This window comes from Cellulomonas sp. T2.31MG-18 (assembly GCF_964266755.1).
Lineage (GTDB): Bacteria > Actinomycetota > Actinomycetes > Actinomycetales > Cellulomonadaceae > Cellulomonas.
This window is the reverse complement of sequence record NZ_CAXWGW010000003.1, coordinates 343220-455921: the sequence shown is the minus strand read 5'-3', so window position 1 is coordinate 455921 and position 112702 is coordinate 343220. Positions and strand designations below refer to the sequence as shown.

Annotated in this window: 108 protein-coding genes, 2 tRNA genes and 1 pseudogene (1 of these 111 only partly in view); 74 read left to right on the top strand and 37 right to left on the bottom strand. The window is 72.6% G+C overall.

Annotated features, from left to right (window positions below; genetic code table 11):
* Positions 1-582 carry the 5' portion of a response regulator gene (locus ACFQTY_RS14280; protein WP_378101571.1) on the bottom strand. Its footprint begins 144 nt before the window's first position, so the window shows 582 of its 726 coding nt (coding positions 1-582); the start codon lies at positions 580-582; its stop codon lies beyond the left edge, outside the window.
* A 190-nt stretch (positions 583-772) separates the two neighbouring features.
* Between ACFQTY_RS14280 and ACFQTY_RS14275 the strand changes: the two genes are divergently transcribed.
* The 3 genes from ACFQTY_RS14275 to ACFQTY_RS14265 are packed head-to-tail and all read left to right on the top strand — an operon-like array spanning position 773 to position 2701.
* Positions 773-1096 (top strand): glutaredoxin family protein, encoded by a 324-nt coding sequence (locus tag ACFQTY_RS14275; RefSeq protein WP_378101568.1) that lies wholly within the window; start codon positions 773-775, stop codon positions 1094-1096.
* Entirely contained in the window at positions 1086-2078 is a 993-nt protein-coding gene (locus tag ACFQTY_RS14270; RefSeq protein ID WP_378101565.1) for a cytochrome c biogenesis CcdA family protein, read from the top strand. Before ACFQTY_RS14275 ends, ACFQTY_RS14270 begins: the two co-directional genes overlap by 11 nt.
* Positions 2075-2701, top strand: coding sequence for a peroxiredoxin family protein (locus ACFQTY_RS14265; RefSeq protein WP_378101562.1), 627 nt, complete (start codon positions 2075-2077; stop codon positions 2699-2701). Before ACFQTY_RS14270 ends, ACFQTY_RS14265 begins: the two co-directional genes overlap by 4 nt.
* A gap of 167 nt (positions 2702-2868) precedes the next feature.
* Here ACFQTY_RS14265 and ACFQTY_RS14260 read toward each other — a convergent pair whose 3' ends face one another.
* Positions 2869-3960: a sensor histidine kinase gene (locus tag ACFQTY_RS14260; RefSeq protein WP_378101559.1), complete on the bottom strand. Its 1092-nt coding sequence runs from the start codon at positions 3958-3960 to the stop codon at positions 2869-2871.
* On the bottom strand, positions 3957-4646 hold the full coding sequence (locus tag ACFQTY_RS14255; protein ID WP_378101556.1) for a response regulator: 690 nt from the start codon (positions 4644-4646) through the stop codon (positions 3957-3959). The genes ACFQTY_RS14260 and ACFQTY_RS14255 overlap by 4 nt, the downstream gene beginning before the upstream one ends.
* Positions 4647-5132: 486 nt before the next feature.
* On the opposite strand from ACFQTY_RS14255, the gene ACFQTY_RS14250 reads away from it, so the two are divergent.
* A complete protein-coding gene (locus tag ACFQTY_RS14250; protein ID WP_378101553.1) occupies positions 5133-6350 on the top strand; it encodes an NRAMP family divalent metal transporter in 1218 nt (405 codons plus the stop codon).
* 161 nt (positions 6351-6511) lie between these two features.
* A complete protein-coding gene (locus ACFQTY_RS14245; protein WP_378101550.1) occupies positions 6512-7885 on the top strand; it encodes a prolipoprotein diacylglyceryl transferase family protein in 1374 nt (457 codons plus the stop codon).
* Here ACFQTY_RS14245 and lnt read toward each other — a convergent pair.
* Complete coding sequence (lnt, locus tag ACFQTY_RS14240; RefSeq protein ID WP_378101548.1) at positions 7877-9487, bottom strand: apolipoprotein N-acyltransferase; 1611 nt, start codon at positions 9485-9487, stop codon at positions 7877-7879. The genes ACFQTY_RS14245 and lnt overlap by 9 nt on opposite strands.
* Positions 9488-9877: 390 nt before the next feature.
* Here lnt and ACFQTY_RS14235 point away from each other — a divergent pair, with 390 nt between their 5' ends.
* The 4 genes from ACFQTY_RS14235 to ACFQTY_RS14220 all read left to right on the top strand — a co-directional run bounded on the left by ACFQTY_RS14235 (position 9878) and on the right by ACFQTY_RS14220 (position 13401).
* On the top strand, positions 9878-10489 hold the full coding sequence (locus ACFQTY_RS14235; RefSeq protein WP_378101546.1) for a DoxX family protein: 612 nt from the start codon (positions 9878-9880) through the stop codon (positions 10487-10489).
* A 508-nt stretch (positions 10490-10997) separates the two neighbouring features.
* Positions 10998-11843: an amino acid ABC transporter substrate-binding protein gene (locus ACFQTY_RS14230; protein WP_378101544.1), complete on the top strand. Its 846-nt coding sequence runs from the start codon at positions 10998-11000 to the stop codon at positions 11841-11843.
* A gap of 3 nt (positions 11844-11846) precedes the next feature.
* Complete coding sequence (locus ACFQTY_RS14225) at positions 11847-12587, top strand: amino acid ABC transporter permease (RefSeq protein ID WP_378101541.1); 741 nt, start codon at positions 11847-11849, stop codon at positions 12585-12587.
* Entirely contained in the window at positions 12574-13401 is an 828-nt protein-coding gene (locus tag ACFQTY_RS14220; protein ID WP_378101538.1) for an amino acid ABC transporter ATP-binding protein, read from the top strand. Before ACFQTY_RS14225 ends, ACFQTY_RS14220 begins: the two co-directional genes overlap by 14 nt.
* A 610-nt stretch (positions 13402-14011) precedes the next feature.
* Here ACFQTY_RS14220 and ACFQTY_RS14215 read toward each other — a convergent pair.
* A complete protein-coding gene (locus tag ACFQTY_RS14215) occupies positions 14012-14362 on the bottom strand; it encodes a metalloregulator ArsR/SmtB family transcription factor (protein WP_378101826.1) in 351 nt (116 codons plus the stop codon).
* Positions 14363-14472: 110 nt separating this feature from the next.
* On the opposite strand from ACFQTY_RS14215, the gene arsD reads away from it, so the two are divergent.
* Both arsD and arsA read left to right on the top strand, forming a co-directional pair.
* The gene (gene arsD, locus ACFQTY_RS14210; protein WP_378101536.1) at positions 14473-14880 is read left to right on the top strand and encodes an arsenite efflux transporter metallochaperone ArsD; all 408 of its coding nucleotides are present in this window, start codon (positions 14473-14475) and stop codon (positions 14878-14880) included.
* Positions 14871-16670: an arsenical pump-driving ATPase gene (gene arsA, locus ACFQTY_RS14205; RefSeq protein ID WP_378101533.1), complete on the top strand. Its 1800-nt coding sequence runs from the start codon at positions 14871-14873 to the stop codon at positions 16668-16670. Before arsD ends, arsA begins: the two co-directional genes overlap by 10 nt.
* A gap of 18 nt (positions 16671-16688) precedes the next feature.
* On the opposite strand, the gene ACFQTY_RS14200 is transcribed toward arsA, so the two are convergent.
* A complete protein-coding gene (locus ACFQTY_RS14200) occupies positions 16689-17345 on the bottom strand; it encodes an arsenate reductase ArsC (protein ID WP_378101531.1) in 657 nt (218 codons plus the stop codon).
* A 14-nt stretch (positions 17346-17359) separates the two neighbouring features.
* Complete coding sequence (locus ACFQTY_RS14195; protein WP_378101822.1) at positions 17360-18016, bottom strand: helix-turn-helix domain-containing protein; 657 nt, start codon at positions 18014-18016, stop codon at positions 17360-17362.
* Positions 18017-18068: 52 nt separating this feature from the next.
* Here ACFQTY_RS14195 and ACFQTY_RS14190 point away from each other — a divergent pair, with 52 nt between their 5' ends.
* The 6 genes and pseudogenes from ACFQTY_RS14190 to ACFQTY_RS14165 all read left to right on the top strand — a co-directional run.
* Positions 18069-18842 carry an aquaporin gene (locus ACFQTY_RS14190; protein ID WP_378101820.1) on the top strand — a complete coding sequence of 258 codons (774 nt, stop codon included), beginning with the start codon at positions 18069-18071 and terminating at the stop codon, positions 18840-18842.
* Positions 18839-19261 carry a low molecular weight phosphatase family protein gene (locus ACFQTY_RS14185; protein ID WP_378101529.1) on the top strand — a complete coding sequence of 141 codons (423 nt, stop codon included), beginning with the start codon at positions 18839-18841 and terminating at the stop codon, positions 19259-19261. The genes ACFQTY_RS14190 and ACFQTY_RS14185 overlap by 4 nt, the downstream gene beginning before the upstream one ends.
* A complete protein-coding gene (locus ACFQTY_RS14180) occupies positions 19258-19680 on the top strand; it encodes an arsenate reductase ArsC (protein ID WP_378101527.1) in 423 nt (140 codons plus the stop codon). Before ACFQTY_RS14185 ends, ACFQTY_RS14180 begins: the two co-directional genes overlap by 4 nt.
* A 2-nt stretch (positions 19681-19682) precedes the next feature.
* Positions 19683-20678, top strand: a complete 996-nt coding sequence (gene trxB / locus ACFQTY_RS14175; protein ID WP_378101525.1) for a thioredoxin-disulfide reductase — start codon at positions 19683-19685, stop codon at positions 20676-20678.
* Positions 20675-21007 carry a thioredoxin gene (gene trxA / locus ACFQTY_RS14170; protein ID WP_378101523.1) on the top strand — a complete coding sequence of 111 codons (333 nt, stop codon included), beginning with the start codon at positions 20675-20677 and terminating at the stop codon, positions 21005-21007. Before trxB ends, trxA begins: the two co-directional genes overlap by 4 nt.
* A 35-nt stretch (positions 21008-21042) precedes the next feature.
* A pseudogene (locus ACFQTY_RS14165) lies at positions 21043-21261 on the top strand (CoA-disulfide reductase); the annotation flags it as partial.
* 249 nt (positions 21262-21510) lie between these two features.
* On the opposite strand, the gene ACFQTY_RS14160 reads toward ACFQTY_RS14165, so the two are convergent.
* Positions 21511-21584, bottom strand: a tRNA-Leu gene (locus tag ACFQTY_RS14160).
* 135 nt (positions 21585-21719) lie between these two features.
* Between ACFQTY_RS14160 and ACFQTY_RS14155 the strand changes: the two genes are divergently transcribed.
* Positions 21720-22355: an ANTAR domain-containing response regulator gene (locus ACFQTY_RS14155; RefSeq protein WP_378101816.1), complete on the top strand. Its 636-nt coding sequence runs from the start codon at positions 21720-21722 to the stop codon at positions 22353-22355.
* A 142-nt stretch (positions 22356-22497) separates the two neighbouring features.
* Positions 22498-23211 (top strand): GNAT family N-acetyltransferase, encoded by a 714-nt coding sequence (locus ACFQTY_RS14150; RefSeq protein ID WP_378101521.1) that lies wholly within the window; start codon positions 22498-22500, stop codon positions 23209-23211.
* Here the strand turns inward: ACFQTY_RS14150 and ACFQTY_RS14145 are convergent.
* Complete coding sequence (locus tag ACFQTY_RS14145; protein ID WP_378101519.1) at positions 23127-23519, bottom strand: hotdog fold thioesterase; 393 nt, start codon at positions 23517-23519, stop codon at positions 23127-23129. The genes ACFQTY_RS14150 and ACFQTY_RS14145 overlap by 85 nt on opposite strands.
* Here ACFQTY_RS14145 and polA point away from each other — a divergent pair.
* Positions 23518-26277 carry a DNA polymerase I gene (polA, locus tag ACFQTY_RS14140; RefSeq protein WP_378101517.1) on the top strand — a complete coding sequence of 920 codons (2760 nt, stop codon included), beginning with the start codon at positions 23518-23520 and terminating at the stop codon, positions 26275-26277. The two genes, ACFQTY_RS14145 and polA, sit on opposite strands and share 2 nt — an antisense overlap.
* Positions 26278-26332: 55 nt before the next feature.
* On the opposite strand, the gene ACFQTY_RS14135 is transcribed toward polA, so the two are convergent.
* A complete protein-coding gene (locus ACFQTY_RS14135) occupies positions 26333-27157 on the bottom strand; it encodes a class I SAM-dependent methyltransferase (protein WP_378101515.1) in 825 nt (274 codons plus the stop codon).
* A gap of 140 nt (positions 27158-27297) precedes the next feature.
* On the opposite strand from ACFQTY_RS14135, the gene ACFQTY_RS14130 reads away from it, so the two are divergent.
* The 8 genes from ACFQTY_RS14130 to ACFQTY_RS14095 all read left to right on the top strand — a co-directional run bounded on the left by ACFQTY_RS14130 (position 27298) and on the right by ACFQTY_RS14095 (position 36991).
* Positions 27298-28323, top strand: a complete 1026-nt coding sequence (locus ACFQTY_RS14130) for a 6-phosphofructokinase (protein ID WP_291757532.1) — start codon at positions 27298-27300, stop codon at positions 28321-28323.
* Positions 28324-28529: 206 nt separating this feature from the next.
* Positions 28530-30002, top strand: coding sequence for a 30S ribosomal protein S1 (rpsA, locus tag ACFQTY_RS14125; RefSeq protein WP_378101512.1), 1473 nt, complete (start codon positions 28530-28532; stop codon positions 30000-30002).
* 148 nt (positions 30003-30150) lie between these two features.
* Positions 30151-30804: a dephospho-CoA kinase gene (gene coaE / locus ACFQTY_RS14120; protein ID WP_378101510.1), complete on the top strand. Its 654-nt coding sequence runs from the start codon at positions 30151-30153 to the stop codon at positions 30802-30804.
* A 118-nt stretch (positions 30805-30922) separates the two neighbouring features.
* A complete protein-coding gene (locus ACFQTY_RS14115) occupies positions 30923-31885 on the top strand; it encodes a polysaccharide deacetylase family protein (protein WP_378101508.1) in 963 nt (320 codons plus the stop codon).
* A gap of 205 nt (positions 31886-32090) precedes the next feature.
* Complete coding sequence (locus tag ACFQTY_RS14110; RefSeq protein ID WP_291757527.1) at positions 32091-32480, top strand: hypothetical protein; 390 nt, start codon at positions 32091-32093, stop codon at positions 32478-32480.
* A gap of 78 nt (positions 32481-32558) precedes the next feature.
* Positions 32559-34664, top strand: a complete 2106-nt coding sequence (gene uvrB / locus ACFQTY_RS14105) for an excinuclease ABC subunit UvrB (protein WP_378101506.1) — start codon at positions 32559-32561, stop codon at positions 34662-34664.
* A 249-nt stretch (positions 34665-34913) separates the two neighbouring features.
* On the top strand, positions 34914-35939 hold the full coding sequence (locus ACFQTY_RS14100; protein WP_378101504.1) for a TerC family protein: 1026 nt from the start codon (positions 34914-34916) through the stop codon (positions 35937-35939).
* The gene (locus ACFQTY_RS14095; protein WP_378101502.1) at positions 35936-36991 is read left to right on the top strand and encodes a TerC family protein; all 1056 of its coding nucleotides are present in this window, start codon (positions 35936-35938) and stop codon (positions 36989-36991) included. The genes ACFQTY_RS14100 and ACFQTY_RS14095 overlap by 4 nt, the downstream gene beginning before the upstream one ends.
* Positions 36992-37050: 59 nt before the next feature.
* On the opposite strand, the gene ACFQTY_RS14090 is transcribed toward ACFQTY_RS14095, so the two are convergent.
* Entirely contained in the window at positions 37051-37341 is a 291-nt protein-coding gene (locus ACFQTY_RS14090) for a YciI family protein (RefSeq protein WP_378101500.1), read from the bottom strand.
* Positions 37342-37420: 79 nt separating this feature from the next.
* On the opposite strand from ACFQTY_RS14090, the gene ACFQTY_RS14085 reads away from it, so the two are divergent.
* Both ACFQTY_RS14085 and ACFQTY_RS14080 read left to right on the top strand, forming a co-directional pair.
* The gene (locus ACFQTY_RS14085) at positions 37421-38587 is read left to right on the top strand and encodes an acyl-CoA dehydrogenase family protein (RefSeq protein ID WP_378101498.1); all 1167 of its coding nucleotides are present in this window, start codon (positions 37421-37423) and stop codon (positions 38585-38587) included.
* 61 nt (positions 38588-38648) lie between these two features.
* Positions 38649-40364, top strand: a complete 1716-nt coding sequence (locus ACFQTY_RS14080; protein WP_378101496.1) for an AMP-binding protein — start codon at positions 38649-38651, stop codon at positions 40362-40364.
* 25 nt (positions 40365-40389) lie between these two features.
* Here ACFQTY_RS14080 and ACFQTY_RS14075 read toward each other — a convergent pair whose 3' ends face one another.
* Both ACFQTY_RS14075 and ACFQTY_RS14070 read right to left on the bottom strand, forming a co-directional pair.
* A complete protein-coding gene (locus ACFQTY_RS14075) occupies positions 40390-41097 on the bottom strand; it encodes an MBL fold metallo-hydrolase (protein ID WP_378101494.1) in 708 nt (235 codons plus the stop codon).
* Complete coding sequence (locus ACFQTY_RS14070; RefSeq protein WP_378101492.1) at positions 41094-42893, bottom strand: glycoside hydrolase family 15 protein; 1800 nt, start codon at positions 42891-42893, stop codon at positions 41094-41096. Before ACFQTY_RS14070 ends, ACFQTY_RS14075 begins: the two co-directional genes overlap by 4 nt.
* Before the next feature lie 95 nt (positions 42894-42988).
* On the opposite strand from ACFQTY_RS14070, the gene uvrA reads away from it, so the two are divergent.
* Positions 42989-45850: an excinuclease ABC subunit UvrA gene (uvrA, locus tag ACFQTY_RS14065; protein WP_378101490.1), complete on the top strand. Its 2862-nt coding sequence runs from the start codon at positions 42989-42991 to the stop codon at positions 45848-45850.
* A 70-nt stretch (positions 45851-45920) separates the two neighbouring features.
* Here the strand turns inward: uvrA and ACFQTY_RS14060 are convergent, their stop codons facing one another.
* A complete protein-coding gene (locus tag ACFQTY_RS14060; RefSeq protein WP_291757515.1) occupies positions 45921-46418 on the bottom strand; it encodes an OsmC family protein in 498 nt (165 codons plus the stop codon).
* Between the two features lie 64 nt (positions 46419-46482).
* Here ACFQTY_RS14060 and uvrC point away from each other — a divergent pair, with 64 nt between their 5' ends.
* From uvrC to ACFQTY_RS14015, 9 genes are all read left to right on the top strand, one after another.
* The gene (uvrC, locus tag ACFQTY_RS14055) at positions 46483-48549 is read left to right on the top strand and encodes an excinuclease ABC subunit UvrC (RefSeq protein ID WP_378101488.1); all 2067 of its coding nucleotides are present in this window, start codon (positions 46483-46485) and stop codon (positions 48547-48549) included.
* Positions 48546-49490: an RNase adapter RapZ gene (gene rapZ, locus ACFQTY_RS14050; RefSeq protein WP_337975480.1), complete on the top strand. Its 945-nt coding sequence runs from the start codon at positions 48546-48548 to the stop codon at positions 49488-49490. Before uvrC ends, rapZ begins: the two co-directional genes overlap by 4 nt.
* Positions 49491-49561: 71 nt before the next feature.
* Positions 49562-50506 carry a uridine diphosphate-N-acetylglucosamine-binding protein YvcK gene (yvcK, locus tag ACFQTY_RS14045; protein ID WP_378101485.1) on the top strand — a complete coding sequence of 315 codons (945 nt, stop codon included), beginning with the start codon at positions 49562-49564 and terminating at the stop codon, positions 50504-50506.
* Between the two features lie 92 nt (positions 50507-50598).
* Positions 50599-51579, top strand: a complete 981-nt coding sequence (gene whiA / locus ACFQTY_RS14040) for a DNA-binding protein WhiA (protein ID WP_263730578.1) — start codon at positions 50599-50601, stop codon at positions 51577-51579.
* Positions 51580-51846: 267 nt separating this feature from the next.
* Entirely contained in the window at positions 51847-52851 is a 1005-nt protein-coding gene (gap, locus tag ACFQTY_RS14035) for a type I glyceraldehyde-3-phosphate dehydrogenase (protein ID WP_337975481.1), read from the top strand.
* A 145-nt stretch (positions 52852-52996) separates the two neighbouring features.
* Positions 52997-54196: a phosphoglycerate kinase gene (locus ACFQTY_RS14030; RefSeq protein WP_378101481.1), complete on the top strand. Its 1200-nt coding sequence runs from the start codon at positions 52997-52999 to the stop codon at positions 54194-54196.
* Between the two features lie 3 nt (positions 54197-54199).
* Positions 54200-54994: a triose-phosphate isomerase gene (gene tpiA / locus ACFQTY_RS14025; RefSeq protein WP_378101479.1), complete on the top strand. Its 795-nt coding sequence runs from the start codon at positions 54200-54202 to the stop codon at positions 54992-54994.
* Between the two features lie 152 nt (positions 54995-55146).
* Entirely contained in the window at positions 55147-55389 is a 243-nt protein-coding gene (gene secG, locus ACFQTY_RS14020) for a preprotein translocase subunit SecG (RefSeq protein ID WP_263730582.1), read from the top strand.
* A gap of 15 nt (positions 55390-55404) precedes the next feature.
* A complete protein-coding gene (locus ACFQTY_RS14015; protein ID WP_263730583.1) occupies positions 55405-55752 on the top strand; it encodes an RNA polymerase-binding protein RbpA in 348 nt (115 codons plus the stop codon).
* A gap of 21 nt (positions 55753-55773) precedes the next feature.
* On the opposite strand, the gene pgl is transcribed toward ACFQTY_RS14015, so the two are convergent.
* Genes pgl through tkt form a run of 5 tightly spaced genes read right to left on the bottom strand, consistent with a single transcriptional unit; the run spans position 55774 to position 63096 of the window.
* Positions 55774-57243, bottom strand: a complete 1470-nt coding sequence (gene pgl, locus ACFQTY_RS14010; RefSeq protein WP_378101475.1) for a 6-phosphogluconolactonase — start codon at positions 57241-57243, stop codon at positions 55774-55776.
* A gap of 4 nt (positions 57244-57247) precedes the next feature.
* Positions 57248-58165, bottom strand: coding sequence for a glucose-6-phosphate dehydrogenase assembly protein OpcA (locus tag ACFQTY_RS14005; RefSeq protein WP_378101473.1), 918 nt, complete (start codon positions 58163-58165; stop codon positions 57248-57250).
* Positions 58162-59703 (bottom strand): glucose-6-phosphate dehydrogenase, encoded by a 1542-nt coding sequence (gene zwf / locus ACFQTY_RS14000; protein WP_378101471.1) that lies wholly within the window; start codon positions 59701-59703, stop codon positions 58162-58164. The genes ACFQTY_RS14005 and zwf overlap by 4 nt, the downstream gene beginning before the upstream one ends.
* Positions 59700-60860, bottom strand: a complete 1161-nt coding sequence (gene tal / locus ACFQTY_RS13995) for a transaldolase (protein ID WP_378101469.1) — start codon at positions 60858-60860, stop codon at positions 59700-59702. Before tal ends, zwf begins: the two co-directional genes overlap by 4 nt.
* Before the next feature lie 58 nt (positions 60861-60918).
* Positions 60919-63096, bottom strand: coding sequence for a transketolase (tkt, locus tag ACFQTY_RS13990; RefSeq protein WP_378101467.1), 2178 nt, complete (start codon positions 63094-63096; stop codon positions 60919-60921).
* Between the two features lie 407 nt (positions 63097-63503).
* On the opposite strand from tkt, the gene ACFQTY_RS13985 reads away from it, so the two are divergent.
* The 10 genes from ACFQTY_RS13985 (at position 63504) to der (ending at position 73101) form a co-directional block, all read left to right on the top strand.
* The gene (locus ACFQTY_RS13985; protein ID WP_378101465.1) at positions 63504-64457 is read left to right on the top strand and encodes a heme o synthase; all 954 of its coding nucleotides are present in this window, start codon (positions 63504-63506) and stop codon (positions 64455-64457) included.
* A gap of 19 nt (positions 64458-64476) precedes the next feature.
* The gene (gene xerD, locus ACFQTY_RS13980) at positions 64477-65415 is read left to right on the top strand and encodes a site-specific tyrosine recombinase XerD (protein ID WP_378101462.1); all 939 of its coding nucleotides are present in this window, start codon (positions 64477-64479) and stop codon (positions 65413-65415) included.
* Between the two features lie 77 nt (positions 65416-65492).
* Positions 65493-66353 (top strand): ParA family protein, encoded by an 861-nt coding sequence (locus ACFQTY_RS13975; RefSeq protein ID WP_291757499.1) that lies wholly within the window; start codon positions 65493-65495, stop codon positions 66351-66353.
* On the top strand, positions 66337-67254 hold the full coding sequence (locus ACFQTY_RS13970; RefSeq protein WP_378101459.1) for a segregation and condensation protein A: 918 nt from the start codon (positions 66337-66339) through the stop codon (positions 67252-67254). The genes ACFQTY_RS13975 and ACFQTY_RS13970 overlap by 17 nt, the downstream gene beginning before the upstream one ends.
* Positions 67251-67985 (top strand): SMC-Scp complex subunit ScpB, encoded by a 735-nt coding sequence (scpB, locus tag ACFQTY_RS13965; protein ID WP_378101457.1) that lies wholly within the window; start codon positions 67251-67253, stop codon positions 67983-67985. The genes ACFQTY_RS13970 and scpB overlap by 4 nt, the downstream gene beginning before the upstream one ends.
* Positions 67986-68209: 224 nt before the next feature.
* Positions 68210-68959, top strand: coding sequence for a pseudouridine synthase (locus ACFQTY_RS13960; RefSeq protein WP_337975491.1), 750 nt, complete (start codon positions 68210-68212; stop codon positions 68957-68959).
* Positions 68956-70065 (top strand): prephenate dehydrogenase, encoded by a 1110-nt coding sequence (locus tag ACFQTY_RS13955; protein ID WP_291757497.1) that lies wholly within the window; start codon positions 68956-68958, stop codon positions 70063-70065. The genes ACFQTY_RS13960 and ACFQTY_RS13955 overlap by 4 nt, the downstream gene beginning before the upstream one ends.
* Entirely contained in the window at positions 70062-70772 is a 711-nt protein-coding gene (gene cmk, locus ACFQTY_RS13950; protein ID WP_378101453.1) for a (d)CMP kinase, read from the top strand. The genes ACFQTY_RS13955 and cmk overlap by 4 nt, the downstream gene beginning before the upstream one ends.
* Positions 70769-71464 (top strand): lysophospholipid acyltransferase family protein, encoded by a 696-nt coding sequence (locus ACFQTY_RS13945; RefSeq protein WP_378101451.1) that lies wholly within the window; start codon positions 70769-70771, stop codon positions 71462-71464. Before cmk ends, ACFQTY_RS13945 begins: the two co-directional genes overlap by 4 nt.
* 146 nt (positions 71465-71610) lie before the next feature.
* Positions 71611-73101 carry a ribosome biogenesis GTPase Der gene (der, locus tag ACFQTY_RS13940; protein ID WP_378101813.1) on the top strand — a complete coding sequence of 497 codons (1491 nt, stop codon included), beginning with the start codon at positions 71611-71613 and terminating at the stop codon, positions 73099-73101.
* A 57-nt stretch (positions 73102-73158) separates the two neighbouring features.
* Here the strand turns inward: der and ACFQTY_RS13935 are convergent, their stop codons facing one another.
* A complete protein-coding gene (locus ACFQTY_RS13935) occupies positions 73159-74388 on the bottom strand; it encodes an NAD(P)/FAD-dependent oxidoreductase (protein WP_378101449.1) in 1230 nt (409 codons plus the stop codon).
* A 155-nt stretch (positions 74389-74543) separates the two neighbouring features.
* Between ACFQTY_RS13935 and ACFQTY_RS13930 the strand changes: the two genes are divergently transcribed.
* Together ACFQTY_RS13930 and ACFQTY_RS13925 are read left to right on the top strand one after the other, a co-directional pair.
* Positions 74544-74617, top strand: a tRNA-Pro gene (locus ACFQTY_RS13930).
* Between the two features lie 214 nt (positions 74618-74831).
* Positions 74832-75791 (top strand): cold-shock protein, encoded by a 960-nt coding sequence (locus ACFQTY_RS13925; RefSeq protein ID WP_378101446.1) that lies wholly within the window; start codon positions 74832-74834, stop codon positions 75789-75791.
* A 12-nt stretch (positions 75792-75803) separates the two neighbouring features.
* Here ACFQTY_RS13925 and ACFQTY_RS13920 read toward each other — a convergent pair whose 3' ends face one another.
* Complete coding sequence (locus tag ACFQTY_RS13920; protein ID WP_378101443.1) at positions 75804-76133, bottom strand: YchJ family protein; 330 nt, start codon at positions 76131-76133, stop codon at positions 75804-75806.
* Between the two features lie 112 nt (positions 76134-76245).
* On the opposite strand from ACFQTY_RS13920, the gene ACFQTY_RS13915 reads away from it, so the two are divergent.
* The 11 genes from ACFQTY_RS13915 (at position 76246) to ACFQTY_RS13865 (ending at position 84833) form a co-directional block, all read left to right on the top strand.
* Positions 76246-76650: a nitroreductase/quinone reductase family protein gene (locus ACFQTY_RS13915; protein WP_378101441.1), complete on the top strand. Its 405-nt coding sequence runs from the start codon at positions 76246-76248 to the stop codon at positions 76648-76650.
* Positions 76651-76721: 71 nt separating this feature from the next.
* Positions 76722-77168, top strand: a complete 447-nt coding sequence (locus tag ACFQTY_RS13910) for a hypothetical protein (protein ID WP_378101439.1) — start codon at positions 76722-76724, stop codon at positions 77166-77168.
* Positions 77165-78088, top strand: coding sequence for a hypothetical protein (locus ACFQTY_RS13905; protein ID WP_378101437.1), 924 nt, complete (start codon positions 77165-77167; stop codon positions 78086-78088). Before ACFQTY_RS13910 ends, ACFQTY_RS13905 begins: the two co-directional genes overlap by 4 nt.
* Positions 78075-79475, top strand: a complete 1401-nt coding sequence (locus tag ACFQTY_RS13900) for a V-type ATPase 116kDa subunit family protein (RefSeq protein WP_378101435.1) — start codon at positions 78075-78077, stop codon at positions 79473-79475. Before ACFQTY_RS13905 ends, ACFQTY_RS13900 begins: the two co-directional genes overlap by 14 nt.
* On the top strand, positions 79475-79906 hold the full coding sequence (locus tag ACFQTY_RS13895; protein WP_378101434.1) for an ATP synthase subunit C: 432 nt from the start codon (positions 79475-79477) through the stop codon (positions 79904-79906). The genes ACFQTY_RS13900 and ACFQTY_RS13895 overlap by 1 nt, the downstream gene beginning before the upstream one ends.
* Complete coding sequence (locus ACFQTY_RS13890) at positions 79903-80124, top strand: V-type ATP synthase subunit F (RefSeq protein WP_378101432.1); 222 nt, start codon at positions 79903-79905, stop codon at positions 80122-80124. Before ACFQTY_RS13895 ends, ACFQTY_RS13890 begins: the two co-directional genes overlap by 4 nt.
* Positions 80121-80654, top strand: a complete 534-nt coding sequence (locus ACFQTY_RS13885; RefSeq protein WP_378101430.1) for a hypothetical protein — start codon at positions 80121-80123, stop codon at positions 80652-80654. The genes ACFQTY_RS13890 and ACFQTY_RS13885 overlap by 4 nt, the downstream gene beginning before the upstream one ends.
* Entirely contained in the window at positions 80651-82360 is a 1710-nt protein-coding gene (locus tag ACFQTY_RS13880; protein WP_378101428.1) for a V-type ATP synthase subunit A, read from the top strand. Before ACFQTY_RS13885 ends, ACFQTY_RS13880 begins: the two co-directional genes overlap by 4 nt.
* Positions 82357-83754, top strand: a complete 1398-nt coding sequence (locus tag ACFQTY_RS13875) for a V-type ATP synthase subunit B (RefSeq protein WP_378101426.1) — start codon at positions 82357-82359, stop codon at positions 83752-83754. Before ACFQTY_RS13880 ends, ACFQTY_RS13875 begins: the two co-directional genes overlap by 4 nt.
* 3 nt (positions 83755-83757) lie before the next feature.
* Positions 83758-84387, top strand: coding sequence for a V-type ATP synthase subunit D (locus ACFQTY_RS13870; protein ID WP_378101424.1), 630 nt, complete (start codon positions 83758-83760; stop codon positions 84385-84387).
* Positions 84384-84833 carry a universal stress protein gene (locus ACFQTY_RS13865; RefSeq protein WP_378101422.1) on the top strand — a complete coding sequence of 150 codons (450 nt, stop codon included), beginning with the start codon at positions 84384-84386 and terminating at the stop codon, positions 84831-84833. Before ACFQTY_RS13870 ends, ACFQTY_RS13865 begins: the two co-directional genes overlap by 4 nt.
* Here the strand turns inward: ACFQTY_RS13865 and ACFQTY_RS13860 are convergent.
* Genes ACFQTY_RS13860 through ACFQTY_RS13850 form a run of 3 tightly spaced genes read right to left on the bottom strand, consistent with a single transcriptional unit; the run spans position 84830 to position 87023 of the window.
* Entirely contained in the window at positions 84830-86050 is a 1221-nt protein-coding gene (locus tag ACFQTY_RS13860) for an RNA polymerase sigma factor (RefSeq protein ID WP_378101419.1), read from the bottom strand. The genes ACFQTY_RS13865 and ACFQTY_RS13860 overlap by 4 nt on opposite strands.
* Positions 86047-86424, bottom strand: a complete 378-nt coding sequence (locus tag ACFQTY_RS13855) for a YciI family protein (RefSeq protein ID WP_378101417.1) — start codon at positions 86422-86424, stop codon at positions 86047-86049. The genes ACFQTY_RS13860 and ACFQTY_RS13855 overlap by 4 nt, the downstream gene beginning before the upstream one ends.
* A 17-nt stretch (positions 86425-86441) precedes the next feature.
* Positions 86442-87023 carry a dihydrofolate reductase family protein gene (locus tag ACFQTY_RS13850; RefSeq protein WP_378101415.1) on the bottom strand — a complete coding sequence of 194 codons (582 nt, stop codon included), beginning with the start codon at positions 87021-87023 and terminating at the stop codon, positions 86442-86444.
* Positions 87024-87512: 489 nt separating this feature from the next.
* On the opposite strand from ACFQTY_RS13850, the gene ACFQTY_RS13845 reads away from it, so the two are divergent.
* A complete protein-coding gene (locus ACFQTY_RS13845) occupies positions 87513-89492 on the top strand; it encodes a putative bifunctional diguanylate cyclase/phosphodiesterase (protein ID WP_378101412.1) in 1980 nt (659 codons plus the stop codon).
* Between the two features lie 3 nt (positions 89493-89495).
* Positions 89496-90020: a DUF5317 family protein gene (locus ACFQTY_RS13840; protein WP_378101410.1), complete on the top strand. Its 525-nt coding sequence runs from the start codon at positions 89496-89498 to the stop codon at positions 90018-90020.
* A 61-nt stretch (positions 90021-90081) separates the two neighbouring features.
* Here the strand turns inward: ACFQTY_RS13840 and ACFQTY_RS13835 are convergent, their stop codons facing one another.
* Positions 90082-91731: an FAD-binding dehydrogenase gene (locus ACFQTY_RS13835; protein ID WP_378101407.1), complete on the bottom strand. Its 1650-nt coding sequence runs from the start codon at positions 91729-91731 to the stop codon at positions 90082-90084.
* A gap of 268 nt (positions 91732-91999) precedes the next feature.
* Between ACFQTY_RS13835 and ACFQTY_RS13830 the strand changes: the two genes are divergently transcribed.
* Positions 92000-93169, top strand: coding sequence for an MFS transporter (locus ACFQTY_RS13830; RefSeq protein ID WP_378101405.1), 1170 nt, complete (start codon positions 92000-92002; stop codon positions 93167-93169).
* A 27-nt stretch (positions 93170-93196) separates the two neighbouring features.
* Here the strand turns inward: ACFQTY_RS13830 and ACFQTY_RS13825 are convergent, their stop codons facing one another.
* Complete coding sequence (locus ACFQTY_RS13825; RefSeq protein WP_378101403.1) at positions 93197-93943, bottom strand: pyrimidine reductase family protein; 747 nt, start codon at positions 93941-93943, stop codon at positions 93197-93199.
* A 9-nt stretch (positions 93944-93952) separates the two neighbouring features.
* Positions 93953-94858, bottom strand: a complete 906-nt coding sequence (gene folP, locus ACFQTY_RS13820) for a dihydropteroate synthase (RefSeq protein WP_378101400.1) — start codon at positions 94856-94858, stop codon at positions 93953-93955.
* Positions 94859-94973: 115 nt separating this feature from the next.
* Between folP and ACFQTY_RS13815 the strand changes: the two genes are divergently transcribed.
* The 4 genes from ACFQTY_RS13815 to ACFQTY_RS13800 all read left to right on the top strand — a co-directional run bounded on the left by ACFQTY_RS13815 (position 94974) and on the right by ACFQTY_RS13800 (position 99812).
* Entirely contained in the window at positions 94974-95321 is a 348-nt protein-coding gene (locus ACFQTY_RS13815) for a hypothetical protein (RefSeq protein ID WP_378101398.1), read from the top strand.
* A gap of 141 nt (positions 95322-95462) precedes the next feature.
* Positions 95463-97010, top strand: a complete 1548-nt coding sequence (locus tag ACFQTY_RS13810; RefSeq protein WP_378101396.1) for a hypothetical protein — start codon at positions 95463-95465, stop codon at positions 97008-97010.
* Positions 97011-97164: 154 nt separating this feature from the next.
* A complete protein-coding gene (locus tag ACFQTY_RS13805; protein WP_378101394.1) occupies positions 97165-98217 on the top strand; it encodes a zinc-dependent alcohol dehydrogenase family protein in 1053 nt (350 codons plus the stop codon).
* A complete protein-coding gene (locus ACFQTY_RS13800) occupies positions 98214-99812 on the top strand; it encodes a CHAD domain-containing protein (protein WP_378101392.1) in 1599 nt (532 codons plus the stop codon). Before ACFQTY_RS13805 ends, ACFQTY_RS13800 begins: the two co-directional genes overlap by 4 nt.
* Positions 99813-99872: 60 nt before the next feature.
* On the opposite strand, the gene ACFQTY_RS13795 is transcribed toward ACFQTY_RS13800, so the two are convergent.
* The 3 genes from ACFQTY_RS13795 to ACFQTY_RS13785 are packed head-to-tail and all read right to left on the bottom strand — an operon-like array spanning position 99873 to position 102620.
* On the bottom strand, positions 99873-100637 hold the full coding sequence (locus ACFQTY_RS13795) for an amino acid ABC transporter ATP-binding protein (RefSeq protein ID WP_378101811.1): 765 nt from the start codon (positions 100635-100637) through the stop codon (positions 99873-99875).
* A 26-nt stretch (positions 100638-100663) separates the two neighbouring features.
* Positions 100664-101680, bottom strand: coding sequence for an amino acid ABC transporter permease (locus tag ACFQTY_RS13790; RefSeq protein WP_378101390.1), 1017 nt, complete (start codon positions 101678-101680; stop codon positions 100664-100666).
* Between the two features lie 10 nt (positions 101681-101690).
* Positions 101691-102620 carry an ABC transporter substrate-binding protein gene (locus ACFQTY_RS13785; protein WP_378101388.1) on the bottom strand — a complete coding sequence of 310 codons (930 nt, stop codon included), beginning with the start codon at positions 102618-102620 and terminating at the stop codon, positions 101691-101693.
* A 159-nt stretch (positions 102621-102779) separates the two neighbouring features.
* Here ACFQTY_RS13785 and purT point away from each other — a divergent pair, with 159 nt between their 5' ends.
* The 3 genes from purT to ACFQTY_RS13770 all read left to right on the top strand — a co-directional run bounded on the left by purT (position 102780) and on the right by ACFQTY_RS13770 (position 105553).
* Positions 102780-104063, top strand: coding sequence for a formate-dependent phosphoribosylglycinamide formyltransferase (gene purT / locus ACFQTY_RS13780; protein WP_378101385.1), 1284 nt, complete (start codon positions 102780-102782; stop codon positions 104061-104063).
* A 126-nt stretch (positions 104064-104189) separates the two neighbouring features.
* Entirely contained in the window at positions 104190-104459 is a 270-nt protein-coding gene (locus ACFQTY_RS13775) for a Rho termination factor N-terminal domain-containing protein (RefSeq protein ID WP_291757458.1), read from the top strand.
* A gap of 146 nt (positions 104460-104605) precedes the next feature.
* Positions 104606-105553, top strand: coding sequence for a DMT family transporter (locus ACFQTY_RS13770; RefSeq protein WP_378101382.1), 948 nt, complete (start codon positions 104606-104608; stop codon positions 105551-105553).
* Between the two features lie 3 nt (positions 105554-105556).
* On the opposite strand, the gene nhaA is transcribed toward ACFQTY_RS13770, so the two are convergent.
* From nhaA to ACFQTY_RS13735, 7 genes are all read right to left on the bottom strand, one after another.
* Positions 105557-107413, bottom strand: coding sequence for a Na+/H+ antiporter NhaA (gene nhaA, locus ACFQTY_RS13765; RefSeq protein WP_378101379.1), 1857 nt, complete (start codon positions 107411-107413; stop codon positions 105557-105559).
* A 148-nt stretch (positions 107414-107561) separates the two neighbouring features.
* Positions 107562-108284 carry a hypothetical protein gene (locus ACFQTY_RS13760; protein WP_378101376.1) on the bottom strand — a complete coding sequence of 241 codons (723 nt, stop codon included), beginning with the start codon at positions 108282-108284 and terminating at the stop codon, positions 107562-107564.
* 10 nt (positions 108285-108294) lie between these two features.
* Entirely contained in the window at positions 108295-109101 is an 807-nt protein-coding gene (locus ACFQTY_RS13755; protein WP_378101373.1) for a hypothetical protein, read from the bottom strand.
* A gap of 9 nt (positions 109102-109110) precedes the next feature.
* On the bottom strand, positions 109111-109839 hold the full coding sequence (locus ACFQTY_RS13750; protein WP_378101371.1) for a hypothetical protein: 729 nt from the start codon (positions 109837-109839) through the stop codon (positions 109111-109113).
* A gap of 132 nt (positions 109840-109971) precedes the next feature.
* Positions 109972-110499 (bottom strand): DsrE/DsrF/DrsH-like family protein, encoded by a 528-nt coding sequence (locus ACFQTY_RS13745; RefSeq protein ID WP_378101369.1) that lies wholly within the window; start codon positions 110497-110499, stop codon positions 109972-109974.
* The gene (locus ACFQTY_RS13740) at positions 110499-110813 is read right to left on the bottom strand and encodes a TusE/DsrC/DsvC family sulfur relay protein (RefSeq protein WP_378101366.1); all 315 of its coding nucleotides are present in this window, start codon (positions 110811-110813) and stop codon (positions 110499-110501) included. The genes ACFQTY_RS13745 and ACFQTY_RS13740 overlap by 1 nt, the downstream gene beginning before the upstream one ends.
* 83 nt (positions 110814-110896) lie before the next feature.
* Positions 110897-112123 (bottom strand): FAD/NAD(P)-binding oxidoreductase, encoded by a 1227-nt coding sequence (locus tag ACFQTY_RS13735; protein WP_378101364.1) that lies wholly within the window; start codon positions 112121-112123, stop codon positions 110897-110899.
* A 149-nt stretch (positions 112124-112272) separates the two neighbouring features.
* On the opposite strand from ACFQTY_RS13735, the gene ACFQTY_RS13730 reads away from it, so the two are divergent.
* The gene (locus ACFQTY_RS13730) at positions 112273-112557 is read left to right on the top strand and encodes a metal-sensitive transcriptional regulator (RefSeq protein WP_337972676.1); all 285 of its coding nucleotides are present in this window, start codon (positions 112273-112275) and stop codon (positions 112555-112557) included.
* Positions 112558-112702: the final 145 nt, after the last annotated feature.

Sequence of the window (112702 nt, the reverse complement as noted above, 5' to 3'; positions counted from 1 at the left end):
CACGGCCTCGATCAGCTGCCGGCGGGTGAGCACGGCGGTTGGTCGGCGCGCCAGGGCTGCCAGGACGTCGAACTCGGTACGGGTGAACGTCACCGGTTCGCCGTCCAGGTCGACCTCGCGGGCAGCGAGGTCCATCCGCAACGGTCCGATCACGATCGGAGGTGCGGCCTCGTCGAGCGGACCGGGAGTACCCGTGGCGGCGCGGCGGGGCCGGCGTTGCATCGCGGTGATCCGCGCCATGAGCTCGCGGGGACGGAACGGTTTGGTGACGTAGTCGTCGGCGCCCACGGACAGTCCGATCAGGGTGTCGATCTCGTCCGTGCGCGCGGTCAGCATGACGACGTAGCAGTCGGAGAACGTGCGGACCTGCCGGCACACCTCGACACCGTCCAGGCCGGGCAGACCGAGGTCGAGCACGATCACGTCCGGGTCGACCTGACGCGCGGACTCCACGCCGGACGGTCCGTCGAAGGCGAGATGCACCTCGAACCCGTCACGGCGTAGATATCCGCCGACCAGCTCGGTCAAGGGACGCTCGTCGTCGACGACGAGCGCACGACGAGCAGGCGACGATGGGTTCACCCCGCCATTGTGCTCGGACGCCCTACGGCTCGCTGGCACCGAGCAGCCCCCTGGTCTCGGTCTTCATCGAATCTTGATCGCGCGCTGACGGTACTTGCAGGGCATCGCGACGACTCTGGACGGGCCCGGTCGACCGGTCGGGCGCGCGATGCGCCGTGGCCTTGGCCGGGTGCTCTGCTTGGAGGTTGGGTTGGCCGCCTTGCCCGCACTGCCCGTGGTCGTGGTGACTGCGCCCGCGTGCCACTTCTGCGAAGAGGCCGCCGAGCACCTGGCCGACCTGTCGACCCGTCACCGGCTGGACGTCCGGGAGGTGGAGATCACCTCACCAGAAGGTGGCCTGCTCGTCGCCGAGCATCGGCCGGCGCTGAGCCCTCTGGTCCTGGTGGACGGGCAGTTCTTCAGCGCGGGGCGCTTGCCGCGACGCAAGCTCGACGCCTTGCTGCGCGAGCGCGAGGCGCGAGCGGCGAGCGTCGGGGCGGACGACGATCGAACGGTGGCCGGTCATGGGCGGTGAGCTTCTCACCACAGGCAGCGTCATCGCGGCGTTCTTCGCCGGGGGAGTGGCCCTCTTCGCCCCGTGCTGCATCGTGTTCCTCGCGCCCAGCTACCTTGCCGGTGCGGTCAAGAGTGCGCGGTGGCGATTGCTACCGCTGACCTTCATCTTCGCTGCGGGGCTCGCGCTGGTGATGGTGCCGCTCACGCTGGGTGCGAGCCTGCTGTCCGGAGCGATCGCCCGCTACCACCAGCCTCTGTACTACGCCGGCGGCCTCCTCATGGTCGCCTTGGCGGTGCTTGCGCTGTCGGGGCGGATGTGGTCGCTGCCGTCCGCGCTGCGTGCCCCGGACACCACCCGCGGGGACAGCGCCAGCTTCTTCGCGTTGGGCGTGTTCTCCGGGATCGCGTCCTCCTGCTGCGCCCCCGTGCTGGCCGGCGTGATGACGCTCTCGGTGCTGTCCGGATCTGTCGCCGGCGGGCTGGCCCTGGGCCTGGCGTACGTGTTCGGGATGGTGTTCCCGCTGTTCGTCATGGCCCTGCTGTGGGATCGCGCCCGGCTCGGTGAGCGCCGGTGGTTGCGGACCCGCACCGTGCGGTTCGCGGTGGGCGGCAGGCGGTTCGTCACCACCACGCTCAACATCGGCGTCGCCGTCGCGTTCGCGGTCATGGGCGGCTTCGTCATCGCCCTGGCCACCAGCCAGAGCATGACCGGCGGCACCGCCGCTCAGGACGCGGCCGCCCGCGGCCTGACCAGGGTGTTCCTGACCATCGAGGGCTGGATCGGCCCGGTGCCGGAGGCCGTCCTCGGGCTGGCGCTGCTCGCCGTCGCCGCCGGCTTCGTCTGGTTCACCCTGGCGGACCGGCGTAAGCGACCTGGTCCCCCCAAGGGTGACGAGGCAGCCGTCCCCGACACGGCGGGCCACTCCTGCCACGACGAGTCCGCCGACCCGGGTCACGACGGTCACGCGACCCACTCCGAGAAGAACAGGACCTCCCGATGACCTCAGGATCTGCCGTCAGACGAGACCAGCACCGCCAGGAGGTCGTCGCCGCCGCACTCAAGGCGCGCCTCGCCGCCGAGCGACGCCACCGCATCACCCGCATCACCGCCTGGGTGGTCGGAGTGCTCGTCGTCGCCGGCCTGGTCACGGCCGGGCTGCTGTCCGCCCGGCCCAGCCAGGACGTGGCCACCCGCATGGCGCCCGACTTCACCCTGTCCGCCACGGACGGGACCTCCACGACGCTCTCCGCCCTGCGCGGCAAGCCCGTCCTCTTGTACTTCAGCGAAGGCGCCGGCTGCGACGCGTGCCTCGTCCAGATGCAGAAGATCGAGCAGGACCCCGCCTTCGCCAGCGCCGGCATCACCATCCTGCCGATCGTGATGAACACCGCCGACCAGATCAATCCCGACCGGCAGCGCATCGGGGTCAAGGCAGCGTTCTACCTGGACGACGGCAAGGTCTCCAAGGCCTACAACGTCCTCGGCAAGGGCATGCATGCGGGCCTGCCCGGCCACGGCTTCGTCCTCGTCAACGCGGCCGGCAAGCAGGTGTGGTCTGCCGAGTACCCCTCCATGTACCTGGCGCCGGACCAGCTGCTCAAGGAAGTGAAGTCGCGGCTGTAGCGTTTGCGAGACAGCTCTCAACGTGTCTGACGAGAGCCGCTTTGGGATGGCACGACGCCCCGCACCGTCAGGGCGTCAGACCTCGCGACGGAGCCCGCGGACATCGGCTCGCACCTCCCGCCTGGCACGCTGGTGCTCAGCCGCTTCGCGAAGGTGGCTACCGGGTGTCAGGCCCGCGCCATAGGCAGGCGCAGGGTGAAGGTGGAACCTCTGTCGAGCCCAGGGGATGTCGCGAACAGGCTCCCGCCGTGCGCCTGGGCGATGCCCCGCGCGATCGTCAGGCCGATGCCGCTACCGGAGGCGTTCGGGCCCGTGCCAGTTCGTGGGACACGATAGAACCGCTCGAACACCCGCTCCGCATCGCCTTCGGCCAGTCCGATGCCGGTGTCGCTCACCTCGATCAGCGCGTCTGCCCCGTCGGGGCTGGCCACGACCCGCACGTGGCCTCCGGGCGGCGTGGCGGCCAGCGCGTTGCCCACCAGGTTGGTCACCACCTGGGCGATCCGATCGGCGTCCCCGTCCACCAGCAGCGCCCAGCGTGGCCACTCCGTCTTCAGGTCCAGGCCGGCGTCGTGCAGCTGGGGACGCAGCCGCTCGGCGGCGGCGATCGCGACGGCCGCCACGTCCACCCGGGCGACGTGCAGGCCGAGACGGCCCTCCTCGGCACGGGACAGCGCGCCGAGGTCCTCCGAGAGCCGGCGCAGCCGGCGCAGCTCCCCGGACAGCTCGGCGTAGAGCTCTGGCTCGGGGGTGAACACGCCGTCCTGCAGGCCCTCGACGTAGCCGTCCAGCACGGTCAACGGCGTGCGCATCTCGTGCGCGACCTCCCCGAGCAGCCGCATCCGGCGGGCCTCGGTCTCGGCGAGGCGGGCCGCGAGGGCGTTCACGTCGTTGGCGACGCGGGCGAGCTCGGCCTCGCGGGGGAGGGGGACGGGCTCGTCGTACCGGCCCGCTGCGATGCGGTGCGCGGCGGCGGACAGGTCGTCCAGCGGCCGCAGCAGGCGCCAGGACGACCACGCCCCGGCGATGATCGCGACGGCGAGGGCCACGAGCACGCCGATGGCCAGCCCGCGGTTCGCGGCGCCGACCGCCAGATCGCGGGACATGCCCCCGGGACCGAGCATCTGCCCCATCATCCCGGCCATCCGTGAGTCGTAGAAACGTGGTGTCAGCTCCCGGCTGACCAGGTACGCCGTCACTGCTCCCGTGACCGCCACCAGCGTGTGGCTGATCAGAGCGCGGGTGGACAGGCGGCTCATGACGGCTGCCCGACGAACTTGTAGCCGACCCCGCGCACCGTGCCGATGAACCGGGGCGCGCTCACGTCGTCGGACAGCAACCGCCGCAGGCTGCGGATGTGCACGTCCACCACCCTCTCGTCCCCGTAGAAGTCGTCACCCCACACCCGCTCCAGCAGCTGCCGGCGCGAGAACACCCGCCCGGGCGAGCGAGCCAGCGCGCCGAGCAGGTCGAACTCCAGCGCGGAGGGCGTGACGGGCCGCCCGTCCACCGTGACCTCGCGGGCCGCGAGGTCCACCGTCAGCCGGCTGAAGGCCAGCCGTTCCGGGTCCGGCTCGTCGTCCCGCGCCCGTCGCAGCACGGCCTTCACCCGGGCCACCACCTCCCGCGGGCTGAAGGGCTTGGTCACGTAGTCGTCGGCACCCACGGCCAGCCCCACCAGGGTGTCGGCCTCCTCGGCGCGTGCCGTGACCAGCACCACGCCGATGGCAGACGTGGCGCGGATGCGCCGCAGCACCTCCAGGCCGTCCACGTCGGGCAGCATCACGTCCAGCAGCACCACGTCGGGCCGCTCGCGGCGCAGCTCGGCCAGCGCGTCGGTGCCGGTCGCTGCCTCGACCACGGTGAAGCCGTCGGCCTCGAGGTAGGCCCGCAGCACGCGGCGGATGCCCGCCTCGTCGTCGACCACCAGCACGCGTCTGGCCACGTCAGCCCTCCTCGGTCCCGGCGCGTCGCCCGCATCGACTCCTCGCGGGCGTCGTTCGCTTGCTGCCCTGAGTTGTCTCGTCGGCCGGACTCCAGGACCAACGTTGTGCGGCCGCTCGTGCTTGCACGCGAGCACGTGGCACAACCAGCGAGACCAAGACCAGACTCGACCGCCGCCGTGCACCTGAACCCAGTATCGCGTCCAGTCACCGCCTGTCATTGGCCTTGGGTTGCGGGCCCCGCCGCGCTTGCTGGCGTGCTGACACCCTCGGTCGCCCGGCGGGGACCTTCGGCCCAGGGCAGGGGTTCATCCGGCGCACAGGATGTCCCTTAGGGTCGCCTTGCCTTACTAGCGGTGGAGCTGGAGTTGCTGCCAGACGGAGACGCACGGCTCGCCGCGCGCCCGGCGTTGGCGGCAGACGAGTCTTCGCGGCGCCGCTCGAGGATGCGCACAGTGCGGCTCCTGACGATCGCTGGACCAGGTGTCATGGTGATGCTGGCCGACACCGACGCAGGCAGCGTGATCACAGCCGCTCAGTCTGGAGCGCTGTACGGGTACCAGCTGGTCGCCTCCCAGGTGGTGTTGATCCCCGTGCTGTACCTGGTTCAGGAGATGACCGCCCGGCTCGGACTGGTCACCGGCCGGGGCCATGGCGACCTGATCCGGGCGACGTTCGGCTCGCGCTGGGCACTGCTGTCCGCGGTCACGCTCTTCGCGGCGTGTGTGGGAGCCCTGGTGACCGAGTTCGCCGGGCTGGCCGGGGTCGGTTCCCTCGTGGGTCTGCCTCGCGCGGTGTCGATCGCCGTGCCTACCTTGGCGCTCGTCGCTCTCGTGCTGGCGGGTGGCTATCGGCGAGTCGAGCGCGTCGGCATCGCGATCGGCGCGCTGGAGCTTCTGTTCATCCCGGCGGCGGTGCTGGCTCACCCGCGTGCCGCGGCGGTCGTCGGGGGCCTGGCGCATCCGGTCCAGCTCGACGCCGGATTCCTCGGCCTGCTGGCTGCCAACGTCGGCGCGGTGATCATGCCGTGGATGGTCTTCTACCAGCAAGAAGCAGTCATCGACAAGGACCGCCGGGCGCTCGACGCTCGGACTGGATCACCTCGGGCGCACCTGGGCAACGCGCTGCGGAAAGCTCGCGTGGACACTGCACTCGGCGCGGTGCTGACCCAGGCCGTCATGATCGCGGTCGTCGTCGCGGTTGCTGCAACCATCGGCGCAGCCCATCCGGGTACGAGCCTGAACAGCATCGGCGCTATTGCGGACGCACTTGGCCCGTTCCTCGGCGGCACCACAGCGGCCACCCTGTTCGGGCTCGGCATGCTCGGTGCCGCGACCGTCGCCGCCCTCGTCGTGTCCCTGGCGGGCGCCTGGGGCCTGTCCGAGGTGCTCGGCTGGCGGCACAGCCTCAACGACTCCCCACGGCGGGCCACTGGCTTCTACGCATTGGCTGTCGCCGCCACGCTGACGGGCGCGCTGGTGGCCCTGCTCGCGCCCGACCTGGTCAACCTCTCGGTCGATGTCGAAGTGATGAACGCGGGCCTGCTGCCGATCGTCTTGGGATTCCTGCTGCTGCTTGAACGACGCGCACTGCCACGCGAGCACCGGATGCACGGGCCACGCAGGGCGGTCACCCTTATTCTCACCGGCCTGGTGATCTCGCTCGGCCTCTACACCGTCATCCAGCTCCTCACCGGACACCTCTGACCGGCTGGAGAAGGCGCCCCGCGGTCGGCATCGCGCACGCGGGTCCGGCACGCGCGGGGCGCCCAGGGCCAGGGGTTCGCGAGAACCGCGACCTTCATCGATTCCTCATCATTCCTTCGGCGTCGCTCGGTACGCATGGAACACGGTGTCGGTATGAGCCGATGCCCGTTCCGACGCCCGACGCGATGACCGCGCAGCCACGCGCGGCACGCCCCGCGCAGTCCACGACGTCCGAAGCGGGCGCCGAAGCCCCGGGTGCCTCGTTCTTCCGGCCCGGTGCCGCCCCGCCTACTCCAGCCCGCAAGAGCACCATGAGCGCAGGGGCACCCCCGGTCGGCGCCCCAGATGCCGCCCCCGCAAAGCGATCGGCCACGGCGGCCCCGACCACGGCCGTGGCGCGATGCGACCACCCGCCACGCCTCGCAGGACGCAAGCCGCGGCTGCCCGCCGAGGTGTCCGCGGCCAGCTGTGCACCTCTCGACGGGCTCGACCCCACCGCCCTCGGCGTCACCTACTGGTTCGAAGCCCCGCCCGACGGGGAGCCCCGGGCGCAGTCGGTGTTGCTGAAGGGACGACTCGTCGAACCGGATGAGGGCCAGTCGAAGGCACCGACCGCATTCGAGATCGTGACCACGGTGCACGAGGTCATCCCCGGCTCGGGCTGGCAGTGCGTCACGACTCGGATCCCCGATGTCGCCCCCGGCCGATGGGACGTCACGGCGACACCGCTCGCCGGGTCCCGCCCGGGCTCGGTGCAACGGACCCCCGTGGGGCGCCCCGGACTTGCCCGCGGTCTCGCCTCGGGGCGCACGGGATTCGGGATGCTCGTTGACGCACTAGCCCCGGGGGTCTGGGCCGGCTCGTGGTCCGCGCTCGTCTCTCTCGGGTTCGTCCTCGGTCTGAGCCTGCAGGCGGTCCTTGCGGGAGTGCTCGGTCTGGGGTGGGCGCCCCTGACGGGTGTCACGCTTGTGGCAGGCGCCCTTGGGCTGGTCGGGGCTAAGGGTTATTACCTCCTTACACATCCGGTGGAACGCCGACGGTCGATTCGTGTGCCCGGGATGTCGGTCCAGGGGTTCGTCATCGTCGCCCTTGCGACGTTGGCGGTCGGCGCTCTCCTCCTGAGCGTCCCCGTCGGCGCCGTGCTGGACGCCACCGCACCGGGCCTCTTCCTCGGGATGACCGTCGGGCGACTCGGGTGCCTGTTCGCCGGCTGCTGCGTGGGACGTCCCACCGCCTCCCGGTGGGGGCTGTGGTCCTCGGATCGACACGTCGGTGTGCGTCGGATCCCCGTCCAGCTCATGGAGTCCTCCCTGTGCGCGGCCCTGACCGCACTCTCGGCAATCGCAGTCGGTACGTCACCCGTCGCCGGGTCCGGGCTCGTGCTCGTCGTCGGCTTCGCCGCCTACCTGGTAGGCCGCCAGCTCCTGTTCCCGCTGCGGGCGGTCGGTCGCGTGACGCGGAACGGTCGGATGGTGACGTTGGTCGTGGCCTCGGCGGTACTCGCAACAGGCCTGGTCGTCATGTGGTCAGCGTGAACTCCGTCGCCGGGCCCGACCGAGCACTGCGCTGCCGAGCAGGACGGCACCAGCCAGGTCGACCAGCAGACCCGGCCACGACCCAAGCCGGTCGGCCACGGTCAACGAGGTGCGAAGCGGCAGCTCGTCGATCAGTTGCTCCCCAGTGAACAGCCCCGTCCTCTGGCGCACGGCGCCGTCCGGAGCGATGACGGCGCTGATTCCGACCGTCGAGATCTGAACAACGGCGCGGCCATGCTCAGCGGCGCGGAAGCGTGACATCGCCAGCTGCTGCGCGGACTCCTCGGTCCGGCCGAAGGACGCGTTGTTCGTCGGCACGATGATCGCCTCGCTGCCGGCCAGAACCGAGGACCGGACGAGTTCGTCATAGGCGACTTCGAAGCAGATCACCGTGGTGAGCGGCACGGAACGGCTAAGTCGCGCGATCGGCGCCTTGACCAGTGCCGTCCCACTACCGGCCGCCATGTCCGTGCCTACCCGGTCGACCGTGCGGGTCAGATGACGAAAGAACGACCGATACGGGATGTACTCCCCGAACGGGACGGGGTGCTGCTTGGTGTACGAGGCCAGACTGCCGGCCCCTGGCTCCCACAGGATGTAGTCGTTGAACCTCCGCTGGCCGCCAAACCGTTGGGTTCCGAGCAGGATCGGTGCACCGGCCGCCCGCGCGGCGCCGTCCACGGCGGCGGCGACGACTGCGTCAGACCGTGGATCGACGTCGGCGGCACTTTCGGGCCACAGCACCAGATCCAGCGTCCCGGGCCCTGCCGAATCAAGCAGCGCACCGGTCCCTGCGGCGTGGTTGGCCGTCACCTGCAGCGCGCGGGCGCGGAAGTCGATCTGAGCCGAAGGCACGTTGCCTTGGACAGCCCCGATCCGCAGCGTCCCGACCTCTGGTGCTACCGGCAGTCGGACGAGCTGTGCCCCGGACATGACACCGAGCAGAACGGCCAGCCCGACGGCGGCTTGCCGCCGTGCGCTACCCGTCCCTACGAGCGTCGTCATCAGGGCGCCGCTCATCACGACGACGGCACTGACGAGCGCGGTCCCCCCAACTGGAGCGAGTCGCAGCAGGGGGCCGTCGGTCTGGGAGAACGCCAGCCCACCCCACGGGAATCCCCCAAAAGGCCATCGGCCCCGGAGTCGTTCGATGGTGACCCAGATGACCGTCGCGGCGAGGATCTGCCGGCCCGGTCGATGGTGCAACCATCGTGCCCGGCGCACCCAGACCCAGATACCTCCGAACGCCGATATGAAGGCGGCTTGGCTGGCGGCGAGAGCGATCCAGCCGATGGGTTGGCCGACAGCGGAATCGGCCCACCACACATGCAGCAGGAAGAAGGTCAACCCGAAGGTCGCGCCGGTGAGCAAGCCCGCCGGTATCGAGTCGCGGCGCAGCACGAGCAGCAGGATCGCGATGGCGACCGGTGCGGCCCACCACCACGACAGACCTGGGAAGGCGGTCTCCAGGAGTGCGCCGCCGAGCGCAGCCAGAGCCGTCGATACCCACACCGCGGCAGCCGCGACGTGCCTGTCCGGCCGGTCCGGCGAACTGGCACGGCCGAGCGGGCGTTCAGTGGCACGGGTCAAGGCCCGGGTCACAGGGATCGGAGCGCGCGGAAGGGCACGGCAACAGGATGCCTGCGAATGCGCCAGCAGTTCGTGTCAGTCACGACGCCGGGGCCGGTCGCGCGGGATTGCCCCGCAGGGCGCCCACGGGAAGCGCCGACCAGAGCCAGCCGATGCTTGGGCGGATCGACAGCACTTTCAGTCTCGAGCAGCATGGCCTGCACTTTCGTTGTCGGGCGCCGGCGGCGGGTCCTTCAGGTCATTCAGGCCCTGATCGATCAACGCGGCATCGAGACCCGATGAAGATTTGATGCATTCGCGTCGGACGGGCCGCCGCCCTCTGGCGTTGGGGCGTCGAGCGCTCGCACTCTTGTCCTATGCGGTCCGCCAAGGGCGACGGACGCCAACCGCGAGGAGGACGCCATGTCCACGACGGGAATCCGATCCGACGGACCGAGCCTGGCAGGCAGCCATTGGCCGCGAACCGTTCTTCGTGTCGGTTTTGGCGTGGTCTGGCTCGTTGACGCAGTAATGAAGTGGTTGCCCGGCTTCCGATCCGCCTACATGGACGCGGTCATGGGGGAAGGCGACGGTCAGCCCGGTTGGCTCGAGCCCTGGTTCCGGTTCTGGAGTGCTGTGCAGCACCCACGCGTCACTGCCTTTGAGTATCTGGTGGCGGTCGTCGAGACCCTAATCGCCGTCGCGGTGATCCTGGGCTTTGCCCGCAAGCTCACCTACTCCGCAGCGATCGTCTTCAGCCTGCTGATCTGGGGCGTAGCGGAAGGCTTCGGCGGTCCGTACACGGCCGGTGCGGCCGACGTCGGCACGGCGCTGATCTACGCCATCGTCTTCGTCGCCCTGCTGCTCTTCAGCTACTACGACGGGCCCGCCCCCTGGAGTGTGGACGCTGTGGTCGAACGGAAGTTCAGCTGGTGGTATCGCGTCGCCGAGGTCGGTCGCCGTGCATCGACAGCGAACTCCTTGCCGACGGAGTCTGCGCACGTCTCACACGTTCACCAAACCATCGGAGCGTAGAAGTCCGGTCTCATCACGACGTTAGCGGGGTCCGCGCCTGAAGGAGGGATAAGCCCCGGGACGGAATCACGACTAGGTACCCGGCGACGAAGCAGGTCTATTCGCCGCCGGGTACCGTGCCGTGCAACCGGGGCATTCAGGGGCGTCCATATCGGGAGACCAGACCGCCACCCCGTGATCGATTCCGCCTACGGCGAGTGGCGCACGACCTGGCGTCACGCGCGTCGGCAATGCTCAACCGGTTCGGACGTCGAGGTCCCACGATGGGAGACTACGTTCCGAGGCGCGGGCTGATGTGGTGTCGTATGTGCATGCGTGACGACCTTTCCACCACTGCGGCCACGGCCGTGGTGTGTGCGTGTCGTCGCCCCAGCTGTCGCCGCTGAGCTCCTCACCGGCGACGCAGCCGGTCCATGTGCGCTCTGCGCCGCGCCCTCGAGGGTGATCGCCGACCGGTCTGCCCGGGATCGACCAGTCCACTCGTTGCACCCCCGAGAAGAGGCACCCCATGCACGTTCGTCACCTGCGCACCGCCCTGATCGCCGCCGCCCTCGTGGTGGGCCTGGGTGCCTGCTCGTCCACGGGCGTGTCCGGTGCCTCGGGCTCCACCGCCGCGGCCGGGTCGGCCACCGCGGCCGCCGGTTCCGACCAGTCCCTGGCCACGGTGCAGAAGGCCGGCGTGATCACCTTCGGCACCGAGGGTACCTACAAGCCGTTCAGCTTCCACGCGGACGGTGGCGGCGACCTGACCGGGTTCGACGTCGAGGTGGCCCGCGCCGTCGCCGGCAAGCTGGGGGTCAAGGCGGCGTTCGCCGAGACGCAGTGGGACGCGATCTTCGCCGGGCTGGACGCCGGGCGGTTCGACGCGATCACCAACCAGGTGTCGATCACCTCCGAGCGGCAGGCGAAGTACGAGTTCTCCACGCCGTACACGGTGTCCACCGGGGTGGTCGTCGTGAAGGCGGACAACACCTCGATCACCTCGTTCGACTCGCTCAAGGGCAAGACCACCGCCCAGTCGCTGACCAGCAACTGGTACAAGCTCGCCCAGTCCAGCGGCGCCGACGTGCAGTCCGTCGAGGGCTGGGCGCAGTCCGTCGCGCTGGTCCAGCAGGGCCGCGTCGACGCGACGATCAACGACAAGCTCACCTACCTCGACTACGTGAAGACGAACGGCCAGTCCGGCCTGAAGATCGCCGCCGAGACCACCGACAAGAGCCAGAGCGCGGTCGCCCTGAAGAAGGGCGCCACCGCCCTGACCCAGGCGGTCGACAAGGCGCTGCAGCAGCTGGCCGACGACGGCACGCTCACGTCGATCTCGCAGAAGTACTTCGGCGCCGACGTGACCAAGTAGCCGATGCTCGCCGCCGCCGGGGTGCTGCCCACCGTCCTGCGCACCGTGCTTCCCACCACGGTTCCAGGCGGAGCGCTGTCCGCGGTCGACTGGGGGCTCGTCGCCCGGTCGGCACCGACCATCGTGCTCGGTGCCGTCCGGGGGACCATCCCGCTCGCGCTGCTGTCCTTCGCGGTCGGCATGGTGATCGCCGTGGGCGTGGCGCTGCTGCGGCTGTCCCGCAACCCGGTGGCCCGCGGCATCGGCCGCGCCTACGTCTCGGTGGTGCGTGGCACACCGCTGCTGGTGCAGCTGTTCGTCATCTTCTACGGCCTGCCCTCGATCGGGCTGGTGATCAACCCGTGGCCCAGCGCGGTGATCGCGTTCGCGCTGAACGTCGGCGGGTACGCGGCGGAGATCGTCCGGGCGGCGATCCTGTCCGTGCCGCAGGGGCAGTGGGAGGCGGCCTACGTGATCGGCATGTCCCACCGCCGCACGCTGGGGCGGATCATCCTGCCGCAGGCCGCCCGGGTGTCCGTGCCCCCGCTGTCCAACACCTTCATCAGCCTGGTGAAGGACACGTCGTTGGCGTCGTTGATCCTGGTCACCGAGCTGTTCCGGGAGGCGCAGAAGATCGCCGCGTTCAGCAGTGAGTTCATGCTGCTCTACCTCGAGGCGGCGCTCGTGTACTGGCTGATCTGCCTGGTGCTGTCCGCCGGGCAGTCCCGCCTGGAGACCCGGTTGGAGCGTCATGTCGCCCGTTGAGCCCACCGACGCCGGGCCCGCTGGGCCCGCCACCGCTCAGCCCGTCGGGTCCGCAGCGGCGGAGCCCGTCGTCACCGTCACCGACCTGCACAAGGCGTTCGGTGCGGTGCGGGTGCTCGACGGCGTCGACCTGACCGTGCACCGCGGCGAGGTGCTGGCCGTGATCGGCTCCTCCGGCTCGGGGAAGACGACGCTGCTGCGCTGCCTCAACGGCCTCGAGACAGCCGACTCCGGGGTGGTCGAGATCGCCGGCGGCGCCCGCGTCGACTTCGGCACCCGTCCCAGCCGCCGCGAGGTGCACGCGCTGCGCGACCGCTCCGCGATGGTGTTCCAGCACCACCACCTGTTCCCGCACAAGACCGTGCTGCAGAACGTGATCGAGGGGCCGGTGGTCGTGCAGCGGCGGCCGCGCGCCGAGGCCGTGCGGGACGCCGAGGAGCTGCTCGAGCGCGTGGGCCTGGCGGACAAGCGCGACGTGTACCCGGTGCAGCTGTCCGGTGGTCAGCAGCAACGCGTCGGCATCGTCCGGGCGCTGGCGCTGCGACCGCAGCTGCTGCTGTTCGACGAGCCCACGTCGGCGCTCGACCCGGAGCTGGTGGGCGAGGTGCTCTCGCTCATCGTCGAGCTGGCGCGCGAGGGCTGGACCATGGTGGTGGTCACCCACGAGCTCCAGTTCGCCCGCGAGGTGGCGCACCGGGTGGCGTTCGTCGACGCGGGGCGCATCGCGGAGATCGGCCCGCCGGAGCAGGTGCTGCGCGAGCCGCAGCAGGAGCGCACCCGGCAGTTCGTGCACCGACTCCTGCACCCCTTCTGATAAGCCGACAGCGCCACTGATTCTCGCGATCAGCCAAGAACTTTGGGGCTAGCTAGCGCCTGGCCCTCCCGTGCGCGGCGAGGTTCGCTGCCGTGCCGTCCGCCCGCTGTCGGATCAAGACCTCATCTGGACTTCCGTCCCGAAGTCGGCCGTGCCTATTCTCGGGCGACGGGGTCTGCTACCCGCTGAGGTGTGCACGGTCACGGAGGCTCCCGGCCTCAGGGGAAGAGCCGGGAGCCTCCTTCCGGACCATGGGACCGATCCGTGCGGCGCCGGGGGCAGGCAGTGATCGCGTCCAGGCGCGACGGTCTGTGACTAATGGCGGCGGTATCTGCTGCCGCGAAGGACCTGCACGGGCGTTGACGGCCGCACTGAGGGCCGGTTGCGGACGACGATGCCTGGCTCGCTCGTCTCGACGGCGCATATGCCCGACGTGCGCGCTCCGCAGTCGACCCTCACCCACGACGCCGTGCCGACCGTGACGTCATGATTGCGCGTGCGCCAGTGGCGTGCAGTTTCGTTCAGCTCTGGCCCGACCGGCATCGACGCTGGACGTCTCGACAGCGTCGGCCGATGACTGACGGGCCGCTGCCAAACCAGAGGGGCCGGTCTACAGCCGGTCGTCGCCGAGCGCGTTGCGTAGCGTGTCGAGGGCTCCCGGGACGAGCCGGTAGTAGACCCACGTCCCGCGGCGATCACCCGTCACCATCCCCGCCTCCCGCAGCACCTTCATGTGGTGGGAGACGGTGGGCTGGCTCAGGCCGAGGGGCTCGGTCAGGTCGCAGACGCAGGCTTCGCCAGACTCGTGCGCCGCGATCATCGACAGCAGCCGTAGTCGCGCAGGGTCGGCCAACGCCTTGAACCGCAGCGCGAGATCACCGGCGCGCGCAGATCCCATCGGAGTGCGCACCAGTGGCGAAGAGCACGAGCTCACGTCCGTCAGCGGCAGCGGAGTGCTCATCGTGGTCATCGCGCCAGTATCCGGCCTTGATTGACACTTGTCGATCCAGGCCCGCTACTGTGGATCGAGAGACGTCGATCCAGACGCCTGGTACCGCGATGGAGGTTGCAGTGGAGGTCGCCGTGCAGAAGAAGACGATCGAAGTGTTCGAGCCGGCGATGTGCTGCAGCACCGGGGTGTGCGGGCCGGACGTGCCGCAGGATCTGGTGACGTTCTCGGCGGACGTGGACTGGGTGCGCCGCAACGGCGCGGAGGTCTACCGGTACAACCTGGCCTCCACCCCCGTCGCGTTCACGAATCGCGCGGAGGTGCTCGACTTCATGAAGGTCTCCGGTTCGGAGGGGCTGCCTCTCGTGCTCGTCGACGGGACCATCGCGATGGCCGGCCGCTACCCGGACCGGTCGGACCTGGCGCGGTGGGTCGGCCGTCCCGTTCCGGCGCCGATGGTGAGGTCGCTGCCGCTGACCGGAGCCGGCGCTGCTGGCTCGAGCTGCTGCGGCGGTGGCGAGTGCTGCTGACCTCGCCGGCGAAGCCGAGGTTCCTCGTCGACGCGCCGCGGTACCTGTTCCTGACCGGCAAGGGTGGCGTCGGCAAGACGTCGGTGGCCTGTGCCGCGGCGATTGCGCTGGCCGGTGCCGGGAAGCGGGTGCTGCTGGTCAGCACCGACCCGGCGTCCAATGTCGGCCACGTGTTCGGCCTGGTCATCGGGGACAAGGTCACCGCGATCCCGGACATGCCAGGCCTGACGGCGCTGGAGATCGACCCGGTGCAGGCGGCCGCGGCGTACCGGGAGACGATCGTCGGACCCGTTCGTGGGTTGCTGCCGGCCACGGAGGTCGCGCTGATCGAGGAGCAGCTGTCCGGGGCGTGCACCACCGAGATCGCCTCCTTCAACGAGTTCACCGCGCTGCTCACGCAGGACACGCCCGACGTCGACCACGTCGTGTTCGACACCGCGCCGACGGGGCACACCATCCGGCTCCTGCAGCTGCCCACCTCCTGGACGCAGTTCCTCGACGCGGGCAAGGGAGATGCCTCCTGCCTGGGCCCGCTGGCCGGGCTCGACAAGCAACGGTCCGTCTATGCCGCGGCCGTCGCGGCACTGGCCGACCCGGCTCGCACCCGCCTGGTCCTGGTCACCCGCGCCCAGCGGGCGGCTGTCGCGGAGGTGGCGCGCACCCACGACGAGCTCGCCGCCCTCGGCATGACCCACCAGCACCTCGTCGTGAACGCCGTCTTGCCGCGCCCGACCGGCGCCGATGCACTTGCCCGGTCGGTCTACGGCCGGGAGCAGGCAGTCCTGGCGGCGCTTCCTCCGACGCTTGCGGCACTGCCGCGCGACGAGCTGGTCCTTCGCGGGTCGGACATCGTCGGCTTGGAAGCCCTGGAGCACCTGTTCGAGACCCCGACGCCTGGCGAGACGACGTCGGTCGCCGAGCGGAGCCCGGCACCGCCGGGAGCGCAGCCTCTGAGGGTGTTGATCGACACGCTGGCCACCGACGGGCACGGCCTGGTGATGGCCATGGGTAAGGGGGGTGTTGGCAAGACGACGATCGCTGCCGCCATCGCTGTCGGGCTCGCCGAGCGAGGCCTGCCCGTGCTGCTGACGACCACCGACCCCGCCGCGCACCTGGACCAGACCCTCGCCGGATCGCTCCCCGGCCTCGAGCTGTCACGCATCGACCCGGTCGCCGAGACGGAGCGCTACCGGACTACCGTGCTCGCCACCAAGGGCGCCACGCTCGACGACGCCGGCCGCGTCAGCCTCGAGGAGGACCTGCGCTCCCCATGCACGGAGGAGATCGCGGTGTTCCAGGCGTTCTCCCGGGTGGTGAACGAAGGCCGCCGCCGGTTCGTGGTCCTGGACACCGCCCCTACGGGGCACACCCTGCTGCTGCTGGACGCCACCGGCTCCTACCACCGCGACATCACCCGCCAACTGGCTGGCACCGCCGGAACGTTCACCACGCCCCTGATGCGCCTGCAGGACCGCGCCCACACGAAGATGCTGATCGTCACCCTGGCCGAGGCCACGCCGGTCCTTGAAGCAGAGGCGCTGGCCGAGGACCTGGCCCGTGCCGGCATCCACCCGTGGGCGTGGGTGATCAACGACTCGCTGGCCGCCGCCGACACGGACGACCCACTGCTGCTGCGGCGGGCGGAGAACGAACGAGTGCAGATCCATCGGGTGCTCGATCACGACGCCGAGCGGTGCGCGCTGGTGCCGCTGCTGGCGGGCGAACCGGTCGGGGTTCCGGCACTGCGAAGTCTGGCCGTCGCCGATCTTGATCAGGCTGCCGCGCTCTGACCAGCGTTCCCGGCTCGCTCACCGCGAGCTGAGCGCGTCCACACCGAGCTGGTCGAGGAGATGGTGGACGCGGCGCTCAATGTCGTCGCGCACGCGGCGTACGCCGTCCAGGTCGAGGTCGGCGGGGTCGTCGAGGTCCCAGTCCTCGTAGCGCTTGCTGGGGAAGAGCGGGCAGGCGTCTCCGCAGCCCATGGTGATGACGACGTCCGCGGCGCGCAGGACCTCGTCGGTCCACGGCTTGGGGAACTCGTGGGAGATGTCGATGCCGCGCTCGGCCATCGCAGCGACAGCAGTCGGGTTGACTCGCTCGCCGGGTTCGGAGCCGCCCGACCAGGCCACGGCGCCCTCGCCGGCGAGCTTCTGGAAGAACCCGAGTGCCATCTGCGAGCGGCCGGCGTTCTGCACGCACAGGAAAAGTACGACGGGCTTGCCGTCGCTCACCTTGCCCTCGAGCCGGGCGAGGGCGTCCAGGCGCTGCTGGGCGAACCGCTCGGCGAGCAGCGGCAGGTAGTTCGCGATCGTGGCGCGACCCGCGAACTGGTCGTACGCCGAATGCAGGAACCGCTCGATCGTCTCGGCGCCGAAGGTGCCCTCGTACCGGCCCTCCAGGCGCTCGGCCGCGGTGCGCAGGGCGTGGCGTTGATCGATGGTGAGGTCGGGTTGCGTGGTGGACATCGTCGTCCTCCTGGTCAGTTCAAGACGAGCCGCGGCGCCAGATCGACGACGCGACGCTCCAGCTCGGTGATGGCGTCATCGAACGCTGAGACGTCGCCGGCCGGGACCGGGTCGGGGATCGACCAGTGCGCATCGGCGTCGGCACCGATCTCCTCGTGCGCGCGATCGCAGACCGTGATGACAAGGTCATCCGCCTGGCGAACCTCATCGATGCGTCGGGGGTGTTCGTCGCCCAGCTGGAGCTTGTGGCGCGATGCCGCGGCGATGGCGCCTGCGGCGAGCGAGGCCGCCGGGTGCGTGCCTGCCGAGGTCGCAGGAATAGTGCTGGTGCGCCGCCAGAGTGCGACGGCCAGGTGCGAGCGCGCGGAGTTGGCGGTGCAGATGAACAGCACCCGGCGGGGGCGCGGGAGGGGGTCCGCGAACGGCCCGAGGTCGCTGGGCAGCAGGCGCAGGTATGTGCGGCGCCGGTCTCCCTCGGAGCGGGTGCGCTCGAGGAGGCCGTGCTCGACCAAGACGTTCACGTGGTGTGCGAGCAGGTTGGACGGCATCGCCAGCTCCGCGGCCAGCTCGGACGGGGACGCGTCGCCCCGCGAGAGCAGCTCGACGACGGCCAGCCGTCCAGGGTCGGACAGCGCGGCATGCAACGCCGCTCGCCGTTCGACCTGAGCCATCCACTCACTGTTCATTGAGTCAATGTTGACTGAGGGAGTGGCGCCAGTCAAGATGTGCGCCGTGACCCCTCCTTCACGCCCACTCGGAGCGCGCCGTCCGGTCGTGCGCAGGCTCGCCGCCGAGCTCGTCGGCACCGGGCTCCTCGTCGCCGTCGTCATCGGCTCCGGCATCGCGGCCGTGCGTCTGTCGCCGCATGACGTCGGGCTGCAGCTGCTCGAGAACAGCCTCGCGACGGCCTTCGGACTAGCGGTGCTGATCACCATGCTTGCCCCGCTGTCTGGCGCGCACCTGAACCCGGTCGTCTCGTTCGCGGACTGGTGGCTGGGTCGCGGTGCCGGGGGCCTGACGCTGAGCGAAGCTGGCCAGTACTCGATCGCGCAGGTCCTGGGCGCGATCCTCGGGGCTGTGCTGGCCAACACGATGTTCGGCGTCGGGACGGCGGTCCCGACGACGGGCCGGAACGGAGGCGGGCTGATGCTCGGGGAGGTGGTGGCAACCGCCGGCCTGGTGGCGCTGGTCTTCGCGCTCGCGCGCACCGGCCGGGCGGCGTTGGCCGCCCCCGCGGTCGGGGCGTGGATCGGTGCGGCCTACTGGTTCACCAGCTCGACGTCGTTCGCGAACCCCGCCGTCACGATCGGGCGCGTCTTCACGAACACCTTCGCGGGCATCGCCCCCGGATCCGTGGTGCCGTTCGTCGCCGCGCAGGCCCTGGGCGCGGTCCTCGGCGTCGCTGCCGCGGTCGTGCTCTACCCAGCAGACGTGCACGAGCAGGCGCCGGTCCCCGAGCGGACGTCCGAGGCGCTGACGTCTGGGATCCAGGCATGACCAGGCGCAAGCCGACTGTCCTGTTCGTCTGCATGCACAACGCCGGTCGATCCCAGCTCGCCGCCGGCCTCGCCACCGCCCGGGGCGGTGACCAGCTGCGCGTGACGTCAGCCGGCCTCGACCCGGAGGACCACGTCAGCGAGGAGGTCATCGCGTCGCTGGCCGAGCACGGCATCGACTGGTCCGGCCGCACGCCGACCAAGCTCACCGCCCAGGCTGTCGCAGACGCGGATGTCGTCATCGCGCTCAAGCCCGGGCTCGACCTACCGGTTGTCGAGGGTGTCCGGTACGAGACCTGGCCCCTGCCCGACCCGGCCGGCTGGGACGTGGACGGCATCCGACCCTTGCGCGAGCACCTGGAGCGGCGGATCGCCGCGCTCTTGACCGACCTGAACACCATCACTGAGGAGCACCTATGAGCGTCACCGACAAGCCCAGCGTCCTGTTCGTCTGCGTCCACAATGCGGGCCGCTCCCAGATGGCCGCGGGCTTCCTGTCCGCACTGTCCGGTGGGGCGGTCGAGGTCCGCTCGGCCGGGTCGATGCCCGCCGACCAGGTCAACCCGGTCGCGGTCGCAGCGATGGCCGAGGCAGGCATCGACATCACAGCCGAGCGTCCGAAGGTCCTGACCACCGAGGCCGTCCAGGCCTCCGACGTCGTCGTGACGATGGGATGCGGCGACGCGTGCCCGATCTTCCCGGGCAAGCGCTACGAGGACTGGCAGCTCGACGACCCGGCCGGGCAGGGCATCGACGCGGTGCGCCCGATCCGCGACGAGATCCGCACCCGCATCCTGGGCCTGCTCGACGAGCTCGGCGTCGCGCCGGTTCTGGCGTGACGATGAGTGCGCAGTCCATCCGTGACGTCGTCGTCGTCGGATCCGGGCCCGCCGGCTACACCGCAGCGATCTACGCCGCGCGTGCCGGCCTGGCGCCCGTGGTCATCGCCGGGTCGGTGACCGCCGGCGGCGCGCTGATGAACACCACCGAGGTGGAGAACTTCCCCGGGTTCCCGGAGGGCATCCAGGGACCCGAGCTCATGGAGGCCATGCAGAAGCAGGCCGAGAAGTTCGGCTCCGAGGTGGTCTGGGACGACGCGACCTCCGTCGACCTCACGGGGCCGGTCAAGACGATCGTCACCGGCGGCGGCGAGACCTACCGAGCCCGCGCCGTCATCCTCTCCACCGGCTCCGCCTACCGGGAGCTGGGCCTGTCGGACGAGAAGCGGCTGTCCGGCCGCGGCGTCTCGTGGTGCGCCACCTGCGACGGCTTCTTCTTCCGTGACCAGGACATCGTCGTGGTCGGCGGCGGGGACTCCGCGGTCGAGGAGGCCACGTTCCTCACCCGCTTCGGCCGGACCGTCACCATGGTGCACCGCCGCGACCAGCTGCGGGCGTCCAAGATCATGGCGGACCGCGCGCACAACGACCCGAAGATCCGGTTCGCGTGGAACAGCGAGGTCGTCGGCATCCAGGGTGCAGACAAGGTGACCGGGGTGGTGCTGAAGGACACGCTCACCGGCAAGACCCGGCAGCTGGCTGCCGGCGGGCTGTTCGTGGCCATCGGCCACGTGCCGCGCACCGAACTGCTGGTCGGCCAGGTGGACCTGGACGAGAACGGGTACGTGCAGGTCGTCGGGCGCAGCACGGCCACCAACCTCACCGGTGTGTTCGCCTGCGGCGACGTGGTGGACCACACCTACCGGCAGGCCATCACCGCCGCCGGATCCGGCTGCTCCGCAGCGCTGGACGCCCAGCACTACCTCGCCGGACTCGGTGAGGCCGTCGACTCGATGCCAACCACCGAAGCCGTCGCCCTCGTGAAGGAGATCAGATGAGCGCCACCAGCCCCGTGACCGACGAGACGTTCGATGCCGAGGTGCTCGCCTCGCCGATCCCTGTGGTCGTCGACTTCTGGGCGCCGTGGTGCGGGCCGTGCCGCCTGGTCGCACCGGTACTTGAGGAGCTGGCCGTGACCTACGAGGGCCGCGTGAAGATCGTCAAGCTCAACGCAGACGAGAACCCGCGGGTCACCACGGACTGCGGGGTGGTGTCGATCCCGACGCTCAACTTCTACTCCGGGGGCGAGCTCGTGAAGTCGGTCATCGGCGCCCACCCGAAGGCCTTCATCGCGCAGGAGCTCGAGGAGCTGCTCGCCCTCGTCTGACCCGAGCGCACCCAGCGCAGGAGAGAGGAACGTCCATGCACGTCGTGGCCGTCGGCGGGAGCGATGCGGGCATCGCCGCCGCCTTGCGTGCGCGCGAGCTCGACCCGGGCTGTGAAGTCACGGTGATCGTCGCCGACGCCTACCCGAACTTCTCCATCTGCGGAATCCCGTACTACGTGGCCGGCGACGTCGCGCACTGGTCGAACCTCGCACACCGCAGCATCGCCGACCTCGAGGCCACCGGGATGCGGCTCCTACACGCCGCCGCTCGGCTCGCCGTGGGACGCGGTGCAGGTTGCCGCCCAGGCCTGGGTGTCCGAATTCGGTCGCCCCCGCGCATAGCCGCCGTCGAGGCACAGGAGATCGCGAGGGGCAGCGGCGGCCTCGTCCTGACTCTGCCAGCTGAACGTCCGTGCCCCCGTGGGGCAGCCCATCAGATGATCTGCGCGCCGGGAGATCTTCCACGTATCTTCCACGACGACCTAAACCCGCAGGTCAGACGGTGCCCCGAGTGGGATTCGAACCCACACTGGATCGGGTTTGAGCCGAACGCCTCTGCCGGTTGGGCTATCGGGGCCGTGCTGCGAAGGATAGTGCCCGTGGTGAGCACCACACGGCCGGCTGCGGTGGGCACGAGGGCCCTGGCCACGACGCCGACTAGGCTGTGCCCGTGAGCCCGAAGGACACGCCCGGCGCGGCAGCCGACCTCGACCTGACCACCCCGACCCGCACCGAGGCCGAGCGCCCGGCGCCGGGGGCCCGGCCCGCGCGGCGCGCAGTGGTCGCCGAGGACGAGGCACTGATCCGCATGGACGTCGTCGAGACGCTGCGGGACGCCGGTTTCGAGGTCGTCGGCGAGGCGGGGAACGGCGAGGAGGCCTTCGCGCTCGCCACGGAGCTCAAGCCGGACGTCGTCGTGATGGACGTGAAGATGCCCGTCCTCGACGGAATCTCCGCGGCCGAGAAGATCGGCAAGGCGCACCTCGCGCCGGTCGTGCTGCTGACGGCGTTCTCCCAGACCGACCTGGTCGAGCGGGCTCGTGACGCCGGCGCGATGGCGTACGTCGTCAAGCCGTTCAGCCCAGCGGACCTGCTGCCGGCGGTCGAGATCGCGATCTCCCGCTACGCGCAGATCACGGCGCTCGAGTCGGAGGTCGCGGACCTCGCGGAGCGGTTCGAGACCCGCAAGCGGGTGGACCGTGCCAAGGGTCTGCTGATGACCAAGATGGGCCTGACGGAGCCGGAGTCGTTCCGCTGGATCCAGAAGACGTCGATGGACCGGCGGCTGACGATGCGCGAGGTCGCCGACGCCGTCATCGAGCAGGTCGGCGGGGGCAGCGCCTCCTGAGCTCGTGCGGCCTTGCGCCGCGTCTCCCCCCGAAGTGGGACTGGCCCTCCAGGTGGACAGTGGTCCATGATCGTCGAGGCGCACCGCGGGGGCACAGTGAGCCGTGGCCAGAGCCGGTCCCTGCGAGGAGGTACGAGCAGCCGTGCGTCCAGGTGTCCTGACCAGAGCAGCCCGCGTCGAGGACGTCACCGAGCTCGTCAGCCTGTGCCTGGAGGCGCGGGCGGAGCTCATGGTCGGCGCGCAGCTCTGCACGGATGACCCCGTACGGCTGCGCGAGCAGCTGTTGATGCTGCTCAACGCCCCGGGCGGCGTCATCGTCGTCGCGACGCTCGACGAGAGGGTCGACGGCCTCCTGCTGGCGCGCATCGTCGGCCCCGGACCGTTCACGGACGCCGTCGTCCTCACCCTCGAGTCGCTGTACGTGCGCCACAGCGCTCGTCGTCGCGGACTGGGCCACGCCCTGCTGCTGGCTGCGGTCGACATCGCCGACCAGGCCGGCGCCCTGGAGGTCTTCGCGTCGCCGTTGCCGGGAGCCCGCGGCATGCACAGGTTCCTCGCGCAGGCGGGTTTCGCCCCGGCCGCCGCCCATCGCGTCGTCACGACGGCCGCTCTCGCGCGGCGCCTGACCCAGGACCCGGTCACGTCGGCCGGCGCCGGACGGCGACCCTCACGGCACGGTCTCGAGGACCTGATCGCCCGTCGCCGCCAGGCCCGTGCGCGGGAGGAGGACCCGCTCGCCCCCGTGGCGGCGACCGGCACCCACGGCGCCCGTCAGTCGCGGATGTCGATCAGCATGCAGGTCACCCGGGCGGTGCAGAGCCGTCGTCCGCCGTCGTCGTCCACCGTCACCTCGTAGGTCGCCAGCGAACGACCCAGGTGCACGGCGGTCGCCACCGCGTGCACCCAGCCCTCACGGGCCGAGCGATGGTGCGTGGCGTTCAGCTCGATGCCCACGGTCGCGCGGCCTTCCCCGGCGTGCCGCTGCGCGGCGAACGAGGCCAGCGTCTCGGCGAGCACGGCGGAGGCGCCACCGTGCAGCAGCCCGAACGGCTGGGTGTTGCCGGCGACGGGCATGCGTCCCTCGGCGCGCTCGGCGGTCACCCTGGTCACCTCGATGCCCATGCGTTCGAGGAGGGTTCCGGCGGTCGAGGCGGTGTCGGACATGGCAGATAGGTTGGCACCCGTGAGCCAGACGCAGCCAGCGACCGTGACCGCTCCAGGCCCCGGGCAGCGTCCCCGGCTCCTGCTGATCGACGGTCACTCGATGGCCTACCGGGCCTTCTTCGCGCTCCCCGTGGACAAGTTCGCCACGTCGACCGGTCAGCCGACCAACGCGGTGTTCGGGTTCACGTCGATGCTGGCCAACCTGCTGCGCGACGAGATCCCGACGCACGTCGCCGTCGCGTTCGACGTCGGTCGGACCACGTTCCGCTCCGAGACGTACGAGCAGTACAAGGCGAACCGGGACGCGAGCCCCGAGCCGTTCCGCGGGCAGGTGGACATCATCCGCAGGCTGCTCGACACGCTGCACATCCAGGTCCTGGAGAAGGCCGGCTTCGAGGCGGACGACGTGCTCGCCACCCTGGCGTCCCAGGGTCGTGACCAGGACATGGACGTGCTGATCTGCTCCGGCGACCGGGACTCCTTCCAGCTGGTCGGCCCGCACGTCACGGTGCTGTACCCCGTGCGCGGTGTCTCCGAGCTGAGCCGCATGACGCCCGAGGCCGTGGAGGAGCGGTACGGCCTGCCGCCGCACCTGTACCCGGACCTCGCGGCGCTGGTGGGGGAGACGAGCGACAACCTGCCCGGCGTGCCGGGGGTGGGCCCCAAGACGGCGGCCAAGTGGGTGCTCGGCTACGGCGGTCTGGACGGGGTCGTCGCCGCCGCGGACACGATCCCGGGAAAGGCCGGTGAGTCGCTGCGCGCCAACCTCGAGCAGGTGCAGCTGAACCGGCGCCTGAACCGGCTGGTGGACGACCTCGACCTGCCGCTGGGCCCCGAGGACCTCGCCGTACGCCCTTGGGACCGGCAGGCGCTCCACACGATCCTCGACGAGCTCGAGTTCCGGACTCTGCGCGACCGCCTGTTCGCGATGCTCCCGGACGAGCGCCCGGAGCAGGCGCCGGTCGCCGGTGGAGCGCTGGACCTCGTGTCGGTCGGAGCCGGCGGTCTCGGGACCTGGCTGACGGACCGCGCCGGGCAGGTGCTCGGGGTCGACGTCCGCGGCTCCGGTGCGCCGGCGGGCGGCGACGCCTGGGGCATCGCGCTCGCCGACGCTGCGGGGGAGGCGGTCGCGTTCGACCTCGCGGAGATCGACCCCGCGGACGAGGCCGCGCTGGCGACCTGGCTGGCGGACCCGGATGCGCCGAAGTCCCTGCACGGCGCCAAGGAGTCGTGGCACGCGCTGATGGGTCGGGGTCTGCCTCTGGCCGGGGTGGTGTTCGACACCGAGCTGGCGGCATACCTGTGCCAGCCGGACCGGCGCGCGTACGACCTCCCGGACCTCGCGATCGGCTACCTGCGGCGGGAGCTCGGTTCCGACGACGGGGCCTCGGGTGCGCAGGGGTCGCTGGACCTGGCCCTCGACGGCGCCGGGGAGGGTCGTCGGGCGGCCGTACGGGCCGCCGCCGTCCGCGACCTGACCGAGGTGCTCGGAGCCGAGCTGGTGGACCGCGGTGCGCGTCGACTGCTCGACGACGTGGAGCTGCCGCTGCAGGCGGTGCTCAGCCGGATGGAACGGACCGGCATCGGCGTGGACGGCGAGTACCTGTCCGGCCTCGAGCGTGAGTTCGACCACCAGGTGCAGGCCGCGGCCGCGGACGCGTACGCGGTGATCGGCCGCGAGGTGAACCTCGGCTCGCCGAAGCAGCTGCAGGAGGTGCTGTTCGACCAGCTCGGCATGCCGCGGACCAAGAAGATCAAGACCGGGTACACCACCGACGCGGCGGCCCTGACCGACCTGTTCGCGCGGACCCAGCACCCGTTCCTCGAGCACCTGCTGGCGCACCGCGACGCCATCCGGCTGCGTCAGACGGTCGAGGGGCTGCTGCGGTCGGTCGCACCCGACTCACGCATCCACACGACGTTCCAGCAGACCATCGCCGCGACCGGCCGGCTGTCCTCCGCGGACCCGAACCTGCAGAACATCCCCATCCGCACCGAGGCGGGACGGCAGATCCGCCGGGCCTTCGTGGTGACGGACCCGTTCGCCACGCTCCTCACGGCGGACTACTCGCAGATCGAGATGCGGATCATGGCGCACCTCTCGGGTGACGAGGGGCTGATCGAGGCGTTCCGCAGCGGCGAGGACCTGCACAGCTACGTCGCCTCGCACGTGTTCTCGGTCCCCACCGACCAGGTGACGCCGGCGATGCGGTCCAAGATCAAGGCGATGAGCTACGGCCTGGCCTACGGGCTCTCCTCGTACGGCCTGTCGCAGCAGCTGTCGATCGACGTCTCGGAGGCGTCGGCGCTGATGGCCGACTACTTCTCCCGGTTCGGTGGGGTCCGTGACTACCTGACCGGCGTGGTCGACGAGGCTCGCGCCACCGGGTACACGGCCACGATCCTCGGGCGGCGTCGGTACCTGCCCGACCTGTCGAGCGACAACCGAGCCAGGCGGGACGCCGCAGAACGGATGGCCCTGAACGCACCCATCCAGGGCAGTGCTGCCGACCTGATCAAGATCGCCATGCTCGGTGTGGACCGGGAGCTCGCCCGCCGCGGGCTGCGGTCCCGTCTGCTGCTCCAGGTGCACGACGAGCTGGTGCTGGAGGTCGCGCCGGGCGAGGAGCAGGAGCTGGAGTCCCTCGTCCGCGAGCAGATGGGCGCCGCGGGGGACCGGGTGCCGGGCGGCCCTCTCGAGGTGCCGCTCGACGTCTCGGTCGGAACGGGTTCCAGCTGGCACGAGGCCGGTCACTGACCGTCGGCAGGACGCCGTGCCACGGCCGGTCGGCCGCACCACCCGTCGAGCGGGGTCAGTCCGGTCGGTGGGCGCTGACGATCAGGGTCCCGGGAAGCTGGGCACCCCGTACCGGTCCCCAACCGCCCCACGTGCGGGTGTGCCCGGCCGGCCACTCCGGTTCGAGCAGCCCGTCCAGCACGAGTCCGGCAGCCAGGACGTCGGCGACCAGCTCGCTCAACGTCCGGTGGTACTCGGCGTAGAGCACGCGGCCGCTGGAAGCCGTCTCGACGTACGGTCGGCGGTCGAAGTACGACCGCGTGGCCGTGAGCCCGCCGACTCCGGGGTCGTCGGGGAAGGGCCACCGCAGCGGGTGCGTGGTGCTGAACACCCACCGCCCGCCCGGTCGCAGCACGCGCGCCACCTCGGCGTGCACCCTGCCGGGGTCGGGGACGAAGGGCAGCGCCCCGAACGACGTGAAGGCGACGTCGAAGCTCGCGTCGGGGAAGGGCAGTGCCCGGGCGTCCGCCTGGGCGGTCGGGACCCGGATGCCGCAGGCACGGTCCAGCGCCGCCGCGGCCCGCAGCATCCCGGCCGACACGTCGGTCGCCACCACCTGGAGCCCGCGGCTCGTAAGCCACCGGGAGCACTGCGCGGCACCGGCACCGACCTCGAGCACGCGCGACGACGCCGGATGGAGCTCGCCGAGCAGGTGGCGGTCGGCCTCACGCAGGCCCTCCGGGCACCAGACGAAGTCCGCGGCGCCCAGGAAGTCGCCGTGCTCCTGGAGGTACTCCTCGGCGTTCGCGTCCCACCAGCGGCGCGACGCCCGGCCGCCCTCCTCGTCGGGGACGTCTCGGTACCCGGCCTCCGCGAGCTCGTCGTCCTCCGTCGCCGCCATGCCCCCATCCTGCCGGGCGCGCCTGGGACGACGGTCCGGCCGGTGCCGTTCCACCTCTGACTACGCTGGACGCGCGGCGAGCCCGACGGCGTGCCCCGCAGATCAGCTGGGGTGGACCGGACAACGAAGGAGTGCGTCAGGTGCGAGTCGGACTGCTGACCGGGGGCGGCGACGTCCCCGGCCTCAACGCCGCGATCCGCGCGGTCGTCAAGCGTGGCGAGGGGGAGCACGGTCACACGATCGTGGGCTTCCGCAACGGCTGGAAGGGCGTGGCGGACGGCGACGTGCAGCCGCTCGGCCGCCAGGACATCAGGAACGTGCTGGCGACGGGCGGCACGCTGCTCGGCACCGCACGCTTCCACCCGCACCGCAACGAGGGCGGCGTCGAGGCGGTGCTCACCACGCTCGAGGCGGAGCGCATCGACGCGCTGATCTGCATCGGTGGCGACGGCACGCTGGACGCCGCGAGCAAGATCTCCGAGGCCGGCATCAACGTGATCGGCATCCCCAAGACGATCGACAACGACGTCTGGGGAACGGACTACTCGATCGGCTTCGACACCGCCGTGACGATCGCGACCGAGGCTGTCGACCGCATCCACACCACGGCCGAGAGCCACAACCGCGTGATGATCGTCGAGGTGATGGGTCGGCACGCCGGGTGGATCGCCGTGACCTCGGGCATCGCCGGTGGCGCCGAGCTGGTGCTGGCCCCGGAGGAACCCTTCGACATCGAGAAGGTCACCCGCTTCCTCAAGCACCGGCACCGGGCGCACGCCAGCTTCTCCATCGTCGTCGCGGCCGAGGGTGCGGTCCCCGCACCGGGCACGGCCATGCACTACGAGACCGAGGTCGGCAAGTTCGGAGAGATCGTCGCCGGCGCCATCGGTGAGCGACTGAAGTCCGAGATCGAGACCCGGACGGGCTTCGACACGCGCGTGACGGTGCTCGGGCACGTGCAGCGTGGGGGCATCCCGACGGCGTTCGACCGGATCCTCGCGTCCCGCTTCGGCGTGGCGGCGATCGACGCCGCCACCGAGGGGCGCTCGGACGTGATGACGGCCATCCACGGCGAGCGGGTGGACCTGGTGCCGATCGCCGACATCGCCGGCAAGGTGAAGTACGTGCCCGACCAGATGCTGGCGGTGGCGCGGGCGCTCGCCTGAGCGGCCGAGCCGCGTCGCGCGGCACCAACCACGACTTGGCCGGCACCGCCGTGCACCGATAAGGTGGACGGCGGTGCCGCGGGCCCACGTGCCCTCCGACCGGCTCAGCCGGTGCGGGGGAAGGTTCGGTGGCGGTCGGCGGTTACCACCACATCACCATCCATCTGTCCGAACTACTCCCTGTCCGCATCGGAGCCCACCCCTACATGAGCATCTCCACCCCCGCGAAGCCCACCTCGCAGCAGGTCGCGGTCAACGACATCGGCACGGCCGAGGACTTCATGGCGGCGATCGACGCCACCATCAAGTACTTCAACGACGGCGACATCGTCGAAGGCGTGATCGTCAAGGTCGACCGTGACGAGGTTCTTCTCGACATCGGCTACAAGACCGAGGGCGTCATCCCCTCCCGCGAGCTGTCCATCAAGCACGACGTGGACCCCGGTGAGGTCGTCAAGGTCGGCGACGAGGTCGAGGCCCTGGTCCTCCAGAAGGAGGACAAGGAGGGTCGTCTGATCCTGTCCAAGAAGCGCGCCCAGTACGAGCGCGCCTGGGGCACGATCGAGAAGATCAAGGAGGAGGACGGCGTCGTCACCGGCACCGTCATCGAGGTGGTCAAGGGTGGCCTGATCCTCGACATCGGCCTGCGCGGCTTCCTGCCCGCGTCGCTCGTCGAGATGCGCCGGGTCCGCGACCTCCAGCCGTACGTCGGCAAGGAGATCGAGGCCAAGATCATCGAGCTCGACAAGAACCGCAACAACGTGGTCCTGTCGCGCCGCGCCTGGCTCGAGCAGACGCAGTCCGAGGTCCGCTCCACGTTCCTGCAGACGCTGCAGAAGGGCCAGGTCCGGCCGGGCGTCGTGTCCTCGATCGTCAACTTCGGTGCGTTCGTCGACCTGGGCGGCGTGGACGGTCTCGTGCACGTCTCCGAGCTGTCTTGGAAGCACATCGACCACCCGTCCGAGGTCGTCGAGGTGGGCCAGGAGGTCACGGTCGAGGTTCTCGACGTCGACTTCGACCGCGAGCGTGTCTCCCTGTCGCTGAAGGCGACGCAGGAGGACCCGTGGCAGGCCTTCGCCCGCACGCACGCCATCGGCCAGGTCGTGCCCGGCAAGGTCACCAAGCTCGTCCCGTTCGGTGCGTTCGTGCGCGTCGAGGACGGCATCGAGGGCCTGGTGCACATCTCCGAGCTGGCCGTGCGCCACGTGGAGATCCCGGAGCAGGTCGTGCAGGTCGGCGACGACGTGTTCGTCAAGGTCATCGACATCGACCTGGAGCGCCGCCGCATCTCCCTGTCGCTCAAGCAGGCGAACGAGGGCTTCGACCCCACCTCCGAGGACTTCGACCCCGCGCTGTACGGCATGGCGGCCGAGTACGACGAGCAGGGCAACTACAAGTACCCCGAGGGCTTCGACCCGACGACGTCCGAGTGGCTCGAGGGCTACGAGGCTCAGCGCGAGGCGTGGGAGGCCCAGTACGCGGCCGCTCACGACCGCTGGGAGGCCCACCGCAAGCAGGTTGCGGCCGCTGCTGCGGCCGACGCCGAGGCGGCCACCGGCGGCGAGTCGTCGTCCGGCTCGGTGCCGACGACCTACTCGTCGGTGTCCGACGAGGCGACCGGCACGCTGGCCTCGGACGAGGCGCTCGCCGCTCTGCGGGAGAAGCTGACCGGCAACTGACCCGGTCCTGCGGTCGATCGACGGCCGGTCACCTCTCGGGGTGGCCGGCCGTCGGCGTCTCCGCCGTTCGGCTTCGCCGGCAGGCTCGGCTCGGCGGAGAGCACGCCGAGCCGACGCATGGAGCGCTGCGGCAGGGCACGATGGGCTGATGCAGAGGATCGGGCTCACCGGTGGGATCGCGGCAGGCAAGTCCGTCGCGGCGCGGCGCTTCATCGAGCTCGGCGCGGTGGTCATCGACGCCGATGCCCTGGCGCGCGAGGTGGTCGCGCCAGGGACGCTCGGTCTGGAGCAGGTCGTCGAGACGTTCGGCCCGGAGGTGCTCGCGGCGGACGGCAGCCTGGACCGGGCCGCTCTGGCGGCGCGAGTCTTCGGTGACGCGGAGGCTCGGCGGCGGCTCGAGGCGCTGCTGCACCCTCAGGTCCGGCGGCTCGCGGCCGAGCGTGAGGCGGCTGCGGCGGCGGTCGACCCCGACGCGGTCGTCGTCCACGACATCCCGCTCCTGGTGGAGACAGGGCAGGCGGAGACCTTCGGCATGGTCGTCGTGGTGCATGCGCCGCAGGAGCAGCGGGTCAGCCGGCTCGTCGACGGCCGCGGCATGCCGGAGCCGGAGGCGCGGGCACGGGTTGCCGCGCAGGCCGACGACGATGCGCGGCTCGCTGCCGCCGACGTCGTGCTGGACGGGACGGGCACCGACGACGAGCTGCGACACGAGGTGGACGTCCTGTGGTCCCGTCTCGCACAGGAGCGCTCCGCCGAACGGGACGCGGACCTGGCATCCGCCGAGGAGCATCGCCTGCGCTAGACGCCGCCCACGGCTGCCCCGGCTGCGGCGCCCGACACGCGCACGACGGGTCCACCGGCACGACCACGCGCACCGCTAGCGTCTCCCCGGACATCGGCGGGACGTGGGGTGGTGCAGGATGCGGCGTGGCGCAGCGCTCGCGACGGCTTCGCTGTCCGTGCTCCTCTCGCTGGCCCTCGGTACGTCCGCGGTGGCTCTGCGCGAGGAGCCTCAGGCGCGCGTCGAACGTGCCGCGGTGGAGGCGCACGACGTCCCGTCGGGTGCGCTGCGGGCCGAGCAGCTGGCCGCCCTGCCGCGCCCCGCCGCCACCACCGTTCCGGCGGCGGTCGGGGACGAGCCGCAGGCGATCGTGGACGACGGGCGCGGGGCCGACGGGTCGCCGACCGACACGTCGTCACTTCCCGAGGCGCAGCCCGCACCGGCGCCCACGGCGGCACCACCGCCACCGCCACCGCCGGCCGCCGACGCTGCAGCGCCGGACTGCGCAGCGCTCGCATGCGTCGCCCTCACGTTCGACGACGGGCCGGGGCCGGACACGGGGAGGCTGCTGGACGAGCTGGCGGCCCGCGGCGTGCACGCCACCTTCTTCGTCGTCGGCCGGCAGATCGCGAAGCAGCCCGGCGCCGTGGCGCGCGAGGTCGCCGCGGGACACGTGGTCGGCAACCACACCTGGGACCACGCGATGCTCCCCGGCCTGAGTGACGAGGCTGTCGCCGCGGAGCTCGACAGCACGTCGCAGGCCATCGTCGCGGAGGGTGCAGCCGCTCCGACCCTGGCACGGCCTCCCTACGGCTCCCTGTCACCGTCGGTCACGCAGGCCTTCGAGAGCCGCGGGATGGCGGGAGTGCTCTGGGACGTCGACACGGAGGACTGGAAGAACCGTGACGCCGGTGTCACCACCGAGCGGGCTCTTGCCGGTGCGCACCCGGGGGCGATCATCCTGATGCACGACATCCGCCCGTCGACCGTCGATGCGGTGCCCGGCCTGGTGGATGCGCTCCGCGCGCGCGGGTTCACGCTGGTCACCGTCCCGCAGCTGCTCGGCGCCCCCGCCGCCGGAGCCGTGTACGACCACCGATGAACGGACCTTGGCGCGGACGGGTCGATCTGCCAATCTGATGCGCGATCGGGCGCAAGTCTTCGGACCGAACGTCCGATAAGAAGTCGAGGAGGCGAGGACGCCTCTCCGGCCCGCAACGGGCCGCACGTGAACGGAAGGCGGTGTGGCCTTGTCGTCGGTGGGGACCAGAGGCTGGGCGGCTCGGCCGTGGCAGTCCAAGGCATCGGTGTCCGTCGCCTCCGCGTCGATCGACGTCCCGCGCATGCTGGAGCTGGCGACCGCCGGTGCGCGCGGCATCGAGGACGACCGGGGCTGGGTGACGGTCGGGCCGCGGACCCCGGTCCGCGTCGACTTCCTGATGCGCGACCTGGCCCGGCCGGAGGCCGGCGAGATCATGCGGTTCCGGGTCGAGGCCGAGCGCGCGGCGGGCCGGGTGACGGCTCGGTCGGCGATCGAGTCCTTCACGGTGAAGGACTCCGGCGTCGGGGGCCTGGTGCCGGTGGCCAACCGACGGCTGATCGGGTTCTCCGCGTACCAGGCGTTCATGGAGCGCTTCGCGGCGATGGTGCAGGCGGACGACATCTACTCGGTGGTCTCGTTCACCAGCGGCCGCTGACACCGCGGGCCGCTCGGGTCGGCGGTCCCGGTCCGGGCCGTCGGCGACCGTGTCGGTGGCCCGACGTACGGTGGGCGCATGCGTCCCGTCACCGACCTGCAGCGGACGGTCGCGCCGTTCGAGGTGATCTCCGAGTACACCCCTAGCGGCGACCAGCCGACCGCGATCGCCGAGCTGACCCGCCGCCTCAAGGCGGGGGAGAAGGACGTGGTGCTGCTCGGCGCCACCGGCACCGGCAAGTCCGCCACGACGGCGTGGCTGATCGAGCAGGTGCAGCGACCGACGCTGGTGATGGCGCCCAACAAGACCCTCGCGGCACAGCTGGCCACGGAGTTTCGCGAGCTGCTGCCGAACAACGCCGTCGAGTACTTCGTCTCGTACTACGACTACTACCAGCCCGAGGCGTACATCGCGCAGACGGACACCTACATCGAGAAGGACTCGTCGATCAACGACGAGGTGGAACGGCTGCGGCACTCGGCGACCAGCTCCCTGCTCACCCGCCGTGACGTCGTCGTGGTGGCGACCGTCAGCTGCATCTACGGGCTCGGTACGCCGCAGGAGTACGTCGACCGCATGGTGACGCTCAACGTCGGCGACCAGGTGGACCGGGACCAGCTGCTGCGCCGGTTCGTCACCATGCAGTACACGCGCAACGACATGGCGTTCACCCGAGGGACGTTCCGGGTGCGCGGCGACACCGTGGAGATCATCCCGGTGTACGAGGAGCTCGCGGTCCGGATCGAGTTCTTCGGGGACGAGATCGAGGCGATCGCCACGCTGCACCCCCTGACCGGCGACGTGGTCCGTTCCGAGCAGCAGGTGCACGTGTTCCCCGCGACGCACTACGTCGCCGGCCCGGAGCGCATGGAGCGCGCCATCACCGGCATCGAGTCCGAGCTCGAGCACCGGCTTGCGGAGCTGGAGCGGCAGAACAAGCTCCTCGAGGCGCAGCGGCTTCGGATGCGCACCACCTACGACCTCGAGATGATGCGCCAGATCGGCTCCTGCTCCGGGATCGAGAACTACTCCCGGCACATCGACGGCCGGGCACCCGGCTCCGCGCCGAACACGCTGCTCGACTACTTCCCGGAGGACTTCCTCCTGGTGATCGACGAGTCGCACGTGACGGTGCCGCAGATCGGCGCGATGTTCGAGGGCGACATGTCGCGCAAGCGCGCACTGGTGGACTTCGGGTTCCGCCTGCCGTCCGCGGTGGACAACCGGCCGCTGCGCTGGGAGGAGTTCGTCGAGCGCATCGGGCAGACGGTCTACCTCTCCGCGACGCCGGGCAGCTACGAGCTGTCGATGTCCGACGGCGTGGTGGAGCAGATCATCCGGCCCACCGGCCTGGTGGATCCCCAGGTGGTGGTCAAGCCCACCAAGGGGCAGATCGACGACCTGCTCGCGGAGATCCGTGACCGGGTCGACCGCGACGAGCGCGTCCTGGTCACCACGCTGACCAAGAAGATGGCGGAGGACCTGACCGACTACCTCCTGGAGAAGGGCGTCCGGGTGCGCTACCTGCACTCGGAGGTCGACACCCTGCGTCGCGTCGAGCTGCTGCGCGAGCTGCGGCTGGGCGAGTTCGACGTGCTGGTCGGGATCAACCTGCTGCGCGAGGGCCTCGACCTGCCGGAGGTGTCGCTGGTCGCCATCCTCGATGCGGACAAGGAGGGCTTCCTGCGCTCGGCCACCTCGTTGATCCAGACGATCGGCCGTGCCGCGCGCAACGTGTCCGGCGAGGTGCACATGTACGCCGACCGCATCACGGCCGGGATGGCCACCGCGATCGACGAGACGAACCGCCGACGCGAGAAGCAGGTGGCCTACAACCGCGAGCACGGGATCGACCCGACCCCCCTCCGCAAGCGCATCAACGACATCACCGACCTGCTCGCGCGCGAGGACGCCGACACCGCGGAGCTGCTGGGCGGGGCCGGACGGCAGGCCAGTCGCGGCAAGGCGCCGGTGCCGGGCTTCGGGTCCCGACGCGGACCTCAGGACGAGCGCACGAAGCTCGTCGGTGCGGCAGCCGGGGAGCTGGCGGAGCTCATCCAGGACCTCACCGACCAGATGCACGCGGCCGCCGCCGAGCTGCAGTTCGAGCTGGCGGCCCGGCTGCGCGACGAGATCTCCGGGCTGAAGAAGGAGCTGCGGCAGATGCAGGCCGCCACCGCCTGACCCCGGCCCAGCGCCGGAGGGCAGCGCCGGATCGACCGGCGCAGCGCCGGCGGCCGGCGGTTCGCGGAGCGCATCCCGGAAAGGGTCGCCTACACTGAGCGGCGGAGGGGAGTACTCCCTTACGACGTCATCGTCATCACGGTCGCCAACGAAGCCGGCCCGGTGACGTCGGTCCGGGCAGGTGCGAACGACCAGCCCGCGGCAGAGAAGACCTCCGGTGATCTCGTCATGTGCACCGGAGGTAGTTCCATGGATGTTCCAGGCTGGGTGTGGGCGCTGACCGTGGGCGTCGTCGTCGCGATGCTGGTGGTCGACTACCTGGGCCACGTGCGTGCCGTGCACGAGCCGTCGCTGCGGGAGGCGGCGCGCTGGTCGGCCGTCTACGTCGGGATCGCCGTCGCGTTCGGCGTGCTGGTGTGGGCCGTGTGGGGGTCGGGCCCGGGCGGGGAGTACTTCGCCGGCTACGTGACGGAGAAGAGCCTGTCCGTCGACAACCTCTTCGTCTTCGTCCTGATCATGTCCAGCTTCCGCGTCCCGCGGAGGTACCAGCAGAAGGTGCTGCTCACCGGCATCACCGTCGCCCTGGTGCTGCGCACCGGGTTCATCTTCCTGGGCGCGGCGCTGATCACCCACGCGACCTGGGTGTTCTACGTGTTCGGCGCGGTGCTGCTGTACGCGGCGTGGACCCAGCTGCGGGCCGGCGAGCAGGAGGGCGAGTACCACGAGAACGCGGTCCTGAGGCTGACGCGTCGGGTGTTCCGCGTCACCGACGACTACGCGGGCGACCACCTGGTCGTCCGGCGGGACGGCCGCAGCTGGATCACTCCGATGCTGGTCGTGATGATCGCCATCGGCTCGGCGGACGTGATGTTCGCGGTGGACTCGATCCCGGCGATCTTCGGGCTGACGCAGGAGACGTACCTCGTCTTCGCCGCCAACGCGTTCTCGCTGCTCGGCCTGCGCCAGCTCTTCTTCCTGGTCGACGGCCTCCTCGACAAGCTGGTGTACCTCGCCTACGGCCTCGCCGTGATCCTCGCCTTCATCGGCGTGAAGCTGGTGCTGCATGCGCTGCACACCAACGAGGTGCCGTTCATCAACGGCGGCGAGCACGTCGCCGTCCCGGAGATCCCGACCGCCGCCTCGCTAGTGGTCATCGTGGTCGTCCTGGCCGTGACCACGACGGCCTCCCTGCTGAGCACCCGAGGACGCAACCGTCCCGGCGACGCCCGGAGCGCCGTCACCGCCGCCGACACCGAAGGGGACCCCACCCGATGACCCACGAGATGCCGGTGCCTTTCCAGGTCGTGTCGCTCATCGCGGTCGTCGGTCTGCTCCTGGCGGACCTGGCGGTGATCGGCCGCCGGCCGCACGTGCCGTCCACCCGCGAGAGCCTCCGGTGGGTGGCCGTGTACGTCGTGCTCGCCCTGGTGTTCGCGGCGCTGGTCGGCGTCGTGGGCGGCGCGGTCCCGGCGGGGGAGTTCATCGCGGGCTGGCTGACCGAGTACAGCCTGTCCGTGGACAACCTGTTCGTGTTCGTCCTGATCATGTCCGCGTTCGCGGTGCCGCGGGACCACCAGCAGAAGGTGCTGCTGGTCGGCATCATCATCGCGCTGGTGCTGCGCGGCGGGTTCATCCTCGCGGGTGCCGCGGTGGTGACGCGGTACAGTTGGGTGTTCTACGTGTTCGGCGCGTTCCTGGTGTACACGGCGGTGCACCTGCTGCGGGGCGGCGAGAGCGGTGACGACGAGTACCACGAGAACGTCCTCGTCCGGGCGGCACGCCGGTTCTGGCCGATCTCCCGGGAGTACGACGGCGGCGCGGTGCGCACGGTGGTCGACGGTCGTCGCATGTTCACCCCGCTGCTCGTGGTCTTCCTGGCCATCGGCACGACGGACGTGCTGTTCGCCTTCGACTCCATCCCGGCGATCTTCGGCCTGACGCACGACCCGTTCATCGTCTTCACGTCGAACGTCTTCGCGCTGATGGGTCTGCGCCAGCTGTTCTTCCTGCTCGGCGGCGTGCTGGACCGCATCGTGTACCTGCCGTACGGGCTGGCGGCCATCCTCGGCTTCATCGGTCTGAAGCTGGTCTCGGAGGCGCTCCGGAGCAACACCGTGCCGTTCGTCAACGGCGGCCGTGCGGTCGGCTGGGCGCCGGAGGTGCCGACCTGGGTGTCGCTGGTGGTGATCGCCGGCTCCCTGGGAGTGGCGACCGCTGCGAGCGTCGTGCACGCGAACCGGCACCGCCTGCCGGGCCGGCTCGGGCGCCCGACCGGCGACCGGGCCGACGGGCCGGCGGCCGACGAGACCGGAGCGCTCGAGCGCTGACGGCCTGCCACCGCAGGGCCGTGCGGCCCCTGGCCGACGCCCCGCGGCGGCGCTCCGTCTCAGACGGTCGCCGACCAGGGGCCGAGGATGACGTCCCAGACCCGCACCTCCGTCGAGCGAACCAGCCCCTCACGGGAGAGCGGGTCCTGAGCGAGCAGGTCGGCGAGTGCCTGCGGGTCGGCCGCGCGGAAGACCAGGAGCGCGCCGGGCTCGCCCTCCGTGAACGGACCGGAGCCGAGCAGCGCACCGCGCTCAGCCTGGCGCGCGAGCCACGCACGGTGCTCCGGGCGGAACCGCGCCAGCACGTCGGCGCGCTCGTCGTACGTGTAGCGGACGGCGTATGTGGTCATCGTCCTATCGTGCCCGAGCCGGAACCGTGAACCGAGCCGGGGCCTGGTCGGTGGCCGGGGCGATGGCAGAGTGACGTGCATGCCTCGTCATCACCGCACGTTGCTCACCGACGACCTGATCGCCCGGGTCCACGACCGGGCTCCGGCGCACGACCGCGACAACACCTTCCCGCACGACGACCTCGCCGACCTGCGTGCCGCGGGCTACCTGACGGCGTTCGTCCCTGCGGAGCTCGGCGGCGCCGGGCTGACCCTCGAGGAGGTCGCCCGGGAGCAGGTCCGGCTCGCGGCCGCCGCGCCGGCCACCGCTCTGGCGGTGAACATGCACCTGGTGGTGACCGGGATGGCCGCCCTCCTCGCGATCGACGGTGACGACTCGATGCGGTTCGTGCTGCAGGACGCCGCGGCCGGGGAGGTGTTCGCGTTCGGCAACTCCGAGGCGGGGAACGACCTGGTGATGTTCGGTTCACGTACCCGTGCCGAGCGCACGGCCGACGGCGGCTACCGGTACGTCGGCACCAAGATCTTCACGTCGCTGTCGCCGGTCTGGACGCGCCTCGCGACCTTCGGCCTCGACGACGCGGACCCTTCGGACCCCCGTCTGGTCCACGGGGTCGTGGCCCGCGAGCAGGGCGGCGTGACCGTCGGCGAGGACTGGGACACCCTGGGCATGCGCGCGACCCAGTCGGCGACGACGCACCTGGAGGGCGCTTACGCGCCACCGGACCGCATCGTCCGGCGGCTGCCGCCCGGGCCGAGCGCCGACCCCTACATCGTCGCGCTGTTCTCCGTCTTCGAGATCCTGCTCGCCGCCGTGTACACGGGTATCGGACGGCGGGCCCTGGAGCTCGGCGCGGCCAACTCCCGGGGGCGCACGTCGATGAAGTACGACGGGCGCAGCTACGCCGACGACCCGGACATCCGGTGGAAGATCGCCGATGCCGCCCTGGCTCAGGACGGTGCCGAGCTCCAGGTGTTCGCCCTGGCGCGGGACGTGGACGAGCGGGTGGACCACGGAGCGCGGCTGTTCGCCCAGCTCGTGGGGCTCAAGGTACGTGCCACCGAGTCGGCCCGGGTCGTCGTCGACCTCGCGCTGCGGGTCAGCGGGGGAGCCGCCTACTACACCGGCAACGAGCTGAACCGCCTCTACCGCGACGTGCTCGCCGGGATCTACCACCCGTCGGACGACGAGTCCGCCCACGCGACCGTCGCGCAGTCCGTCCTGGGCCCCGTGAACGCTCGGTGAAGGTCTGCGCCACGGGACCTACGGACGCGTAACTTACGCAGCCGTAGGTTACGCTGGGAACGTGCCGACGACGTCAGGACCGACCGCTCACAGCTCGCCCACGACGTCGGTCCCGCGAGAGATCGACGTCGCCGACGAGCCGTTGAGCGCGGCGCTCGACCGTGCCGCCACGTCGTTCCCGGACCGTGTCGCCGTCGACTTCCTCGGGGCGACCACCACCTACCGGCATCTCGCCGACCGCGTCTCCCGTGCGGCGGCGGTGCTCGTCGACCTCGGCGTCCGCCGAGGGGACCGCGTCGCGCTGGTCCTGCCGAACAGCACCTCCCACGTCGTCGCGGTGCACGCGGTGCTCCGGATCGGCGCAGTCGTCGTCGAGCACAACCCGACGTACGCGGTCGAGTCGCTGCGGCACCAGCTCGCGGACAGCGGTGCCTGCGTGGCGCTCGTCTGGCGCAAGGCGGTGCCGTCGGTGCTTGCGGCGCGCGGGCCGGCACTGCGCACCGTCGTGTCGGTGGACCTGGCACAGGACCTGCCGCTGCACTCGCGCCTCGCTCTGCACCTGCCCGTGCCCAAGGCGCGCACGATGCGTGCCGCCCTCTGCGGTCCGGCGGTCCCGAGCGGCATCCCGTCGTGGCACCGTCTCGTCGCGGCGGCGGCGCCGCTGCCGGCCGACCATCCAGTGGCGGACGCGTCCGACGTCGCGCTGCTGCAGTACACGGGCGGCACCACGGGCACCCCGAAGGGTGCCGTGCTCACGCACCGCAACCTCGTGGCCAACGTGACGCAGGGCCGCGCGTGGACCGGTGCGCAGGACGGCGTCGAGGTGGTGTACTCCGTGCTGCCCTACTTCCACGCGTTCGGGATGACCCTGTGCCTCCTCTACGGCACGGGTATCGCAGCCACCCAGGTGGTCTTCCCGTCGTTCGACCCCGCGACCGTGCTCGCCGCGCAGCGCCGCCGCCCCGGCACCTTCCTGCCCGCCGTGCCGCCGATGCTCGAACGGCTCGGGGTCGCGGCCGAACGGTCGGGCGCCGACCTGACGTCCTTCCGGTGCGCGCTCAGCGGCGCGATGGCGCTGCCCCGGGCGACCGCCGAGCGGTGGGAGCGGCTGACCGGAGGCCTTGCCGTGGAGGGCTACGGCATGACCGAGACGTCGCCGGTCGCGCTCGGCAACCCCCTGAGCCCGGCACGGCGCCCGGGCGCGCTGGGCATGCCGTTCCCGTCGACGCGGATCCGCGTCGTCTCGCAGGACGACCCCGAGCGCGACGTGCTGCCCGGTGAGCAGGGTGAGCTTCTGGTGGCCGGCCCGCAGGTGTTCGCCGGTTACTGGAACCGGCCGGACGAGACCGCGCACCAGCTGCTGGCTGGCGGCTGGCTGCGCACGGGCGACATCGTGCACGTGGACCCCGACGGCTTCGTGGTCCTGGTCGACCGGCTCAAGGAGATGATCGTCAGCGGCGGGTTCAAGGTGTACCCGTCGCAGGTGGAGGACCATCTGCGGACGATGCCGGGCATCGCCGACGTGGCCGTGGTCGGCGAGCCGGCGGGGGAGCACGGGGAGAGCGTGGTCGCCGCGGTGGTGCTGGAGGAGGGCGCGCACGGCGTCGACCTCGAAGCGGTGCGCCACTGGTGCGAGGCTCGGCTGGCCCGTTACGCGGTCCCACGTCGACTCGTGGTGCTGCCGGACCTCCCGAGGTCCCAGGTCGGCAAGGTGCTCCGGCGCGTGGTCCGGGACAACCTCGCCAAGGCCCAGGTGGTCCTGCCCGCCGAGCAGTGAGGCCGTCGAGGGCGCGAGCCGCGGCTCACCAGCCGCGCGCCTGCCAGGCGTCCAGCTGAGGTCGCTCGGCACCCAGGGTCGTGTCGGGCCCGTGCCCGGGATAGACCCACGCGGTGTCGTCGAACCGGTCGAAGATCCGTTCGGTCACGTCGAGGAACAGCTGGTCGAACCGCGCACGGTCGTTGCCGGTCGCACCGACCCCCCCGGGGAACAGGCTGTCGCCGGTGAACAGGTGCGCCCTCCCGGCGACGGCGTCCGCCTGGTCCACGTGCTCCGGCTCGCGGTAGACGAGCGCGATGGAGCCGGGCGTGTGACCACGCAGGGCGATCACCTCGAGGACGGCGTGACCGACCGCGATCGTGTCGCCGTCCTGCAGCCGACGCTGGACCGGCCGGTCCGCGGCCGCCGCGACCGCGTCGGCGTCCGGCGCTCCGGCCAGCAGGGGCGCTCCCGTGACCGCCACCACCGAGGCCAGTGCCGACAGGTGGTCCGGGTGACGGTGGGTCGTGACGATCCCGTCCAGCCGAGCCGACGCCGCGCCCTCGCGCACCAGTGCGAGCAGGCGCTCCGGGTCGGCGGCCGCGTCCACCAGGAGCTGCGCGCCCGTCCGGCGGCACGTGACCAGGTAGGCGTTGTTGTCCATCGGACCCACGGACGCCTTGCGGATCTCGACCTCGTCCAGCACCCGCACGTCGCTGGGGCCGCCCGGCCGGACGTCACCGCTGTAGGTCATGGCGTGCGCCGGCGCTGCGCGAGCTCGTACTGGTGCACCGCCCGGACCAGCGCCAGGTGCGACAGCGCCTGCGGGGTGTTGCCGGCCATCCGCCGGTGCTCCGGGTCGTACTGCTCGGCGAGCAGCCCGACGTCGTTGGTCAGCCCGACCAGGATGTCGAGCACCTCGCGCGCCTCGTCCACCCGGTCGGCCCGCGCGAGCGCGTCCGCCAGCCAGAACGAGCAGGCGAGGAACGGGTTCTCCCGTCCGCCCACGCCGTCGTCCGTCTTGTCGGCGCGGTAGCGCAGCAGCAGGCCGGGGGAGACCTCCAGCTCCTTGCGGATCGCGTCGAGCGTGGCCAGCATGCGGGGGTCGGTCGGCGGCAGGAAGTCCACCTGGAACATCTGCAGCAGCGACGCGTCCGTGTGGGTGGCGCCCGGGTACTGCACGAAGCTGCCGGCCGCGTCGGACCACCCGTGCGCCAGGACGTCGGCGTGCGCTGCGTCCCGCTCGGTGCGCCACCTGTCCACGTCGCCGGGGACGCCGAGGGTCTCGACGGCCTTGACCGCCCGGTCCAGCGCGGCCCAGGTCATGGCCCGCGAGTGCGTGAAGGCACGGGGACGGCCGCGCGACTCCCAGATGCCGGCATCGGGTTCCCGCCACGTCTCCACGAGATGGTCGATGAGGTTGAGCTGGAGGGCCCACGAGGTGGTCGTCTCCTCGATCCCGGCGGCCCGGGCCATCTCGAGCGCGCACATCACCTCGCCCAGCACGTCGTGCTGCACCTGCCCCGAGGCGGCGTTGCCGACCCGGACCGGCTTGGAGTCCGCGTAGCCGGGCAGGTGGTCCAGCGTCCGCTCGCTCAGCTCCCGCGCCCCGTCGAGGCGGTACATGATCTGCATGTCCACGGCGTCCCCGGCCACGGCGCGGAGCAGCCAGCTGCGCCAGTGCTCGGTCTCGTGCAGGTAGCCGTGCTCCAGCAGCGCCTCGAGGGTCAGGGCCGCGTCGCGCAGCCACGTGAACCGGTAGTCCCAGTTGCGCGCGCCGCCGAAGGTCTCCGGCAGGGACGTGGTGACGGCAGCGACGATGCCGCCCGTCTCCGCGTGGGTGAGCAGCCGCAGGACGAGCAGCGAGCGCACCACCGCCTGCCGGTACGGCCCCGGCACGTCCGCCTGGGCAGCCCAGGATCGCCAGAGCCGCGCGCTCGCAGCCAGTCCCTCGGCGACGTCGCCGATGCAGGCGACCGGCTGCCACGACGGCGACCACGTCAGGGTGAGGGTGACCGACTCGCCGGAATGCATCGTGAACCGGTCCTCGTGCCGGTTGTGCACCGCCTTGGGCAGGCGGTCGCCGTGGAGCACCAGTGAGTCCGGTCCGGCGATCGCGTGGATGGCCGGCCTGCCGTCGGAGTCGGTCACGCGCTGGACCCACGGCCGGTACTGCCCGTAGCCGAACCGCACGACCCACTCGTGCAGGACGTCCACGTGACCGCGCGTGCACGTGATGCGCCGGACGAGGTCGGCACGGCCGTCGCCGAGCGGCATCGACTCCTGCACCACGGCGGTGCCGGTCGGGCACTCGTACGTCGTCTCCAGGACGAACGAGTCGTCCAGGTAGCACCGGGTCACGCTCTCGGCATCGGGGACCGTGAGGACCCAGCGGCCGTTGTCCGCGTCGCCGAGAAGGGCGGCGAAGCAGGCGCGCGAGTCGAACCGTGGCAGGCACAACCAGTCCACAGACCCCCGGCGGGAGACGAGGGCGGCCGTACGGCCGTCCCCGAGCACGGCGTACTCGTCGATCGGAAGCTGGTTGCTCATCGAGCCCATCGTCGCGCCCGAGGCCACGGCCCGCACGTTCGCCGCGATCGAACATGTGTGCGAGATGTCGGTGGTGGCACGTACACTCGACCACCGTGAACGACCGCCTGGTGGTCCGGGGAGCCCGCGAGCACAACCTCCGCAACGTCGACCTCGACCTGCCCCGGGACCGGCTGATCGTCTTCACGGGCCTCTCGGGCTCCGGCAAGTCGTCGCTGGCGTTCGACACGATCTTCGCCGAGGGACAGCGCCGGTACGTGGAGTCGCTGTCGGCCTACGCCCGCCAGTTCCTCGGTCAGATGGACAAGCCGGACGTCGACTTCATCGAGGGTCTGTCGCCGGCGGTGTCGATCGACCAGAAGTCCACCAACCGCAACCCGCGGTCGACGGTGGGCACCATCACCGAGGTCTACGACTACCTGCGGCTGCTGTTCGCGCGGGCCGGCGTGCAGCACTGCCCGGTCTGCGGTGAGCGGGTCACCGCCCAGACCCCGCAGCAGATCGTCGACCGGCTGCTGGAGCTGCCGGAGGGCACGCGCTACCAGGTGCTCGCGCCCGTCGTGCGCGGTCGCAAGGGCGAGTATGCGGACCTGTTCGCAGAGCTGCAGTCGAAGGGGTTCGCGCGCGCCCGCGTCGATGGTGAGGTGGTCCAGCTGACCAGCCCGCCGACCCTGGAGAAGAAGCTCAAGCACGACATCGAGGTGGTGGTGGACCGGCTCGTGGCCCGGGAGGGCGTGCAGCGCCGGCTCACCGACTCCGTCGAGACGGCGCTCGGCCTGGCCGGCGGCCTCCTCGTCGTCGAGCTGGTCGATGCGGACCCGGAGGACCCGGAGCGTGAGCGGCGCTTCTCGGAGCGTCGCGCATGCCCCAACGACCACGTGCTCACCCTCGACGAGGTGGAACCGCGCACGTTCTCGTTCAACGCCCCGTACGGCGCCTGCCCGGAGTGCACGGGCATCGGGTCGCGGCTCGAGGTCGACCCCGAGCTGGTCGTCCCGGACGAGGACCTGTCCCTCGCGGACGGTGCGGTCGCGCCGTGGGCGCAGATCTCCGGGGAGTACTTCACCCGCGTGCTGACCGCGCTGGCGGACGACCTCGGCTTCTCGATGACGACGCCGTGGCGGGCGCTGCCGCAGCGGGCCAAGGACGCCGTGCTGCACGGCGAGAACCACGAGGTGAAGGTCCGCTACCGGAACCGCTGGGGCCGTGAGCGGCAGTACTCCACGGGCTTCGAGGGGGTGCTGACCTTCCTCGAGCGGCGGCACTCGGAGACCGACTCCGAATGGAGCAAGGAGAAGTACGAGGCCTTCATGCGGGAGGTGCCGTGCCCCGTGTGCCAGGGTGCGCGCCTGAAGCCTGAGGTGCTGGCGGTCAAGGTGGGCGGTCGGTCGATCTTCGACGTGTGCCAGCTCCCGATCCGCGAGGCGCGCGCCTTCCTCGACGGCCTCGAGCTCGGCGCTCGTGAGCGCGCGATCGCAGCGCAGGTGCTCAAGGAGATCCAGGCGCGCCTCGGCTTCCTGCTCGACGTGGGGCTCGACTACCTCAGCCTCTCGCGACCCGCCGCGACGCTCTCCGGCGGTGAGGCGCAGCGGATCCGGCTGGCCACCCAGATCGGTTCGGGGCTGGTCGGCGTGCTGTACGTGCTCGACGAGCCGTCGATCGGTCTGCACCAGCGGGACAACCGCCGTCTGATCGAGACGCTGACCCGGCTGCGGGACCTCGGCAACACGCTGATCGTCGTCGAGCACGACGAGGACACCATCCGCACGGCCGACTGGATCGTCGACATCGGGCCCGGTGCCGGTGAGCACGGCGGCCACGTGGTGCACTCCGGCGACCTGCCAGGGTTGCTCGCCTCGCCGGACTCGATCACCGGCGCCTACCTCTCGGGTCGCCGGTCGATCCCGATGCCGACCACGCGCCGGCCCGTCGACCCCGGGCGGATGCTGCGCGTGGTCGGAGCCCGCGAGCACAACCTTCGCGGTGTGGACGTGGCGTTCCCTCTCGGCGTGTTCACCGCCGTGACCGGCGTGTCCGGGTCCGGGAAGTCCACCCTGGTGAACTCGATCCTCTACACCGTGCTCGCCAACGAGCTGAACGGCGCCCGCCAGGTCCCCGGTCGGCACAAGCAGGTGACGGGCCTCGAGCACCTCGACAAGGTGGTGCACGTCGACCAGGGCCCGATCGGTCGCACGCCGCGGTCGAACCCGGCGACGTACACCGGGGTGTGGGACCACGTCCGCCGGCTGTTCGCCGAGACCTCGGAGGCGAAGGTCCGCGGCTACACGCCCGGTCGCTTCTCCTTCAACGTCAAGGGTGGGCGGTGCGAGGCCTGCGCCGGTGACGGCACCCTGAAGATCGAGATGAACTTCCTGCCGGACGTGTACGTGCCGTGCGAGGTGTGCCACGGCGCCCGGTACAACCGCGAGACGCTCGAGGTGCACTTCAAGGGCAAGACGGTGGCCGACGTCCTGGCGATGCCGATCGAGGAGGCGGCCGAGTTCTTCGCCGCCGTGCCGGCGATCGCGCGGCACCTGCGCACGCTCGTGGACGTCGGTCTCGGCTACGTCAGGCTCGGGCAGCCCGCGCCGACGCTGTCCGGTGGCGAGGCGCAGCGCGTCAAGCTCGCGGCGGAGCTGCAGCGCCGGTCGAGCGGCCGCACGGTGTACGTGCTGGACGAGCCGACCACCGGGCTGCACTTCGAGGACATCCGCAAGCTGCTCGGCGTGCTGCAGTCGCTGGTGGACAAGGGCAACTCGGTGATCGTGATCGAGCACAACCTCGACGTGATCAAGAACGCGGACTGGGTGATCGACCTCGGGCCCGAGGGCGGCAGCGGCGGCGGTCTGGTGGTCGCCGAGGGCACGCCCGAGCACGTCGCCGGCGTCCCCGCGAGCCACACCGGGCGGTTCCTCGCCGAGGTGCTGGAGCCTGAACGGGAGCGCGCGACCGCCTGACGTCGAGGGGTCCTGGGCGGCGGCCCTCGGGCACCGCCTGTCGGACCGCCGGGGTCCTGGGGAGGCCGCGTCAGGCGCGCACGAGCGGTGTCGGCTGCACGCGCACGGCGAAGTTGACGCTCCGCATGATGAAGCAGTGCTCGGCCGCCTCGCGGTGCAGGCGCGCCAGGACCTCGTCGTCCACGGGAGTCCCGTCAGGCAGCGTGGCATCGGCGGCGACGACGACGCGCGGGTGCAGCACGACCTCCTGGAACTGGCCCTGCGATGCGCCCGACACCCGCATGGTGCCCGTCGCTCGGTCGCTGTAGCCCAGCACGGCCACGCCGTCACGCGCCGCGAGGTGCAGCAGCCACATCATCTGGCACTGGGACAGGGAGGTGACCAGCAGGTCCTCCGGCGACCACCGGTCCGGGCTCCCGCGGAAGTGGGGGTCGGACGTGCCGAGCAGCACGGGCCGCTCACCGGCGCGCACCTCGTGGTCGCGGCCGTAGGAGGTGTACGAGGTCGTCCCGTGCCCGCGGGCACCGGTCCAGGTCAGGTCCACGGTGTACGTGTGCAGCTGCGGCATCCGCCCACGCTAGCCGGGCCGGCCGTCGACGGGGATGTCGGCACCGCGAACTACCCTCGAAGTCATGGCCGATCCCGCCTCCTACCGTCCCGCGCCGGGCGAGATCCCGGACCAGCCGGGCGTGTACCGCTTCCGGGACGAGCACGGCCGCGTCATCTACGTCGGCAAGGCCAAGAGCCTGCGGCAGCGGCTGAACAGCTACTTCCAGGACCCGTACAACCTGCACCCGCGGACGTACCAGATGGTCACCACGGCCGCCTCGGTGCAGTGGACCGTCGTCGGCACCGAGGTCGAGGCACTGGCCCTGGAGTACTCCTGGATCAAGGAGTTCGACCCGCGGTTCAACATCAAGTACCGGGACGACAAGTCGTACCCGTACCTGGCGGTGACCATGGCTGACGCGGTGCCTCGGGTCCAGGTGATGCGGGGCGCGAAGCGCAAGGGCACCCGGTACTTCGGGCCGTACGCGCACGCCTGGGCGATCCGGGAGACCGTCGACCTGCTGCTGCGTGTGTTCCCGGTGCGCACGTGCTCCGCCGGCGTGTTCAAGCGGGCGCACCAGCAGGGGAGGCCGTGCCTCCTGGGCTACATCGACAAGTGCTCGGCACCGTGCGTCGGCCGCATCTCCGAGGAGGACCACCGGAGGCTGGCCCAGGACTTCTGCGACTTCATGGCAGGGGACACCGCGCGCTTCACCCGTCGCCTGACCGCGGCGATGAAGGCCGCCGCCGCAGAGCTGGACTTCGAGCGCGCCGCGCGGCTGCGCGACGACATCGCCACGCTCGAGCGGGCGACCGAGCGGAACGCCGTCGTGCTGCCGGACGGGACGGACTGCGACATCTTCGCCCTGGTCGGCGACGAGCTCGAGGCCGCGGTCCAGGTGTTCCACGTCCGTGACGGCCGGATCCGCGGCCAGCGCGGCTGGGTCGTCGAGAAGGTGGAGGAGGCGGACGACGCCGACCTGGTCGAGCGTCTCCTGCAGCAGGTGTACGGCACCGCGGACGCCGAGCTGGACGGCGGCACGGCCGCGGTGCCGCGTGAGGTGCTCGTACCGGCGCTGCCCACCAACCTCGACCAGGTCCAGACGTGGCTGACCGGTCTGCGCGGCGCGCGGGTCAGCGTGCGGGTGCCTCAGCGCGGCGAGAAGCGGGAGCTCGCCGAGACGGTCCGCCGCAACGCCGAGCACGCTCTGGCCCTGCACCGCACCCGTCGGGCGGGCGACCTCACCACCCGCAGCCAGGCGCTCCGCGAGATCCAGGAGGCGCTGGACCTGCCGTCGGCGCCGCTGCGGATCGAGTGCTACGACGTGTCCCACAACCAGGGCACGTACCAGTCGGCGTCGATGGTGGTGTTCGAGGACGGGTTGGCACGCAAGAGCGAGTACCGCCTGTTCACGGTGCGCGGACCCGAGGGCGACGGAGCCCGGGACGACACGGCGGCGATGCACGAGGTGATCACCCGGCGGTTCCGGCGGTACCTCGCCGAGCGCTCCCAGTCGGGGGACGTGGAGCTGGGCGACGGGTCGTCGGACGACGACGAGGACGCCCCGAGGCGGTCGGGCCCGATCGACGAGCGCACCGGCCGACCGGCGCGGTTCGCCTACCCGCCGAACCTCGTCGTCGTCGACGGGGGGCCGCCACAGGTCGCCGCGGCGGCCGCCGCGATGGCAGAGCTCGGGGTCGACGACGTGGCGCTCTGCGGGCTGGCGAAGCGGCTGGAGGAGGTGTGGCTGCCGGGCGAGGAGTACCCCGTGATCATGCAGCGGTCGTCGGAGGGGCTCTACCTGCTGCAGCGGCTGCGGGACGAGGCGCACCGGTTCGCGATCACCGCGCACCGACGCCGGCGCAGCAAGGGCATGACGGTGTCCGTGCTGGACGACGTCCCGGGTCTGGGCCCCGCGCGCCGCGCCGCGCTGCTCAAGCACTTCGGCTCGGTGCGCCGGCTCCGAGCGGCGACCGTCGAGGAGATCGCGAGCGTGCCCGGCATGGGTGACCGGACGGCGCGGGCGGTGGTCGACGCGCTGGCGGGCGGCTCGGCGCCGTCGGCAGCGGTCGAGGCGCCCTCGCATCCCGGCGCGTCGACAGACCTCACCCCGCCGCCCTCGGAGCCCGCTGGCATCCTGGGTCCATGACGGACGAGCCCTCGCCCCTGACGGTGCCGCACGGGATCCCCGCCATCGAGGCCACCACGGCGGCCCCGGTGCTGGAGCAGCCGCAGGTGCTGGTGATCACCGGGATGTCCGGCGCGGGTCGCAGCCGAGCGGCCGCCGTGCTGGAGGACCTCGACTGGTACGTCGTCGACAACCTCCCGGCGCAGATGCTGGTGCACCTCGTCGGCATGCTGACGTCCGGCACCGCCGGGCAGCACGCGCAGCGGCTCGCCGCGGTGATCGACGTGCGCGGGGGTGAGTTCTTCGGCCACCTCGACACGGCGCTGGAGAACCTCCGCGCCACCGGCGTGGACCTCCGGATCCTCTTCCTGGACGCGTCGGACGAGGCGCTGGTGCGGAGGTTCGAGCAGGTACGACGGCCGCACCCCCTGCAGGGCGGCGGCCGCATCCTCGACGCGATCGGCGCCGAACGTCGCCTGCTGACCAGCCTGCGCGAGCGTGCCGACTGGGTGATCGACACGACGGAGCTGAACGTCCACGACCTCGCCCGCACCGTGCGGGAGGCGGTGCACGGCGAGGAGGAGGCCGACCTCCGCATCTCGATCGTGTCCTTCGGGTTCAAGTACGGCCTGCCGCTCGACGCGGACCACGTCGTGGACGTGCGGTTCCTCGCCAACCCGTACTGGATCAGCGAGCTGCGCCACCTGTCCGGCCGTGACGAACCGGTGCGCGACTACGTCCTCGGGCTGCCCGGCGCCCTGGAGTTCGTCGACCGGTACGTCGCCGCCCTCGAGCCCGTGCTCGAGGGCTACCGGCACGAGGACAAGCACTACGTGACGATCGCGGTGGGGTGCACGGGGGGCAAGCACAGGTCGGTCGCCATCAGCGACGCCCTCGCGGCACGCCTGCGGGACCGGGGCCTGCGGGTGAGCGTGACGGCTCGCGACCTCGGCAAGGAATGACGTCCGGCCCGTCGGCCGGCCGCGGCCGTGCGGTCGCGGGCACGGCCCGACGTCACCACCGTGGCCCCTCGATGGTGGCGCTCGGCGGCGGTCATGGGCTCTCGGCGAGCCTGTCGGCCCTCCGGCTGCTCACCGACCGCCTGACCGCCGTCGTGACGGTGGCGGACGACGGCGGCTCCTCGGGCCGGCTCCGCGACGAGCTGGGTGTGCTGCCGCCCGGCGACCTGCGGATGGCGCTCTCCGCCCTCTGCGACGACTCCGACTGGGGTCGCACCTGGCGTGACGTGCTCCAGCACCGGTACTCGTCGGACGGCCCGCTGGACCAGCACGCCGTCGGCAACCTGCTGATCGTCGCCCTCTGGGAGCTGCTCGGTGACCCGGTGCAGGGCCTGGACTGGGTCGGCAGGCTGCTCAACGCCAGCGGCCGGGTGCTGCCCATGGCAGCCGTGCCGTTGCGCATCGCCGCCGACGTCGTCGGTCCGGACGGTGTGCGGCGGGTCGTCGAGGGACAGAGCGCCGTCGCGACCAGCGTGGGCCGGATCGAGCAGGTGCGTCTGGAGCCGGAGGCGCCGCCGGCGTGCCCCGAGGCCGTGGCCGCCGTCCGTGACGCCGACTGGGTGGTGCTCGGGCCGGGCTCGTGGTACACCTCCGTGCTCCCGCACCTGCTGGTACCGGAGCTGCACGACGCGCTCGTCGCGCATCGTGGTCGGACCATCGTCACCCTGAACCTGCAGCGCGAGGAGGCCGGCGAGACGGCGGACCTGCCGGTCCAGGAGCACGTGGCCGTGCTCCGCGAGCACGCGCCCGACCTGCGGATCGATGCGGTCGTCGCGGACCCGGCGGCCGTCGACGACGTCGCCGGGCTGTCGCAGGTGTGCGCGGAGATGGGCGCGCGGCTGCTGGTGCGACAGGTGCGCCGTGGCGACGGCACCGCGCGGCACGACCCGTTGCGGCTCGCGGCCGCCTATCGCGACATCCTCGAGGGCTCATTCGGCGACGTCGGCGTCCGCAGCTGAGCTCGGCCGACCGTCGCGGCGTCGAGGTGCCCGGCCACCCGGGTCGATGCGTGCCGGGCCGTGGGAGCGGCGGTGATGGCAGGATGACCCGCATGGCGTTGACGGCACAGGTGAAGGACGAGCTGGCCCGGCTGAAGGTGGACCGGACGTCCTGCCGGAAGGCCGAGGTCGCCGCCACGCTGCGCTTCGCCGGCGGGCTGCACATCATCTCCGGCCGCATCGTCATCGAGGCCGAGCTGGACACCGGGGTGGCGGCCCGGCGCCTGAAGCAGGCCATCTCGGAGGTCTACGGCCACGAGAGCGACATCATCGTCGTGTCCGGTGGCGGTCTTCGCCGCGGGAGCCGGTACGTGGTGCGCGTCGTGAAGGAGGGCGAGTCCCTCGCACGGCAGACCGGGCTGCTCGACAACCGAGGACGCCCCGTGCGCGGCCTTCCGCCGCAGGTGGTGTCGTCCGGCGTGGGAGAGGCGGAGGCCGCCTGGCGCGGCGCCTTCCTCGCGCACGGGTCGCTGACCGAGCCGGGGCGGTCGTCGTCGCTCGAGGTGACGTGCCCCGGGCCGGAGGCCGCTCTCGCGCTGGTCGGCGCCGCACGCCGGCTCGGCATCGGCGCCAAGGCCCGGGAGGTGCGGGGCATCGACCGTGTTGTGATCCGCGACGGTGACGCGATCAGCGCCATGCTGACGCGGCTGGGCGCGCACGAGACGATGCTGGTCTGGGAGGAGCGGCGCGTCCGGCGCGAGGTCCGTGGCACGGCGAACCGCCTGGCGAACTTCGACGACGCGAACCTGCGTCGGTCGGCGCGCGCGGCCGTCGCGGCCGGGGCGCGGGTCGAGAGGGCCTTCGAGATCCTCGGCGAGGAGCTGCCCGAGCACCTGCGCGAGGCCGGCGAGCTGCGGCTCGCCCACAAGGAGGCCTCGCTGGAGGAGCTGGGCAAGCTGGCCGACCCGCCGCTGACCAAGGACGCGGTCGCCGGCCGGATCCGCCGTCTGCTCGCGACGGCGGACAAGCGGGCTGCCGAGCTCGGCGTCCCGGACACGGAGGCGGGCCTCAGCCCCGAGCTGCTGGACCTCTAGACCCTCTGCCGGGCCACCCACCGGGGAGTGCCTGTGCAGGCCGGGCGTCCGGACCTTCGTCACACGCGTCCGGAGGCGCACGGTATAGGGTCGTGTCATCCGATCGTCACACGACCGTCACGTGCTGGGCACGTTCCTCTCCAGTAACCATCCTCGAGGGACGCAGCGCATGGGCCTGGGTGGACGGCCGGGCCGCACACCGGCGTGCGAGTGTTCCCACCACCAATTGTGTGCGCCGACGCGATCGGCGCGTGCCGAGGAGGGCAAGTGACCATCAAGGTCGGCATCAACGGCTTCGGCCGGATCGGGCGCAACTTCTACCGGGCGATCATCGCCTCGGGCGCCGACATCGAGATCGTGGGCGTCAACGACCTGACGGACAACAAGACGCTGGCGCACCTGCTCAAGTACGACACCGTGCTGGGCCGCTTCCCGCTGAGCGTGGACTTCGACGACGAGAACATCATCGTCGACGGCAAGAAGATCCGGGCGCTCGCCGAGCGGAACCCGGCGGACCTGCCCTGGGCCGAGCTGGGTGCCGACATCGTCATCGAGTCCACCGGCTTCTTCACGGACGCCACCAAGGCCAAGGCCCACATCGAGGCCGGCGCCAAGAAGGTCATCATCTCCGCCCCGGCGAAGAACGAGGACGGCACCTTCGTCGTCGGTGTGAACCACACCTCGTACGACCCGGCGACGCAGCACATCATCTCGAACGCGTCGTGCACCACGAACTGCCTGGCGCCCGTCGCCAAGGCGCTCAACGACGCCATCGGCATCGAGCGTGGCCTCATGACCACGATCCACGCCTACACCGGTGACCAGAACCTGCAGGACGGCCCGCACCGCGACCTTCGTCGTGCCCGCGCCGCCGCGCAGAACATCGTCCCGACCTCGACCGGTGCCGCCAAGGCTGTCGCCCTGGTGCTCCCCGAGCTCAAGGGCAAGCTCGACGGCTTCGCGCTGCGCGTGCCCGTCATCACCGGCTCGGCCACCGACCTGACCTTCACGGCCTCGCGCGAGGTCACGGTCGACGAGGTCAACGCCGCGGTCAAGGCCGCTGCCGAGGGCCCGCTCAAGGGCGTCCTGGAGTACGTCGAGGACGAGATCGTCTCGACGGACATCGTGACGAACCCGCACCAGAGCATCTTCGACTCGAAGCTCACGAAGGTGAGCGGCGACCTGGTGAAGATCATCGCCTGGTACGACAACGAGTGGGGCTACTCGAACAGCCTCGTCGCGCTGACCTCGTACGTGGGCGAGCGGCTCTGACCTCGCCGCACCCCCGGTAGCACAGTCATGCGTCCGCGTGCGCCCCGGCCCAGTGGCCTCGGCGCACGCGGACGCTGCTGTGTCCAGCCTCTGCAGTACTCCCCGGCGGCCGGCCCGGCCGCCTCAGCGAGGTAGGTAGGAGACCATGAAGACCATCGACGACCTGGGCGACGTGCGCGGCAAGCGCGTTCTCGTCCGCTCCGACTTCAACGTGCCGCTCGACGGCACGACCATCACCGACGACGGCCGCATCCGCGCCGCGCTGCCGACGCTGCAGGCGCTGCTCGCCAAGGGTGCGCGCGTCGTCGTGATGGCGCACCTCGGCCGCCCGAAGGGTGCGCCGGACCCCAAGTACTCCCTGGCGCCGGTCGCCGCTCGCCTCGGTGAGCTGCTCGGTCAGCCGGTCGCCCTGGCCGAGGACCTGGTCGGCCCGTCCGCCAAGGCCACGGTCGCCGCCCTCGAGGACGGTCAGGTCGCGCTGCTGGAGAACGTGCGCTTCGACGCCCGCGAGACGAGCAAGGACGAGGCCGAGCGCGGTGCGCTGGCCGACGAGCTCGCCGCCCTGGCGGACGCGTTCGTGTCCGACGGGTTCGGTGTGGTGCACCGCAAGCAGGCGTCGGTGTACGACGTCGCGCTCCGGCTGCCGCACGCCGTCGGCAAGCTGGTGCTCAAGGAGGTCGAGTCGCTGCGCAAGGCGACCGACGACCCGGCCCGGCCGTACGTCGTGGTGCTCGGTGGCGCCAAGGTGTCGGACAAGCTCGGTGTCATCGAGAACCTGCTCGCCAAGGCTGACCGCCTCGTGATCGGCGGCGGCATGGCGTACACGTTCCTGGTCGCCCAGGGCCACCAGGTCGGCACCTCGCTGCTCGAGGCGGACCAGGTCGAGACGGTCAAGGGCTACCTGGCCCAGGCGGAGAAGTCCGGCGTCGAGATCGTCCTGCCGGTGGACACGATCGTCGCCCCGACGTTCGCGGCGGACGCCCCCGCCACCGTGGTCGACGCGGACGCCATCCCGGCGGACCAGATGGGTCTCGACATCGGCCCGAAGAGCCGCGAGCTGTTCGCCTCCAAGATCGTCGACGCCAAGACGGTGGTCTGGAACGGTCCTGCGGGCGTGTTCGAGTTCGAGGCCTTCGCCGCGGGCACCCGTGCCGTGGCGCAGGCGCTGGTGGACGCCGGCAAGAACGGTGCCTTCACCATCGTCGGTGGCGGCGACTCCGCCGCGGCCGTGCGTCAGCTCGGCTTCGACGAGGCCGCTTTCGGCCACATCTCGACCGGTGGCGGCGCCTCCCTCGAGTTCCTCGAGGGCAAGTCCCTCCCTGGCATCGCCGTCCTGGAGGACTGACCCATGGCTGACCGCACCCCGCTGATGGCGGGCAACTGGAAGATGAACCTGGACCACCAGCAGGCGATCCAGACCGTCCAGAAGCTCGCCTGGCTGCTCCAGGACGCCAAGCACGACTACACCGCCGTCGAGGTGGCCGTCCTGCCGCCGTTCACCGACCTGCGTTCCGTGCAGACCCTGGTCGACGCCGACAAGCTGGACATCGTCTACGGCGCGCAGGACGTGTCGGCGCACACGTCGGGCGCCTACACCGGTGAGATCTCCCCGGTGTTCCTCACCAAGCTGGGCTGCACGTACGTGGCCGTCGGCCACTCGGAGCGCCGGCAGTACCACGCCGAGGACGACGCTCTGGTCAACGCCAAGGTGAAGGCGTCCCTGGCGACGGGCCTGGTGCCGATCCTGTGCATCGGCGAGGAGCTCGAGATCCGGAAGGCCGGGACGCACGTGGCGCACACGCTGTCCCAGCTGGACGGCGCGCTCGAGGGTCTGACGGCCGAGCAGGTGGCGACGATCGTCGTGGCCTACGAGCCGGTCTGGGCCATCGGCACCGGCGAGACGGCGACGCCGGAGGACGCCCAGGAGATGGCCGGCGCCATCCGCGCGCGGCTGGTCGAGCTGTACGACCAGGCGACCGCGGACGCGGTGCGTGTGCTCTACGGCGGTTCCGTGAAGTCCGGCAACGTCGCCTCGATCATGGCGAAGCCGGACGTCGACGGTGCCCTCGTCGGAGGCGCGAGCCTCGACCCGGAGGAGTTCGCGGCCATCGCCCTCTACCGGTCGCACGCCGTCGGCGCCTGACCTGCGCACGCGACCGGCCCGGGTCCTAAGGCCCGGGCCGGTCGTCGTCCTGCGATGCGATGGTGGATCAGGGCCGCCGCGTCGCCTAACCTGTACGCGGCCTCGCCCCGCGGCCCCGTCTTCGTCCTACGAGTGAGGATCGACCCCACACCGTGAATGCCCTGCGCATCGCTCTTCAGGTGGCACTGGTGCTGACCAGCCTGCTGCTCGTGCCGCTCGTCCTGCTCCACAAGGGCAAGGGCGGTGGCCTCTCCGACATGTTCGGCGGCGGCATCACCAGCAGCGCCGGCTCCTCCGGCGTCGCCGAGCGGAACCTGAACCGCATCACGATCGGTGTCGCCGTCGTGTGGTCGCTCGTCATCGTCGGGCTCGGGCTCGTCCAGCGCTGGTCCTGAGGGGGCTGAGTAGCCATGGCAAGCGGAAGTGCTATCCGGGGTTCGCGCGTCGGCGCGGGCCCGATGGGTGAGGCGGAGCGCGGCGACGCCGCACCGCGCGTGTGGATCTCCTACTGGTGCGCCAACGGGCACGAGACCAGGCCGAGCTTCGCGGAGGAGGCCGTCGCCGAGGCGCCCGTGACGTGGGACTGCCCGCGGTGCGGCTTCCCGGCCGGTCAGGACCAGGCGAACCCGCCGTCGCCCGTGCGCAACGAGCCGTACAAGACCCACCTCGCCTACGTGAAGGAGCGTCGCTCCGACGAGGACGGGGCCGCGATCCTCGACGAGGCTCTCGCGGCGCTCCACGCCCGCCGCGGTCGCTGACCGCCGCGGGCGGGGCTCAGCTCAGCGCACGACCAGGATCGCCATCCCGTCGTACCCCTTGCGGCCGACGGTCTGGATCACGGTGCCCTCGACGTCGGCGCGCTGCGCGGCGCGCTCGAGGAACTGCCGGGTGCCCTGGACGCGATCGTCGGGATGGTCGGCCTCGAGCACCGCGCCGCCGCGCACGACGTTGTCCACGACGATGACGGTCCCCGGCCGCGAGAGCGCGACGACGAGGTCGAGGTAGCGCGCCAACGACTGCTTGTCGGCATCGACGAAGACCAGGTCGAACGGTTCCGTGCCGTCGTCGACCATCCGCTCGAGGGTGCGGGCTGCGGGCCCGACCTCGATCTGCACCCGGTGGCCGATGTCCGTCGCATCGAGGGAGTGCCGGGCGACGGCAGCATGGTCGGCGGAGAGCTCGAGCGACACGACGACGCCCTCCGGGCCCGCTCCGCGTGCGAGCCACCACGTCGAGTAGCCGCCGAGCGTTCCCAGCTCCAGCACGCGGCGCGAGCCCGTGGCACGCGCCAGCAGCTCGAGCAGTCGCCCTTGCGGTGCGGTGACCGCGATCTCGGGCAGAGCGGCCGTCGTCGCCGCCGTGGCGATCGCGTCGGGGACCGTGAGGTCGCCGAGCAGCGGCGCGACGAGCTCGTCGACCTCGGCCCAGGTGGACCCGGGACCGTCCGCCGCGGACCGCGCCGGGTGGACGGGTGTGTCGTCGGCGTCGACGGTCACGTGTGACGCCGACGCCACGTCCAGGAGCCAGAGGGTCCGGGCGACGCCGACGGCGCCTGCGGCCGGCACTTCGGTCGCGGGTGCCCCGCGCAGGGCAGCGGCCACGGCGTCGGCCTTGCCGTCGCCGGCTGCGACGACCCACACCTCGGCGGCCGCCTGGATGGCCGGGAAGGTCAAGGACACCCGCGGGGGCGGAGGCTTGGGTGAGTCGTCCTCGCCGACGACGGTGCGGTCGGAGACGGACAGGGTCGCGTGGCCGGGGAACAACGAGGCGACGTGGCCGTCTGGGCCCATCCCGAGCAGCAGCACGTCGAACGACGGCACCGCGAGGGCGGCATCCGCAGGTGCGTGGCGAGCCAGCTCGGCGGCGTACAGCCGGGCCGCCGTGTCGGTGTCCGGCACCTGCGCCGTGCGCGACGGCATCGCGTGGACGTGGTCGGCCGGGAGGGCGTCGCCGAGCGCGTCCAGCAGCGCCTCGCGGGCCTGGACCTCGTTGCGATCGGGGTCACCGGCCGGCAGGAACCGCTCGTCGCCCCACCAGAGGTGCACGTCCGACCAGTCGACCGCGCCCCGAACCGGGCTGGCGGCGACGGCACGGAGCACGGCGATGCCGACGGTGCCACCGGTCAGCACGACGTGGACCGGGCTGTGGTCCGACTGAAGATCGACCAGCCGGGTCAGCAGCCGTGCGGCGGTCGCCTCGGCCAGGACGTCCGCATCCGGGTGGACGACGACGTGCGGTGCGCGGTTCACCTGGTCAGCCCTCGATCCTGGTGAGGCCCTTCGTCAGCACCTCGCCGTACACCTCGTCCGGGTCCAGGCGGCGCAGCTCCTCCACGAGGCACTCGCCCAGCTGACGGATCGGCAGGGCGATGCGGTGGTCCGGCTGGTCGGGCTGGTGCAGGGCAGCGGTCTTGCCGTCGGGACGGTCGAGCACGATCGGCCCGCTGCTGCGCTCGAGGCGGACCTGGGTGATCGCCGGTGCGCCCTTCACGCGCTCGACGTGCACCGGGCAGCGCAGAGCCCAGGCGAGCCAGGCGGCCATCAGGTCCACCGACGGGTGCGTGCTCTCGCCGACGACGACGGCCCGATGCACAGGCTCGTACGGCGGCTGCTCGAGGGTCGCGGCGATCAGCCCGCGCCACAGCGTCGCGCGAGCCCACGCGAGGTCCGTGTCGCCGTCCTGGTAGACGGAGGCGAGCCGCTGCAGCGTCTTGGTCGGAGAGGTGCACTGCGTCGTGTCCGTGATGCGACGGCGTCCCATGCGCCCCAGCGGGGCCGCGGAGGGGTTCTCCGGGACCTCGTTGGGCCACCAGACGACCGTGGGCGCGTCCGGCAGCAGCAGGGGCGTGATCAGGGTGTCCATCTCCTGGTCCATGTCCCCGGCGGGCCACAGGAGGATCACCTCGCTGGCGCCGGCGTCGCCACCGAGGCGGATCTGCGCGTCCAGGTTGGGCCGCCGCTTCCGGCTGGTGGTGGACAGCACGATGATCCGGCAGGGGTGCTCACGGCTGGCCAGGTTGGCCGCTGCGATCGCGTCCTCCGGGTCGTGGTCACCGGTGTCGATCAGCAGGTTCATCACCCGGCCGAGGGCGACGACACCGCCCTCGTCGCGCTCGCGCACCAGGCGGCGGTTGATCTCGCGCGTGGTGGTGCTGGGCAGGTCGATGATCATGGCCGCCTCCAGGCCCTGCCGTCGCGGGCCATCATCGCGTCGGCCGACTCGGGTCCCCAGGTGCCGGCGCGGTACGGGTCGGGACGGCCCTTGCCGGCCCAGTAGTCGATGATCGGGTCGAGGATCTTCCAGGAGAGCTCGACCTCCTCGTGCTGCGGGAAGAGCGGCGGGTCGCCGAGCAGCACGTCGAGGATCAGCCGCTCGTAGGCCTCGGGCGACGACTCGGTGAAGGCGTGGCCGTAGCCGAAGTCCATCGTCACGTCGCGCACCTCCATCGCGGTGCCCGGGACCTTGGCGCCGAACCGCACGGTGACGCCCTCGTCCGGCTGGACGCGGATCACCACCGCGTTCTTGCCGAGCTCCTCGGTGGCGGTGGAGTCGAACGGCAGGTGCGGCGCCTTCTTGAAGACGACGGCGATCTCCGTCACCCGTCGGCCGAGCCGCTTGCCGGTGCGCAGGTAGAACGGGACACCGGCCCACCGACGGGTGTCGATGTCCACCCGGATGGCGGCGTAGGTCTCGGTGGTGGAGTTCGGGTTGAACCCTTCCTCCTCCAGGTAGCCGACGACCTTCTCGCCGCCCTGCCACCCGCCCGTGTACTGGCCCCGGGCGGTGTGCTTGCCGAGGTCACGCGGCAGCCGCAGCGCGGAGAGCACCTTCGTCTTCTCCGCCCGCAGCTCAGCGGCGTCGAAGGAGACCGGCTCCTCCATGGCGGTCAGCGCGAGCAGCTGCATGAGGTGGTTCTGGATGACGTCGCGCGCAGCGCCGATGCCGTCGTAGTAGCCCGCGCGGCCCGCGATGCCGATGTCCTCGGCCATCGTGATCTGCACGTGGTCGACGTAGTTGTTGTTCCAGATCGGCTCGAACAGCTGGTTCGCGAACCGCAGCGCCAGCAGGTTCTGCACCGTCTCCTTGCCCAGGTAGTGGTCGATCCGGAAGATGTCGTCCGGCCGGAACGCCTGGGAGACGATGTCGTTCAGCTCACGCGCGGACTGCAGGTCGTGGCCGAACGGCTTCTCGATCACCACCCGTCGCCAGGTGCCCTCCTTCGGCTGGGACAGACCGGATCGGGCCAGCTGCTCGCAGACCAGGGGGAACGCGCTGGGCGGCACCGAGAGGTAGAACGCGTGGTTACCGCCGGTACCGCGCGTGACGTCCAGGTCCTCGACCGTCTCGCGCAGGTGGTCGAAGGCGACCGGGTCGTCGAACGTGCCCTGGACGAAGCGGATGCCCTCGGACAGCTGCCGCCAGGTCGCCTCCCGGAACGGGGTCCGGGCGTACTGCTTGACCGAGTCGTGCACGATCTGGGCGAAGTCCTGCGTCTCCCAGTCGCGCCGGGCGAAGCCGGTGAGCGCGAAGCCGGGAGGCAGCAGGCCGCGGTTCGTCAGGTCGTACACGGCCGGCATGAGCTTCTTGCGGGCGAGGTCGCCCGTCACGCCGAAGATCACCAGGCCCGACGGGCCCGCGATGCGGCGAAGCCGTCGGTCCCGCGGGTCGCGCAGGGGGTTGACGCCCTCAGCGATCTTGGCGGGGCTCACCGCACCGCCTCGTCGTCGCTGCCCGTCGGTTCACCTGCGGCCGCGTCCAGGCCCTGCTGCACGCTGCCGAGCAGCTCCGTCCAGGCTGTCACGAACTTCTGCACCCCTTCCGTCTCGAGGCGAGCGGTCACCTCGTCGATGGACACGCCGAGCTTCTCGAGGCGTTCGATCGTGGCGGCCGCATCCTGCAGCGCACCGGTCACGGTGTCCGGCTTGACGGCGCCGTGGTCGGACACCGCGTCGAGCGTCTTGCCCGGCATGGTGTTCACCACGTCCGGCGCGACGAGCTCCTCGACGTACATCGTGTCGCGGTAGGCGGGGTCCTTGACGCCCGTCGAGGCCCACAGCGGCCGCTGCGGGCGCGCCCCGGCCGCGGCCAGCGCCTGCCAGCGGGGGCCGCCGCTGACCTCCGTGAAGACGCCGTAGGCGAGGCGGGCGTTGGCGATGCCGGCGAGGCCGCGCAGTGCTCCGGCCTCGGGAGTGCCGAGGGCGTCCAGCTGGGCGTCCACGGCGGTGTCGACGCGCGAGACGAAGAAGGAGGCCACCGACGCGATCGGCGCCAGGTCGAGGCCGGCGGCCTTCGCCCGCTCCATCCCGGTCAGGAAGGCGTCCAGCACGGCCCGGTACCTGTCGAGGGAGAAGATCAGGGTCACGTTGACGCTGATCCCCTCGGACAGCGCCTGCGTGATGGCCGGCAGCCCCTCCGGGGTCGCCGGGATCTTGATGAACAGGTTCGGTCGCTCGATCTCCGACCACAGCGTGCGTGCCGAGGTGACGGTGCCCTCGGTGTCGTGCGCGAGCCGCGGGTCGACCTCGATCGACACGCGTCCGTCGACGCCTCCGGTCCGCTCGTAGGCGGGCCGGAGGACGTCGCACGCGTCCCGGACGTCGTCCGTGGTGATCCGCAGCACGGCCTCCTCCACGGCGGCCCCGTCCGCGGCGAGCTCGGCGAGCTGGCCGTCGTAGGCGTCACCGTGCGAGAGGGCGCTGGCGAAGATCGAGGGGTTGCTCGTCACGCCGACCACCCCGCGCGCGGCGAGCTCGGCGAGCTCACCGCTGCGGAGCAGCTCCCTGGACAGGTCGTCGAGCCAGACGGCCACCCCCGCGTCTGCCAGCTGCTGCAGAGCCGGGTCCTGGTGAGAGTCGTTCGATGCCATGGTCGTTCCCCTTCCGGTGGTACGCGTCAGGCGGTGGCGCGCGAGCCTCGCCCCAGGATCACGCAGGCAGGTCTCCCGTGCCCTGCGCAGTGGGGGACCCGGCGCTGGACGAGGGTGTCCCGTCCCCGCGCGCCGCGGCCAGCGACTCGTGGGCGGCTGCCGCAACGGCCTCCGCCGTGATGCCGAACTCGCGGTACAGCGTCTCGTAGTCCGCCGAGGCGCCGTAGTGCTCGAGCGAGACGGCGCGGCCGGCGTCGCCGAGCAGCTTGTACCAGGACATCGCGATCCCGGCCTCGACGGACACGCGTGCGCGCACGCCGGACGGCAGCACCGACTCGCGGTACTCCTCGTCCTGCTCGGCGAACCACTCGAGGCACGGCGCGGAGACCACGCGCGTCGGCACCCCGTCGGCCTCGAGCTGCTCACGCGCGGCCACGGCCAGCTGCACCTCGGACCCGGTCCCGATCAGGATCACGTCCGGCGTACCGGTGGACGCGTCGATCAGGGTGTAGGCGCCGCGCGTCACGCCCTCGGTGGTCGCGAAACCCTGCTCGCCGCGGGGGAACGTCGGCACGTTCTGCCGCGTGAGGATCAGGCCGACCGGGCCGTCGGTGCGCTCGAGGGTGGCCCGCCAGGCGGCGGCCGTCTCGTTGGCGTCGGCGGGCCGCACGACGGCCAGGCCCGGGATCGCGCGCAGCGCGGTCAGGTGCTCCACGGGCTGGTGCGTCGGCCCGTCCTCGCCGAGGCCGATCGAGTCGTGCGTCCAGACGTAGACCGTCGGGATGCCCATCAGGGACGCCAGCCGCACCGAGCCGCGCATGTAGTCCGAGAACTGCAGGAACGTGCCGCCGTACGCGCGGGTCAGACCGTGCAGCACGATGCCGGACACGATGGCGCCCATCGCGTGCTCGCGGATGCCGAAGTGCAGCGTGCGGCCGTACTCGTCGCCGGCGAACTCCTTGGTGGAGCGCTTGGACGGGATGAAGCTCGGCTCGCCCTTCATCGTCGTGTTGTTGGAGCCGGCGAGGTCGGCGGAGCCGCCCCACAGCTCCGGCAGCACGGGAGCGAGTGCGGAGAGCACGTCGCCGGAGGCGGCCCGGGTGGCGACGGCCTTGCCGGCGGGGAACACGGGCAGGGCGTCCGTCCAGCCCTCGGGCAGCTCGTGAGCCGACAGCCGGTCCAGCAACGCGGCCCGGTCCGGGTTCGCGGCGCGCCAGGCGTCCAGCTTCTCCTGCCACCGGGCGCGCTCGGTCTTGGCCTTCTCGGCCAAGGAGCCACGGGTGTGCTCGAGCACGGCTGGGTCGACGTCGAAGCTCTTGTCCGGGTCGAACCCGAGCTCCTCCTTCAGGCCCCGGACGGAGTCGCCCCCGAGCTTGGAGCCGTGCGCGGAGTGGGAGTTGGTCTTGCCCGGCGTCGGCCAGGCGATCAGCGTGCGCAGCGCGATGAACGACGGCCGGTCGGTGACGGCCTTCGCCGCCTCGATCGCGGCGGCCAGGGCGTCGACGTCCTCGACGTAGCCGTCGGCGCCGCCGACGGTCCAGTCCACCAGCTGGGTGTGCCAGCCATAGGCGGCGTACCGGGCCAGCACGTCCTCGTTGAACGCGATCTGCGTGTCGCCCTCGATGGAGATGTGGTTGTCGTCCCAGATGACGACGAGGTTGCCCAGGTCCTGCGTGCCGGCGATCGAGGACGCCTCGCCGCTGATGCCCTCCTCGAGGTCACCGTCGGAGGCGATCACGTAGACCATGTGGTCGAACGGGCTGGTGCCGGGTGCGGCGTCGGGGTCGAGCAGGCCGCGCTCGCGGCGTGCCGCCATCGCGAAGCCGACGGAGGACGCGATGCCCTGACCGAGCGGCCCGGTGGTGATCTCCACGCCCTTGGTGTGCCGGAACTCGGGGTGGCCGGGCGTCTTGGAGCCCCACGTGCGCAGGGCCTCGATGTCGGACAGCTCGAGGCCGAACCCGCCCAGGTAGAGCTGGATGTACTGCGTCAGGCTCGAGTGCCCGGCGGAGAGGACGAACCGGTCCCGACCGAGCCAGTGGGTGTCCGCCGGGTCGTGCCGCATCACGTCGTGGTAGAGCAGGTAGGCGGCGGGAGCCAGGCTGATCGCCGTCCCGGGGTGCCCGTTGCCGACCTTCTCGACCGCATCCGCTGCGAGCACCCGGACGGTGTCGACAGCCTTCCGGTCCAGGTCGGTCCAGCCGACGGTGGCGGCCAGGGGAGCCTTCGCGTTCACCACACCTCATTCCCGCCCGGGCAGGGCCGGACGACGACGTCGAGCGGCCCGCGGAGACCCGCGTCGGGGACGTTCGGACCGGCAGGCACCCGGCGCGCGTCGCGCCGACGGATGCTGCGCCACGAGCCTATCGCCCACCTCTGAGCACTCGCTGGGCGGGCACCAGGCGTGGGACGGCACCTCGGAGGCGGCGGCACCTGGGACTCAGGTCCCAATCACGACGGGCGATGCGTAGCATGACAACGCCCTAGGACGACGAGCCGACGATCGGACAGCACCGCGTGCGACTGACCAGCCCAGCGGAACAGGCGGGTGCGCCCGCGACGTCCGGAGCGCCCCACCACCCGTCCGCGGGCGGTGCCGGCCTGCGGCGGTCGCCGTCGGGACCGGGAGCCGTCGGGGCCGTCGTGGGACCCGCAGGTCCGCACGGGCTCGTCGCGCTGCCGCCGGAGCCGGTCGGCTCGGGCCGCTGGGCGCGGCTGCGGCACCGCATCGGGCTCTACGTGGCGCTGACGAAGCCGCGCGTGATCGAGCTGCTGCTGGTCACCACCGTGCCGACGATGCTGCTGGCGCAGCGCGGGCTGCCGCCGCTGTGGCTGATCGCCGCCACGCTGGCGGGCGGTGCGGGCGGCGCCGGCGCCGCGAACGTCCTGAACTGCTACATCGACCGGGACATCGACCGGGTGATGAACCGGACCCGTCGGCGGGCGACGGCCACCGGGGTGGTCAGCCCACGGGCGGCGCTGACGTTCGGCCTGGTGCTCGCCGCGGCGTCGCTGACGTTCCTGTGGCTGGTGGTGAACCCGGCTTCGGCCGTGCTCACCGCCGCCGCGATCCTGATCTACGTCGTCGGGTACACGCTGCTGCTGAAGCGGCGTACCCCGCAGAACATCGTGTGGGGCGGCGCCGCCGGCTGCTTCCCGGTGCTCATCGGCTGGTCCGCGGTCACGGGCGGGGTCTCGTGGGCCGCGGCGCTGCTGTTCGGCGTCGTCTTCTTCTGGACGCCGCCGCACTACTGGCCGCTTTCGATGAAGTTCCGCCGGGACTACGCCGCCGCGGGCGTCCCGATGCTGCCGGTCGTGGCACCGGACCTGAAGGTCGCGCGCCAGATGCTGGGCTACGCCGTCGCGATGGTGGCGTGCAGCCTGCTGCTCGGTCCGGTGGCGCACCTGACCTTGGTGTACACGGTGGTGGCGGCGGTGCTGGGGCTGTGGTTCGTCGGCTCGTGCCTGACCCTGCTGCGGGCGGCCCGGGACCCCGAGCACCACCGGATGCGCGCCATGCGGGTGTTCCACCACTCGATCACGTACCTGACCCTGCTGTCCGTCGCCGTCTCGGTCGACGTGTTCCTGCCGTTCTAACGGTCACCGGGCCGCCCAGATGAGCGAGGGTCCCCTGGCCGGGTCGCTCGACGCGTACCTGGCGCACCTGACGGTCGAGCGTGGCCTGTCCCGCAACACCCTCGCGGCGTACCGGCGGGACCTGAGCCGGTACCTCGCGTTCCTGACCGGGCGCGGGCGCACGGGACCGGAGGACGTGACCGAACGTGACGTGGAGGACTACGTCCTGGCGGCGCGGACCGGTACCGACGGCGGCGCCGTCCTCTCTGCCGCATCGGCAGCGCGTGCCGTGGTCGCGGCCCGCGGCCTGCACCGCTTCTGGCTGCTCGAGGGACTGGTGCCGGCGGACGTGGCGCACGACGTCCGTCCACCGGCACAGCCGCGGCGGCTGCCCAAGGCGCTGTCGGTCGACGAGGTGGAGCGGCTGCTCGGCGCCGCGGGGCTCGGTGACGGCCCGGCCGCGCTGCGCGACCGGGCGCTCCTGGAGCTGCTCTACGCCACCGGGGCACGCATCTCCGAGGCCGTGGGTGCGGACGTCGACGACCTCGAGCTGGACGTCGGCCGTGCCTGGATCCGGGTCCTCGGCAAGGGTTCCAAGGAGCGGGTGGTGCCCGTCGGGCGCTTCGCGGCCGCGGCGCTCGAGGCGTACCTCGTGCGGGGAAGGCCGGCGCTGGCCGCCGCGGGGCGCGGGACGCCGGCGATCTTCCTGAACACGCGGGGCAGCCGGCTGTCCCGGCAGAGCGCCTGGTCAGCGCTCCGGACGGCGGCCGAGCGCGCGGGGCTGCCCGCCTCAGCCCACGTGTCGCCGCACACGCTGCGGCACTCGTTCGCGACGCACCTGCTGGCGGGCGGTGCCGACGTCCGCGTCGTCCAGGAGCTGCTGGGCCACGCCTCGGTGACCACCACGCAGATCTACACGCTTGTCACGCCGGAGACGCTGCGCGAGGTCTACGCGGCGAGCCATCCGCGTGCGCGCTGAGGAGGTGCACGGTGGCCGGTCTGTCGCAGGCTGCCGCGGCAGGGGCTCCGGTAGGTTGTCCGCGTGGTGAACGCACGGTGAGCCAGACGACCGACACGCAACGGGATGCCGTCGGGCGTCCGCTGCCGGACTTCCCGGTCCCCACGACCCTGGCCTCGCACGGTCCTGCTCGCGTCATCGCGATGTGCAACCAGAAGGGTGGCGTCGGCAAGACGACCACCACGATCAACCTGGCCGCGGCGCTCGCCGAGTACGGCCGCACGGTGCTGGTGGTGGACTTCGACCCGCAGGGTGCGGCGTCCGTGGGGCTGGGCATCAGCCCGCACGAGCTGGACCACACCGTCTACAACCTGCTGATGGACCGGGGCGTCGGCTACGAGGACATCCTGCGGACCACGTCCGTCCCCGGCCTCGACCTGCTCCCCGCGAACATCGACCTGTCCGCTGCCGAGGTGCAGCTGGTCGGCGAGGTGGCCCGTGAGTCGGCGCTGGCCCGCGCGCTGCGTCCCGCGCTCGACTCGTACGACGTGATCCTGGTCGACTGCCAGCCGTCCCTCGGCCTGCTCACCGTGAACGCCCTGACGGCGGCGCACGGCGTGCTGATCCCGCTCGAGTGCGAGTTCTTCGCGCTGCGCGGTGTCGCGCTGCTGGTGGAGACGATCGAGAAGGTGCGCGACCGCCTCAACCCCCGCCTGCAGGTGGACGGCATCCTCGCGACGATGTACGACTCGCGGACGCTGCACGCCCGTGAGGTCGTGGCGCGGGTGCACGAGGCGTTCGGCGACACCCTGCTGCAGACCGTGATCGGTCGCACCGTGAAGTTCCCGGACGCGACCGTCGCGGCCGAGCCGATCACCACGTACGCCCCGACCCACTCCGGTGCGGCGGCCTACCGACAGCTGGCGCGCGAGCTCGTCGCCCGTGGCGACGCCGCCTGAGGGCGCAGCCGCTCCGACGCAGCCCGTCGGCGACGTCGGCGCGCCCGTGGTCGACGGACCGGTGGTCCCGGCCGGCCGCGGTGCGTTCGAGGTGCACCTCGACGTGTTCTCCGGCCCGTTCGACCTGCTCCTCGGCCTGATCGCGAAGCACCGGCTCGACATCACCGAGGTGGCGCTCGCGCAGGTGACCGACGAGTTCATCGCGCACATCCGCGAGGCGGGGCGCGACTGGGACCTGGGCCAGGCGTCGGAGTTCCTCGTCGTCGCCGCGACCCTCCTCGACCTCAAGGCCGCCCGGCTGCTGCCGACGGGTGAGGTCGAGGACGCGGAGGACCTCGAGCTGCTCGAGGCCCGGGACCTGCTGTTCGCCCGCCTGCTGCAGTACCGCGCGTACAAGGAGGTGGCGGCCGACATCGGGCAGCGCCTGCTGACCGAGGGGCGGAGGTTCCCACGGGCCGTCCAGCTGGAGCCGCACCTGGCGGCGCTGCTGCCCGAGCTCGTGTGGCAGCTGGGCGCCGAGCAGCTCGCCGCCCTGGCGGCCAAGGCGCAGGCCCCGCGTGCGGTTCCCCAGGTGGACCTGTCGCACCTGCACGCCCCGCCGGTCAGCGTGCGGGAGCAGGCCGCGGTGCTGGTGGACCGGCTGCGGCGGCACAGCACGGCGACGTTCCGCTCGCTGGTGCAGGACGCGGAGTCGACGCTCGTCGTCGTCGCGCGGTTCCTCGGGCTCCTCGAGCTCTTCCGCGAGTCGGCGGTCGCCTTCGAGCAGGTGGTCCCGCTGGGCGAGCTGACGGTGCGGTGGACCGGCACCGACGAGGGCGAGATCGCGGTGGCCGGCGACTTCGACCAGCTCGAGGCGGACGACGAACCGGAGCAGCGCTCCGCGGAGGAGGGCACGGCATGAGCGAGGACCACCTCGACGGTGTGGAGGCGGACGACGAGACCGACGGGCAGACGCTTGGCGTGACGGCCGACGGCCCCGTCGCTGGCGCCGTCGAGCCGTCCGGCTCGCCCTCGAGCACCCCGCAGCCGGCGGCGGACGAGCTCGCGTTCGACGTCGACCAGCTGCCCGGCGGCGCGATGGCGACGCTCGAGGCCGTCCTGATGGTGGCCGACGAGCCGGTGCCGGCCGTCCGTCTCGCCACCGTGCTGGCCCTGCCGGTCGACCAGGTCGAGCGGCTGCTGCACGAGCTCGCCGACGAGTACGCCGGGCGGGACGGTGGCCGGCCCCGCGGCTTCGAGCTGCGCTCGGCGGCGGGCGGCTGGCGCATCTACTCGGCGCCCGTCTACGCGGACGTGGTGGGTCGGTTCGTGCTCGACGGGCAGTCCGCACGGCTGACCCAGGCGGCGCTCGAGACCCTCGCCGTGATCGCGTACCGCCAACCGGTCACCCGAGGGCAGGTGTCGGCCGTGCGGGGAGTGAACGTCGACAGCGTGGTGCGCACCCTCACGGCGCGCGGTCTGGTCGCCGAGGTGGGCACGGACCCGTCGAGCGGTGCACTGCTGTACGCGACCACGGGATACTTCCTGGAGCGGATGGGCCTGTCGAGCCTCGACGAGCTGCCCCCGCTGGCGCCCTACCTGCCGGACATCGACGCGCTGGAGGGCCTCGACGGCAACGGAGGAACGGCATGAGCGACAACGGGACGACCGGAGGTGGTCGTGCACGGCGGTCGCCGCAGCCGGGACGCCGGGGCGGATCGGGCGGCAGTGGCAGTGGTGGTGCCGGCGGCGGCGCACCTCGCGGTCGGGGCGGTGCGCCGCGAGGGGCAGCGCCCGGTGAGCGGCGGGGAGCATCCGCAGCCGGTCGACGCAGCGCTCCGGCCAGGGGCGGCGCCCGGCGCCCGGCAGCACCCGCCGTGCCCGAGCGGGACGTGCACGACCCCGAGGGCATCCGGCTGCAGAAGGTGCTCGCAGGCGCGGGCCTCGGCTCCCGGCGCGCGTGCGAGGAGCTGATCGCCGACGGACGGGTCAGCGTGGACGGTGTCGTCGTGCGCGAGCTCGGCGTGCGGATCGACCCGACGAAGGCCGTGGTGCACGTCGACGGTGAGCGTCTGCAGCTCGATGCGACGCTGGTCACCATCGCGCTGAACAAGCCGCGCGGCGTCGTCTCCACGATGCACGACCCGCAGGGTCGTCCGTCGCTGTCGGAGCTGGTGGCCGACCGCCCCGAGCGGCTGTTCCACGTCGGCCGGCTCGACGCCGACAGCGAGGGTCTGATCCTGCTGACCAACGACGGTGAGCTCGCGCAGCGGCTTGCCCACCCGTCGTACGAGGTCGCCAAGACCTACGTCGCCGAGGTCGAGGGCGAGGTGCGGCCGTCGCTCGGCGCTGTGCTGCTGCGCGGGGTCGAGCTCGAGGACGGGCCCGTGCAGGTGGACCGGTTCCAGATCCTGCAGACCACGAACCGCGCGAGCCTGGTCGAGGTGGAGCTGCACGAGGGTCGCAACCGCGTGGTGCGCCGGATGTTCGACGAGGTGGGGCACCCGGTGGTCCGGCTGGTTCGGACGAGGATCGGCCCGATCCGGCTGGGCGACCTGCCTCCGGGCCGCACGCGTGTGCTGGGGCGGGTGGAGCTCGGCACGCTGATGACGGCGGTGGGGATGTGAGCATCGCGACCCGTGGTCCGGTGCGGGTGGTCGGCACCGGGCTGCTCGGCGCCTCCGTCGGCCTCGGACTGCGGCGGCACGGCGTCGAGGTGCAGCTGTCCGACCCGTCACGCACCGCCCTCGCGCTCGCCCGCGACGTCGGCGCCGGGACGCCGGCGGGTCCCGACGACCCGGAGCCTGTGCTGATCGTCGTCGCCGCGCCCCCGGACGTGACCGCGGACGTGGTGCGAGCCGAGCTGGCGGCGCACCCGACGGCGGTGGTCACCGACGTGGCGAGCGTCAAGGGCTACGTGCTGGCCGAGCTGCGGGGCGCTCGTGCCGACCTGCGCCGGTACGTCGGCTCGCACCCGATGGCCGGCCGCGAGCGGTCCGGTCCGTCCGCCGCCGTCCCGGACCTGTTCCTGGGACGGCCGTGGGTGATCGCCGACTCCGGCGTCTCGCACCCCGACGCCGTGCTCGCCGTGCGGGCGCTGGCGGTGGACCTGGGTGCGTTGCCGGTCGCGATGGACGCCGCGGAGCACGACGCCGCCGTCGCGAGCGTGTCCCACCTGCCGCAGCTGGCGGCCAGCCTGGTCGCGGCGCGGCTGCGCGACCTGGACGACGCGGCGCTCGGGCTGGCCGGACCCGGCGTCCGGGACGTCACCCGCATCGCCGCGAGCGACCCCGCGCTGTGGACCTCGATCCTGGCCGCGAACGCCCTGGCGGTCCGGTCCGTGCTGATGGAGGTCCGGTCGGACCTCGACGGCGTGATCGCCGCGCTGACCGACGCCGCTCTGGCCACCGGCCCGGAGGACGTGGCACCGGGTGCCCTCAGCACGATCGCACGCGCGATCTCCGCCGGGAACGCCGGCGTCGCCCGGATCCCGGGCAAGCACGGTGGTGCGCAGCGCGCCTACTCGGTGGTCAGCGTGCTGGTCCCGGACAGCCCGGGCGAGCTGGCCCGGCTGCTGGGCGACGTGGGGGCCGCCGGTGTCAACCTCGAGGACCTGCAGATCGAGCACGCTGCGGGCCGTCCGGTCGGTGTGGCGGAGATCTCGGTGCTGCCCGGCAGCGCCGAGCACCTGCACACCGAGCTGACCGCCCGGGGCTGGAGGGTGGTGCGGTGAACGCGCCGTTGGTGGTGGCGATCGACGGACCGTCCGGGTCCGGCAAGTCGAGCGTGTCCCGGCTGGTGGCCCGGCACCTGCAGCTCGCGTACCTGGACACCGGGGCGATGTACCGGGCGGCGACGTGGTGGTGCCTGCAGGAGGGTGTCCGGCTGGAGGACCAGGGTGCCGTGGCGGACGTGGTCCGTCGGATGCCGCTGGTGATGGGGATGGACCCGGTGGCTCCCGGCGTGCACGTCGGCGGGGTCGACGTGGCCGGACCGATCCGCGAGACGTGGGTCTCGGAGGCGGTCAGCAAGGTGGCGACGAACCTGGCGGTGCGGGCCGAGCTGAACCGCCGTCAGCGGGACCTGATCGGGGCGGAGCGTGCCGTCGGTGGCGTCGCGCAGGGCCGGGGGGTGGTCGCCGAGGGCCGGGACATCACCACGGTGGTCGCGCCGGACGCCGACGTGCGGGTGCTGCTGACGGCCAGTGCGGAGGCACGGCTCGCCCGCCGTGCCCGCGAGGTGCACGGCACCGCGTCGGCTGCGGCCGTCGAGGCGACCCGCGACCAGGTGCTGCGCCGGGACGCCGACGACTCGACCGTGGTGGAGTTCCAGACGGCCGCGGACGGTGTGGTGACGGTGGACTCCTCGGACCTGGACCTCCCCGGGACCGTCGCGGCCGTTCTGGCGGTGGTGGCGCGCGTCTGCGGACGGACGGTGTGACCGCGTCCGTCCCTGCGGACCTCGCGCCCTGGGCCGGTGGGCCGGCGTGGGCCCGATGGGTCGGACGGTTCCTGGGCCGCGTCGTCTGGGACACCCAGCTGATCGGGGCTGAGCGCGTTCCCCGCACGGGTCCCGTCGTGCTGGCCGCGAACCACACAGGGGCGATCGACGGGCCGCTGCTGATCGGCATGGCACCGCGGCCGCTGCACATCCTGGTGAAGCAGGAGATGTTCCACGGGCCGGTCGGTGCGGTGCTGCGGGCGGCGGGCCAGATCCCGGTGGACCGTGCCAACGGTCGGTCGGCGCTGCAGGCGGGCCTTGCCGTGCTGCGTCGAGGCGGGGCGGTCGGCATCTTCCCGGAGGGAAACCGGGGCCGGGGCGCCGTGGACGAGACCCGTGCGGGTGCGGCGTGGCTGGCCGTGCACGGGGGAGCGGTCGTCGTGCCGGTCGCCATCCTGGGCACGCGGCGGACGGGGGAGACGTTCGGCCACGTCCCGGGCCTGCGGCGTCACCTGGTGATGGAGGCGGGCGAGCCGATCGCGGTGGAGGCCGCCGGGTCGCGCCGGGAGCAGATCGACCGCACCTCGACGCAGGTCCGTCTGGCCCTCGCGGCGCTGGTGGCGGACCTGCAGGAACGCTCCGCGATGCGGCTGCCGGCCGACGACCCGCGCCGGGACACGCTCGCACCCTGAGGGCAGCGGCGCGCGGACCCCCGCGAGGCTGGCCGGGCTGACGCCGACACGTCCTGGTCCCTGCCGGGCAGCCGGGCAGGGACAATGGTGCGGTGAGCCCCATCGATCCGACGCCCGAGCTCGAGCTGCCCGACGAGTCGACGGCCGTGCCGACCACGGTGCCGTCCGCTGAGCAGGTCGCCGCGGCAGTCGCACCGCAGCCCGAGGACGCTGCCCGTGAGCGGGCGCTCCGCGCCGGTCTCGAGGAGTACGAGCTCGAGGACGAGGACCTGCAGCTGCTCGAGGGCGAGGAGGGCGGCGAGGGCGCCACGGTCGCGCCGCTGTCGCTGCCCGTCCTCGCGGTGGTCGGCCGTCCGAACGTCGGCAAGTCGACCCTGGTCAACCGCATCCTGGGACGCCGAGAGGCTGTCGTCGAGGACACCCCCGGCGTGACGCGGGACCGGGTGACGTATCCCGCCGAGTGGTCGGGACGGGACTTCCTGCTGGTGGACACCGGCGGCTGGGAGGTGGACGTCGCCGGCATCGACAAGCGGGTCGCCGAGCAGGCGGAGGTCGCGATCGACCTGGCCGACGCGGTGGTCTTCGTGGTCGACGCGACGGTGGGCGCCACGGACACCGACGAGCGCGTGGTGCGCCTGCTGCGGCGTTCCGGCAAGCCGGTGGTGCTCGCGGCGAACAAGGTGGACGGTCCCTCGATGGAGCCGGAGGCCGCCGCGCTGTGGGCCCTGGGCCTCGGCGAGCCGCACCCGATCTCCGCCCTGCACGGCCGTGGCACGGGTGACCTGCTCGATGCCGCCATGGACGTGCTGCCCGCGCAGTCGGCCCGGGACACGGCGATCCCGGACGGGCCCCGGCGGGTCGCGCTGGTCGGGCGGCCCAACGTCGGCAAGTCCTCGCTGCTGAACAAGGTGGCCGGGTCGGAGCGGGTCGTGGTGGACTCCGTCGCCGGCACCACGCGCGACCCGGTCGACGAGCTGGTCCTGCTCAAGGGTGTGCCGTACGTGTTCGTCGACACCGCGGGGATCCGGCGCCGCGTGCACCAGACGAGCGGCGCCGACTTCTACGCGTCGCTGCGCACGCAGGCCGCGATCGAGAAGGCGGAGGTCGCCGTCGTCCTCGTCGACGCGTCGCAGCCGCTGACCGAGCAGGACACCCGCGTGATCTCGCAGGTGGTCGACGCCGGGCGCGCCCTGGTGATCGCGTACAACAAGTGGGACCTGATGGACGACGACCGTCGTCCTTACCTGGAGCGGGAGATCGAGCAGGACCTGGTGCAGGTGCAGTGGGCGCCGCGCGTCAACGTCTCGGCGAAGACGGGCTGGCACGCCGAGCGGCTGGTGCCTGCCCTGGAGACGTCGCTCGCGTCGTGGGACACGCGCATCCCGACCGGTCGGCTGAACGCGTTCCTCGGCGAGCTCGTGGCGGCCCACCCGCACCCGTTGCGGGGCGGCAAGCAGCCACGAATCCTGTTCGCCACCCAGGCGTCGTCCCGCCCGCCGCGGTTCGTCATCTTCGCGACGGGCTTCCTCGAGGCCGGCTACCGCCGGTACATCGAGCGTCGCCTGCGCGAGACCTTCGGCTTCGAGGGTTCGCCGATCGCGATCTCGGTGCGGGTGCGCGAGAAGCGCCGGCGCTGACCGACCCGGTCCGGCGTACCGGCGGCGGGTGCCCGGTGACGGGTGCCCGGAGGCGGGTCAGTCGAGAGCGATGCGCCCGCGCAGCGACTCGGGGTCGGGCAGCGACCCGGCCTCGTGCAGCTCGTCCAGCAACGCGCTCGCCTCGTCGACCTTGCCGTACACGTCCCAGAGCAGCACGCCCTGCAGGCCCTCGTCCTTGACGTAGTAGACGATGCCGTGCTCGTCCTCGCGGCCGGGTGCCCAGTCCTCGACCAGCTGCATCGACGCGTCCAGCCGGCCGACCGCCTCGTACCCGAGGTCGAAGATGTCCGACCAGAAGAACGGCGTGTGATCGTACACCGGAAGCTCACCGCCGGTCAGCGTGGCGGCCATGGCTCGTCCGGCGCATGCGCCGGAGCTCTGCGCGTGGTCGACGTGCTCGACGCGCCGGCGGCCCAGCCGCACGTCGGGGTAGTCCACGATGTCGCCGGCGGCGAAGACGAACGGGTCGAGCGTGCGCAGGTGCTGGTCGACGCGCACCCCGGTGTCGTCGACGACGAGCCCCGCCGCCCGGGCGAGCTCCGCGTTCACCTCGATGCCGAGGGCCAGGACGACGCCGGCCGCCGCGAACGCCATCGGGTGGTCGTCCGTCCCGGCGTGCACCGCCACGCGACCCGCAGCCGGACGCTCGAGCCACCTCGCGCGGGCCCGGGTGACCACCTGAACCCCGTGCTGGTCGAACGCCGCCCGGATGCGGCGGACGACGCCCGGGGGATAGGCGCCCGCGCCGATCTCCGCGTCCGGCGTCAGCAGCGTGACCGCGGCGCCCGCGGTGGCCAGGCCGGCGGCGATCTCGGTTCCCAGGAACCCACCACCCACCACGATGACGGGGCCGCCCGTCAGCGCCCGCGCCCGGTGGTAGTCGCCGAGGGTCCGGAAGTAGACGACCTCCCGGGACGGGCCGAGGTTCAGCTCGCGGGGCCGGCCCCCGGTCGCCAGGAGCAGCGCGCGGTACCCGTACTCGTCGTCGTCGTTGGCGACGACCACGCGCTGCGCCCGACGGACGGCGGTCACCCGCGTGGACGTGTGCACCTGCGCACCCGTTGCGGCCGCGGTGTCGAGGAACGGCTCGGCACCGTCCGGCTCGCGCCACAGGTCCTTGGAGAGCGGAGGCCGCTCGTACGGCGGCTCCGCGTCGTCCCCGAGGATCGCGATGGACCCTGTTGCATCGAGCTCCCGGATGCCACGGGCGGCGGCGTCAGCCGCCATCCCGCCGCCGACGATCACGTAGTCGTAGTCGAATCGCATGGGGGCCTCCTCGCGACGCTCCTGCAGGTCACGCTAGGCCCTCCGATGGTGCGGAGCGCGCCGAGACATGCCGTCGACCCGCACCCGGGCACCGGCCGGCGGGGGAGGGCGGCCGACCGCGTGGGGTAGCATTGCGCGCGGTCCTGCGGGGCCAGCGGGCTGTGGCGCAGCTTGGTAGCGCACTTGACTGGGGGTCAAGGGGTCGCAGGTTCAAATCCTGTCAGCCCGACAGTGAAGGTCCGGGGCAGGGGCTTGCAGGGGGCGATCCCTGCGAGCCCCTGAGCTGTCACCAGAGGTCTCGGGACCGGTGTCCTGGCCTGGATCGTGCCCGAAGCTCAGCTCGGACCGCGGTCCGTGGTGGTCCGCGAGACGACGTCCGCACCCGAACGCCCTGCGGTCCGCACGCGGGGTGACAGCAGCATCCGTACGAGGAGGAGTCGACCGTGCCCCAAGGGACCGTCCGGTGGTTCGACGCGGAGCGGGGCTTCGGCTTCCTCGCGCTCGGTGACGAGGCCGACGACCTGTTCGTCCACGCCTCCGAGGTGGTGACGGACGGCGGGTCGAACATCCTGCGCGAGGGCCAGGTCGTGGAGTTCGAGGTGGGTCAGGGTGACCGCGGCCCGCAGGCACGTCGTGTCCGCGTGATCGGGGACCTCGCTGCCGATGCGCCGGTGGGCCTGCTCGGCACCGTCTCCTGGTACGAGCCGGGCAAGGGATACGGCTTCGTCTCGCCCGACGGCGGTGGCCCGGAGATCTTCGTGCACAGCTCGGCGATCGTGACCGGTGGCGTGATCTCGCAGGGGCAGCGGGTGGCGTTCCTGGTGGTCGAGGGGGAGAAGGGGCCGCAGGCGGACCACCTGCTGCCGCTCGGGGCTGAGGCGGCCCAGCGCGTCGTGGCGTCCGACGGGGCAGACGGCACCGTGACCTGGTACGACGCGGACAAGGGCTTCGGGTTCGTCACTCCGGACTCCGGTGGTGAGGACGCCTTCGTGCACGTGCGGGCGCTCGCCGGAGGCCTGACCGAGCTGTCCGAGGGCGATCGCGTCACCTTCGACGTCGCCGAGAGCGAGAAGGGGCCGCAGGCCCGAAACGTCCGGCTCGTGCGCGGCACGGCACAGCGCGGTGCCCCCGCCGTGGCGCCGCGTGGTCGGTCGGCCGCGCCGGCGACACCGGGCCGCTCAAGAGGGTCGGACGGGCCGGTGCGCGGCGGCGAGGGCGTCGTGGCGCGCTACGACGCCGATCGGGGCTTCGGTTTCATCACGCCCGACTCCGGTGGTGCGGACCTCTTCGTGCATGTGTCGGTGGTCAGGGGCGCCGAGGCGCTGCAGGAGGGCGACCGCGTCCGGTACAAGGTCCGACAGAGCGACCGGGGACCGCAGGCCGACGGCGTCGAGCGGGTCTGAGCCCCATCCGGCTCACTCGGCCGGGGCGACGTAGTACCAGCGTCCGTCCTCGCGGACGAACCGGGACCGCTCGTGCATGACCTCGACGCCGCCGGTGGGGAGGACGTACGTCGCCCGGAACTCGACGATGCCGGCGTCGTCCTCCGGTCCACCGCCGACCACGTCGACCACCTGCAGACCGCGCCACACCGGGTTGTCGGTCAGGTCGAGGGATGTCGGGCGCGTCGACGGATGCCATGAGTCGAGCAGCCAGGCCGCATCGCCGTCGCGGAACGCGGCGAACCGCGATCGCATCAGGGCCTCGGCCGTCTCGAGCCCCGGACTGCCCCACGACCTGGTCACCGCCACCTCCAGGGGAACGCTCCGCCGTCGCGGAGACACCGCAAGCCTCCCATCGCCGTGGCGGTCCGCACCCGGGGTCACCCGTCGGGCCGCCAGTTCCTACGCTGGAGCCGTGAGCCCGTCGCAGATGCCGGCGACCGGTACGTGCGTGCTCAGGACCCTCGGGCGGCGCACGGGTCGGTGGCGCTCGGTCGAGCTGTGGTACGTGGTGACCGACGCCGCGCTGGTGCTGACCGGTACGCCGGGCCCGCGGGCGTGGGTGGCGAACCTGCGGGTGAACCCGGCGGCAGTGGTCCGGCTGCGCGATCCGCAGCGGGAGCGGGCAGTCGTCGCGCGGGAGGTCACCGACCCCGACCGACGGCGACGGATCATCGCCGAGGCGTGGCGGCTCCAGCCCTGGTATGCCGAGCAGCCTTACTCGGTCGAGGAGTGGGTGGCGAGCTCGCCGGTGGTGGTGCTCGACCCGCGTGGACCGTCGAGTGGCACGAGCGAGGCGGTCGTCCGCCACGGTCTTTAGACCCTGTACCAGGGCCGGAGATCGGCACCAGGGTGGAAGGAGCCGAGAGCCGTCCTGGAGGGAGGCTCGGGATGCCACGCATTCCCGGTCCGCTGCGGAGGTTCCTCCCAGCGGGTGCTCCGGGCCCGGCGGCCGTCGCCGGCGTGCCGCAGGACCGCGTCGCGGACGCGATCGCCGAGCTGGAGCCCGTGTTCGCCCGGCTGGCACCGACGGAGGCGCTCTGCGACGGGCTCGTCGAGCGGGGTCGGCTCGACGCCGAGGAGCTGCGCAGGCGTGCCGCGGACGAGGTCCGGAGCATCGCGGCCACGGCGGAGCAGCGGGCGGCCGGTGAGCGTGCCGACGCCATGGCACGCGCCCAGCAGGTCGGCCGGCAGGTGTCCGATGCCGAGCTCGCGGCCGCGCGAACGCGGGCCGCACGGCTGCGTGCGCAGGCCGAGCGGCGCATGGGGGACTACGTCGCTCACGTCGCCACCGCCGTCACCGACCTGGTCGACGCGGCCTGGGACGACCCGCGATGAGCGCGGGGTGGGTCGCCGTCGGGGTCCGGTCCACGGCGATGCGGCGGCGACGGCTCGGTCCGGAGGCCGCTCGCGCGCTGGCGGCCCGGCCCTCGTTGGCCGCGGCGGTGTCGGAGCTCGCCAGCGGGCCGTACGCCCACGACGTGCGGCCGGACCAGACGCTCGCCGAGGCTCAGCGCGCCGTCGTGGCGACCTTCGTCTGGAACGTGCGGGTTCTGGCGGGGTGGGCACCGCGGGACGGTGTCGTGATGCTGCGCGCCCTGGCGGCACCGGTCGAGGCCCTCAACATCGACGAGCACCTGCGGCGTCGTGCCGACCCGGCGCCGCCCGCGCCCTACCAGCTGGGCGCGCTCGCGACCGCCTGGCCACGCCTGGCGGCCACGACCGATGTGCAGGGCCTGAGACGCGTGCTGGCGCAGTCCCACTGGGACGACCCCGGCAGCGACGACCTGCACGAGGTCTCCGTGGCGACCCGGCTGTCGGCGGCCGGCCGGATCGTCGTCGACGTCCCGAACGCACGTGCCTGGGCATCGGCTGCGGCCGCCCTCGTGCTCGCTCGCGAGCTGGCGTACCGAGCCGCTCCACCGGGCGCCCGCGTGCGCTTCCTCGCCTCGCGGGTGCTGGGGCCCGCCGCCGGCAACGCGCTCTCGCTGCAGGAGCTGGCCGGCGCCCTGCCGCGGGCGGCACGGTGGGCCCTGGCCGACGTCAGCGCGCCGGAGCAGCTGTGGCGTGCGGAGGCCGGCTGGTGGGGGCGAGTCGACCGGGAGGCGGCTGCGATGGCCGACCGAGATGCCGCCGGTGCGGGGGCGCTCGTCGGGACCGTCGCGCGGCTCGCGGTCGACGCGTGGCGGGTGCGAGCGGCCCTGGAGCTCGCACCACGGGGTGGCCACGTCGCGGAGGACTTCGGTGCGGTGGCATGACGCCCTGAACCCCGTCGGGATGCAGCGGGTGGCGCTCCTGGCACCCGCCGACCAGCTGCGGGAGCTGCTGGTGACGGTCGCCGACCAGGGCTGTGTGGAGCTGGACGAGCTGGGGGACCGGAGCCCCGGCGCGGCGGAGTCGGGTGCCGCGGCCGCGCTCCGGCGCCTGGGCCGCGGCGGCCAGGTGACGCCGCTCCTCGGCCGCCGGCCCGACCTCCCCGCCTGGGAGCGGGACGGCCGTGCGGACCTGCTGGCCGGCGAGGCCGAGCTCGATGCCCGGGCCGGGGACGCCATCACGAGGGGGCGCGTGTCGGCGCTGGCCGGCTGGGCGCCGGTAGACGCCGTGCGCGGGCTGACCGCCGCACTGGCGGCGGTCGACGCCTCGGTCCTCGTGCTGCCCGCGCCTCGCGGTGTCGACCCGCCCACGCTGCTGTCGGAGCGTGGGCCCGGCCGTGACTTCGCCGGGCTGGTCCGCACGTACGCGACGGTGCCGTACCGCGACGTCGACCCGTCGCTGCTCGCCGGCATCGCCTACGTGGTGATGTTCGGGATGATGTTCGCGGACGCCGGTCACGGTGCCCTGCTGCTGCTCGCGGCCCTGGCCGTCCGGTCCGGGCGGTGGCAGCGCCTCGCGCGGCTGGCTCCGTACTGGCTGTTCCTGGCCGGCGCCGGGCTGGCCAGCACGGTGTTCGGCGTCCTCTACGGCGAGTTCTTCGGGCCGACGGGCGTGGTCCCCGTGATCTGGCTGTCTCCGCTGGAGAACGCCGTGACCCTGCTGCTGGTCGCGATCGCGGTCGGTGCGCTGCTGCTCGCCGGGGCGTACGCGCTGGGCTCGGTCAACCGGTTCCGGGAGGGCGGCTGGCGACGCGCGGTGTACGCCCCGTCCGGGCTGGCGGGTGCGTCGCTGTTCCTCGGGCTCGGCACGCTGGCCGCAGGCCTGTACCTGCACCTGGCCGCCGTGACCGTCGCCGGAGGGGTCGTCGCGGTGGCGGCGCTGGTGGTCGGCTACGCCGGGCTGCTCGCCGCGGCCGGAGGCGGTGCCGCCGGTGCCAGCCAGGCGATGGTCGAGCTGGTCGACCTGGTCGTCCGCCTCGGCTCGAACCTCGTCAGCTTCGCCCGGCTCGCCGCCTTCGGGCTCACCCATGCCGCGCTGGGCCTGGTGGTCTGGCAGGGAGCGACGGCACTGGCCCACCGCGGGGTGCCCGGAGTGGCCGCGGCCGTGCTCGTCTTCGTGGTCGGCAACGTGCTGACGTTCGCCCTCGAAGGCTTGGTCGCCGGCATCCAGGCGCTGCGGCTGGAGTACTACGAGCTGTTCTCCCGGATCTTCGAGGGCGAGGGCCGGCCCTTCCGGCCCTGGCACGTCCCGCTCGCACCGACGGAGGCCTGATGATCATCTGGACGATCTGCCTGCCCGCGATCCTCGTCGTCGGGCTCGCCACGAGCTGGGCGCTGCGACGTCGGGGCAGACCCGCGCTGCGCGTCGTCCTGGCCGCCAACGGGTTGCTGCTGGTCGCGGCGCTCGTCGTCGTGGCCATGGTGGCCGGTGCGGGGCCGTCCGCCGCGGCCAACGCACCCCAGGCCGTCACCGCGGCGGCCTCGACCGCCGCCAACGGCTCCGCGCTGATCGGGGCGGCCATCGCGGTGGCCGGGTCCTCCATCGGCGCCGCGATCGCGGTCGCGTACACCGGCGCCGCCGCGCTCGCCGCGATCAGCGAGCGGCCCGAGCTGTTCGGGCGCGCGATGGTGATCGTCGGGCTCGCCGAGGGGATCGCCATCTACGGGCTGATCGTGTCCATCATCCTGATCGGCAAGGCATGAGCGACGTCGCCGTCATCGGGTCAGCGGAGCTCGTCAGCGGCTTCGCGCTCGCCGGTGCGCGCACCTACGCGGTCCGGGACGCCGAGGAGGCGCGGGCCACCTGGCAGCAGCTGCCGCCGACCGTCGCGATCGTGCTGCTGTCCGCGGCGGCCGCGGACGCCATCGGCGACGCCACCCGCGCACGCGGCGCACCCCTCACCGCGCGGCTGCCGTCATGACCGCAGGCACGGCGACCCCTCCCGGTGAGACCAGGGCCGCGAACCCACTCGAGCCGCTCGAGCAGGCGTTGCTGCGCCGGGCGCAGGCCGATGCCGACGCGGCTCGGGCGGACGCCGAGCTCTCGGCGCGCACCCAGACGGACGCGGCACGCGTCCAGGCGGCCGAGGTCCTGGACCAGGCACGTGCCGCCGGTGAGGCGGATGCCGACCGACGGCGGGCCCTGGACCAGGCCCGAGCGCGTCGCGAGGCGCGACGAATCGTCCTCGCGGCGGAGCGCACGGCGTACGAGCAGCTGTGCGCCGCGGCGCGTGCGGCGGTGCAGGAGCTGCTCGCCGAGCCCGCCCGGCAGGGGCGGCTCGGTGCGCTGGTGGTCGCCCGGCTGGGTAACGAGGCGCGGCTGGAGCCGCACCCGTCCGGCGGTGTGGTCGGCGCGGTGCCGGACGGACGCCGGGTCGACGCCTCGGTCGACGCGCTCGTCGCGCACGCTCTCGACCGGCTCGACCTCGCGGCGTTGTGGGACGACCGATGAGCGGCCGGGTGACCCGGGTCAGCGGCCCGCTGGTCGAGGTGGACGGCCTGGACGGCGTCGCGATGGCCGAGGTGGTCGCGCTTGGGGCGGCGCGGCTGCCCGGAGAGGTCGTGGCGATCGAGGACCAGGTCGTCTCGGTGCAGGCCTACGAGTACACCGGCGGCCTCACGGTCGGGGACCCGGTCGAGGCGTTGGGGCACCCGTTGTCGGCCACCCTCGGTCCGCAGCTGCTGGGTGGCGTCTTCGACGGCCTGCTCCGTCCGCTGTCCGACGCGCCGACGTGGCTCGGTCCGCTCACCCGCCACGACACGGGCAGGAGCGAAGCGGAGTGGCGCCCCGCGATCGCGGTCGGGGAGCACGTCGGCGACGGCGCCCTGCTGGGCACGGTGCCGGCGGGCGGGATCGAGTACCGGGTCCTGGCACCGCCGGGCGTGTCGGGCACGGTCGAGCACGTCGCCGTCGCCGGTGCCCACGGCACGGAGGACGTGGTCGCGGTGGTGGGCGGCGTCGAGGTCACGATGAGCCAGCGGTGGCCGGTCCGCCGCCCTCGACCTGTCCGCGAGCGCCTGCCCGCAGCAGCTCCCCTGGTCACGGGCCAGCGCGTGCTCGACGCCGTCTTCCCCCTCGCGCAGGGGAGCAGTGCGGCGGTGCCCGGCGGCTTCGGCACGGGCAAGACGATGCTGCTGCAGCAGATCGCCAAGTGGTGCGACGCCGACGTGATCGTCTACATCGGCTGCGGCGAGCGCGGCAACGAGATGGCGGACGTGCTCGACGAGCTCGGCGAGCTGACCGACCCGCGGACGGGTCGACTGCTCGCCGACCGCACGGTGATCATCGCCAACACCTCGAACATGCCGATGATGGCCCGCGAGGCGAGCATCTACAGCGGGGTCACTGTCGCCGAGCACTTCCGCGACATGGGCTACCACGCGGTGGTCATCGCCGACTCGACGTCGCGGTGGGCGGAGGCCCTGCGCGAGCTCGGCTCCCGCTCCGGCGCGTTGCCGGCGGAGGAGGGCTACCCGGCCTCGCTGTCGTCCGCGCTGGCCGCCTTCTACGAACGAGCGGGTCGCGCGGTGACGCTCGGTGGCGCCACCGCGTCCGTGACGATCATCGGCGCCGTGTCTCCCGCGGGTGGGGACACCACCGAACCGGTGACCGCCCAGACCGAGCGCTTCGTCCGAACCCTGTGGAGCCTCGACCGGGGCCTCGCCTACGCCCGGCACTACCCCGCTGTGGCGTGGTCGGGGTCCTTCTCGCGCGACGCCGAGGGCCTGGCTGCCTGGTACGCCAGCAACGGTGACCCGGGCTGGGGCGCCCGACGCGCCCGCGTCACCACCCTCCTGGCGGAGGCCGACCGCCTGGGCGAGCTCGCGGAGCTGGTCGGCGCAGGGTCGCTGCCCGGGCACGAGCGCGTCGTCCTGCTGGCGGGCCGCCTGTTGCGCGAAGGGGTGCTGCAGCAGAACGCGCTGTCGGACAACGACGCGCGCTGCGCACCGGCGAAGACGGCGGCGCTCATCGATGCGGTGCTCGACGTGGTCGACCGGTGCGAGGCGGCGATCGAGGGCGGCAGCACCGCGACGGAGATCGAGGAGCTCGACTTCTCGCCGCTGCTGCGCGCGGCCCAGGACACGCCGCCCGACGGGGCCGGCGGCATCGCGAGCCGTCGCCAGCAGCAGCTCGACCGGTTGGCGGCGCTGCCATGAGCACCACCGACTGGTTCCCGGTCCGCTACGCCGGTGTGCGGGACCTGCGCGGGCCGCTCCTCGTGGTGCGCGGTGTGGAGCGGGTCGGCTGGGACGAGTTCGCCGTCGTCCGGATCGTCGGTGCGGCCGGCGAGCCGGAGCGTCACGGCCTGGTGCTCGAGGTCGACCACGATCTCGCGGTGGTGCAGGTGCTCGAGGGCACCGACGGGCTGGTGCCCGGCAGGACGGAGGTGGCGTTCGCCGGTGCACCGCTCCGGGTGCCGATCGGGCCCGGGTGGCTCGGCCGGGTGTGCAACGGTCGCGGGGAGCCGGTCGACGGTGGTCCACCGATCGTGGCGACCAGGACGGCGCCCATCGCCGGCAGCCCGCTGAACCCGGTGCACCGACGACCGCCGGCCGAGCCGGTGCTGACCGGGATCTCGGCGATCGACGCCCTGATGACCCTGGTCCGCGGCCAGAAGCTGCCGATCTTCTCGGCCGCCGGCCTGCCGCACCTCGAGCTGGCGGCGCAGATCGCCGCCCAGTCCATGTCGGGCGACGAGCCGTTCTGCGTCGTCTTCGCCGCGATGGGGGTCACGCACCCCGATGCGGACGCCGTCCGGGCCCGCCTCGAGGAGCGATCGGCGGCCGGCGAGCTGGTGCTGCTGCTCAACACCGCCGACGACCCGGTGATCGAGCGGATCCTGACCCCGCGCATCGCGTTGACCGTCGCCGAGGACCTCGCCTTCGAGCAGCACCGCCACGTGCTCGTCGTGCTGGCCGACATGACGAGCTATGCGGAGGCGCTGCGTGAGGTCGCCGCGGCTCGCGGCGAGATGCCCGGGCGCCGGGCGTATCCCGGCTACCTGTACAGCGACCTGGCCTCGCTGTACGAGCGCTGCGGCCAGATCCGCGGCGTCGCCGGCTCGCTGACCGTGGTCCCGGTGCTGACCATGCCCGGTGGCGACATCACCCACCCGGTACCGGACCTGACCGGCTACATCACCGAGGGTCAGATCGTCCTCACCTCCGACGTGCACGCCCGCGGCATCTACCCGCCGGTGGACCCGTTGTCGTCGCTGTCGCGGCTGATGCGCAGCGGTGCCGGTGCAGGTCGCACGCGCGAGGACCACCTGGAGGTCGCCGCCCAGCTGCTCGCAGCGCTGGCCCGCGCCCGCCAGGTGCAGCAGCTGGCGGAGATCGTCGGGGAGGCCGCCCTCAACGGCACCGACCAGCTGTACCTGGAGTTCGCGACCACCTTCGAGCGCGTGCTGACCGACCAGGGCCAGGGCGAACGGCGCACGCTGGACGAGACCCTGGAACGCTGCTGGCAGGTCCTCACGGTGCTGCCGGCTCGGGAGCTGACGATGCTGTCCCGGCGGTTCCTCGCGCAGCATCCCCGGACCGAGGGGTAGCCCGTGCCGGTCGCCCGCTCCGTCCCACCCGGCCGCGCCGGTCGCCTGTGGCTGCGCGCGCGCCTCAGCACGGCGCAGAAGGGGCGCGACCAGCTCGACCGCAAGCTGCGCATCCTCCTGCCCGAGCAGCAGCGGCTGCAGACCCGGCTGGAGCGACGCGAGGCCACCTGGTCGCACGCGTACGCCGAGGCGCAGACGTGGCTGCTGCGAGCCGTGCTCCTCGGCGGGGAGGACGCGGTGCGGTGCGCCGCACCGTCGGGGACGGCTGAGGTCGAGGTGGTCTGGACCTCGGCGATGGGCCTGAGCTACCCGGAGGACGTGCTGGTCCGTACCGGCCCCACAGACGCGGCGGTCCTGGCGGGGAACGCTGCGGTCGTCCCGGCGACAGCGGCGTTCCAGGCCGCCCTGGTCGCCGGTGCCCGCGCCGCCGCGGCTCGCGAGGCGGTGGCCCGGCTCGCCGCCGAGATCGCGGTGACCCGCCGCCGGATGCGAGCCCTGGACAAGCGCTGGCTGCCGTGGCTGCGCGAGCGCCTCGCAGCCTTGGAGCTCACGCTCGAGCAGACGGAGCAGGAGGACGGCATGCGCCTGCGCCGAGCCGTCAGCGGCACCGTCGACAGGAGCTCGCAGCCATGATCGAACGGATCCTGGTCGCCATCGACGACACAGCCGACTCGCTGGCCGCCGCACGGTTGGCCATCGAGCTGGCAACCGCCCTGCACGCCGAGCTCCGAGCCGTTCACGTCGAGGTCGACCACGGCCTCCCCAAGGTGGTCCAGGCCGCGAGCGGTGAACCGGGTGCCGGCGCGCGTCTCGCCGAGGCGGGTGTCGCGATGCTGCACCGGGTGAGCGCCCTCGCGGCGGCTGCACGTCTCGAGCTGCAGACCCAGGTGCTCACCGGCGAGATCGCCCCGGCGATCCTGCACGACGCCCGTCAGTGGCGGGCCGACCTGGTGGTGCTGGGCAAGTCCTCCCGGTCGGCGAGCGGCGAGCCGTACATCGGCGCGCGGTCACGACACGTCCTGGAGTTCGCCGACCAGCCGGTGGTGATCGTGCCGCCGCCGGAGGCCGCGGCGCGCTAGGTGTGCTCGGTGCGGTGCCGCGACGGCGTACCGGTCCCGGTGCGGGCCTCGCCGCGGCGACGGAGGAACCCGGCGACGGCCGGGTCCGCCGCGAGGTCGGCCGCCCGGCGGTACGCCTCGGTCGCGTCGCGACCGGCACGTGCGAGGAGGTCGGCGCGGGCCGCCCAGTACGGCTGGAAGTCGTCGACGGCGGTGGGCAGGGCGGCGAGGCCGGCGTCCGGGCCGTCGATCCGTCCGGTGACGACGGCGGAGGCGACCTGCGCGCCGAGCGTCGGGGCCGTCGCCAGCAGCGCGGCGTACAGCGTCCGCAGCGACGCCCAGCTCGTCGCTCCGGTCCGGCGGCGTTCGCAGTGCACCGCCTGGATCGCCGCCTCGAGCTGGAAGCGGCCGGGAGGTGCGGCCGACCGCGCGCGGCGCAGGTAGCTCTCGCCCTCGGCGATCAGGTCCTCGTCCCAGCCGGTCGGGTCCTGCTCGTCGAGCGGGACGAACCCGCCGTCGGCCCGTCGGGCGAGCGTCAAGGTGGTGAGGGCAGCCAGGGACCACGCCTCGGGCTCGTCGCCCAGCAGCGTGGCGAGCGTCACCGCCAGGTAGCGCGCCTCGCCTGCGAGCGTCTCGCGCCCGCCGCGCCAGGACAGGGCGGCGCAGCCGTAGACCGCCTCGAGGACGGCCGGAAGACGCTCGGGCATCAGCCGACGGTCCGGGACGGCGAAGGGGATGCCGGCGTCCCGGATCCGCCTCTTGGCGCGGACCAGCCGCTGCGCCATCGTGGCCGCAGGCACCGCGAACGCCCGGCCGATCTGGGCGGCGTCGAACCCGAGCACCGTCTGCAGCATGAGGGGCGCACGGACGGACTCGTCGATCGCGGGATGGGCGCACACGAAGAGCAGCTCGAGGCGCCGGTCGCCGATGGCGAGGGCGTCGAGGTCCGCGAACGGGTCGACCGCGGCGCCGTGGTCCTCGAGCGGCACCGAGCGGCGGGTCGCGGCCGACCGCCACACGTCGCGCTGCCGGTTGCGGGCCACGGTGAGCAGCCACCCCTCGGGGTTCGTCGGGACCCCGACCTCGGGCCAGCGGCGCAACGCCTCCTCGAAGGCGGCGGACAAGGCGTCCTCCGCCGACGCGAGGTCGCGGGTCGGGGCCGCGAGCAGGGAGACCAGCCGCCCGTAGGACGCCCGGGCGGCACGCTCGGCGGCCGTCCGGGCGTCCGGGTGGCTCACCCGTTCGGGACCCACACGCCCTCGACCGTGTGGGTCGCGCCCGGACGGATCTCGACGGCACCCCACTGGACCGGCGGTGCCTGCCTGGCCCACTCGATCGCCGCGTCGAGGTCGGGCACGTCGATCACGATCGTCCCGCCGAGCTGGTCCTTGGTGTCCGCGAAGGGCCCGTCCTGCACGCGCAGGACGCCGTCGCGCACCCGCACGGTCGTGCTCGACACCGACGGTTGCAGCACCTCGGCCGCGACCAGGACCTTCGCGGCCTGCAACGTCGCCGCATAGCTGGCGAACGCCTCCATGCCCTGCGCGATCGCGTCCGCGCCGATGGTCTCGGCGGACTCCTCCGGGTAGTGCAGCAGCAGCGTGTAGCGCATGTGACTCTCCGCTCGGCTCAACGAACAGCGTATTCGGCGATGACGACGCCGGTCGTGGTGGGGATCGTGCGCCCCAGCGTCAGGTCCACCCGCTCGCCGTCCCCGAACAGCCGGGTGCCGGCGCCGAGCACGATCGGGTGCACCTGCAGCGTGAACCGGTCGACCAGGTGAGCGGCGTGCAGGGCTCGGACCAGCTCGCCGCTGCCCATCACCATGAGGTCGGGTCCGCCGGCGGCCTTCAGCTCACGCACCCGCTCGACGCCGTCCCCCGCCAGCAGGGTGGAGGCCGGGTGGCGGAGCACCGTGCCCGGATCACGTGAGACGACGTACTTCGGCGTCGAGAGGAGGACCTGGGCGAACGGGTTCGGTTCCGGCCTGGTCGTCCAGTGGTCGAGGACGTCGCGGTAGGTGCGATGGCCGAACAGCAGGGCCCCGGGGTTGCTCATGCCCTCGGCGGCGTACGCCATCGACACCTCGTCCCGGTAGCCGGTCGCCCAGCCGCCTGCGTGGAAGCCGCCGCGGGTGTCCTCGTCCGGCCGACCCGGGCCCTGCATCACCCCGTCGAGGGTGATGTTCTGGAAGGCGGTGATCGTCGTCATGCTCGTTCCTCTCGGCCAGCCGTCGCGTCGTGCCCTGTCAGGGGGATGACGAAGCAACCGGCTCCGGATCGACAGCCGAGCGCACCGTCGCGCCCGAAGGCGTGCGCTGCGACCGCGACACGCGCAAATGCGGGCGCTCCGGGCACCCGGTGCGAAAGGATCGCTCACGGCTGCGCCCTGCCAGCCGATAAGACGACGGACGACGCGCGTACCCACGGCCGGCACCTTGCACGCCACGCCGCCCGTGGGCACGGCAGGGGGGCTGCGGCCACAGGCGTCGTCCCCAGCCGAAAGGGACCCGCACATGGGCAAGTGGAAGATCACCCAGAACAGCACCGTCGTCCGCATCGCCGCGAGCGCTGGCACGCTCGTCGCCGTGGCAGTGCTGGTCGGCGCCGGGTACAAGTGGTAGCAGCTCCTCCGGTCGTCGGTGGTGCCGGGCGCAAGCGCCTGGCACCACCGACCCCGCTCGGCGTCTACGTCACGGCGGTGACGAGCCTCGGCCTGGTCGGCCTGGTGGTCACCGTGGTGGCGAGTTCCTGGCCGGACACCGTCTCGCGGATCCTCGTCTGGCCCGCCGTGGTGCTCGCCGTGGCCGCGCTGGCCGGCGAGGTGCGGCCGATCCGGCTCTCGGGGGAGGACGACGCCGGCACCCTGTCGACGTCGGCGCCGTTCATCCTGGCCCTGACCGCGATCGGCGGTGTCGCCGTCGCGGTCATCGTGCAGGCGGTCGCGAGCCTGCTCGACGACCTGCTGCACCGTCGCGAGGCACGCAAGTCCCTGTTCAACACGGCCCAGTACGCGCTGAGCGTCCTGACGGCCCGCGCAGTCTTCTGCTGGCTGACGCACGTGCCGTTCCTGGGCGGACCGAGGCTGGTCGAGGTGCGGGACGTGGTCCCGCTGCTCGTCGCGGGCCTGGTGATGATCACCGTCAACCGCGTCCTGGTCGCCGGCGTCGTGTCCCTCGCGACGCGCCAGCCCTTCATGGCGGTGGTGACCGAGGACGGCGTCGCCCACGCCGTCACCAACCTGGTGCTCATCTCGGTCGGCTGCCTGGCCGGCGTGCTCGCCGCGGACGGAGCGGGCGTGCTGGTGCTCCTCGTGCCGTTCGTCGTGGCGGCGCACCTGCTCGCGGGGGCCGCCGCTCGGCACGCGCACCTGGCGTCGCACGACTCGCTGACCGGTCTGGCCAACCGCGACCAGCTGCGGCGGTCGCTCGACGAGGGCTTCACGGCCGCTGCGCGGACCGACGGGAACGGGCCCGGTCTGGTGCTCGTGGACCTGGACCACTTCAAGGACATCAACGACACCCTGGGCCACCCGGTCGGCGACCAGCTGCTGCGGCAGGTCGCGCGCCGGCTGGTGTCCGACCTGCCGGAGGACGTCGCGGTGCACCGGCTCGGCGGCGACGAGTTCGCTGTGGTGGTCGCGGGCAACCTCGCCGACGCGCAGCACGTCGCCCGGGTGCTGCTGCGTTCGCTCGACGACCCGATCCGGGTGGAGGGCCTCGACCTGCTGATCCGCGCGAGCGCGGGCGTCGCGGTCGCTCCGGAGCACGGCACCGACCCGCAGGAGCTGATGAAGCGGGCGGACATCGCGCTGTACTACGCCAAGCTCGAGCGGGACCGCATCAGCACCTACGCACCCGAGTTCGACATCAACACCCTCGAACGGCTCCACCTGCTCGCCGACCTGCGTGCCGCGCTCGAGGCGGGTGACCTCTTCGTCGACTACCAGCCGCAGGTGGATCTGGCCGACTCCCGGATCGTCGGCGTCGAGGCACTGGTCCGCTGGGAGCACCCGGTCCGCGGGCTGGTGGCCCCGGACGACTTCGTCCCTCTCGCGGAGAGCTCGGGCCTGATCACGGCTCTGACGGAGTTCGTGCTCGAGACGGCGCTGGCGGACCTGGCGCGGTGGCGTGCGGCGGGCCACGACGTCCGCGTCGCGGTCAACCTCTCCGCCCGGCACCTGTCCGACCTCTCGCTGCCGCCCCGGATCGCCGCGACGCTCGCGAAGCACCAGATGCCGGCGACGGCGCTCGTCCTCGAGGTGACGGAGACCGGAATCCTGTCCGACCCCGCGCGCGCCGACCTGGTGATCAGCGCCCTGCGCGCGCTCGGCATCGGCATCGCCGTGGACGACTACGGCACCGGGAACGCCTCGCTCAGCTACCTCAAGCGGCTGGAGGTGGACGAGCTCAAGGTGGACCGGTCGTTCGTCAGCGACATCGCCACCGATACCCAGGACCTGATCATCGTGCGGTCCACCATCGCCCTGGCCCTCGCGCTCGGCCTGCGCGTGGTGGCGGAAGGGGTGGAGGACGAGCCGACCGCCGCGGCGCTGAGAGAGCTCGGTGAGGTGATCGGGCAGGGCTTCCACCTCGGTCGTCCCACCACGCCGGCGCTGCTGGCCGAGCAGCTGGAGCGGCAGGGCGGCCACTCCGTCGCCGTCGGTGCGCGAGGTCTCTGAGCGATGCTCGTGCTCGCCGCGTGCCTCCTCGCGCTCGCGTCGCCCCTCGTCCTCGGCCGCTGGCCGGCCGGCCTCCTGCTGCACCGGTGGCGCGCGCCCCTGCTGATCTGGGCGACCCTCGCCGTGCAGGTCGTCGTCGTCGAGGTGCGACTGCCGCACGGGCTCGCCCCCGTCGCGCACGTGCTGACGTACGTGCTCGCGCTCGGGTTCCTGTGGCTGAACCGACGGCTGCCGGGGGCCGTGCTGGTCGGCCTCGGCGCGGCGTCGAACGGTGTGACGATCGCCCTCAACGGGGGCGTCCTGCCGGCGTCACGCTGGGCGACGTCCGCCGCCGGCATCGACCCGCACCTCGCCTTCGCCAACAGCGCGGTGGTGGACCACCCGGTGCTGCCGTGGCTCGGCGACGTCTTCGCGTGGCCGGCCCCGCTCCCGCTGGCCAACACGTTCAGCGTGGGCGACGCGCTGGTCGTCGCCGGCGTGGCGGTCGCGGCGTGGACCGGTGCCCGGCCGGTGCGCCGCGCGGCCTGACGGTCCCGCCTGCGGCCCCGGCTGCCGAAGGCCGCAGCCGAGCCGTGTCGCCCCGGCGCTCCTACGCGATCTCCGCCGCTGCGGCCCGTCCGGCCGTCCGGCCCGAGAACAGGCAGCCGCCGAGGAACGTGCCCTCGAGCGCGTTGTAGCCGTGCATCCCGCCGCCGCCGAAGCCGCTGACCTCGCCCGCGGCGTAGAGGCCGGGGATCGGGGCGCCGTCGCCGTCGAGCACCCGGCCGCTCAGGTCCGTGTGCAGCCCGCCGAGGGTCTTGCGGGTCAGGATGCTCAGGCGGACGGCGATCAGGGGACCGGCGGCGGGGTCGAGCAGCCGGTGCGGGGCTGCGACCCGGATCAGCCGGTCGCCGCGGTAGCGCCGTGCGGCGCGGATCGCCGTGACCTGCGCGTCCTTGGAGAACGGGTTGTCGAGCTCGCGGTCGCGCGCCTCGACCAGGGCCTGCAGGCGGTCGAGGTTGATCAGCGGGGCGCCCACGAGGCGGTTCATCCCGGCGACGAGCCGCGGCAGCGTGTCCGCCACGACGAAGTCCTCGCCGTGCCGCAGGAACGCCTCGAGCGGACCGGGCGTGCCGCGCCGCACGCGGGACAGGAGCAGGGGCAGGTCCTTGCCGGTCAGGTCCGGGTTCTGCTCCGATCCGGAGAGGGCGAGCTCCTTCTCGATGATCTTCCGCGTGAGGACGAACCACGAGTGGTCGTGGCCCGTGCTCCGCAGGTGCCGGAGCGTGGCCAGGGTGTCGAAGCCGGGGAAGCACGGCGCCGGCAGCCGGTTGCCCTCGGCGTCGAGCCAGAGCGACGACGGCCCGGGCAGGATGCGGATGCCGTGGTCGGCCCAGACGGGGTCCCAGTTGTGCAGGCCCTCGGTGTAGTGCCACATGCGGTCGGCGTTGATCACGGCGGCGCCGGCGGCCGCACCGATCTGCAGCATCCGGCCGTCGACGTGGGCGGGCACGCCCGCGACCAGCTCGTGCGGCGGTGCGCCCAGGCGCTCCGGCCACATCCGGCGCACCAGGTCGAGGTTTCCGCCGATGCCCCCGGAGGCGACGACCACGACCTGCGCCTCGTACGAGAAGCCGCCGACCTCGACGCGGGAGGACGGCCTGCCACGGCCGACAGACGAGGCCTCGAGAACCGCGCCGCTGACTCCCGTCACCGCACCGTCGTGCGTCACCAAGGCGTCGACCCGGTGCCGGAAGCGCAGCTCCACCCGTCCCGCCGCGACGTGCTCGCGCACCCGCCTCTCGAACGGGGCCAGCACGCCCGGGCCCGTGCCCCAGGTGATGTGGAAGCGCGGGACGGAGTTGCCGTGGCCCTCGGCGCGGCCGTCCCCCCGTTCCGCCCAGCCCACCACCGGGAAGAATCGCACGCCCATCGCCCGCAGCCAGGCCCGCTGCTCCCCGGCGGCGAACTGCAGGTAGGCCTCCGCCCACCGGCGGGGCCAGTGGTCCTCGGGGCGGTCGAACCCGGCGGAGCCGAACCAGTCCTGCCGGGCCAGCTCCAGCCGGTCCCGCACGCCCATCCGACGCTGCTCCGGGGTGTTGACCAGGAACAGCCCGCCGAGCGACCAGAACGCCTGACCACCCAGCGACTGCTCCGGCTCCTGGTCGAGCACGAGCACGCGCCTGCCGGCATCGGCCAGCTCGGCGGCGGCCACGAGCCCGGCGAGGCCGGCCCCCACGACGACGGCGTCGGCGTCCACATCGCTCCCGGGTGATCGACCGGTGTCCCGCCGCAAGGGTCGCCCGTGGCGGCGCAGCAGGCAACCGTCACGCGTCCGTCGACGTCGGCGGCTGGCGGCATGATGGGCGCCGCACCCGCCCGCACACCGTTCCACGGCCGCCGTTCCATCAGCAGGGGAGCCCACCATCACCGACAGCCAGCCGCGCGCGCCGCGGCCCGCCGCCGTCCCGGTGGTCGCCCGGCGCAGCATCCCGCACCCGTTCCGGGCCCTCCCGGCGGAGGTCGCCGTGCTGACGGCGGTCGCGTTCTCGGTTGCCCTGGGCTTCGGGATCGTCGCGCCCGCCATCCCGTTGTTCGCCAAGGGGTTCGGGGTCAGCAACGCCGCCGCCGGTGCCGTGGTCTCGGTGTTCGCCCTGGTGCGCTTCGTGTCCGCCCCCGCCGCCGGCAGGCTGGTGGACCACCTCGGGGAACGGTCGGTGCTGGCGGCCGGCATCGGCATCGTGGGCGTCTCGAGCCTGCTGGCGGGGCTCTCGGGCAGCTACCTGCAGCTGCTGGTGCTGCGCGGGGTCGGCGGCTTCGGCTCCGCCATGTTCACCGTCTCGTCCTTCGCGCTCCTGCTGCGGGTGGTCGCCCCGGACCAGCGTGGCCGCGCCACCGGCGTCTACCAGACCGGGTTCCTGCTCGGTGGCATCGCCGGTCCTGCCTTCGGCGGCCCGCTGACCGCCTGGTCGCTGCGTGCGCCCTTCTTCGTCTACGCCGGGACCCTGCTGATCGCCGGGGGAGTGGCCACCGTCTTCCTGGCGCGCACTCCGTTGCGTGCGCACGAGGCAGCCGCGGGAACGGCGGAGCAGGTGCCCACCGGTCTTGGGACCGCGCTGCGCAGCTCGGCCTACCGGGCCGCGGTCGTGAACAACTTCGCCGTCGGCTGGGCCGTCTTCGGTGTGCGGGCGTCGCTGGTCCCGGTGTTCGTCGTCGAAGGGCTGCGGCTCGGTGCCTCCTGGACCGGCGCCGGCCTGGTGGTGTCGGCGGTGGTGCAGGCGATCGTCCTGGTGCCGGCCGGTCGTCTGGTCGACAGCGGAGGGCGCCGGCCCTTCCTGCGCGGCGGTGCCGCGCTCGCGCTGGCTGCGGGGGTGGCGATGGCGTTCGCCGGTGGCGCGCCGCTGTTCCTGGCCGGGATGGCCCTGTACGGCGCGGGGTCGGCGATGCTGGGCGTGTCGACCGCCGCCGTGGTGGGCGACGTGATCGGCGGTCGGGGCGGCACGCCCGTGGCCGCGTTCCAGATGGCCTCGGACGCCGGGGCGTTCGTCGGACCTCTCGCGGCCGGGGCGCTGGCGGACGCCGCCTCGTTCCGGGTCGCGTTCCTCGCCACGGCCGGCGTCTCCGCCCTGGCGCTGGTGGCCGGCCTCGTCATGCCCGAGACGCGCCGCGCCCGGCCGCCGACGGACGCCCCTGCCTGACGGGCACGGGCGGCTCGTCGGCGTCGGTCAGAGGCCGGTGGCGGCCCGGCTCCCTGCGGCGTCCGTCGCGGGGTCCCGCAGGTAGCGCAGCAGCAGCATGTCGTCGGCCTGGAGGACGCTCGCCAGGTGCATGCGGCGCGGTGTCTCCTCGGGGCCCACCGCGATGCGACCGGCGTGCCCGCCCTCCAGGACGGGGCTGAGGGTGAGGCACAGCTCGTCGACGGCGTCCGCCGCCAGGAAGGTGCCGAACAGGTGGGGGCCACCCTCGCAGAGCACCTGCAGCAGCCCGCGCTGCTCGAGCGCCCTGCGCAGCAGCCAGGGGTCGACCGCGCCGGAGCCGACCAGCACGACGTCGGCGACGGACGCCAGCTCGTCGCGCGCGTCCGACGGCGCGGCGTCGTGGGTCAGCACCAGCGGGCGCACCGGCGCGTCGGCGAACACCGGATGGGTGGACGGCAGGCCGAGGCGCGAGCTGACCAGGGCGAACGTCGGCTGCGGTGCCAGGCCCTGCTGCACCCGCCAGTGGACGGCCTCGTCGTCGAGACGCATCGCGCCGTAGCCCTCGTCGCGCAGCGTGCCCGCGCCGAGCAGGATCACGTCGGACAGCATCCGCAGCGTGTCGAACACGAGCTTGTCGTCGGCGTTGTTCAACCCGCCGGACAGACCGCCCTGGGTCGCCGACCCGTCGAGGCTCGAGATGAAGTTCATCCGCAGGTGCGGCCGGGTGCGGTCCGCGACGGCGTACCGGTCGAGGACGTCGTCACGGTGCAGCATGCGGGCGCCTCAGCGGTTGTGCCGGTGCTCCACCGGCTCCCGTCGGCCGAGCACCGCCTCGACCATGCGCACCGCGTCGACGGTGGCACGCACGTCGTGCGCCCGAACCACCCGCGCACCGTGCTCGACGCACCAGGCCGCGACGGCGAGCGACCCGGCCAGACGCTCGTCGGCCGGGCGACCGAGCGTCTCCCCGACGAAGTCCTTGCGGGACAGCGCGACGAGCGTCGGGCCGATCGCCGTGATCTCGTCCAGCCGCCGGGTCAGCTCCAGGGAGTGGCTGGTGTTCTTGTTCAGGTCGTGGCCGGGGTCGACGACGATCCGGTCGCGTGCCACGCCGTGCGCCACGGTGTGCGCGACGCGCTCCCGGAGGAAGGCAGCCACGTCGGCCACCACGTCCCCGTACTGGGGACGTGGCAGGTGCACGTGCGGCGCGGCCAGCGAGTGCGCGACGACGACCGTCGCACCCGTGCGGGCCACGACGTCGAGCATGGCGTCGTCCCGCAGGCCGTTGGTGTCGTTGACCACGTCGGCACCGGCCTCGATCGAGGCGGCGGCGACCTCCGCCCGGGTGGTGTCGACGGAGATCACCACGTCGGACACCGCGCGGATCGCGGCGACGACGGGCACGACGCGGTCGAGCTCCTCCGTGACGCCCACGGCAGGGGTGTCCGGCGAGAACGGGACGCCGCCGACGTCCACCCACTCCGCGCCCTCGGCCACCGCCCGCAGCGCCGCCTCCACGGCGGCCTCCAGGGCGAACGTCCGGCCGCGGTCGTAGAACGAGTCCGGCGTGCGGTTGACGATGCCCATCACCGCGACGTGCGAGAGGTCCGGCGCTCGAGGCGTCCGCCGCGCTGGCGCGCGGGAGGCCGTCGGCTCGTCGGAGCTGTGGGTGGCCGTCGTCGTGGTCATCTCACCTGCACCTTAAGCCGCCGGTGGAGGGGAGCCCCGGACCGCACGGTGACGTCCCGAGGCATGGACGCAGCGCGAGGCGTCGTTCGAACACCTGTTCGGGTAGGCTGACCGCATGACGGATCCGGAGGCGCGCCCCGCACCCGTGTCCGGCTCGCCGCGGGACCTGACCGCCTCGCGGGCGCCGCAGCAGCTGCCGGCACGCCTGGTCGCCAACCGTGACCTGCCGACGGCCGTCCCCGTGCGGCCGCAGGGGAACGTGCCGGTGATCGTGCGGATCGTGTGGTCGGACGGTGCCGAGGAGTGGCGCCCGGCACGCGCGGTCCGATGGACGGCGACGCACGTGATGGTCGCCTGGCGTGACGACGAGGCGAACCCCCGTTCCGAGCGGCACGAGTGGCTGAAGGCGGGTGACGTCGCGCGCTCGGTGAGCTGGTTGGTGCCGCCGGGCCGTCCGTCCTGACCCGCGCCCGGCGCCCACGCCGGACGGCCCCAGATCGGGTCTGCCCTGCTCTTGCGCACGCGCGCCGTCGGGGTTCGGATGTACCCATTTCTCGTCCCGATGGTGGGACGGGTCCGTGTCGACTCTGATCGGGGAGAAGTCGTGCGCAGACTCTTGGCCTCATCCACAGCAACCCTCCTGGGCCTGGCGACCGCAGGTGCCGCGGTTCCGGCCGCCGGGCTGGCCGCCGTCGCCGGACCGGCGGTCGCACCGTTCGCCGTCGAGGCGCCGGACACGCCGGACTCGGCGACCGCTGCCGGCACCCCGCCGGCCTGCGTCTCGCCGGCGCCCGTCAAGAAGTACGCCTACTACCACTGCAACACACCGGACCAGGTCCGGGCCGCGCACGGCCTACCGCCGCTGACGGCATCGAGCACCGAGGGTGCCGGCCAGACGATCGTCCTGGTGGACGCCTACGGCAGCCCCGCCGCGCAGCAGGACCTGACCACCTTCGCCTCCACGTTCGGCGGTCCGACACCGAAGTTCGAGCAGTGGTTCCCGCAGGGTCAGCCGGGGTTCCCGACCACGACGGTGAACGGCAACGGCAACTCGCAGTCGGGCCCGGCAGCGGCGTCCGGCTGGGCCGGTGAGGCCACCCTCGACATCGAGTGGGCGTACGCACTGGCGCCCGCGGCGAACATCGTGCTCCTGGCGACGCCGCCGGCGGAGACGCAGGGGGTGCCCGGCCTGCCGAACCTGATGAAGGCGATCGACGCCGCGGTCGACCGTTTCCCGGCCGGCACGGTCTTCTCGATGTCGTTCGGCACCGACGAGTCCGCCTTCGGCAGCCCGGCCGCCGCCAAGACGCAGTTCGCCCGGTTCGACGCGACGTTCGCGCGCGGTGAGGCCAAGGGCGACTCGTTCTTCGCGTCCGCCGGTGACGGTGGCTCGGTCGGCTACACACGGGCGCACCGGCAGACCGCCACGAGCCCCGACCCGCAGGTCTCGTATCCCAACGTCTCCCCGTACGTCACCTCGGTCGGCGGCACGCAGCTGCAGAACGGGTGGACGTGGAACCCCACGACCGACGTGCCCTACCTGGCCGACGGCAGCCAGAACCCGGCGTACTTCGGCTGGACCACCGGCGGCAGCACGGAGCCGGTCGACAACGAGAGCGCGACCGGCATGATCACGGGCGGCGGTCTGTCGACGGTGTATGCGCGGCCGGACTACCAGGCCGGGGTCGCGGGCGTCGTCGGCACCCATCGCGGTGTGCCGGACCTCGCCTGGAACTCGTCCGTCAACGGCGGTGTGCTGGTCTACACGTCCTTCTTCCCGGGCGTGAGCCGCGTCGGTTGGCACGTGTACGGCGGCACGTCCGCGTCGTCGCCGCAGGCGGCGGCACTGACGGCCCTCGCCAACCAGCAGCGCATCGCGGCGAACAAGGCGCCGCTGGGCAACCTCAACCCGGTGATCTACGCGACGTCCTTCCCGCGGGCCACGGCCTTCGCCGACGTGGTCGCGCACACCTACGGGACCACCCCGAGCGGTGTCCTGGACTCGAACCGGGTGTGGGACATCGGCGCCGACGGGGTCATCACGCCTGGCCCGGTGCCGGGCTACGCGACGACGCCCGGGTACGACCTGACCACCGGCTGGGGTGTGCCGGCCGGCCCGTCGTACGTGTCAGCGCTGGTCGCAGCGCCGTAGCAGCACCGCCGGCTCCCGGCCGGATCGCATGACAACGCCGCGGGCGGCGTCGAGCAACGACTCGGTGCCGCCCGCGGAGTCGTGCGCCAGCCTCCGCCGATCTGCGCGCTGCCCCCGCGAGCGTGCCCGAGATCCTGTCGGCCGGTCTGGCGACGTGTGGCCGACGGGGGCAGGCTCGGAGCGTCGGCACTGGGAGCGGAGGCGCGACGTGCAGGCGTGGGTGGTGCAGCGACCGGGCCCGATGTCGTCCGGACCCCTGGTGCGTGCAACCGTGCCGGACCCGGAGCCCGGCGACGGGCAGCTGCGGGTCCGGGTCGAGGCCTGCGGCGTCTGCCGGACCGACCTGCACCTCGCCGAGGGCGATCTGGCGCCGCGCCGGCCGAGGACGGTTCCGGGCCACGAGGTGGTCGGCGTCGTCGACGCCCTCGGCCCTGGTGCCCGTCGGTTCGCCGTCGGCGACCGGGTGGGCATCGCGTGGTTGCGGGCCACGTGCGGCCGGTGCCGCTGGTGCCGGTCCGGCCACGAGAACCTCTGCCCGGACGCGCGCTTCACCGGCTGGGACGCGGACGGGGGGTTCGCCTCGCACGCCCTGGTCGGCGAGGACTTCGCCTACCGGCTCCCGCAGGACGTGCCCGCACCGGACCTCGCGCCGCTGCTCTGCTCCGGGATCGTCGGCTACCGCGCCCTGCGCCGCGCCACGTTGCCGCCGGGCGGCCGCCTGGGCCTCTACGGATTCGGTGCGTCGGCGCACCTGGTCGCACAGCTGGCCCTGGCGCAGGGCGCCGAGGTCCATGTGATGACGAGGTCGGAGCCGGACCGCGAGCTCGCGCGGCAGCTCGGCGCCGCGTCGGTGCAGGGTGCGGCGGATGCGCCGCCCGTGCCCCTGGACGCGGCGATCCTGTTCGCCCCGGTCGGCACGCTCGTCCCGCCCGCGCTCCGGGCGCTCGACCGCGGCGGGGTGCTGGTGCTGGCCGGCATCCACCTGAGCGACATCCCCGCTCTGGTGTACGAGCGCGAGCTGTTCTACGAGAAGGAGGTCCGTTCCGTCACCGCGAACACCAGGGCCGACGGGGAGGAGCTGCTGCGCCTGGCGCACGCCCTCCGCATCCGGCCTCGCACCACGGTGCGGCCCATGGACGAGGCCGCCGACGTGCTGGCCGACCTCGCGGCCGACCAGTACGCCGGCGCGGCGGTGCTGGTGCCGTGAACGCCGACCGCCGCGCAGCCGACCGGCCGGCCGCCGACCGGTCCGCCGCCGTCGCGGGCACGGTCCGGGAACCGACCGTGACCCGGGAGCTGGTGCTGACGGACGACGTCGACCTGCCGCACCTCGCCGACCTGGTCCCGGGCGCGGTCCAGGAGGTGCGCGACGACGCCGTGACGTTCCGTCAGCTGCAGCACGACACCGCCGACCTGCGCCTGGCTCGTTGGGGTGCCGAGCTGCGGGTCCGGCTGGACGGCCCGGATGCAGGGTGGCGGCTCACCCTGCCGCTCGCCGGCGGTGCCGGGCACGACGGGACGGCCCTGGACGTCGTCGTCCACGAGCTGGTGGACGGCGACTCAGGCGAGCACGCGCCGGTGGACCTGCTCGACCTGGTGACGGCTCTGGTGCGAGAGGCCGAGGTCCGGCCCGTCGCGCAGCTCCGCACGACCCGTAGCTCCGTGCACCTGCTGGACCCGGCCGGGGCGGAGCTCGCGGCGGTCCACGACGACCGCATCGAGGCGGAGGTGCGGGCGCGGGGGACCGAGCGCCAGCGGCGGGTGCGGATCACGGCGTCCGGCCCGCCGCCGGACGCGGAGCGGGCGGTCACGCGCCTGGTCGACGCGGTCCAGGCGGTCGCCGGCGACGTCGAGCCCGACGACGTCCGGCCGGGCGGCGTGCCGACGGCCCACCTGCCCGACGTCGTGGTCCCGCGCCGTCCCGGCCGCCACAGCACGGCGGGTGATGTGCTGCGGTTCGCGATCGCCCTGCACGTACGGGCCTTCCTCGCGGCGGACGTGGGGGTCCGTCGGGACCGGCCCGACGCGGTGCACCAGCTCCGGGTGGCGGCGCGGACCCTCCGCAGCGCGCTGCGGACGTTCACTCCCGTGTGCGACAAGGCGTGGGCGACGGACCTGCGCGACCAGCTGGCCGTGGCGGCCGACGCCCTCGGAGCGGTCCGCGACACGGAGGTCCTGTACGACCGTCTGGAGCGGGACGTCCGGACGCTCGCCGCCGAGGATCGCGTGCGTGCGCTCGCCGCGCTCGACGCGCTGCTGCAGCCGCGTCTGCTCGAGGCACGCCGCGTCGCGCTGGAGGAGCTGCGGAGCGACCGCTACCTGCAGCTGCTGGTCGACCTCGTCCAGGCGGCCGGCCGGCCTCTCCTCGTGGACGCGGCCGACGACGCGGCCGCGGACGTCCTGCCCGCACTGGTGGTGCACGACTGGACGCGTCTGCGACACGCCGTGCGGACCCTGCGGAAGGAGCAACCGGACCCGCACGACCCGGCGTGGCACCGGGCCCGGATCCTGGCCAAACGTGCTCGGTACGGAGCGCAGGCCACCGCGCCGAGCCTCGGCGAGCGCGCGCGGCGGTGCGCCGAGGAGCTGTCCGGCGTGACGGACCTGCTCGGCGAGCTGCACGACGGCGTGGTCGCCACGCAGGTGCTCCAGGACGCCGCCCACGCCGCCGACGGCGCCACGGGCTTCGCGCTCGGACGCCTCCTGGCGGTGGAGGACGCAGCGGTCGACCGTGCTGCGACCGAGTTCCTCGAACGCTGGCCGAGGGTGCGGCACCGGCTGGGACGCCGACCGGTCGGCTGACCAGAGCCCTGCTCAGGGCAGGCGGGGCTCAGGTCACGCAGGTCTCAGAGGGTGCGGGAATCAGAGCACACGCGAGAGGAAGTCGCGCGTCCGCGCCTCGCGGGGGGCGCCCAGCACCTCGTCGGGAGTGCCCTGCTCGACGACGACGCCGTCGGCCATGAACACCACCTGATCGGCGACCTCCCGGGCGAACCCGATCTCGTGCGTCACCACGATCATCGTCATGCCCGACCCGGCGAGGTCCCGCATCACGGCGAGCACCTCGCCGACCAGCTCGGGGTCCAGGGCCGACGTCGGCTCGTCGAAGAGCATCAGCTCGGGGTCCATCGCCAGCGCCCGCGCGATCGCCACGCGCTGCTGCTGGCCACCGGACAGCTGTGCCGGGTAGTGCTCCATCCGGTCGTCGAGGCCGACCCGACGCAGCAGGTCCACCGCCCGCGTGCGCGCCTCGTCCTTGCTGCGCCGGAGCACCTCCACCTGCGCCTCGACGACGTTGCCGAGCGCCGTCATGTGCGGGAACAGGTTGAACCGCTGGAACACCATGCCGACCTCGGCACGCTGGTGCGCGATCGCCTTGGGGTGCAGCCGGTACAGCGCCGGCCGGCCACCCCGGACACCTTCGCGGTAACCCATCAGCTCACCGTTGAGGATCACCCGGCCGGCACCGATCTCCTCGAGCTGGTTGATGCACCGCAGCGCGGTCGACTTGCCGGATCCGGACGGCCCGAGCACCACGCAGACGGTGCCCTTGGGCACCACCAGGTCGATGCCGCGCAGCACGTGCGCGTCGCCGAACCACTTGTGCACGCCGCGCAGCTCGACCATCGGCACGGTGGCGTCGGTCGTCGTGCTCACTGGACACCCCCGGGGTTGTGCAGGCCGCCGCCCATCTCGTCCAGCGGGGTCGGCTCCGGCGTCGTGTGCGCGGCGTTGATGGCCGCCTGCCGTGCGGCTCGACCGCGCCGCGGTCCCTGCGGGCCGGCGGTCACCTTGTGCACGTCGAAGCCGCGGCCGTAGTACCGCTCCAGGTAGTACTGACCCACCATCAGGACGCTGGTGACCAGCAGGTACCAGAACGCCGCGACGATCAGCAGCGGCACCGGCTGGAAGATCCGGTTGCCGACGGCGCTCGTCGCGTAGTTCAGGTCGAGCGTGAACGGCACCGCCAGCACCAGCGACGTCGTCTTGAGCATGGAGATCGTCTCGTTGCCCGTCGGCGGCACGATCACGCGCATCGCCTGGGGCAGCACCACCCGGCGCAGGATGGCGCCCTCCTTCATGCCGAGCGCCCGTGCGGCCTCGTGCTGACCTCGGTCGACGCTCTGCAGGCCGGCGCGGACGATCTCCGCGAGGTACGCCGCCTCGTTCAGGGCCAGGCCGAGCAGCGCACCGCGGAACGCCGTGATGACGTCCTTGGTGGTGAAGCTCAACCACTCGGGACCGAAGGGGACGCCGAGCGAGATCTTCGGGTAGAGCACCGAGATCAGGCCCCAGAACACCAGCTGGGTGTAGATCGGGGTCCCGCGGAACACCCAGATGTAGAACCACGAGACGGCGCGGGTCACCGGGTTGTCCGAGCCCCGCATCACGGCGAGCAGGACCGCGAGGACGACGGCGATCACCATCGACCCGACGGTCAGCGCGAGCGTCCACAGCACGCCCTGCAGCACCGGGGTGGCGAACAGGTACTTGCCGACCGTCGGCCACGCGAACCGGGGGTTGGTGATCAGTCCGTGCACCGCCATCGCGGCGATCACCGCGACGACGACGGCGGCCACCCACCGGCCGGGGTAGCGCACGGGCACCGCGTGGATGCGCTCGGGCTCCCGGCCGGGGGTGGTCGCGTCGGACCCCGTGGGGCTGCTCACCGTCGCGGTCTCAGCTGACGGTCGGGTTGAGCTCGGCCGTCTTCACCGCGCCGGCCTGGTTGCCCCAGGCGGTGAGGATCTTGCCGTAGGTGCCGTCGTCGATCAGCTTCTGCACGGCCTTCTGGATCGCGGTGGTCAGGGCCGTGTCGTCCTTGGACACCACGATGCCCTGCGGCGCGCTCGAGAACACGTCGCCGAGCTGCTCGAGCTGGCCGTTGGTCTGCGCGATCGCGTAGGCGATGATCGGCGAGTCGGCGTACATCACGTCGGCCTTGCCGCCCACCAGGGCAGTGGTGACGTCGCTCTGCTTGGCGTACTTCAGCGGGTTCGGCGCCTTCTTGCCGTCGGTCTTGCACTTGGCGATCACGGCGTTGAACTCGTCGTCCTCGACCGTGCCGGTCTGGATGCCCACCGTCAGGCCGCACAGGTTGGTCGGGTCGACCTTGTTCGGGTTGCCCTTCTGCACGGCGTACGCCTCGCCGGCCTGGAAGTAGGCGATCATGTTCGCCTGCTTCTCGCGGTCCGCGTTGATGGTGAACGAGGAGATGCCGACGTCGTACTTCGAGCCGATCGCCGGGATGATGCCGGTGAAGTCGGCCGACTGCACGGTCGTCTTCAGGCCGAGCACCGCGCCGATCGCCTTGGCGAGGTCGACGTCGTAGCCGACGGGCGTCTTGCCGTCCTCGGCGATGTACTCGGCGGGGGCGTAAGAGGTGTCCGCACCGACCGTCAGGGTGCCCGCGCTCTTCACCTTGTCCGGCAGCAGCGCAGCCAGCGTGTCGTCCTTCTTCACCGACGACGGGTCGAAGGTCGCCGCGGCGCTCGCTCCGGCGGCCGAGCCCGAGGAGGAGGCGGCCGGCGTACCGCTGCCACCCCCGCAGGCGGTCAGGCTGAGGGTCACCGCGGCGACGGCGACGAGGGCGAGGGGCGTAGTGCGCACGGAAGGCCTCCAGGCGGCTCGCATCCCGCCGGCGGTCGCTGGCGGGAGTCGGCAGGATCAGGCACCGGAACTCGGTCGGCGCCCGGGGCGGAACTTAGCGGGCACATGTTACGGCGCCGTGTCGCACCGGTGCGCTGCCGTCCGCGGGAGGATCGCACCATGACCCCCGCTTCGAGCCCGTCCGACGCCGTGCCCACCCCCGGAGAGCCCCCGACCGCGCGGCGTCCCGGCACGCTCGGGACGCCGGGGACGCCGACGGCGACCCAGGTGCTCCTGCTGGGGTCCGGTGAGCTCGGCAAGGAGGTGGCGATCGAGCTGGTGCGGCTCGGCGTCGAGGTGGTCGCCGTCGACCGGTACGCCGGTGCCCCCGCGATGGCGGTCGCCGCACGGTCGCACGTCGTCGACATGCTCGACCCCGAGGCGCTGCGAGCGGTGCTGGCCCTCGAGCGACCCCACGTCGTCGTGCCGGAGATCGAGGCGATCGCCACGGCCGTGCTCGCCGAGGTGGAGGCGACCGGGGTGCGCGTGGTGCCGACGGCGCGGGCGACCCGGCTGACGATGGACCGCGAGGGCATCCGGCGCCTCGCCGCCGAGGAGCTCGGCGTCCCGACCTCGCCGTACCGGTTCACCGACTCGCTGGAGGGGTTGCGCGCGGCGGTCCACGACCTCGGGCTGCCTGTGGTGGTCAAGCCGGTGATGTCGTCGTCGGGGCACGGGCAGTCGCTGGTGCGGTCGGCCGACGGTCTCGAGGAAGCCTGGCGGGTCGCGCGGACCGGCGGTCGGGCTGCCGCCGCGGACGACGACGCCCCGGTCCGGGTCATCGTCGAGGGTTTCGTGCCCTTCGACACCGAGATCACACTGCTCACCGTGCGGCACGTCGACGGCGTGACGTTCTGCGAGCCCGTCGGGCACACCCAGGTCGACGGCGACTACCGCGAGTCGTGGCAGCCGGCGGCCCTGGACCCGCAGGTGCTGGCGGAGGCGCGGCGCATCGCCGAGCAGGTCACGGGCGCGCTCGGTGGCTTCGGCCTGTTCGGCGTCGAGCTGTTCGTCGTCGGCGACCGCGTCCTCTTCTCCGAGGTGTCCCCGCGCCCGCACGACACCGGGTTGGTCACCTTGGTGTCGCAGGACGTGTCGGAGTTCGGCCTGCACGCACGCGCGGTGCTCGGTCTGCCCGCGCCCGAGCCGCTGCGCCTCGGGGCCGGTTCCGACCAGGAGGCGGCCGCCTCCTGCGCGGTGCTGGCGTCGGGCGACGGCATCCCGGTGTTCACGGGTGTCGACGAGGCGCTGCGGGTGCCGACGGCGCAGGTGCGGCTGTTCGGCAAGCCGGTCGTGCACGGGCACCGGCGGGTCGCGGTCACGCTGGCGCGCGGGACCGACGTGGCGCAGGCGCGCGAGCGGGCGCGCGCGGCGGCGGAGGCCTTGCGCGTCGAGCTGCACTGACGCCGGGCGGGGGCGCCGACCGGATGCGGCCGCCCGACCACCGCGTGACAGTGGAGGAGCGCTCGGCCGAGCGCATCGGTGCTCAGGCGCACCGGCGAGGTGCGCTGCCGGAGGAGGACGGCCACCATGCCTGGACGCAACCCCGGACCCAGCGTCAAGGACAAGGAGCTGTACGAGAAGCTCCGCGACGAGGGCAACTCGAAGGAGAAGAGCGCGCGGATCGCGAACGCGGCGGCCGCCACCTCCCGTTCCGCGGTCGGCCGCAAGGGCGGCCGCAGCGAGCAGTACGAGGAGTGGTCGGTGGACGAGCTGCGCAAGAGGGCCGCGCAGATCGGCATCGAGGGCAGGTCGCACATGCGGAAGGCCCAGCTGGTCGACGCGCTCCGGCACCACTGACGCCGGCGCAACCGGGCGCCGCCTCGCAGGCGGCGTCGCAGGTGTCGGTTACCCTCGCCCGGCGGGACGGTCCGCGCTGACGACTCCGGCGGACGGCACCCTGTCCCACCCCGCCGGCCGGCCTGGTCGGACGAGGGGAGAGGGACATGCTGCTCGCTGCGGTGCTCGGCGTGGCCGCCGGGGCGCTGCTGCCCGTGCAGACGGCGGTCAACACCCGTCTGTCCGCGTCGCTGCGCTCGACGTTCCTGGCGTCGCTGGTGTCCTTCGGCATCGGGACCGTCTTCCTCGCCGTCGTGGTCCTCGTGCTGCGGCCGTCCCTCGCCGTGGGTGCGACGGTGGCGCACCGGCCGTGGTGGATCTGGATCGGCGGCCTGTGCGGCGTCGTCTTCCTCACCCTCAACATGGTGCTGATGCGCCGGCTCGGCGCCTCGGTGACCGTCGTGCTGCCGGTGCTCGGTCAGGTTCTCGGCGGGCTGCTGATCGACGTGACGGGCGCGTTCGGCGTGGCGGTCAGGACGCTGACGGTCTGGCGGGTGCTCGGCACGGCGCTGGTGGTCGTCGGGGCGGTGCTGGTCAACCTGCGCCGCCGCCCGGGCCCGCGGACCGGCGGAGCGCCTACACCGGGCGCCGCCGCGTCGCGCGCCCTGCCGTTGCTCGCCGTGGCGGCGGTGCTGGCGGGGGGCCTGAGCGCCGTCCAGACCACCGTGAACGGCGAGCTGGGGAGGGCGCTCGGCTCGTCGATCGGCGCGTCCCTCGCGTCGTTCCTGGTCGGCACCGTCGCGCTCGTCGTGCTGAACGCCGTGCTGGCGGCGCGGGGCCGCCTGGTCGGGGCCGGCGCGTGGGCGCGTCCGCCGTGGTGGGGCTGGAGCGGCGGTCTGCTTGGTGCGACCTTCGTCGCGGTCAACGCGCTCGACGCACCCCTGCTCGGGACGTCCCTGACCGTCAGCGTCGTGCTCCTGGGTCAGATCGTCGCCGGGCTCGTCGTCGACCACACCGGCGCCCTGGGTGCGATGCGGCGACCCCTGACGGCGCCCCGGCTCGGCGGCGCCGTCCTGGTGCTGGCCGGGATCCTCGCCGTGCGGCTGAGCGGCTGACCGTCAGCCTGCGACGGGTGCGGTCGTGCCCGTCTCGTGCAGCGGGGCGCGGAGCGCCGTGACGAGGCTCGCCGCGTCGTAGGGGCCGACGTGCCGCTTGCCGTTGACGAAGAACGTCGGGGTGGACAGCAGGTCCATCAGGTCGGCGTCGTCGACGTCGTCCTGCACGCGTCGGGACACGTCGCCGTCCTCGAGGTCCCGGGCGAAGCGGTCGACGTCCATCCCCAGCTCGTCGGCGTAGGCGAGCAGGTCCTCGCGCTCCAGGTGGTCCTGCCGGGCGAACATCACCTGCGCGAGGTCGAGGAACCGACCCTGGCGGTCGGCTGCCTCCGCCGCCTCGGCCGCCTCGCGCGCATGGGGGTGCACCCGGACGAGCGGCAGGTGCCGCCACACCCACACCGCGTCGTCGCCGAGCTCGGCGAGCACCTCGTCGACCGACCCGGTGGCTCGGCTGCAGAAGGGGCACTCGAAGTCGCCGTACTCGACGATCACCATCGGGGCGTCGGGCCGGCCGCGGTAGTGGTCGCGCTGGGCGTCGAACGGCCGCAGCAGCGTCTTGCCCACGGCCACCGGCGGCGACCACCGGTCGACGACGGCGAGCAGCGCCCACCCGAGACCGGCGGCGAGCACGGAGGCCACCAGCACCCCCACACGTGCCTGGGCGGCAGCGACCGGGTCCGGGATCGCGATGTCGGCGATCAGCAGGGCGATGGTGAAGCCGATGCCCGAGAGGGCCGCACCGCCCGCGACCCGGCGGAGACGGAGGCCCGGTGCGAGGCGCCCCCAGCTGCTGCGGTCCACCAGCGCGGTCGCGCCGGTGATTCCGACCAGCTTGCCGACCACCAGGCCGAGCACGACGCCCCAGAAGAGCGGGGCTCGCAGCGCGCCGCGCAACGTCCCGGCGTCCAGGGGCACACCGGCGTTGGACAGCGCGAAGACGGGCAGGACGACGAACGACACGAAGGGCGCGACGGCGACCTGCAGCCGCTCGTTGATGGAGATCGACTCCCGCAGGCCGCGGGTCGCGGCGGCGGCGTAGCGGGGGTTGGGCGACTGCCGGAACGCCCGGGTCAGCGCCTCGACGTTCTCCACGTCCCGGCGCCGCGGCGCGAACACCGGGATCAGCAGCGCGACGGCGACGCCGGTCAACGTCGGGTGCACCCCGGCCGCGTGCAGCGCGAACCACAGCACCACGGCGAGCACCCCGTAGACCGGCCCTCGGCCGGACGGCAGGAACCGCACCAGCGCGATGAGCCCGACCGTGACGGCGGCGACCAGCAGCGCGCCGAGCCGCAGGTGGGCGGTGTAGAAGAGGGCGATCACGGTCAGCGCGCCCACGTCGTCGACCACCGCCATGGTCAGCAGGAACACTCGCAGCCGCGCGGGGTGCCGGGGGCGGATCAGGGCCAGCGCGCCGATCAGGAAGGCCGTGTCGGTGGAGATCACCACGCCCCACGCGTGGGCGTCGCCCGACCGGCCGGCCACCAGCAGGAAGATCAGCGCCGGTACGGCGAGGCCGCCGAGCGCAGCCGCCGCGGGCACGACGGCGCGCGCACGCTCGGACAGCTGCCCGATGGTGACCTCGTCCTTGACCTCGAGGCCGACGGCGAAGAAGAAGACCGCCATCAGGGCGTCGTTCACCACCGAGTGCAGGGTGAGCTGGATCGAGGCCGACCCGAGCGACAGGCCCACGGGGGTTCCCCAGAAGGCGCCGTAGCTGTGCCCGACGGGGGAGTTGACCCACACGACAGCCGCGACGGTCGCGGCGACGAGCAGGGCGGCCGACGCGCGGTCCCGGTCCATCCGCGGCGCGCGCGGCGCCGGCGGCGGCGCGCTGGTCAGCTGCAGGTCCGTGCTCATGGGGCCTCCCGTCGACCGTGGGCGTCTGGTCGTGCCAACTGCGGGCACCCGGTCGATCTTCCCCGTCGGCGGTCGGCGCCGACAGGCCCACGGACGAGGGCGCCGGGCGGTCGCGTCGCCCCGGCGCCCTCGCCGTGCTCCGTGGCGCTCAGGACGCCGCGGCAGCCGTGCGGGGCTCGTCGTCCTCGTCGCCGTCGCCCTTGCCCACCGGCGGCAGCAGGTCCACGTCCGTCACGGACACCCCGGGCCCACGGGTGACGACGAAGAACACCGTCTGCCCGACGACGAGGTCCACCTCGGCCGGTTCGGCCACGGCATCGGTGATCGTGACGAGCGTGCCGGCCGAGAGCCGGGACTGCCACGCCTCCACGTCCTTGGCCGATCCGAGCCGCGGCTGACGCACCCGCACCGTCCCCCGCAGCCCGGAGCCGTAGGCGTCACCCCACTCGTGCGTGCCGGCGGCGGTGAACGCGTGCGAGAAGCCCGACTCGTTCACCAGCCGGTCGCTGCCGAAGAACTCCTTCTCGCCGGCGATCGCGAACGGCCACGAGGCGTCGGTGCCGTGCCACATCACCATGTCGCCGGTCCGGATGCGGACGGTCGGCTGGTCGACGACGAAGCGCGTGCCCTCGCGGCGGACCGTGAGCACCGTCTGCGCCATCGCGCCGGCCTCGCCCTCCTCGACCTGCACCGTGAAGGGCGCCGCCGCCGAACCGCGGTGCAACGACCGCACCGCCTCGACAGCCACCGCCTTCGTCGGGTGCGCACCGGCGGCGACCACCCCGTAGCGGTACGTGCCCGGCCTCATGAACCGTTGCGCGTAGCTGTCGGTGAACCGCAGCACGCGGCTGTCCAGCTGGTCCGTGATCATCTCGCCCTCCTCACGCGCTGATGTCCGCGGAGAGCACCAGCTCGTCCTCGGGCGGGTTGTGCTGGACCTCGGCAGCGATCGTGTCGAGGGTGATGGTGACCGCGGGGTCGTTGGCCCCGGCCGCCGGCAGAACCGTGAACAGCTGCGGCTGGGCGTACACCGGGAACCGCGTGCCGCTGATGAACGGCGTGAGGATGGGGCCCAGCAGGCCCGTCAGCCCCGCGACCCCGATGGCGGCGACCACTGCGGCGACGAGCACCGCGAGGAACGGCCCGATGAGCGGCACCCACGCGACGGCTGCTGCCACGGCGGCACCCACCACCGCGAGCATCGCGGCCGTGGTCAGGCCGAACTGCAGGTTGGGCACCCCCTGCACCACGCCCTCGACCTTCCACGTCCCGGCGACCAGGGTGACGGCGATGCCGAGGTCGACCGTGGTCTTGACGTAGTCGGAGAGATCGATCGGCACGGTGACCGTGGGCCAGACGATGTCGATCTTGGGGGTGCACACGTCCCCGACGCACGGGATGTGCACGCAGACCTGCGGGATGTGGATGTCCGGCAGGAAGTCGCCGATGTCCAGCGACAACGACAGGTGCAGGTGCCAGTCCATCCGCAGGTCGGCGACGCGGATGGTCCCCGGCGGGATCAGGTCCACCGTCCCGGGCGACGAGAGCGTCGCGGTGGCGGCGTAGCCCGCCGTGAATGGGCCGAACGAGCTGCTGCCGGAGGACGACTGGGGCGGCAGCCCGGCGGCGAGGGTGGTGAAGATCGTGGTGGCCGCGCCTTCGTCGATCGCGGCGATGATCTCGGGCATCGGTTGCTCCTAGAGGCTTCCGCGGGCCAGCACGGCGTCCGCCTCGATCAGCGGGCCCTGCGCCGGTGTCAGGGTGAAGGCGCCGACCCGGATGGCCGACAGCGGGATGGCGAGCGTGGCCAGCACCGCGCGCAGCACGGTGCCGAGCAGGCACTCGAGCACGGACTCGAGCGAGTCCGGGGTGACGTCGACCAGCTCGATCGCGTCCAGTGCGAAGCCGACGGCGGGCTCACCGCCCGACGAGGTGGGCACGAGGTGCCCGATGGCCGCGACGCCCAGCTCCGTGCAGATCGGGTTGCGCGCCTTGCCGCGGGACTCGTCCCACCGCTCGCGCTCGGCCTTGGCCGCCTCGCGGGCAGCGCGCTCGTCGGCGCCGTGCGCACGGTCCCCGTGCGTCGGGTCGCCCTTGCCGCCGCGACTGGTGCAGTCGACGCACAGCTGCACGGTGGTCGTCAGCGAGAACTCGCCGGGGCCGAGGGTCAGCTCCGGCGGGAGCGGGTCCTCCTGCTTGTACAGGTCCAGGTGAGGCGTGGTGAAGCGGACGTGCCAGTCGATGCCGCCAGTGCCCGGGAACGGGATCGCCGCCATGGCGGTGTCGAACCGGGTGGACACGGGGGTGAACGCCGGCGACCCGTACGACAACAGGTGCGGTCGTGCGGTGGTCAGCGCTGTGACCAGGTCGTTCAGGGCCGACTCGTGTGCGGAGACGAAGACGGCCCACCCTTCGGTGAGACTCATGGTGCCCCTCCTTCTCGCGGTCCGGCTGGTCCGCGACACGAAGGAGGAGGGCGCTCGACACCGGCCAGATACGCCGCTGCCGGTGCCACCGCGGTCGGCGGCACCGGCAGGGCGTCCCCCCCGGACCAGAGCTCAGATGAAGAGCAGCTGCGCGCCTTCCGTCATCTCGATGAAGTCGGAGGCGCTGATGATCGCCTCCACGTCGTCGCGCAGGTCCTCCTTGTCGACGTGGAACATGTCGGCCGACATCCGGCAGGCCCACAACCGGCCGCCCGAGGCGACGATCTGGTCGAGGAACTCCGGCACGGTCGGCACCCCGATGTCGGCGATGGACCGCTTGAGCATCCGGGTGGCCAGCGCCGTCATGCCGGGGGCCGGCGCGAGCGACTGCGGCATCCGCAGGTTGCCCACGGGCAGCCGCATCGCGGCGTTGCCCGCCGGGCTGAACGCCATGTCGTCGGCGCGCTCCGTCATGATCATGTCGAAGCCCCAGAAGGTGAAGAAGAGGTCGACCTGCACGCCTTCGCCGAGGGCCGCGTTGCCCAGGATCAGCCCGGGGTACGCCATGTCGAGGTTGCCCTTGGAGCAGATGATCGCCAGCTTGCGGCCGGTGGGCTCGTCGGACCCGAAGTCGGGCGCGAAGAAGGTCTCGTCGGACATCACACGCATCCCTTCGGCTTGGGCAGGCCGGCGATGTACGCCATCTTCTTGCCGGGCTTGGCGGGGAACAGGGCGAACTGCTCCTTGACGGGGATGCCGCCCACCGCCTGCACGCGACGGGTGGTGGCGGTCTCCTTCTGGTCGAGGAAGTCCTTGCGCAGGAAGCGCACCACCTCCAGGTGGCGCTCGGTGAGCTCGATGCCGATGGCCTTGGCCAGGACGGGGGCGAGCGACTCGTCCCACTCGTCGTACTCGGTGAGGAAGCCTTCCGCGTCGACGTGCACCTGACGGCCGGCGATGGTCGTGACGGGCACGGTGTCTCCGTTCTCTTCGGTGGTGCAGGGTGGTGGCCGGGCCCCGGTCGGGGAGATCCGGGACCCGGGGTGTCAGGCGGGCGTCAGGCGGCGTGCTTGCCGAGCATCGACATCCGCGAGCTGATGGGCAGCGGCCGGTCGGGGAGCAGGAAGTACCAGTAGAGGTAGCGGAAGCCGAGCTTCCCCCAGTGGTTCAGCCGGCTCTCCTTCAGCAGCGGCAGGCCGATGCGCGGCAGCGGGTACGTGCCCGGCAGGGGCTCCACCTCGTAGTTGAAGTCGATCAGCAGCGCCTTGCCGTCACCGCTCTCGATGAAGCAGTTCGAGTGCCCGTCGAACGACGCCGACGGCGCCCGTCCGGCGATCGCGTCCGACACGTTGGTCACCAGGACCGGCATGGAGAAGTGCGCGACCGACCCGGCCTTGGAGGTGGGGAGGTTCGCGGCGTCCCCGACGGCCCAGACGTTCGGGTGGTCGACCGCCTGGAGGGTGTGCGGGTCCACCCGGACGTGGTTGAGCTCGTCACCGAGGCCCGCGCGGGCCACGAAGTCGGCACCCATGTTCACGGGGACCGCGACGAGCAGGTCGAAGTCGACCTCGCGCTCGTCGTAGGACACGATGCGCCCGGCATCGGCGTCGACGTGCTCGAGCAGGAAGTCGGCCTCCATCGAGATGCCCCGGTCACCGAGCATCCCGCCGAGGCGCTTGGAGCAGACCTCCTTGGTGAACGCGCCGTCCAAGGGCGTGACGTACACCAGCTCGGTGGCGTCGCGCAGGCCGCGCGCACGCAGGAAGGCGTCCGCCAGGAAGGTGAACTCGAGCGGCGCGACGGGGCACTTGATCGGGTTGTCGGCGATGTCGACCACCAGCCGGCCGCCCTGGAAGCGGGCGAGCGCCTCGCGCAGGGCGATCGACCCCTCGAGCGTGTAGAACTCGTGCACCCCCCGGGCGAGACCGGCACCGTCGAGCATCCCGGGCGTCTGGTCCGGGCGCGGCGTCGTGCCCGTGGCGATCACCAGCTGGTCGTAGGAGAGCTCGCTCCCGTCCACCAGGCGCACCTTCGCGGCCGCCGTGTCGACGGAGTCGACCTCGCCCGTCACCACGTCCACGCCGCGGGGGAGCACCGCGCGACGGGACCGGACCAGCTGCGACTCGCGGTAGGTGCCGAACGGCAGGAGCAGCTGTCCGGGCTGGTAGACGTGTCGGTCGTCCACGTCCACCACGGTGATGCGATGACCCTGGTCGAGGTGGTGCCGCAGACCCGCTGCCGCCATGGTCCCGGCGGTACCGGCACCGAGGATGAGAACGTGCATCGGTGAGCCCCTTCTCACGGCGCGCCGTCCTCGTCGACGGCGTCCTGAAGTCGACGTTAGGCGTCGTGGCAGGGGGCGCCTGGGCCCAAGGGCCCGGTTACCCCTGGGGGTACCATCGGACCAGGCACGACGTAGGAGAGGATGGCCTCATGCAGCTCGATGTCGACCAGCTGGGGACGGCGATCCACCGGCTCAAGCGCGCCCAGGGCCAGATCGGTGCGGTCGTCCGGATGATCGAGGAGGGCCGGGACTGCGAGGACGTCGTCACGCAGCTCGCCGCCGTCAGCCGGGCCCTCGACCGGGCCGGTTTCGCCATCATCGCCACCGGGATGAAGCAGTGCCTGACCCCCGCAGCCGATGGTGCGCAGGACGAGGACGCCACGGAGCAGCTGGACGTGGCGAAGCTGGAGCGGCTCTTCCTCTCGCTCGCCTGACCGGACGCACCTGACCGGACCGGCCAGGCCCGGACCGCAGCAACCGAGGCCCAGCCGGTCTGGACTCGGCGGCGTCCCGCTGATGCCGTCGGGCCCCTGGCGGGTCGCCGCGCACCCGCCTACGGTGAGCGGTGAGGGCGAGGTG

Coding starts and splice junctions, on each gene's coding strand:
- ACFQTY_RS14270 (WP_378101565.1), top strand. CDS start 1,086: ATGGGCGGTGAGCTTCTCACCACAGGCAGCGTCATCGCGGCGTTCTTC.
- ACFQTY_RS14265 (WP_378101562.1), top strand. CDS start 2,075: ATGACCTCAGGATCTGCCGTCAGACGAGACCAGCACCGCCAGGAGGTC.
- ACFQTY_RS14260 (WP_378101559.1), bottom strand. CDS start 3,960: ATGAGCCGCCTGTCCACCCGCGCTCTGATCAGCCACACGCTGGTGGCG.
- ACFQTY_RS14250 (WP_378101553.1), top strand. CDS start 5,133: ATGGTGATGCTGGCCGACACCGACGCAGGCAGCGTGATCACAGCCGCT.
- ACFQTY_RS14245 (WP_378101550.1), top strand. CDS start 6,512: ATGCCCGTTCCGACGCCCGACGCGATGACCGCGCAGCCACGCGCGGCA.
- ACFQTY_RS14235 (WP_378101546.1), top strand. CDS start 9,878: ATGTCCACGACGGGAATCCGATCCGACGGACCGAGCCTGGCAGGCAGC.
- ACFQTY_RS14230 (WP_378101544.1), top strand. CDS start 10,998: ATGCACGTTCGTCACCTGCGCACCGCCCTGATCGCCGCCGCCCTCGTG.
- ACFQTY_RS14225 (WP_378101541.1), top strand. CDS start 11,847: ATGCTCGCCGCCGCCGGGGTGCTGCCCACCGTCCTGCGCACCGTGCTT.
- ACFQTY_RS14220 (WP_378101538.1), top strand. CDS start 12,574: ATGTCGCCCGTTGAGCCCACCGACGCCGGGCCCGCTGGGCCCGCCACC.
- ACFQTY_RS14215 (WP_378101826.1), bottom strand. CDS start 14,362: ATGAGCACTCCGCTGCCGCTGACGGACGTGAGCTCGTGCTCTTCGCCA.
- ACFQTY_RS14200 (WP_378101531.1), bottom strand. CDS start 17,345: ATGTCCACCACGCAACCCGACCTCACCATCGATCAACGCCACGCCCTG.
- ACFQTY_RS14195 (WP_378101822.1), bottom strand. CDS start 18,016: ATGGCTCAGGTCGAACGGCGAGCGGCGTTGCATGCCGCGCTGTCCGAC.
- ACFQTY_RS14190 (WP_378101820.1), top strand. CDS start 18,069: ATGTGCGCCGTGACCCCTCCTTCACGCCCACTCGGAGCGCGCCGTCCG.
- ACFQTY_RS14185 (WP_378101529.1), top strand. CDS start 18,839: ATGACCAGGCGCAAGCCGACTGTCCTGTTCGTCTGCATGCACAACGCC.
- ACFQTY_RS14180 (WP_378101527.1), top strand. CDS start 19,258: ATGAGCGTCACCGACAAGCCCAGCGTCCTGTTCGTCTGCGTCCACAAT.
- trxB (WP_378101525.1), top strand. CDS start 19,683: ATGAGTGCGCAGTCCATCCGTGACGTCGTCGTCGTCGGATCCGGGCCC.
- trxA (WP_378101523.1), top strand. CDS start 20,675: ATGAGCGCCACCAGCCCCGTGACCGACGAGACGTTCGATGCCGAGGTG.
- polA (WP_378101517.1), top strand. CDS start 23,518: ATGGCAGATAGGTTGGCACCCGTGAGCCAGACGCAGCCAGCGACCGTG.
- ACFQTY_RS14145 (WP_378101519.1), bottom strand. CDS start 23,519: ATGTCCGACACCGCCTCGACCGCCGGAACCCTCCTCGAACGCATGGGC.
- ACFQTY_RS14135 (WP_378101515.1), bottom strand. CDS start 27,157: ATGGCGGCGACGGAGGACGACGAGCTCGCGGAGGCCGGGTACCGAGAC.
- rpsA (WP_378101512.1), top strand. CDS start 28,530: ATGAGCATCTCCACCCCCGCGAAGCCCACCTCGCAGCAGGTCGCGGTC.
- coaE (WP_378101510.1), top strand. CDS start 30,151: ATGCAGAGGATCGGGCTCACCGGTGGGATCGCGGCAGGCAAGTCCGTC.
- ACFQTY_RS14115 (WP_378101508.1), top strand. CDS start 30,923: ATGCGGCGTGGCGCAGCGCTCGCGACGGCTTCGCTGTCCGTGCTCCTC.
- uvrB (WP_378101506.1), top strand. CDS start 32,559: ATGCGTCCCGTCACCGACCTGCAGCGGACGGTCGCGCCGTTCGAGGTG.
- ACFQTY_RS14100 (WP_378101504.1), top strand. CDS start 34,914: ATGGATGTTCCAGGCTGGGTGTGGGCGCTGACCGTGGGCGTCGTCGTC.
- ACFQTY_RS14095 (WP_378101502.1), top strand. CDS start 35,936: ATGACCCACGAGATGCCGGTGCCTTTCCAGGTCGTGTCGCTCATCGCG.
- ACFQTY_RS14090 (WP_378101500.1), bottom strand. CDS start 37,341: ATGACCACATACGCCGTCCGCTACACGTACGACGAGCGCGCCGACGTG.
- ACFQTY_RS14085 (WP_378101498.1), top strand. CDS start 37,421: ATGCCTCGTCATCACCGCACGTTGCTCACCGACGACCTGATCGCCCGG.
- ACFQTY_RS14075 (WP_378101494.1), bottom strand. CDS start 41,097: ATGACCTACAGCGGTGACGTCCGGCCGGGCGGCCCCAGCGACGTGCGG.
- ACFQTY_RS14070 (WP_378101492.1), bottom strand. CDS start 42,893: ATGAGCAACCAGCTTCCGATCGACGAGTACGCCGTGCTCGGGGACGGC.
- ACFQTY_RS14060 (WP_291757515.1), bottom strand. CDS start 46,418: ATGCCGCAGCTGCACACGTACACCGTGGACCTGACCTGGACCGGTGCC.
- uvrC (WP_378101488.1), top strand. CDS start 46,483: ATGGCCGATCCCGCCTCCTACCGTCCCGCGCCGGGCGAGATCCCGGAC.
- rapZ (WP_337975480.1), top strand. CDS start 48,546: ATGACGGACGAGCCCTCGCCCCTGACGGTGCCGCACGGGATCCCCGCC.
- yvcK (WP_378101485.1), top strand. CDS start 49,562: ATGGTGGCGCTCGGCGGCGGTCATGGGCTCTCGGCGAGCCTGTCGGCC.
- whiA (WP_263730578.1), top strand. CDS start 50,599: ATGGCGTTGACGGCACAGGTGAAGGACGAGCTGGCCCGGCTGAAGGTG.
- ACFQTY_RS14030 (WP_378101481.1), top strand. CDS start 52,997: ATGAAGACCATCGACGACCTGGGCGACGTGCGCGGCAAGCGCGTTCTC.
- tpiA (WP_378101479.1), top strand. CDS start 54,200: ATGGCTGACCGCACCCCGCTGATGGCGGGCAACTGGAAGATGAACCTG.
- ACFQTY_RS14015 (WP_263730583.1), top strand. CDS start 55,405: ATGGCAAGCGGAAGTGCTATCCGGGGTTCGCGCGTCGGCGCGGGCCCG.
- ACFQTY_RS14005 (WP_378101473.1), bottom strand. CDS start 58,165: ATGATCATCGACCTGCCCAGCACCACCACGCGCGAGATCAACCGCCGC.
- tal (WP_378101469.1), bottom strand. CDS start 60,860: ATGGCATCGAACGACTCTCACCAGGACCCGGCTCTGCAGCAGCTGGCA.
- xerD (WP_378101462.1), top strand. CDS start 64,477: ATGAGCGAGGGTCCCCTGGCCGGGTCGCTCGACGCGTACCTGGCGCAC.
- scpB (WP_378101457.1), top strand. CDS start 67,251: ATGAGCGAGGACCACCTCGACGGTGTGGAGGCGGACGACGAGACCGAC.
- ACFQTY_RS13935 (WP_378101449.1), bottom strand. CDS start 74,388: ATGCGATTCGACTACGACTACGTGATCGTCGGCGGCGGGATGGCGGCT.
- ACFQTY_RS13910 (WP_378101439.1), top strand. CDS start 76,722: ATGCCACGCATTCCCGGTCCGCTGCGGAGGTTCCTCCCAGCGGGTGCT.
- ACFQTY_RS13905 (WP_378101437.1), top strand. CDS start 77,165: ATGAGCGCGGGGTGGGTCGCCGTCGGGGTCCGGTCCACGGCGATGCGG.
- ACFQTY_RS13895 (WP_378101434.1), top strand. CDS start 79,475: ATGATCATCTGGACGATCTGCCTGCCCGCGATCCTCGTCGTCGGGCTC.
- ACFQTY_RS13890 (WP_378101432.1), top strand. CDS start 79,903: ATGAGCGACGTCGCCGTCATCGGGTCAGCGGAGCTCGTCAGCGGCTTC.
- ACFQTY_RS13885 (WP_378101430.1), top strand. CDS start 80,121: ATGACCGCAGGCACGGCGACCCCTCCCGGTGAGACCAGGGCCGCGAAC.
- ACFQTY_RS13880 (WP_378101428.1), top strand. CDS start 80,651: ATGAGCGGCCGGGTGACCCGGGTCAGCGGCCCGCTGGTCGAGGTGGAC.
- ACFQTY_RS13875 (WP_378101426.1), top strand. CDS start 82,357: ATGAGCACCACCGACTGGTTCCCGGTCCGCTACGCCGGTGTGCGGGAC.
- ACFQTY_RS13865 (WP_378101422.1), top strand. CDS start 84,384: ATGATCGAACGGATCCTGGTCGCCATCGACGACACAGCCGACTCGCTG.
- ACFQTY_RS13855 (WP_378101417.1), bottom strand. CDS start 86,424: ATGCGCTACACGCTGCTGCTGCACTACCCGGAGGAGTCCGCCGAGACC.
- ACFQTY_RS13850 (WP_378101415.1), bottom strand. CDS start 87,023: ATGACGACGATCACCGCCTTCCAGAACATCACCCTCGACGGGGTGATG.
- ACFQTY_RS13840 (WP_378101410.1), top strand. CDS start 89,496: ATGCTCGTGCTCGCCGCGTGCCTCCTCGCGCTCGCGTCGCCCCTCGTC.
- ACFQTY_RS13825 (WP_378101403.1), bottom strand. CDS start 93,943: ATGCTGCACCGTGACGACGTCCTCGACCGGTACGCCGTCGCGGACCGC.
- folP (WP_378101400.1), bottom strand. CDS start 94,858: ATGACCACGACGACGGCCACCCACAGCTCCGACGAGCCGACGGCCTCC.
- ACFQTY_RS13815 (WP_378101398.1), top strand. CDS start 94,974: ATGACGGATCCGGAGGCGCGCCCCGCACCCGTGTCCGGCTCGCCGCGG.
- ACFQTY_RS13795 (WP_378101811.1), bottom strand. CDS start 100,637: ATGGTCGAGCTGCGCGGCGTGCACAAGTGGTTCGGCGACGCGCACGTG.
- purT (WP_378101385.1), top strand. CDS start 102,780: ATGACCCCCGCTTCGAGCCCGTCCGACGCCGTGCCCACCCCCGGAGAG.
- ACFQTY_RS13775 (WP_291757458.1), top strand. CDS start 104,190: ATGCCTGGACGCAACCCCGGACCCAGCGTCAAGGACAAGGAGCTGTAC.
- ACFQTY_RS13770 (WP_378101382.1), top strand. CDS start 104,606: ATGCTGCTCGCTGCGGTGCTCGGCGTGGCCGCCGGGGCGCTGCTGCCC.
- nhaA (WP_378101379.1), bottom strand. CDS start 107,413: ATGAGCACGGACCTGCAGCTGACCAGCGCGCCGCCGCCGGCGCCGCGC.
- ACFQTY_RS13760 (WP_378101376.1), bottom strand. CDS start 108,284: ATGATCACGGACCAGCTGGACAGCCGCGTGCTGCGGTTCACCGACAGC.
- ACFQTY_RS13755 (WP_378101373.1), bottom strand. CDS start 109,101: ATGCCCGAGATCATCGCCGCGATCGACGAAGGCGCGGCCACCACGATC.
- ACFQTY_RS13750 (WP_378101371.1), bottom strand. CDS start 109,839: ATGAGTCTCACCGAAGGGTGGGCCGTCTTCGTCTCCGCACACGAGTCG.
- ACFQTY_RS13745 (WP_378101369.1), bottom strand. CDS start 110,499: ATGTCCGACGAGACCTTCTTCGCGCCCGACTTCGGGTCCGACGAGCCC.
- ACFQTY_RS13735 (WP_378101364.1), bottom strand. CDS start 112,123: ATGCACGTTCTCATCCTCGGTGCCGGTACCGCCGGGACCATGGCGGCA.
- ACFQTY_RS13730 (WP_337972676.1), top strand. CDS start 112,273: ATGCAGCTCGATGTCGACCAGCTGGGGACGGCGATCCACCGGCTCAAG.